Below are 112,707 nucleotides of genomic sequence, written 5' to 3'. Positions count from 1 at the left end.
CGAGAACAGCTCGGCCCTCGGCTACCGCAAGGAAAAGCACAAGACCACCGTCGTGAACGGGCTGCTGCGACGGGCGGACGGCTCCCGGTGGACCGACCTGACCGTCGGCATGTCGATGCGCGAGACGGAGAACGAGATCAACCTCCTGCTGCCCGGGGGCGAAGCCTTCCTCGACGATCCCTCGGGAGGTGGCCCGGACTGGAACTTCGGGGCGGTGGACACCCGGGCCGACCGAGATGCGACGGACACCGTGGACAGCGACGAATACGGACCCACCACTGCGGACACGCCCAGGAGGGCACAGCGATGACCACCAGGACCAACCGCAGGGTCGGGGCCGTCCGCCCCAGCCATCTCATGTTCACCGCTGGTGTCGGCTCCCTCGTCGACCTGCCCAACTTCTCCGTTCTCGTCAGGGGACTCGACGCCTGGAGCTACACGGGCATCACCGACTACGACATCGACGAACCCCGGCTGCGCGCCGCCGTCAACCGCTCGCTCCAGCGCTACGGGCGCGGGCAGATCGAGCAGTTGCGAGCGGCCCCCTGGCTCGAGGGCGGCGACACCGACCCGAGGGGCTGGGCGGCTCAGGGAGTCGGAGTGCCCGTCGCACCGTTTCCGCAGTGGCTGCGCTGCACCGCCTGCAACATCCTGGCCGCCATCGACTCTGACGAGTTCGCCTTCCACAACGGCAATCCGCGCACACCGCACGAGGCCAAGTTCGTCCACGACTGCAAGCGGGGCAAGAAGCCGCTCGCCGTGGCCGCCCGCTTCACCCTCGTCTGCACCGCCGGCCATCTCGACGAGTTCCCTTACACCGCGTACGTCCACCACGGGCAGGCGTGCGGAAAGATCCCGCGGCCCAAGCTGCGTATGAAGGACCACGGCGGAAACCAGGCCGCCAACGTCACCATCGAATGCGTCGCCTGCGGCGCGAAGCGCAACATCCGCGAGGCGATGGGCGAACGCGGGCGCCGTCACCTGCCCCAGTGCCGCGGTCGCCACCCGCACCTCGCTAGCTATGAACCGAACGGCTGCGACCGTGACTCGGTCCTGATGGTGGCGGGCGCCTCCAACCAGTGGTTCCCGCTCACCCTCAGCGCGCTCGCCCTGCCCAAGGGGCAAGGCGGCGACATCGACAAGCTGCTCGAGGACCACTGGCCGGAACTGGAGAAGGTGGAGGACCGCGCTGAGCTCACCTTCATGGCGCGTCTGCCCCAGTTCGGCTTCCTCAAGGAGTTCGACGCGGACGCCGTCTTCGCCGCGATCGCCGCCCGCAAGAAGGGAGTCGGCGGGCCGGCCCCTTCCGCCCCCGACGTGCAGGCCGACCTCTTCCGCCCCGAATGGGACGCCCTCTCCGGCCCGGTGCCCCCGCCCAGTGACGACTTCGCTCTGCGACCGGTCACCGTACCCGCGCCGCTGGACGAACTCTTCTCGGACGTCCGGCAGGTCGAGCGGCTGCGTGAGGCCCGTGCGCTGATCGGCTTCAGCCGCCTCGACGCCCCTGATCCCGAGTCGCCGGAGATCGCTACCCGCGTGGACCTGTCCCGGGGCACCCAGAACTGGGTACCGGCCAGCGAGGTCCGCGGCGAGGGCGTCTTCCTGCGCGTGCGGGACGACCTCATGGCGGACTGGGTGACGCGCATGGAGAAGTCACCGCAGATGGAGGCCCACAAGGAGGCTTACGGCCGGTTCCGCACCAACCGCAAGTCCGACCGGAAGACGAGCGACTTCGACCCCTTCCACGGCTGGCCCGGCGCTCGCTACATCGCCCTGCACACCCTTTCGCACCTGCTGATCCGCACCATCGCCCTGGAGTGCGGCTACAGCTCGGCCTCGCTGGCCGAGCGGATCTACGCCGGCGACGAACACAACCCGCGGACGGGGATCCTGATCTACACGGCGGTACCCGACTCCGAGGGCACCCTCGGCGGCCTGGTGTCCCTCGCGGAGGAGCGCGAGTTCTCCCGCATCGTCCGCCGCGCCCTGGCCGACGCCGGTCACTGTTCCGCCGACCCGCTGTGCTCCGACCGCCTGCCCCACGACCCGGGCGACTACCTGCACGGAGCGGCCTGCCACGTCTGTCTTTTCGTCTCCGAGACCACCTGCGAGCGCGCCAACCGGTTCCTCGACCGCCGCTTCCTCGTTCCCCTGTCCGCGGACCGGGAGCAGATACTCACACCGGCCAGTCTGCTTTCGTGAGCCGGCGCGCGTTCGAGGCCGCGGCGGAGGCTGCCGTCGCGGCCCTGGGCCTGCCCCGGAGCAAGGAACTCGCCGGCCTGCTGGCACGGCGAGCCGGCAAGGAGCGGGCCCTGACCGAGCTGACCGCCCCAGGGGCCGAGGCCGCCGTCACGGCGCTGTACGACGCCATGGAGCGGGATGCGGTCCCGCTCACCGAGGCAGCCGCCTACGTGCGCGGCTATGCCGCGGCCATGCTGAACGCCCGGGACAGGGTGCGGGTCCGCACCGTCTGGACCGGCCCCTCGACGCCCGCGGTACCGGTGCGGGCGACTGCCCAGGTACTCGTCGACGTCATCGACGATGCCCGTGACGAACTGCTGGCCATGACCTACGCGGCCCGCCCGTACCCGGCCCTGACCCGGGCTCTCACGTCAGCCGCAGAGCGAGGCGTGACCCTTCACGTCGTGGTCGAGACGCTGACCGGCGCGAGGGGCCTGCTCCAGGGCCGGGAGCCGGCCGAGGCGTTCGCGTCCGTCCCCGGGCTGACCCTTTGGCACTGGGCCCGAGGCTCGGCCGACCACCCTCACTCGCGCCAGCACGCCAAGCTCGCGGTTGCCGACCGCCGTACGCTGTTCCTGGGCAGCGCCAACCTGACCGAGTCCGCGGCTCACCGCAACATCGAGGCGGGAGTGCTGGTGACCGGTGGCGAGGCGCCGAAGCGCGCGGCGGAGCACATCGTCGAGTTGCAACGTCTGGGCGTTCTGAGGTCGTTCCGGCCGTGAAGCCGGATCGGGCGAGGAGGCCGATCACCCCTGGGCGGCGCGGGGATCAGCAAGCCTTTCGGTGACGTCGAGATCGACTTCACGGCGTACTTCCTCCACGCCCACGGCCAGCCGCTCGGGTAGCCCGGCAGCCACGCGTCCGGCTTCCTCGATCGCGCCGATCGCCGCGTCGATCTCGCCGAACGCGAGGCGGCACTCCGCGACCCGGAGTCGCAGCACGGCCCGATCCGCACGCTCCTGCGTTCCCTCGCCATGTACGAGTTCGTCGAGGACACCCTGGTCGACGGCGGCTACACCTCTCTGGTCCACTTGGAACGAGCCGTCCGAGAACACCAGGTCACCCTCAGCGGGCCGCTGCCGGGCAACCCCACCCGCCAGCATCGCAGGAACGAAGGCTCCGACGGGGACGATTTCCCAATCGACTTCGACCGTCGGCAGGTCACCTGCCCCCGGGGCCAGGTCAGCAAGGGCTGGCACGGCCCCTGCCAGACCTCTTCGCCCACCGCGGCACCCCTGATCGTGGCACCTGCAAGTCCGTGTCCGCACCGAGCAGCAGACGCCCGACTGGAAGGCCCGCTACGCAGTCCGCTCCGGAGTGGAGGGCACCATCAACCAGTTCGCCCACGGACACGGCATGCGCCGCTGCCGCTACCGAGGACAGCCGAAAGTCCACCTGCAACACGTGCTCACGGCCATCGCCGTGAACATCGAACGACTCAGCAGCCTGCTACCGACCGGGGAATGCCCCGCACCGCGACCGCCTTTCAGAGCTTCCTGGACCAGCAGGGGATTCCCCGGTCGAAGTCCTGGCGAACCCTCGGCAGCTGACCTCGACAACCCCAAGATCCCGGACAGGGTCAAGCTCAGTAGCTGTTGTGTTTCCGATCTTGAACGGTGCCCGTCGAACGAGAGTCTCCATCGGGTGATCGCGGTAGGCGCCCGGCATGGGACCGGCATGGGAACAGAGCCTCTTGGTAGCTCAGAAGATGCCTACACCGAACGAACTGTCCAGAGGCCCTGCTGCCGCAGTTGTGCGCTACGGCCCCCGGTCGGGCCGGGACGCCGAGTCGGGCACGGGCGTGATCGACTCCCAGTCGGTCACGGTGGACGCCGCCGTCGGGTCCGACGGACGGGCTTCGACGGTGGCAAGCTGATCAACGGGCTCAAGCAGCACGTCGCGGTCAACGCGCTCGGCCTTCTGCCTGCGGAGATGGCCACCACTGCGGACATCGTCGACCGTCCCGCCGCGACGGTGTTGCCGGCTCGCACAAGCGACGCGCACCACCGACTGGAGTTGGTCCGGGCCGACGGCCGCTACAGCGGCAGCCTCATCGAGTACTGCTTCCCACGCTCACGTCCGGCCGACATGCCGTCGCACCCCAGCGGCGGCGCACCTGCGACAAGCCGATGGCATCTGGACAGTCCCCATGCACGCCGAGTCTCCAACGAGAGTCCTACTTGTCCCGACGTGCTAGGGACGGCCAGAGGGTGAGCGTGCGAGTTCACGACGGAGTCCGCGGTGTTGACGGGCCCGGGGACGCTCCACGCGGCGGGTGGGCGCCGGATCGGCGTTCTGGCAGCGGTGGCCGCCCCGTCGCAGCGGTGCAGGGGAAGGTCCCGCAGGTTCGAGGTCGAATGGCCATTGTATGTAGCATCTGCCATCTGATCTTGTGTGATTCGCCTGTAGCTGCGGTTCTGGCGGACTGTTACTGTCCGCTTCTGCGAGCCACGTTCAGTGCCGGCTCCTACGGGTCCGGTCTCCCGCCGTCGAAGGCTCCCCAGCCGCCCCCGGACCCGTGGCGGCCGCTCTCCCCGAAGCGGTCGGTTCTTCTCCTGCACGGCAATTCCCCGCGCTGCCCTGCCCCGTGCGCAGCGCTGCAATCAGAGAGGAAGGGTCCGATGAAGACCAGATTCCTGCCGCGCCCGGCGGCAGGCAAGGCGATGGTGATGGGCGCCCTGCTGGCCCTGGCTGTGCCCGGTGCCGCGTACGCGAACACCGTGAGCGTGACCGTGAAGACCCCTGGTGCCACCCTCGGCCCCGCCACCACCTTCTCCGAGATCTCCACCCACGCGGACTGCAGCAGCGGTCTCGTCTCCGGTGGCGGCATGGACCAGGCCATCGGCACCGGTACGTCGTCCAACGGCAACCACGTGAACGGCACCGAGCCCAGCTCCGACGGCTCCACCGAGTACACCGGCTCGACCGGTGTGGTGGGCACCGACAACACCCACTGGCTCGGCATCGGCGGCAGCGGCGGCGCGGTGAACAGCTCGTTCTCCACCACCCCGTACGCGGTGTGCTTCACCAGCAACCTGATCGACCACACCCAGACAGTCATGAACAAGGCCGCCGGGCCGACCGCCGCGTCGACGCCCCTCGCGGTCAGGGCGACCTGTCCGGCCAACACCGTCCTGCTCGGCGGCGGCGCCCGGACCACCCCGGCCGACGTCGGCAGCCTCAAGCCGATCGCGAGCTTCCCCACCTTCAACGACTCCGCGCACGACTACGGCCTGAAGGCCGCGGCCGACGGAGAGACCAACCCTGACTCCTGGACGGCGGTCGGCTACAACGGCGGCGGTGGCGGCACCACCAACACCACGTACGCGTACGCGATCTGCAGTGGCAATGGCATCAACGTCAGTGGCGTCACCGTGAAGGTCCACCACAGCGAGGTGAGCGGCCCGACCTCGGCGACCGCGGGTCAGACCGTGACCGTGGGCTGCGGCACCGACGGCAACCTGGTCAGCGGCGGCGCGGCCATCAGCGGCGGCAGCGTCACGACCACCGACTTCACCGCGCCGGGCTCGGGCGGCGACCACCTCAACGGCAGCTTCCCCAGCGACAACAGCGGCAATCCGGTCAGCGACGGGACCACGTCGGCCGCGTACTGGACCGCCTACACCCACACCGGCGGAGCCGGCTCCGCCAACACCTACTCGGACGTCTGGGCGCTCTGCGCCGACGACGGCGTCTGATCCACCGGTTGATCCCGCTCCGGGGGTGGGCCCGGCCCGCCTGCGGAGCACTCGTTCCCCTATCTCAGCTGCCCACAGGGCCGGAGAAAAGTGTCAGCACTCATGAGCGACAGCAGCCCGACGTCCCGTCGGACCATATTCAGATCCAGGATGATGTCGGTGGCCGGCACCACCGGCCTCGTCGCCGCCACGATCGTGCCCCTCAGCGCGGCCGCCGGAGCGGCGAGCGTGGCCGAGCCCTGCGGTACCAGCGGAGTCTTCACCACCTCCCCGCAGCCCACGTGCACCTACAACTCCGTGGGCACGGACACCTTCACCGTCCCGGACGGCGTGACCGCGGTCGACGTCGACCTGTTCGGCGGCGAGGGCGGCAGCGCGGCGGGCTACATCGCCCCGCACCCGGCGATCTCCGGCGCGCCCGGCGGTCTCGGCGGCGAGACCCGCGCGACTCTTCCGGTGACCCCGGGCCAGACCCTCCAGCTCACCACCGGCGCGGCCGGCATCCCCGGTTCGTCCCGGCACGGCGAGTTTGCCCGTCCCGGCGGCACCGGCCACGGGCGCGGCGGTGGCGGCGCGCACGGCGGCGGCGGTGCGGGCGGCGGCGGCTCGGACGTGCGGCTCGGCGCCTTCGGCGGCTCCGACCGAGTCCTGGTGGCCGGCGGCGGCGGTGGCGCGGGCAACGGCGGCCCCATGTTGCAGGGCGGCGCCGGCGGCGGTCCGGTCGGCCAGGACGGTGGCCAGAGCAACGGCCCGCTGGGCTCCGGCCTGGCCGGTGGCGGCGCTACCCAGACCGCGTCCGGTCACGGCAACCCCAACACCCTGAACGGCGGCCCCGGCACCCCGGGCATCGACCTCGACCCGATCACCAGCGATCCCAACCCCGGCAGCGGCGGCACCGGCGGCAACGGTGGTGGGGGCGGCCCCGGCGGTGGCGGTGGCGGTGGCGGCTGGCACGGCGGTGGCGGCGGCTCCGGCGGCGGCAACCCGGGCTATTTCCCGGGCGCGGGCGGTGGCGGCGGCAGCAGCTACGCGGATCCGTCGGCGACCGACGTCTCGCTCCTCCAGGGCGTCAACCACGGCAACGGCAAGGCGATCGTCACGTTCCGGTACGGGACGTCGGTCACGCTCAGCGCGGACACAGCCACCCCGCTGTTCGGCCACGCCGTCGGCGTGACGGCCACGGTGGCCTCGGCCAACCCGGGCGCGGGCACCCCGACCGGGTCGGTCACCTTCTCGGACGGGACGACCACGCTGGCGACCGTGGCGCTGGACAACGGCCAGGCGACCTTCACCACCAGCAAGTTCCAGCCGGGCGACCGCCCCATCACCGCCACCTACAACGGCGACCCGGTGTTCACGGCGAGTGCCACGGCCGCGCCCACCGACGTCACCGTCGGCTTCAGCCGGCCGTGCGTCACGGACCACGACGGCCCGCTGACCGTGGCCGCCGGCCAGTCGCTGTGCATCGCCCCCGGCGCTACGCAGAACGGCCCGGTGGAGGTGAAGCCCCGCGGAGCGCTGGCAGTGTCGGGCGCGGAGATCAACGGCCCGGTGGCCTCGGACGGCGCCCTCGCCGTCACCATCTGCCACTCGACCCTCGACGGGCAGGTAACCCTCAGGGGTACCAGCGGCTTCGTGCTGTTCGGCGACGGCGAGGGGACGGACTGTGCGGGCAGCGCCTTCAAGGGCCCGCTGACCCTTGAAGGCAACACCGGCGGGCTTGAGGTCTCGTCCAACACGATGTCGGCGCCGGTGACGATCAACGACAACAGTGGCAGCGGCCTGCTGCCCGAGGACCTCGTCCCCGAGTTCGAGGGCAACCAGGTCGGGGCGCCGCTGCGCTGCGCGGGCAACTCACCCACCCTGCAGCAGTCCGGCAACACCGTGAACGGGCCGCACACCGGCCAGTGCAAGTGAGCTGAGCCCAGAGCCCTGTCCGGCCGATCTCGCCGGACAGGGCATATGCTCAATTACTCGAACGACACACACATATCGGTGCTGTAGTAAGCCGGTTGGGGGTTCGGGCCGGTCTCCCCGTGCCCAGGGCCGGTGCCGGGCGCTGGACCGGTATGTTGCGAGGCTTGCGGCAACCGAGCACCTGGCCGCCCATGACGGAAGACCGTGCCGGGTGTCGGCGTCGGAGCCTGACCTGGAGTTCGCTCTGTGCCGTCGTACAGCATCGGGCAAGCCGCGAGGCTGTTGGGCGTGAGTTCGGAGACCGTCCGGAGGTGGGCTGCCACATCATCGGTGCACTTGCGCTCGATCGCCCGCGACGAGCGCACTCCGGTGGTGTACCCGTAGATCAGCAGCCGGACCATCAACCGCCGGTCATACGGCGGGAACCCGCGCTTCTCGGTGCAGAACGCCAGGATCGGGCCCAGGTCGAGCGCCTCGTCGACCAGTTCGGCCACGAATCGGGCCAGATGCCCCTCGGGCAGCCACTCGTCCAGTGACGGCGGCAGCATCAGCATCTGATCGGGGACGAACGCCCGGAAGGTCTTCTTCACCGCCACCGTCGGCGCGGTCTCCGGCTTCACCACCGCCGCCGGATCCACCTCGAACAGGCCATCCCCACCAGGATTCTCCCATATGGAAGATCACGAACAGGAGGCGGCGTGGGGCTCAATCGCCTGATCGACTGCCGAGATCCGCGGACAGCGCCGCGTAGATGTACTCGCTGCCCCAGCGATCCCCGTCGAGGTCGTTCTCGACCAGGTGCGCCTCCCGGCGCATCCCGAGGCGCTCACAGACCCGCACAGACCCGGTGTTCTCCACATCCAGCCGTGCGTAGAGCCGGTGCACGCCCAGTGTGTCGAAGGCGAACCCGGCCAGCGCCGCGGCCGCCTCGGTCGCGTAGCCGTGCCCCTGGTGACCTGGGTCGAGAGTCCAGCCGATCTCGGCCTGGGCGGCGCGGGCATCGGCCAGGGCGAGGCTCACCTCGCCAAGGACGCCGGGCCCATCGCGTCGGCAGACAGCGAGCGCCAGCTTGTCCCCGTCGGCGCGCCAGGCCGTCTGCGCCGCGCGCTCGGCGGCAACCTGCTCGCTGCGCTCACGCGTGTGCGCCGGCCGGTACAAGTAGCGCGCCACGTTCGGCAGGCTCTGGTAGGTGTACAGGTCATCGGCGTCGCCGGGAGTGAACAGACGCAGCGACAACCGGGCCGTGGTCAACGGCAGCAGCGAGGCGACGTCCATGCGGACCTCCGGGACGCGGATGTGGATCAAGTTGCGGACTGATTCTCGCATCACGACTGCCCGCCAGCCACGCCTTTTCAAGAGCAGCGCTCGGAGCCGCACTTCACCACGAGGCGCGGCGTTCCAGGAGTTGTTTACTGACCCACGCTCCTAGATGGCGCACGTCCCGCCCGCCCTGATCCGGCTCGGATTCGGCCTGGGCACCGCCGTCATGACGTCCGTTCAGATGGGCACCCATGGCGTACGCTCCACCGGCGCGGGAGTCGCCTCTGCCACGGTCGACGCCTCCCAGCGAATCGGCGGCGCCGTCGGCACGGCCGTGCTGAACACGGTCGCGGCCTCCGCCACGGCTTCTCACGCCGCCGGCCACCTGGCCGATGAACGGACGCGGGCGACGCTCGCGAGCATGACCCACGGCTACGCCACCGCCTTCTGGTGGGCGGCCGCTCTCCTGGTCCTCGCGATCGTGCTCGCCGCGGCGCTCGTCAACGCGGGGAAGCCCGGCGCGGGCTCACGGGTTGCTGCCAGCGGTGGCGGGGGAACGCAGGCCGAAGCAGGTCAGGCACCCATCTCGATCCACTGACGCGCTCAAGGGAAAGAGCGCCCTTGGGCACGTCGTGCCGCCCTCTCACCTGCGACGGCGGCACGGCACTCGACAGCGCCCAAAACGAAAAACGCGCCGAGAGCCCATGACGCGGGTGCGCATGTGACTGGCGCGGTGTCAGAAAAGTCGGCAACGGGTCAGTGTGAGTCCTCGAACACCTGCCGACAGCTGACCACACACGAGAAACGATGTAGCCTCCGGAGACCGCCCTTGACCTGCATAAGCAGGCAGGGAGCAGACAAACCGGGAGCTTCTCCATGCTTCGCACCATGTTCAAGTCCAAGATCCACCGCGCCACCGTCACCCAGGCCGACCTGCACTACGTGGGATCGGTGACGATCGACGCGGACCTTCTCGACGCCGCCGACCTGCTCCCCGGAGAGCTGGTCCACATCGTCGACATCACCAACGGCGCCCGCCTGGAGACGTACGTCATCGAGGGCGAGCGCGGTTCGGGAGTCATCGGGATCAATGGCGCGGCCGCCCACCTCGTGCACCCCGGGGACCTGGTGATCATCATCAGCTACGCTCAGGTCACCGACGCCGAGGCGCGGGAGCTGAAGCCGCGGGTCGTGCACGTCGACGGAGGCAACCGCATCGTGTCCCTCGGCGCCGACCCGTCCGAGCCGGTGCCCGGTTCGGACCAGGAGCGCAGCCCGCAGGCCGTACGGGCCTGAGCGGCGGACGACGACCAGGAGCGTGCGTGGCCATGACCGACATCGACATCCGTGACGACCGGTCGGCCGGCCGCCTGGAGGCCGTCGGCGACGGCGAGGTCCTCGGACACATCGAGTACTTCGTCCTCGAGTCGCCCGCGCGCGCCCTGGTCCCCGTCCACACCATTGTGGAGCCCGCCCACGAGGGCAAGGGCATCGCCGGTTCGCTGGCGCGGGAGCTGTACGCCGTCGCCGAGCGGGAAGGCGTCCCGGTCGCCCCGCTGTGCCCGTACGTCGTGAAGTGGGCCGAGCGTCACCCCGAGGTGGCCCCGCCGGCCGACCCGGAACTGCTCGCCGCCGCGAAGAACTGGCTGCGGGCCCACCCCGGCCGCTTCTGAACCACCCGGTGCAGGCGCCGCCGGCGAGATCACCGACGCTGCCGCCTGGGGCGGGGGAGCGTCTGCGGCAGTGTGAGTGGCCATGCGAGCGCCGGGTAGTCGGGGAAGTATCCAGAGGCGACGCCGCCCGCCCGGCGACTGCCCGGAGGCCCTCCATGACGACCCCATACCCCGACCCCGCATCCCCGGGCCCACCCCCACCCCCGGGCCCCACCCCACCGGACCCCTACCCCACCCCGGTCCCACCCCCCGAACCAGCCCCCGAACCCCCAGAACCCCTACCTCCGGCCCCGGAACCTCCGTCCCCGGTACCGCCAGAGCCTCCACCGTCCCCAATCCCCCCAGGCCCTGAACCCACCCCCAACCCAGAACCAGGCCCACCCCTCACCTCACCGTCACCCTGAAAGGGCGCGGGCAACCGCACGACGAGCCACGACGCACCCACACCGCCGGGCCGACAGTTCCCCGCCCCACCCTCGCATCACCGCGAGGCATCAGCGCCCCGAAAGGGGCGCGGGGAACTGTGCGACCAGCCGCAACGTACCCGCGCCGACCAGCCGACAACTCCCCGCCTCACTCGCACGTCACCGCGAGCCCCCATCACCCGCCAAGGGGCGCGGGGATCCGCGCGACGAGCCACAACGCACCCGCACCCGTCGACCGACAACACCCCCACCCCCTGGGCGCTCAAAGCAAGCCCCTTACGCGGAAACCTCACTCCGGTCGCCGCCCCACAACGTGTGGAACGACCCCTCCCGGTCCACCCGCCGATATGTGTGCGCCCCGAAGAAGTCCCGTTGCGCCTGCGTGAGCGACGCGGGCAGCCGTTCTCCTCGCAGCGAGTCGTAGTACGCCAGCGCCGCCGCGAACCCCGGCGTCGGCACGCCCTGCTGAATCGCGGCGATCAGCACCTCGCGCCAGTCGTCCTGCGCGGCGGCGATCTCCGAGGCGAACGTCTCGTCGGACAGCAGGCTCGGCAGGTCCGGCCGGGCGTCGTACGCGGTGCGGATGCGGTCGAGGAAGGCCGCGCGGATGATGCAGCCGCCCCGCCAGATCGAGGCGATCGCGCCGAGGTCGATGTCCCAGTCGTACTCCTCGCTGCCCGCGGCGATCTCGTGGAAGCCCTGCGTGTAGGAGACGATCTTGGAGGCGTACAGCGCCTGCTCCACCTTGTCGGCGAAAGCCGCCCTCTCCGCCTCGCCCAGCGGCTTCGCCGTCGGCCCCGCCAGGCCGTGCGAGGCCTCTCGCAGGGCCGCGTGCCCGGACAGGGAGCGGGCGAACACCGCCTCCGCGATGCCCGACACCGGCACACCCAGGTCGAGGGCGATCTGGACCGTCCAGCGGCCGGTGCCCTTCTGCTCGGCCTGGTCGACCACCACGTCCACGAACGGCTTCCCGGTCGCCGCGTCCACGTGCGACAGCACCTCGGCCGTGATCTCGATCAGGTAGGAGTCGAGGCGGCCCCGGTTCCAGGTGCGGAAGATGTCCGCGATCTCGGCGGGGGAGTACCCGGCGACATCGCGCAGCAGCTGATATGCCTCACCGATCAGCTGCATGTCGGCGTACTCGATGCCGTTGTGGACCATCTTCACGAAGTGCCCGGCGCCGTCGGGGCCCACATGGGTCACACAGGGCGCGCCGTCGGGCGCCTTCGCGGAGATCTTCTCCAGCATCGGGCCGAGCGACGTGTACGACTTTGCCGAGCCGCCCGGCATGATGCTCGGCCCGTGCAGCGCGCCTTCCTCGCCGCCGGAGATTCCGGTGCCGACGAAGTGGATGCCCTGCTCGCGCAGCTGCCGCTCACGGCGCCGGGTGTCCGCGAAGTGCGCGTTGCCGCCGTCGATGATCATGTCGCCGGGCTCCATCAGCGGCGCGAACTCCTCGATCACCGCGTCCGTCGGCCCACCGGCCTTGACCATGATGACCAGCCTGCGGGGGCGCTCCAGGGCCGCCACGAACTCCTTGGCGGTCTCGGCCGGGACGAAGTCGCCCTCGTTCCCGAACTCCTCGACCAGCGCCCGCGTCTTCGACGCCGTACGGTTGTGCACGGCGACCGTGTACCCGTTGCGCGCGAAGTTCCGGGCGAGGTTGCTGCCCATGACCGCCAGGCCCGTGACGCCGATCTGCGCTGAAGTGCTCATACCGCCTGCTCCCATGCTGCCTCGTGACTACGGCCGCCTCGTGACTACGGCTGCCTCGTGACTGCGGCTCCGTCGGTGCGGACCCATGGCCCATCCTGACGTGCTGCCACCGCGAGCGCACATCCGACCCGCCACGCTTGACTACGGACGGAAGAGACCTCTCGCCTCACTGTGCGCGAGTGCGCGAGCGTACGGGCGAACCGGCCAAGAGCGGCCCGGCCTCGGCCACTTGGCCGTGACATACGGCCGGTTTCCCATCTTGTCATGGCCTGTCCCCGCGCATACTTTTGCCGCTCCTGACGCATGCCGAGGGGATTCGGACATGGCCGTACGCGGCCGGCACCGCCGGTACCAGCCGAACAGGATCAACCGCGCCTCACTGACCGTCACGGCGGGCGGCGCCGGCCTCGCGATTCCACTGGTCGCGGTCGCCAGCCCCGAAAGCCATGCTGGAGACGTTCCGGCGGTCCACACGGACAGCGTCGCGCCGAGCCCCGAGCAGACGGGTGCGGTCCGGGACGTGCGACCGCAGACGGGATCCGTCCGGGACGTGCGACCGCAGACCACGCCGCAGTCCCGCGCGGGCCGCGCCGAGATGTACACCGTGGTGCACGGCGACACCCTCTCCGGCATCGCCGACGAGCACCACGTCCGGGGCGGCTGGCAACGGCTGTACGCGGCCAACCGGGCGACTGTCGGGGCCGATCCCGACCTCATCCTCCCCGGCCAGCGGCTCAGCCTGCGCACTCCCGTCATCCCCGTCGCCCCCGTGCCCGCGTCCCCGGCGAAGTCCCCGGCCGGGAAGACCCACTCGCAGCGCAAGGCGCCGCCCGCGCAGAAGAAAGCCCCTGGTGAGAAGCACAGGACCGGTCCCGCGGGGAAGAAGGGTCACGAGCAGCACAAGAGCCGTGCGGAGCAGCACACCTCCTCGCACTCGACGCCCACCGGCAGCCACGCGCTCGTCGCCCCCGTGCACGCCGCCATCGGCACCGGCTACCACGTGGCCGGCTCGCACTGGTCGAAGGGCTACCACACCGGCATCGACTTCCTCGTGCCGGCCGGCACCTCCGTCCGGGCCGCGGCGGCCGGTCACGTGGTGGCCGCCGGCTGGGGAGGGTCGTACGGCTACCAGGTGGTCATCCGGCACGCCGACGGCCGCTACACGCAGTACGCCCACCTGTCCGCGATCTCGGTGCGGGCCGGGCAGCGCGTGTCCGCGGGCCTGCGGATCGGCCGGTCCGGGGCGACCGGAAACGTCACGGGCCCGCATCTGCACTTCGAGGTGCGGACGGGGCCCGGTTTCGGTTCCGACATCGACCCGATCGCCTACCTGCGGGCCGGCGGCGTCAGTATCTGACGAGCGCCCTGGTGCCGGTCCAGCAGGGCCAGCGGCACCGGGATGCTCGCGGACAGCGGGACGTACGACGCCGGATCGGCGTGAGGAGCCGAGTGCCCCGCCCAGGCTCCGGACCACGTTGCCCAGGCTCCGGCCCACGTTCCCGCACCGGCCCCTGCCAGGATTCCCTCGCCGTCGCGACGGCCGCTGTCCGCGGAGGCCGCCATGAAGGCGCCTTGCGGACCTGAACCGGTCTGTATGAGTACGTCGTCCAGGAGTTGCCGTTCCGCGTGGACGGGCCCGTCCAGGATCTCCTCGGCCTCCTCCAGGACAGCCTCCTCCAGGACGGCCTTCTCCAGCTCGGTCTCCACCGCCGTGCGCTGCCGGGGAAGGGCCACGGCAGGCTCGGCGGCGAGCGCCGGTTCGGCGGTGAGCGCCGGCTCCGGGCGCGCGGTGACCGGCTCGGCCTTGCCGTCCGCGGCCGGGACCGGGGTGCTCTCCAGCCGTTCCGTCGTCAGCAGGATCAGTCCGCCGGTCGCCACCACGCCGCAGCCCAGCGCGAGCACGGTGCCCATGGTGCTGTAGCGGAACGTCTCGCCGAACATCAGGATGCCGACCGCGGCGGCCAGCACCGGGTTGACGACGGTCAGCGTGGCCAGCGGCGCGGCGAGGCCGCCGCCCCGGTAGGAGGCCTGGGAGATCATGATGCCGGCGACCGCGAACACGCCGATCACGGCCAGCGAGGGCAGGTCGCCGAGACCGACCCCGTCGCTCCAGTCGACGGCGACCGTCTTGGTGAAAACCGAGGACATGCCGAAGGCTATGCCGGAGCCGGTGGCGAGCAGCACGCTGCGCACCGCCGGGTGCCGGTGCGCGGCCCGGCCCGCCACCATCAGCGTCACGACGGCACCGCCGGTGACCAGCGCGACGGCCACCCGCTGGGCCGTGTCCAGGGAGTGCGCCTCGCCGGAGCCGACCAGGGACAGCAGACCCGCGAGGCCCGCCGTGGCCATGATGGCGCCCCGCCAGGCGGTCGCCCCGGCCCTGCGGCCTACGAACAGCGCCGCCATGGGCAGGGCGAAGACGATGGTCAGCGCGCCCAGCGGCTGCACCAGGCTCAGCGGGCCGCAGGCCAGCGCCACGACGTGCAGCACGCCGCCGAGTCCGTTCAAGCCCAGCGCCGCCCACCAGCTCGGCCGGCGCAGCGGCGCGTACTGCTCGTCGGGGGAGGACACCGCGACCCGCTCCTGCACGATCGCCCCGCCCGCGTACGCGACGGCGGAGACGAACGACAGCACCACGGACAACGCGAGGGCGCTCACGAGCTGCTCCTCTGCAGGAGGCGGGCCAAAGGGGCCCGGCGCGGCGTACGGACGGCTTCCATGGTCGACACTCTGCCCGCTCGGCCGCCTCAAGTCGTCGTACCTGAGCACGCAATGAGTCCTACTACCGATGGAGTAGGACAGCCCCCCGATCATCCCCTAGACGGGTGCCCCGGGGTGGAGACCCTGAGCCGGGGACGACGATCGAACCTGGTACTAGTGCTGTTCGTGGACCTCGACCCCCATCTCAGCGCTCTCCACCCCCTCGGTGGCTTCTTCGTCCTGCGGACGACCGGAGCGGGAACCGGGCAGCCCTCCGCCGCGCTGCCGACGCTCGCGGAAGCGTACGAGACAGTGACATCGGATGCTTACGGAAATGCGGTGACTTTCCGCGTGGGGGTGATCGCGGACCGGCTGCGCACCGCCGAACCCCGGGTGGCCGCCTCCCTCGCCCACCAGGGACTGGTCGCGCGCCTGTGGTCGGTGGCCCTGGGCTGCGTCGCGCTGTACGGCCGCGTGCCCGACCTCGACCCGCGCCTGCTGCGCTGGGACGCCTCGGCGACCCTGCCCGACGAGCTGTGGCTGACCGAGGTGCGACCGCTGCCCGGGGACGCGGCCACGCTCCTCGACACCGTGCTGCACGCCCATCTGGAGCCCCTGGGGGAAGCCCTGAGGTCCCGGTACGGGGTCGCGTCCGGGCTGCTGTGGGGCAACGCCGGCTCGGCACTGGCCGGCGCGGCCCGGGAACTGGACCGCTGGGCCCGCGCGCACGTCCGTACCGACGTCACGGAGCGGGCCGCCGCGCTCACCGACGATCTGTTCTCCCACCCCCTCCTGCGCGCCACCGGCGCCCGCACCGGTATGGCGTTCCGGCGGCGCAGCTGCTGCCTGTACTACCGCGTCCCCGGCGGGGGAGTCTGCGGCGACTGCTGCTTCACCCGGCCGCCGGACTCTTCCCCGCGGGCCGTATCTGGGTGACCATGAGGGAACCTGCCGTCGGGACAAGGGGGTTGTCGGGTGCGAGTGGGACTGCTGACCCGGGAGTACCCCCCGGACGTGTACGGCGGCGCCGGCGTCCATGTCGAGTTCCTCGCCCGCGAGCTGGCCTCCCTCGTGGACCTGGAGGTGCACAGCTGGGGCGAGGGCCGCGCTCCCGGCGTCGTACGCCACCGCCCCTGGCCCGCCCTGGACGGCTCCAACGACGCGCTGCGCACCTTCTCCGTGGACCTGTCCATCGCGGCCGCCCTCGAGGACCGCGAACTCGTCCACTCGCACACCTGGTACGCCAATCTCGCCGGCCATATGGCCAAGCTCCTGTACGGCGTCCCGCACGTGGTGACCGCCCATTCGCTGGAGCCGCTGCGCCCCTGGAAGGCCGAGCAACTCGGCGGCGGATACGCGCTGTCGAGCTGGGCCGAGCGCACCGCGATCGAGGCCGCGGACGCCGTGATCGCCGTGTCGGGAGCCATGCGCGAGGACATCCTCGCCTGCTACCCGGCCCTGGACCCGGCACGGGTCCACGTCGTGCACAACGGCATCGACACCACCCTCTACCGGCCCGACCACGGCACCGACGTCCTCGTCCGGCACGGTGTCGACCCGGGCCGCCCGTACGTCCTGTTCGTCGGCCGGATCACCCGCCAGAAGGGCGTGCCCCATCTGCTGCGCGCCGTACGGGACATCGGCGCGGGCACCCAGGTCGTGCTGTGCGCGGGCGCGCCCGACACCCCGGAGATCGAACGGGAGTTCCGCGAGCTGTACGAGGAGCTGAGCCGGGTCCGCGCGGGCGTGACTTGGATCCCGCAGATGCTGCCGCGCGCGGAGGTCGTCCAACTCCTCACGCACGCCGCCGTGTTCGTGTGCCCCTCGGTGTACGAACCCCTCGGCATCGTCAATCTGGAGGCGATGGCCTGCGGCACTCCGGTCGTCGCCTCCCGGGTCGGAGGGATCCCCGAGGTCGTCGAGGACGGCCGTACCGGTCTGCTGGTCGATGTGGACGACGACTTCGAGACGAACCTCGCCCGCGCCCTGGACGCTCTGCTCGCCGATCAGGAGCGGGCCCGGGGGATGGGCGAGGCCGGACGGCGGCGTGCGGTGGGGGAGTTCGGCTGGGACGCCGTGGCACGGCGCACCGCCGGACTGTACGAGGAGATCCTCAAACAGGCTTAGGCCGGCCTGCTCGGGGCAGCCATGGTTCAACCAGGGTGAGGGGAGCGGCCATGCGTCGTGGTGGGCCTTCGGTACTCGGGATCGTGCTGGCGGGCGGGGAGGGCAAACGCCTGATGCCCCTGACCACGGACCGCGCGAAACCCGCGGTCACCTTCGGTGGCACCTACCGGCTCGTCGACTTCGTCCTCTCCAACCTCGTCAACGCCGACGTCCTGCGCATCTGTGTGCTGACCCAGTACAAGTCGCACTCGCTGGACCGGCACATCACCACCACGTGGCGGATGTCGAACCTGCTCGGCAACTACGTCACCCCGGTCCCGGCCCAGCAGCGCCTCGGCCCCCGCTGGTACCTGGGCAGCGCCGACGCGCTCCTGCAGTCCCTGAACCTCGTGTACGACGAACAGCCTGACTACGTCGCGGTGTTCGGCGCCGACCACGTCTACCGCATGGACCCGCGGCAGATGCTCAAGCAGCACATCGAGAACGGCGCGGGCGTCACGGTGGCCGGCATCCGCGTGCCGCGCGCGGAGTCCTCCTCCTTCGGGGTGATCACTCCCGGATCGGACGGTCGTACCGTCGAGCGGTTCCTGGAGAAGCCGGCCGACCCGCCCGGGCTGGCGGACGCCCCGGAGTGCGTGTTCGCCTCGATGGGCAACTACATCTTCACCACCAAGGCCCTGGTCGAGTCGCTGCAACGGGACGCCGAGGACGAGGAGTCCGTGCACGACATGGGCGGCTCGATCCTGCCCCAGCTGACCGGCCGCGGCGAGGCGCAGCTGTACGACTTCAGCGACAACCACGTACCCGGCGAGACCAGCCGTGACCAGGGCTACTGGCGGGACGTCGGCACCCTGGACGCCTACTACGAGGCCCATATGGACCTCATCGCCGAACGACCCGCCTTCAACCTCTACAACCGGCAGTGGCCCATCTACACCCACTCCAACCAGCTCTCCCCGGCCCGGTTCAACGCCGGCGGCATCACCAGTGAATCGATCATCAGCGCGGGCTGCCTGATCCGCGGTCAGGTCAGCCGGTCGGTACTGTCCCCCGGCGTACGGGTCGACCCGGGCGCGGTCGTGCAGGGTTCGGTGCTCCACGACAACGTTCGCGTGGGCCGCGGCGCCGTCGTACGCGGCGCCGTCCTGGACAAGAACGTCGAGGTCCCGCCCGGCGCCACCATCGGTGTCAACCCGGAGCGGGACGCCGAGCTGTACACCGTCTCCGAGGGCGGAGTGATCGCCCTGGGGAAGGGCCGCAGAGTCCTCTGACGGGCCGTTCCGTCGCCCTCAGGGGCGGCGGCTTCCGCGACGCGCCGACACATTCCGCCCAGGATGCCCGAGTTCACGTCGTTCGCCCCGCACGATGCAGGCAACGATGTCGAACCTTCGGAGGTCATCCGACATGAGAGGGACCCGGTGCGCACGGCTGTACCTGGCCGGGGTGATGGCGGCGTCCGCGCTGGCCGCCACCCCCGCCGCAGGCGCCGCCGAGCAGCTCGACGGCCACCTCACCGACCTGGTCAACCCGTTCATCGGGAGCCAGGACGAGGGCAACACCTTCCCCGGTGCCGCCGTGCCCTTCGGCATGGTGCAACTCTCCCCGGACACCGGGCACAGCACCGGCTACGACTACACGCAGAAGCGCATCCGCGGCTTCTCGCTGGTCCACCTCTCGGGTGTCGGCTGCCGCATCGGCGGCGACCTGCCCGTGCTGCCCACCACCGGTGACGTCACCCAGACGGACGACGCCCGGTACGCGGCGGGGTTCTCGCACGCGAACGAGCAGGCGAGCCCCGGCTACTACCGCGTCGGCCTCGACTCCGGCATCCGCGCCGAGCTGACCGCGACCGAGCGCACCGGGGTGCAGCGCTTCACCTTCCCGGCCACCGACAAGGCCAACGTCCTGCTGAACGCGGCCCAGTCGCTGCACAAGCGGGTCGCAAGCTCCGTCGAGATCCTCGACGACCACACCGTGCGCACCGGCATCACCGGACACGGATTCTGCCGGGACACCGGCCCCTACACGGTCTACACGGTCACCCGCTTCAGCCGGCCCTTCACGGCCTACGGCACCTGGGACGGGTCCACCGTCACCCCGGACGCCCGCAACGGGAGCGGCGGCGCCTACGTCCGCTTCGACACGACCAAGAACCGCACGGTCGAGGCGACCACCGCACTGTCGTACGTCGACGCGGCCGGCGCCGACGCCAACCTGCGCGCGGAGGGCGGCCGGTCCTTCGACGCCGTGCGCGAGCGCGCACGCGAGCAGTGGGAGCGCCGGCTGGCCGGTGTCCGCGTCCAGGGCGGGGATCCGACCCGGCGCCGGACGTTCTACTCGTCGCTCTACCGCTCGTTCCTCGCGCCCAACATCGGCAGCGACGCCGACGGCCGCTACACAGGCTGGGACCGCCGTGTCCACCACGCGAACGGGTTCACGTACTACCAGAACTGGTCGCTGTGGGACACCTACCGCACCCAGGCCCAGCTCCTCGCCCTGCTCGCGCCCCGCGAGGCCCGCGACATGGCGCTGTCGGTGGTCAAGGTCGACGAGGACGGCGGCTGGCTGCCCAAGTGGGGCTACGGCCCGGTCGAGACGAACGTCATGAGCGGTGACCCGGTCACCCCCTTCCTGACCACCGCCTACCAGGCCGGGCTGCTCAGGGGCTTCGAGGAGCGCGCCTACCGGGCGTTGAAGAAGAACGCCGACGGAGTGCCGCCCGCCGACAACCCGGGCATCGGACGCGAGGCCAACACCGAGTACATCGCACACGGCTTCGCCCCCTACGACAAGGACCGCCCCTACGCCAAGATGGGCGACTCCGACTACCGCCACGGTGCCTCCGTCACCCTGGAGTACGCCCTCGCCGACGCGATGCTCGCCCAGATGGCCCGCGGCCTCGGACACACCGCCGACGCCGCCCGCTATGCCGCACGGGCGCAGAACTACCGGAACATCTTCGACCCCGAGACCGGCTTCTTCCGCGCCCGGGACTTCTCCGGCGCCTTCACCGGCTCGGCCGACCCGGCCCGCGGGATCGGCTTCCACGAGGGCACCGCCTGGCAGTACCAGTGGCTGGTCCCGCAGGACCTGCCGGGCATGATCCGCCTCATCGGCGGCAGGCGCGCGGCGAACGACCGCCTGGACTCGTTCTTCGCCTACGACCGGCTGCTCGCCGACCCCGAAGGGACCGCACGCGAGGTGTGGGTGCACGGGAACGCGTACGACTACTACAACGCCGCCACGTACAACCCGATGAACGAGCCCGACCTCATCGCGCCCTACACCTACCTGGCCACCGGCCAGCCCTGGAAGACCACGGACGTGGTGCACGCGGCGCTGACCCTGTTCACCGACGGCCCCACCGGCATGACCGGCAACGACGACCTCGGCACCATGTCCGCCTGGAACGTGCTGTCCTCGATCGGCCTCTTCCCGATCCAGCCCGGCTACGACACCTGGGGGCTGTCCACCCCGGTCTTCGACCGCGTCGACCTCACCCTGGACCGCCGATTCTGGCCGAGCGGGGGGTTCACGGTCACCGCACCCGGAACCTCCGCGAGCGACCGCTACGTACGGGCCGTCCGCACGGACGGGAAACCGCACGCGCGGACCTACCTGACGACGGCCGCGCTGCGCTCCCTGCGCACGCTCGGCTTCACGGTCGGCCCGCGCCCGTCGGAGTGGGGTACGTCACCCTCGGCGGCGCCCCCCGTCCTGAGGTGACCTCAGGAGTCACTTGAGTCCCGCCCCTTTCGGCGGGGGCGGGACTTAATCTGGTGTTAACTGTGCGTAGCACGATCGTACTTGACCGTAATCGCTTATCGGGGATTGACTGCTGGTCCACCCCGTCGTCGATGTGCGAGGCATGCCCTTGACTTCCGACCTGCTCGCTCCGCTCGACCTGGCCTTCTGGAACATGGAGTCCGACCGTTACCCGATGCACCTCGGCGCGCTCGGCGTCTTCGCCACGCATTCGCCGACGGCGGGTGCCCACGCCGCCGACCTGCTCGCCGCCCGCGCCGCCGCCGTGCCGGGCCTGCGCATGCGTATCCGGGACGTCTGGCGGCCGCTCGCGTTCGGCGGCGCCACCCGCGAGAGCGACCCGGACTTCGACCCCCTCAACCATGTCCGGCTGCACGCCCCCACCTCCGACTTCCAGGCGGTCGCGGGCCGGCTGATGGAACGGCCGCTGGAGCGCGGCCGGCCACCGTGGGAGGCGCACGTGCTGCCCGGCGAGGACGGCGTCTCCTTCGCCGTGCTGTTCAAGTTCCACCACGCCCTCGCCGACGGCCTTCGTGCGCTGAAGCTGGCGGCCGGCGTCCTCGACCCCGTGGACATGCCCGAGCGTGGCCCGCGCGCCGTCGAACCGCCCCGCAACCTGCTGGCCGACGTGCGCAGACTGCCCGGCCGCGTGCCCGGCCTGGTCAGGGACGCCCTGTCCGACGCGGGCCGGGCCCTGGACATCGGCACCTCGCTCGCCCGGTCCACCCTCGGCATGCGCCCCTCGTCGGCGCTGACCTCCGCGCCCAGCGGAACCCGCCGTACCGCCGGTGTCGTCCTCGACATCGACGACGTGCACCGGGTCCGCAAGACCGTCGGGGGCACCGTCAACGACGTGCTCATCGCGGTCGTCGCCGGCGCGCTGCGCCGCTGGCTGGACGAACGCGGCGACAGCACCGAGGGGGTCGCGCCCCGCGCCCTGATCCCCGTCTCCCGACGCCGGCCGCGTGGCGCCCAGCCACAGGGCAACCGGCTCTCCGGGTACCTGATACGGCTTCCGGTCGACGACCCCGATCCGTTCCGCCGGCTCGACACCGTCCGTACGGCCATGATCCGCAACAAGGACGCGGGGCCGAACCGGGGTGCCGGGGCGGTGGCCCTGCTCGCCGATCACGTGCCGGCGCTCGGCCACCGGCTCGGCGGGCCGCTGGTGGGGCAGGCCGCGCGGCTCTGGTTCGACATCCTGGTCACCAGCGTGCCGCTGCCGGGGCTGGGGCTGCGGCTCGGTGGGCATCAGCTCACGGAGGTGTATCCCTTCGCGCCGCTCGCGCCGGGGCAGGCGCTGGCGGTGGCGATCTCCACGTATCGGGGGCGCGTGCACTACGGGCTGGTCGCCGACGCGGAGGCCGTGCCGGATCTCGAGGTGTTCGCGCGCGCTGTGAGGGATGAGGTGGAGGGGTTGGTCGTGGCTTGTGACGTTTGATTCCGTGCGGGTGGGTGAGGGCGGGCACCCGGCCTCCGGCCGGGTCCTGTTCTCCCACCCGCACGACCCGTACAGCTTTCATGGTCGGGTGCGGGTGGCCCCCGCGGGGTGAGAGCGCCGTCGGCGGCCTGCCTCTCCGTGGGGGCCACCCGCAGCCGCCGACTGAGATCACCTTCGCTTTTTTGGCCGGAAGGCCCCCGCTCCGTAAAATTCCCTGTTCGACAGCAGGCGCAAGTCGGCGCGCTGCACGAGTGACTCAGGGAAGCGGCAGCGCGATGACGGTGACAGAGGACGGCTCCATGGCCACGGACGAGGCGGTCTACGGGCCGGGGATCGACCCCGAGCGCCTGGCCGTCTGCCTGAGCGTGCTCGACGAACTGGACCGGATCGAGGTCGACCACCCCGACGCGATCAAGGTGCGCCGGGCCACCTCGGCGATCTACCGGACGGTCAAGCAGCGCCGCCGTCAGGAGCGCCGGGCCGCCAAGACCGCGCACGACCGTGCGGTCACCGAGGCCACGGCCACCGGCTCCGCCGAGCGCATCGACGACGAGACCGAGGGCATCCTGCCCTCCTCGAAGGTCGACGAAGGCAAGATCGCGGGCATACTCCAGCGCCCGCGCTCCTGCTACACCTGCAAGGGCCGCTACGTCGAGGTCGACTACTTCTACCACCAGCTCTGTCCGGACTGCGCCCGCACGAACCGCGCCAAGCGCGACGCCCGTGCCGACCTCACCGGCAAGCGCGCCCTGCTCACCGGCGGCCGCGCCAAGATCGGCATGTACATCGCGCTGCGGCTGCTGCGCGACGGCGCGCACACCACCGTCACCACACGCTTCCCCAAGGACGCCATCCGCCGGTTCAAGGCGATGGAGGACTCGGCGGAGTGGATCCACCGGCTGGAGGTGGTCGGTATCGACCTGCGTGACCCCGCGCAGGCCGTCGCCCTCGCCGACCAGGTCGCCGAGGCGGGTCCGCTCGACATCCTGATCAACAACGCGACCCAGACCGTGCGCCGGCTGCCCACCGCGTACGCGGCCCTGGTCGACGGCGAGAGCGCCCCGCTGCCCGCCGGTGAGCTCCCCGCCCACCACGTGATCGGCGCCTTCAACTCCGGCGCGGTCGACGGCATCGCCGCGCTGCCCCTCGGCACCAGCGGCCTGGACGCCCAGAAGGTCGCCGACCTCGCCCTCGTCGCGGGCAACGCCAGCGTCGCCCGGCACCTCGACGGCACCGCCATCGACGCCGGCGGCCTCGTCCCCGACGTCGTCGAGACCAACACCTGGGTGCAGACCATCGAGCAGATCTCCCCGGTGGAGCTGCTCGAGACCCAGCTGTGCAACTACACCGCGCCGTTCATCCTCATCAGCAAGCTGCGCCCCGCCATGGCCGACGCCGCGAAGAAGGCGGTCAGCGGGCGGGCGTACGTCGTGAACGTCTCGGCGATGGAGGGCGTCTTCGGCCGTGGCTACAAGGGTGCCGGGCACCCGAACACGAACGCCGCGAAGGCTGCCATGAACATGGTCACGCGGACCAGCGCCCAGGAGATGTTCGACACCGACGGCATCCTCATGACCTCGGTCGACACCGGCTGGATCACCGACGAGCGTCCGCACTTCGACAAGCTGCGCCTCGCCGAGGAGGGCTTCCACGCCCCGCTCGACCTGGTCGACGGCGCCGCCCGCGTCTACGACCCGATCGTGTGCGGCGAGGCGGGCGAGGACCTGTACGGCGTCTTCATGAAGGACTACGCACCGGGCAAGTGGTAAATTTTTGGTGAATTGACGGTAACGGGTCGGTACGCGGAAATCATCGCCGTACCGGCGGGTGATGAGCCGTCAGGAGGAGGGGCGCGGCGCGGGGGTCAGTCGACCGCGCCGAGGCGCGAGTTGCGGGCCGCGACCAGTTCGAGGACGGTGCGCCAGTCCTCCAGTACGCCCGCGTCGAAGCCGCCGGCGCGGCCCTCCTCCCTGGCCTGACGCAGACGGAGCAGATCGTCGTCCGCGGGGCCGCCGTCCCCGCGGACCAGCCGGAACACGCGCTCCCCGAGCAGTGCCCGTACCGCGTCGGCCGCACCGCGGGCCCGGCCCGGTTCGTCGGCCGGGTGGAGCGTCGGGCCGATGCCGTGGACCAGGCCGGCCACCTGGAGCTCCTTGTCGGCGGGCCGGCTGCGGCGCAGCAGCGCGGCGGTCCGCAGCGCGTGCTGGTGCCGGCCGGCGTACATCAGATCCATCAGCTCCTCGACGCTGCGCAGCTCCATGCGTCAGTCCTTCCGCGAGACAGCCGTTGCCGCACGTCACCAGATCATGGCCAGCTTGCGACCCGGCCAACGGCACTTGAACTGCGCCGCGTCGGGTGAGACGGCTCGGGCCGGGATCGAAGATGTGTGCGCGGCTGTAGGCCAAGTGGGTGATTTGCCTGGTGGGCTGGTGATGCACTTTATGGCAAATAGCAGCATATTAAGGGACATCGGTGAGCGATTTGACTCGCGATAGTTACGTCTTGTTTGCACTCCCTATCGAGCGGGTGCCCGCTCATTTGGTTACCCTGGAGGGGACGGACAGCAGCACGGGGTCCCACCCACACCCATCGTCCGTCCCGGGGTGAGCCGGTCGACAACGGCCTGCTCCGACACGAAGTACCGGCGCCACCGCGCCCGAACTGGCCTATACAGACCCGAGCGGGTGACGAGTGCCGGAGCGAGATGCCCGGCCGGCCCCGAGGGTGACCGACACATGAAGGAGTGCGCGGTGACACCGGAGAAGACGAATCGCGAAAAGGGCCCCAAGGAACGCGCCGAGGGCGCGCGCCGCCGACGGGACGAACTGGGAAGCCTCGACGTGTGGGCCCGCTCCGCCCCGATCCGCCTGGCGGGCTACGAGGACGACCTGGCCGAGCCCCACATCCTGCCGAGCGTGGACTGACCCGCGGGTCGGACCGTCGCGATCGCCGTGAGCATGGGCGTGACGGACACGCGCCCATGCTGATCAGAGAAGCCGCGGCCGAGGACTGGCCACGGATCTGGCCCTTCGGGCATCGGATCGTCGCCCCCGCCGAAACCTACGCCTGGGACCCCGACACCCCGCAGGAGGCGGGCCGAGCCCTCTGGACGAGCCCGCCCAAGCGGGTCTACTTGGCCGAGGACGCCACCGGAGCCGCGGTGGGCTCGGTCTACCTGACTCCGAACTACGGCGGCCCCGCCGCGCGCGTCGCCAACGCCGGATTCATGGTCGACCCCGACCCTCCCCACTCTCGGCTTCTCCCATCACTCTCGGCTTCTCCCCCACTCTCGGCTTCGCTCGAGCGGGGGGACCCCCACCGCGGGGGGACCCCCACCGCGCGGGGACCCCCATCGCGGCGGAGCCGCATATCGATACAGCCTCGCGCCCCTTTGGGGCGCTGCCGAGCCGCACCCGGACTTCGCCTGACCCGCTCAGGCCAGGCTCAGGCCCGGTCCGCCGCAGGCGCCGTCCGCTGCCACGGGTGCAGCTCCGCCAGTTCCTCCGCGAGGTCCAGCAGGTCGGCCTCCGTGCCCGGGCGGCCCACCAGTTGCACCGCGCAGGGCGCTCCGGACGCCAGCGTGCCGAACGGGACCGCCATCGCGGGCCAGCCCGTCAGGTTCCACGGCGGGGTGAACGGCGAGTACGCGGTGTTCGCCATGATGTTGCGCAGCCAGCCCCGCTCGTGCCAGGGCCCCGCCTTCGGGGAGCGGCGCGCGAGGGCCGGGGTGAGCAGGACGTCGTGCTCGGTGAAGAACGGGGTCAGCCGGGCGCGCAGGCGCTCGCGCCCGTCCCCGTCGCGCACGGCCCGCAGGAAGCGCCGGCCCACCGCCGCGTGCACCCGGGTCCGCCGGGCCAGCAGCGCCGGATCGAGACCCTCCGCATCCACCGCCGTACCCGCCGTCCAGTGCTGCAGCGAAGTCACGCTCAGTGAGAGGGGGTAGGGCGGCTCGGCCCGCCGGACCCGGTGTCCGGCACCGGCCAGTACCCCGGCCGCCTCCCGGACCGCGGTGGCGTACGGCCTGCTCACGCTCACCCCGGCGAGGGGGCTGCGCAGGGCGACGGCGATCTTCCGCCGGGCTCGCTCCTCACGTCGTACGAACGCGGTGTCCGCGAGGACCGAGAGCATCAGGCGAAGATCCTCGACCGTCGTGGCCAGCGGACCGTTCTCCGACATCCCGAACCAGTCACCGTTCCCGATCCCCGCCGGCACCACCCCGTGCCCCGGCTTCAGGGTGACCAGTCCGCAGTTGGCCGCCGGGATGCGCAGCGAGCCCATCCCGTCGTTGCCGAGCGCCAGCGGCACCAGGCCGGCCGCCACCGCCGCCGCGCTGCCGCCGGACGAGCCGCCCGCCGTACGGGAGAGGTCCCACGGATTGCGGGCGGTGCCGTGGACGCCCTCCGTGGTGCCGAAGACGCACAGCTCGGGCACGTTCGTCAGACCCACGACCACCGCGCCCGCCGCCCGCAGCCGGGCCACCGTCACATGGTCCTCGCCCGCCGGCGTGTCCGATGTCGCGGCGGAGCCGTTGCGCAGAGACTCGCCGCGCACCGCCAGGTTGTCCTTCACGGCCAACGGCACACCCGCCAGGGGAAGTTCACTCAGGTCGTCACGGGCTCCGACCTCGTCCGCCTCCGCCTGCGCGGCCCCCGCACGCACCGTACGGAACGCCCCGACCCGGCCGTCGAGCCGCTCGATCCGCGCGAGGTGCTCCGCCACGACCTCGCGCGGTGTGACCCGCTTCTCGCGTACTGCGGCGGCGATCTCGGCGGCACTCCGTCCGGCCCAGCTGCTCACGGCCACTCCTCGCTGTGTCTCGTCGCTGTGTCTCGGCTGCGCGTCGGCCGCTTGAGGCTACTCGTCGGTATGAATCAAGCGCGCAGGGAGAACTGTGCACGGTTGGGCGCGCCGCGTCGAGAGGGTGGTGCGCAGCGTGTGCGCGGGCGACCAGGGGTGAGCGGTGGGCGGGGGCACCTGGGAGGGGATACGGCCCCGGAGGCCGGGCGGGAGACTCACGATGCCTGCCCGGCCCGCTCGTCGACGCGGACGGCTGCCGTGCTGCCGCGCCTCGTCAGCCGGGGCACGGGCACGCCGGCCGCACGGCCCGGCCGTCCGTCGAGCAGGGACATCAGCTCGCGTGCCGCCGTACGGCCGAACTCGGCGCCGTCCCGGGAGAGCGCGGACAGCCGGGGCGTGACCACGCGGCACAGTGCCGAGTCCTCCCAGGACACCACCGACACGTCCTGCGGGACGCGGAAGCCGAGGTCGGCCGCCGCGGCGAGACCGGCGACGGCCATCACGTCGTTGTCGTGGACGAGGGCGGTCGGGGCGGGGGAGCCGCCGAGGACCCGGCGGGTCGCCCACCCGCAAAAGAAGCCTCGACGCCGTGCGTATCCGCTCAGCGACCCGGACAAGTTCACCCTGACCATCGGCCTCGACCATCTGCACGGAACGAGAACACATCATGCCCCCTGCCGTGCGCTTCGGCGTCAACTACACCCCCAGCGAGGGGTGGTTCCACCACTGGCTCGACTTCGACCTCGACTCCGTACGCGCCGACCTCGACGCGATCGCCGCCCTCGGCCTCGACCACATCCGCGTCTTCCCGCTCTGGCCCTACTTCCAGCCCAACCGCACGCTGATCCGCCCCCGCGCCGTCGACCAGCTCGTCACCCTCGCCGACGCGGCAGCCGAACGCGGCCTCGACGTCAACGTGGACGGCCTGCAGGGCCACTTGAGCAGCTTCGACTTCCTGCCCGCCTGGACCCGCACCTGGCACCGGCGCAACCTCTTCACCGACCCCGACGTGGTCGACGGCCAGGCCACCTACCTGCGCACCCTCGCCGCAGCCCTCGCCGGCCGGCCCAACTTCATCGGCATGACCATCGGCAACGAGGTCAACCAGTTCGCCGCCGGACCGCACCCCGACCCCGACCGGATCACACCGGACGAGGCCGAGCGATGGCTGACCCGGCTGCTCGCCGCGTGCGCCGAGGGCGCCCCCGACCGGCTGCATCTGCACGCCTCGTACGACGCCGCCTGGTACCAGGACGACCAGCCCTTCACCCCCGGCCACTCGGCCCGCCTCGGCGACGTCACCGCCGTGCACTCCTGGATCTTCAACGGCACCGCCCAGCGACACGGACGTACCTCCGTACCGGCCGAGCACCACGCCGCCTACCTGGTCGAACTGAGCAAAGCCTGGGCGGAGCGGCCGCATCGGCCCGTGTGGCTCCAGGAGGTCGGCGCGCCCGCACCCCTGGTGCCGCCCGAGCACGCCGCCGCCTTCGCCGAGGCGACCGTCCGCCACGTGCTGGACTGCCCCGGCCTGTGGGGTGTCACCTGGTGGTGCTCGTTCGACGTCTCCCGCGACCTGGCCGACTTTCCCGAACTGGAATACGGGCTCGGGTTGCTGACCGACGACCGGCGGCCCAAGGACGTCGCCCGTGTCCTGGCGGAGGCGGCCCGTGCGCGCCCTGAGGCCCCCGCCGTGCGCGCCACCGCCCTGGTCGTGCCCGACCACCCCGGCCACCGCTCCCGCTGTGCCCCGGGCGGCCCGGTCTTCGACGCCTTCTTCCGGCTCGTCGCCGACGGAGCCCGCCCCACGACCGTCCTCGACACCCGCGCCGACGACAAGGACCACCTCGCCGCGCGCGGCATCACCGAGGTCGTCACCCCCGAACAGGTACTCGCCACCCTCCATGGAGGCACCCGCTCGTGATCCCGCCGGAGAGGAGAGCCGGAGAGCCGCGCCGGACACGAGAGCCGGACACGAGAGCCGGAGAGCAGCACCGGACAGGAGAGACGGCCGCACGATTCGACGTACGTGCCGTGGGGGAGCTGTACATCGCGTCGACTCCGGTGACCGTCACCCACACCTGGTAACCACCCCGCAGACCCAGCAGGGAGCACCCCGCATGCATGACGACCGCAATCTGGTCGAAGCCCGCCTCCGGCGCGTCCTCGACGAACGCATCCGCCCCGCCGTGTACCCCGAGTCGGTGCCGCTGCGGGTCGCGGTGTGGCACGCGCCCGGCGAGCCGGTCCCGGTCGCGGAGGGCCTGGCGGCCGAGCCCGCGCCGATCGAGGTGGGCGCCCGGTGGGGTGCTCCGTGGGGCACCAGCTGGTTCCGGGTGACCGGGACCGTGCCGGAGGCGTGGGCCGGGAAGACCGTCGAGGCCCTCCTCGACCTGGGCTTCGACGAGAACATGCCCGGATTCCAGTGCGAAGGCCTCGTCTACCGGCCCGACGGAACCCCGGTGAAGGGCCTCAACCCGCGCAACCAGTGGGTACGCGTCGGCGCGCCCGTGGAGGGCGGAGAGGAGGTGCGCCTGCACATCGAGGCCGCCTCCAACCCGGTCATCCTCGGCTACCACCCCTTCCGACCCACCCGGCTCGGCGACAAGGACACCGCCGGGCACGAGTCGCAGTACACGCTCACCCGTATGGACCTCGCCGTCTTCGACGAGACCGTGTGGCAGCTGGTGCTCGACCTGGAGGTGCTCGGCGAGCTGATGGCGGAGCTGCCGGCGGACTCGGCGCGCCGCTGGGACATCCTGCGCGCGGTCGACCGGGCACTGGACGCCGTCGACCTGCAGGACGTGAACGGCACCGCGGAACGGGCCCGTGCGCGGCTCACCGGCGTGCTGGCCGCGCCCGCCGTGCCCTCCGCCCACCGGATCAGCGCCGTCGGCCACGCGCACATCGACTCGGCGTGGCTGTGGCCGCTGCGCGAGACGGTTCGCAAGGTGGCCCGTACGACGTCCAACATGACCGCGCTCATCGAGGACGAGCCGGACTTCGTCTTCGCCATGTCGCAGGCCCAGCAGTGGGCGTGGGTGAAGGAGCACCGGCCCGAGGTGTGGGCGCGGGTGAAGCAGGCCGTGGCGCGGGGGCGGTTCGTGCCGGCCGGCGGGATGTGGGTGGAGTCGGACACCAACATGCCCGGCTCGGAGGCGATGGCACGGCAGTTCGTGCACGGGAAGCGGTTCTTCCTCGACGAGTTCGGCATCGAGAACGAGGAGGCCTGGCTGCCGGACACCTTCGGCTTCGCCGCCGGCCTGCCGCAGATCATCAAGGCGGCCGGCTCCAAGTGGCTGCTGACGCAGAAGATCTCGTGGTCGAAGACGAACAAGTTCCCGCACCACACCTTCCAGTGGGAGGGCATCGACGGCACCCGGATCTTCACGCACTTCCCGCCCGTCGACACCTACAACTGCTCCATGAAGGGCAGCGAGATCGCCCACGCGGCACGGAACTTCCGGGACAAGGGCCGGGCGCGGCACTCCCTCGCCCCGTCCGGCTGGGGCGACGGAGGCGGCGGCACGACCCGCGAGATGGTCGCCAAGGCGGCCCGGCTGCGCGACCTCGAGGGCTCGGCGACCGTCGTCTGGGAGACCCCGCGCGCCTTCTTCGAGAAGGCCGAGGCCGAGTACGCCGAGCCGCCCGTCTGGGTCGGCGAGCTCTACCTCGAACTGCACCGCGCCACCCTCACCAGCCAGGCGAGGACCAAGCAGGGCAACCGCCGCAGCGAACATCTGCTGCGGGAGGCGGAGCTGTGGGCGGCCACCGCCGCCGTGCGCACCGGATTCCGTTACCCGTACGAGGAGTTGGACCGCATCTGGAAGACGGTCCTGCTGCACCAGTTCCACGACATCCTGCCCGGCTCGTCCATCGCCTGGGTGCACCGGGAGGCGCGCGCGACCTACGACCGCGTGGCCGCCGAGCTGACCGCGATCGTCGAGGACGCCCAGCGCGCCCTTGCGGGCGAGGGCGGCGAGCCGCTCGTCTTCAACTCCGCCCCGCACGTCCGCGCGGGCGTCGCGGCGGGTGGCGCCGGCCGCGCGGTGACCGAGGGGCGCACGACCCGCACGCCGCGTCCGGGCGGCGGACACGTCCTGGACAACGGCCTGCTGCGGATCGGGATCGACGTCCGCGGACTCGTCGTCTCCGCGTACGACCACGCCGCCGACCGGGAGACGATCGCCCCCGGCAGGGCCGGCAACCTCCTCCAACTGCACCCGGACTTCCCGAACATGTGGGACGCCTGGGACGTCGACGCCTTCTACCGCAACACCGTCACCGACCTCACGGACGCCGACGAGATCAGTGCCGGTGAGGACGGGGCGTCGGTGCGGATCGTCCGGTCCTTCGGTGCCTCGCGCGTCACGCAGGTGCTGTCGCTGCCGCCAGGGGAGCGGAGGCTGGACATCGACACCGAGGTCGACTGGCACGAGACGGAGAAGTTCCTGAAACTGGCCTTCCCGCTCGATCTGCACGCCGAACGGTACGCGTCGGAGACCCAGTTCGGGCACGTCCACCGGGCCACCCACACCAACACCTCGTGGGAGGTTGCCAAGTTCGAGGCCTGCAACCACCGCTTCGTCCATCTGACCGAACCGGGCTGGGGCGTGGCGGTCGTCAACGACTCGACGTACGGCCACGACGTGACCCGCGGCGTCCGCACCGACGGCGACCGGGGTACGACGACGACGGTCCGCGCCTCGCTGCTGCGCGCGCCCCGTTTCCCGGACCCCGAGACCGACCAGGGTGTCCACCGCTTCCGGCACGCCCTGATCCCGGGTGCCGGGATCGCCGACGCGGTCCGTGAGGGCTGGCGGATCAACCTGCCGGAACGGCGGACCACCGGCGCCCGCGAGGTCGCCCCGCTGGTCACGGTGGACGACGACGCGGTCGTGGTCACGGCGGTGAAGCTGGCCGACGACGGCAGTGGTGACGTGGTCGTCCGCTTCCACGAGGCCCACGGCGGCCGGGCCCGCGCCACGGTCACGGCCGGCTTCGCCGTCGCCGACGTCAGCGTGACCGACCTGCTGGAACGCCCCGACGGAGCGGGGGAGCAGGTGGAGCGGGACGGCGAGCGGATCACCGTACGCCTGCGGCCGTTCCAGCTGATGACGTTGCGGCTGCGGCGGGCCTGAGCCCGTCACCCGTTGTCGGGTGCCAGTGCGGTGAGGCGGTCCAGGACGTGGCGGGTGCCCGGGTGCCTGGGTGCCTGGGGGCTCGGGTGCCCGCCCGTCCCGGTCCGGTGCACGGCGTGGACGCCGCGCCGCACCGGCACGCGCGGCGGGTGCACGCGCAGGCCCGGCGCGCCGGGGTCGGGCAGGGCGAGCCGGGGCGTCAGGGCGACGCCCGCGCGACGGGCGGCCGGCGCGCACAGCACGGCGAAGTCGCCCGCGACCGCGACCGTGCGGGGCACGAACCCGGCCGCCCCGCACGCGCGCCTGGCTTCATGGCCTCCTGGCCGCCGTCTGGCTGAGAGCTGCCCTCCGCCGTCGGCGGAGTGCCGAGCGCGGCGGGGGTGGTGACGGTGAGCCGGTCGCGCGACGCAGGTACTGCGGACGCCTCGCCCCGGGAGGAGTCGCGCGAGGGCCGATCCGAGCGGCCGGCACGGCTGTGACGGTCATCCTTGGGCGTCACGCCCGAACGGCCCCCGAGCATCCCTCCTGAGCGCCCCCGAGCGTCACGCACAAGTGCCCTGGGTGTCGCCGAGCGTCGCCGCCGAGTGTCACCCCCGCGTGTCGTCCCCCACCGGCACGTCCCCCACCGGCGCGTCCCCCATCGGCACGTCCCCCGCCGGCACGTTCCCCTCGCCCCCGATCTGTGCCCGCAGCCACTCCTCCACCTCGCCCACGTGCGCGGCCGCCGCCGCCCGTGCCGCCTCCGGGTCGCGGGCGGCCAGGGCGCGATGGATGGCGGCGTGTTCGCGTCGGGTGCGGGCGAAGGCACCCTCCTCCTGGTAGCCGCGCCAGACACGGGCGCGGAAGGTGCGGGAGGAGAGGCCGTCGAGGATGGCGGCCATGGTCTCGTTGCCCGCGGCGGTCGCGATCTCGCGGTGGAAGGCCAGGTCGTGGGCGAGGATCTCCTCGGGGTCGTCGGTGGCGTTCATCGCCGCCAAGTGCTTCTCCACCTCGGCGAGTTGCACCTCGGTGATGCGGGCCGCGGCCAGTGCGGTCGCCGTGGCCTCAAGGACCCGGCGCACCTCCAGCAGTTCCACCAGGCGCGGACCCCGGGAGAGATCGGCGACCACGCCGAAGGTCTCCAGCAGGTCGACCGCCTCCAGGGCGGTGACGTAGATGCCGGAACCGTGCCGGGCATCCAGGACGCCGAGGACCGTCAGGGCGCGGATCGCCTCGCGCATCGAGCTGCGGGAGATGCCCAGTTGGGCCGCGAGGTCCCGTTCGGTGGGCAGGCGCTGGCCCGGCTCCAGCGAGCCCTCGGCGATCATCGCCTTGATCCGCTCGATGGCGCGCTGGGTCACAGTGCCCTTCGGCTGGTCCGTCTCGTCCACGCTGCTCCTCCAGTGCCCGGGTCTGTCGCAGTGTAATCACCGGATTGGTCGGACCACTATGAGCCGCTCAGCGGAAAATCTGGCTCCGCGGGGTGTTCTCGCGGCTGAGTGGTCTGATAAGTATCCAGGCATCTGCTCGAACACCCTCGACGAGGAGCCGCGGATGCCCGCCAGCACAGCGAGGAAGCGCAAGCGGTCACGGATCACCGGCGGGGCGGCTCTGGCCGTCGGCGCCGCGCTCATGCTCACCGCATGCGGCAGCACGAAGGACGACGCGAGCGCGGGAAGCGGTGGCTCCGGCAAGGTCGGGCCGAGGACTGAGTCCTGCCGAGTCCCTCGCCGACGCCCGCGCGAGCCATCCACCGCCCCATGACGGAAAGGACTTCAGTGTCCCGAGCCCCCGCCCGCGTCATCGCGGTCGACACCCACGACATCCGTTTCCCCACCTCGCGCGAGCTGGACGGCTCCGACGCGATGAACCCGGACCCCGACTACTCGGCGGCCTACGTCGTCCTGCGCACGGACGCCGCCGACGGCCACGAGGGACACGGCTTCACCTTCACCATCGGGCGGGGCAACGACGTCCAGGTCGCCGCGATCGACGCGCTGCGAGGCCATGTGCTCGGCCGTGACGTCGAGGAGCTGTGCGCCGACCCCGGCTCGCTCCTCGGGGACCTCGTCGGCGACAGCCAGCTGCGTTGGCTCGGCCCCGAGAAGGGCGTGATGCACATGGCGATCGGGGCCGTCGTGAACGCCGTGTGGGACCTGGCGGCGCGCCGGGCCGGCAAGCCGCTGTGGCAACTGCTCGCCGACGCCGAACCGGAGTGGCTGGTCCACCAGATCGACTTCCGTTACCTCACCGACGCGCTCACCCCGGAGGAGGCCCTCGACCTCCTCCGGCGCGGCAGACAGGGCGCGGCGGAGCGCCGGGCCCGGCTGCTGGAGCGCGGCTTCCCCGCCTACACCACCTCCCCGGGCTGGCTCGGCTACGACGACGAGAAGCTGACCCGGCTCGCCGTCCGGGCGGTCGCCGACGGATTCCGCCAGATCAAGCTGAAGGTGGGCGCCGACCTCGACGACGACGTGCGGCGCTGCCGGGTCGCCCGCGCGGTCATCGGCCCGGACGTCCGCCTCGCCGTCGACGCCAACCAGCGCTGGAACGTGGACGAGGCGATCGCCTGGACCCGCGCTCTCGCCGAGTTCGACCCGTACTGGATCGAGGAGCCGACCAGCCCCGACGACATCCTCGGGCACGCGACGATCCGCCGCGCGGTCCGGCCCGTCAAGGTCGCCACCGGCGAACACGTGCCCAACCGCGTCGTGTTCAAGCAGCTGCTCCAGGCCGGCGCCCTCGACATCGTGCAGATCGACGCGGCCCGCGTCGGCGGTGTGAACGAGAACCTCGCGATCCTGCTCCTCGCCGCCAAGTTCGGCGCCCCCGTCTGCCCGCACGCCGGCGGGGTCGGCCTGTGCGAACTCGTCCAGCACCTCTCGATGTTCGACTACCTGACGGTCTCCGGCACCACCGAGGACCGGGTCATCGAGTACGTCGACCACCTCCACGAGCACTTCGTCACTCCCGTGGTCATCCGCGACGGCCACTACACGGCCCCCACCGCGCCCGGCTTCTCGGCGGCCCTGCGCCCCGAGTCCATCGAGCGGTACACGTATCCCGGCGGCACTTTCTGGGCCGCCGACCCCGACACACAGAAGGGACGTGCGGCATGAGCGACTTCGCGGGTCTGAGAGCCCTGGTCACCGGCGGCGCCTCCGGGATCGGCCGGGCCACCGCCGACCTCCTCGCGGCACGGGGAGCCCAGGTCGCCGTCCTCGACCTGGACCCGTCCACCGTGGACAAGCCGCTGCTCGCACTGCCCGCCGACGTCACCGACGACGGCTCGGTCCGCGCGGCCGTCGGTGCGGCCGCCGAGGCCCTCGGCGGGCTCGACATCCTCGTCAACAACGCCGGGATCGGCGCCCAGGGCACCGTCGAGGACAACGACGACGAGGAGTGGCGGCGCGTCTACGACGTCAACGTCCTCGGTATGGTCCGCGCCGCCCGCGCCGCCCTCCCGCACCTGCGGCGCTCCGCGCACGCGGCGATCGTCAACACCTGCTCCATCGCGGCCACCGCCGGACTTCCGCGACGCGCCCTGTACAGCGCCACCAAGGGCGCGGTGTACTCCCTGACGCTGGCGATGGCCGCGGACCACGTCCGCGAGGGAATCCGCGTCAACTGCGTCAACCCCGGTACGGTCGACACCCCGTGGGTCGGCCGCCTGCTGGACGCGGCTGCCGACCCCGTCGCGGAACGTGCCGCCCTGGAGGCCCGCCAGCCCACCGGACGCCTGGTCTCCGCCGCCGAAGTCGCCACCGCCATCGCCTACTTGGCCGGTCCTCACTCCGGTGCCACCACCGGCACCGCCCTCGCCGTCGACGGCGGCATGCAGGGCCTGCGGCTGCGCCCGGCGGCGACCCGATGACCGCCCTGGGCCGCAGCGGCGTCGAGATCAGCCCCCTCGGCTTCGGCGCCGCAGCGATCGGCAACCTCTACACGCCGGTGAGCGAGGAGCAGGCGCACGAGGCGGTACGGGCCGCCTGGGAGCGAGGCATCCGGTACTTCGACACGGCGCCCCACTACGGCCTGGGCCTGTCCGAACGACGTCTCGGCGCGGCCCTGCGGGAGTACGACCGCGCCACGTACACGCTCTCCACCAAGGTCGGCCGGCGCCTGGAACCCGCCGACGGCACCGGGGACGACCTGGCGAGCGGCTTCGCCGTCCCCGCCACCCAGCGCCGCGTCTGGGACTTCAGCGCCGACGGCATCCGCCGCACCCTGGAGGCGAGCCTGGACCGGCTCGGCCTCGACCGCGTCGACGTCGTCTACCTCCACGACCCCGACGACCACGCCGAACAGGCCTTCCGCGAGGGCTACCCCGCACTGGAGAAGCTTCGCTCGGAAGGCGTCGTCGGCGCGATCGGCGCGGGCATGAACCAGGCGGAGATGCTCACCCGGTTCGTCCGCGACACGGACGTGGACACGGTGCTGTGCGCCGGCCGGTACACCCTGCTCGACCTGAGCGCGGCGGCCGAGCTGCTCCCCGAGGCCCTCGCACGAGGTGTGTCGGTCGTCATCGGCGGCGCCTTCAACTCCGGCCTCCTGGCCGACCCGGCGCCCGGATCGACGTACAACTACACCCGCGCGCCACGGGACCTGCTGGAGCGCGCCCTTCGGATGAAGGAGGTCGCGGACCGGCACGGCGTCACCCTGCGCGCCGCCGCCCTGGCCCACTGCGCCGCGCACCCGGCCGTCGCCGGCGTTCTCGTCGGCACCCGCTCGGCCGCCGAAGTCCACGACTGCGCGGAGCAGTTCGGGATCCCGGTCCCGGACGCCTTCTGGCGGGAACTGCGCGCCACCGGTCTGCTTCCCCCCGAGGAGCCGTCATGAGAGTCGCCCTGCACACCAACCGCGACGCGGAGCGTCGCCAAAGCCCGGACGCCGAGCGCCCCATGGCAGTACAGTCGCTGTGTGCCGAGCGAGAGCCAAGCCCGGCGCGCGGCACTGTTTCGCCTTTCGTGTCACCGGGCAGGTTCCGTCCCGGCTGGTGTCGAGGGAGTAAGACCTTCCAGGTCGCTGATCTGGGTGGCTTCCTGAGCCTGGAATTCCCCTGCTTCAGCTGGGGGAGGGTTCAAAACCTCTCGGACAGCCCCGCCAGCCGGGTGGGCGGCAGGTACTCCCGTACGTACACCCGCTCCCAGCACGCGCCCGTCTCCCGCAGTTCCCGCCACGTGGTGTAGCGGTAGCGGAACAGCCGGGCGCGGACGAAACGGGGCGGGGTGTCCGGCGGGAAGGGGGAGCGGCGCAGGAGCCGCAGGGTGTCGCGGTCGCTCACCAGCAGCCGTTCCACCAGGCCGCCGAACCACTCCCCGGCGTACGCCGGGGACAGCGCGGCGAACCACATCAGCCAGTCCAGGCGCAGATGATAGGGGGCGAACTGGCGCGGCCAGTGCCGCAGGTCACCGGGCTTGCCCCGGAACTCGTACTCCCGCCAGTCCGAGTCCTCGCGCGGTACGTCGTCCAGCGTGCCCTCGACCACGACCTCGTAACGGATCCGGCTGACGCTGCCGAAGGCTCCGTAGGTGTTGACCAGGTGCAGCGGGTCGAAGGAGCGGTTCATGACCTGGCGGCGGGAGATCATGTTCACCACCGGGCGATAGCTCAGGCAGAGCAGCACGGCGCCGACCGCGAGCACCAGGACCTCGTACCACAGCGGTGCCGCGGGCACCGCCGGTGCGGTGGCGGGCAGCCGGAGCGCGGACAGGGCGAGGACGACGGTGATCCAGTTCAGCCAGGAGAAGTTGCCGGAGATGATCAGCCACAGCTGGGTGACGATCATCAGCGCGGCGGCGCCCGAGGCGATCGGCTGCGGGGTGAACAGCAGTACCGGCACCGCCAGTTGGGTGACGTGGTTGGCGGCCACCTCCACCCGGTGCAGCGGCTTCGGGAGATGGTGGAAGAACCAGCTCAGCGGGCCCGGCATCGGCTGCGTCTCGTGGTGGTAGTACAGGCACGTCAGCTTCCGCCAGCAGGCGTCGCCCCGGAGCTTGATCAGCCCGGCGCCGAACTCGACCCGGAACAGGATCCAGCGCAGCAGGAACAGCACCACGACCGGCGGCGCGACCTCGTCGTTGCCGAGGAACGCGGCGAGGAAACCGGTCTCCAGCAGCAGCGACTCCCAGCCGAAGGCGTACCACGTCTGGCCCACGTTCACGATCGACAGATACAGCGCCCACGGCACCAGCCACAGCAGGATCCCGCCCCACAGCGGCAGCAGCGCGTCCACGCCGGCCAGCAGCCCGGCCGACACCGCGCAGCCCGCCCAGGAGCAGGCCGCGAAGAAACGGTCCGAGTAGTGCCAGTGGAAGAGGCTCGGGGCCCGCTTGAACGGCATCCGGGCCGTGTAGTGGGGGATCGGCAGCATGCCGCGCTCGCCCAGCAGGGCCCGGAACTGCGAGACGGCCACCAGGAACGCGACGAGGTACACGGCGGCCAGGGCCCGCTGGAAGACCAGCCGGCTCAGCCAGTACTCGGGTGCGGTGAACCAGTCCACGGCCGTGCGCTCCTGCCTCCATTGTGACCACTCCCGCAGCCACTCCATCGGGGCCGGGTGACCGTTTCACGGCCGTCACCGCATGTACCGCACCAGGTCGTCCGCGTAACCCGGGCGGGAGGTCCGTCCCGCTCGAAGAATCGGACAAATACCGGCGCGGCTTCTCGGACGAGGAGCGGGCCGTCCTGGTCGCACTGGGCAGCACCATCGCGCAGAGCCTGCAGCGCGCCATGCTCTACGAGCAGGACAAGGACCTCGCCCAGGGGCTCCAGCAGGCGATGCGGGCTCGTCGAACAGCCCGGCACCGACCTCGACGACGCTATGCGGACCCTGGCGTCGCTCATCAGCGCCGGCCCCGAGGACGTGCACGAGCTCGCCGAGCGGCTGATCGCGGTGGCCGAGGAGCGCGGCGGCGACGACGACGTGGCCCTGCTCCTGCTGCACCGACGTGCGGCCGAGGCACCGCGCACCGGCGGCCGGCTCCGGCAGCACGTGTCCCCGGGCGACCCCGAGGCCCTCACCCGGGCCCGGCACATGATCCGCGCCGCGGTCCGCGCCTGGGGCGCCCGGGACCGGGCCGACGAGATCGAGCTGATCGCCGACGAGCTGATCACCAACGCGCTGATGCACACCGAGGGCTCCGCCCGCGCTGATGCACACCGAGGGCTCCGGGATCGTCACCCTGCGCGTCCTGGAGGGCAGCGGCCGGCGGCTGCGCGTCGAGGTCGAGGACTCCTCCAGCGCCCTGCCGCGCCGCCGCGAGGCGGGGGAGGACGGGGTCTCCGGCCGCGGCCTGCTCCTCGTGGACCGGCTCACCGACACCTGGGGCGTGGAGGCGCGCGGCGGCGGCAAGGCCGTGTGGTGCGAGTTCAGGGTGGCCCCGGACGACGGGGACGAACGCCGACGACTGTGCCGTCGGCTGTCGGCTGTCCGCTGTCGGTGCCGGATGGCACCCTGGACCCATGCCGGAACTGCCCGAGGTGGAAGCACTGAAGGACTTCCTCGCCGAGCACCTGGCCGGGCGCCGGGTGGTGCGGGTGCTGCCCCTCGCCATCAGCGTGCTGAAGACGTACGACCCGCCGGTCACCGCCGTCGAGGGCAGCGAGATCACCGCCGTGCGCCGGTACGGCAAGTTCCTCGACCTGGAGACGAGCGGCGGCCTGCATCTGGTGACCCACCTGGCCCGGGCCGGCTGGCTCCAGTGGAAGGACCGCCTCCCCGACGGCATGCCCCGCCCCGGCAAGGGCCCGCTGGCGCTGCGCGTGGCGCTGGAGACCGGCGAGGGCTTCGACCTCACCGAGGCCGGCACACAAAAGCGCCTCGCGGTGTACGTCGTGCACGACCCGCAGGAGGTACCGGGCATCGCCCGCCTCGGCCCCGACCCGCTCGCCGCCGAGTTCGACGAGTCCCGCTTCGCCGCCCTGCTCGACGACGAGAGACGGCAGCTGAAGGGCGCGCTGCGGGACCAGTCCCTGATCGCCGGGGTCGGCAACGCCTACAGCGACGAGATCCTGCACGCCGCGAAGATGTCCCCGTTCAAGCTCGCCGCGTCCCTGACCCCGGAGGAGACCGCGCGGCTCTACGAGGCGCTGCGCACCACACTCACCGAGGCGGTCGAGCGTTCGCGCGGGCTTGCGGCGGGACGGCTGAAGGCCGAGAAGAAGAGCGGTCTGCGCGTCCACGGCCGCACCGGCGAACCCTGCCCGGTGTGCGGCGACACCATCCGCGAGGTCTCCTTCAGCGACTCCTCGCTGCAGTACTGCCCCACCTGCCAGACCGGCGGGAAACCGCTGGCGGACCGCAGAATGTCCCGGCTGCTGAAGTGACGGCGGAAGGGGCCCGGCCGGTGCCGTGGTCCGGCTACCGCGCCCGGAGCGTGATCAGGCGCTGTCCGTCCGTGGTGCGCACCTCGTAGCGGGCGACCTGGTCGGGATGCATCGTCGAGCCGGCCAGGGTCGTGGTCGGGCCGGTGCCGTGCGCGCCGACGCCCCAGGCGGCGACGTTCTGCTCCGAGCCGTCCCGTCCGACGATCACGAGCCGGCAGAAGTGGGGTCCGGAGGCGTCCTTGACCTCCAGGCGCAGCCGGCTGCCCCACTCCTCGTCCTCGGAGGTCACCCGCGCCCACACCCCGGTCGCCGGGTCGGTCGCCGCCATGACCCGCGGACCCGCCTCACCGTGGCCCGTGTGCACCAGCAGCCCAGGACCGGCCACCGCCAGCACCACGGAGGCGGCCAGGCCGTACAGGAAATTGCGGCGCCGGGCCCGGTCCCGGTGGGCGACCTCGCCGAGCAGCCGCTCCAGCAGCCGGGGGCCGGGCTGGACCAGGGGGTGCACGAAGCGCGGGGTGGCGCGCCGGTACAGCATCAACTGCCGTGTCGTGGGCCCGAATTCGGTCACGTGCACCGTGCACCGGGGGCACTCCATGAGGTGGTCCTCGAAGCGGAAGGCCTCCGCCTCGTCCAGCACGCCGAGCGCGTACGCGCCGACGTCGCGATGCCGTTCCAGGGACCTCATGCCGAATCCTCGTGCCTTTGGGTGTGGGTGGGGTGACTCGTTGCTCCCACCCGTACGCAGAGGACTGCCGAATCACTCAAGCCGCACACGGAATCCCGGCCAGGAGATTCGGAGCGGCCGGGCCCGCGGATTGGTGCGAATTCCGGAAAGTCTCGAAGAACGCCGAACGCCCGATCGACGGCTGGCCGCGGAGGGCGCGACGGCTCAGAAGAGGTGGATGGCCAGATGGCCGAGCGGCAGGCCGAGGCGCCAGGCCGGGGTCCACACCTTCGGCCCGTCGTCCTCCCCGAACACCGTCCCGCCGCCCGGCACCGCGTCCAGGTCGGGCGCGAGCAGCTCGGTCTCCTCCAGCCAGCGCCACGCGTCCATCGCCAGCGCCAGGTCCGGCGAGGGCGCGGCGGACCCCGCCGCCTCCGCGGCCAGCTCGGCCAGCCGCTCGCGCACCCAGTCCTGCCAGGGCTGGTCGTACGCCGTCAGCGACAGCCATGTCTCCAGCTGCGAGACCACTCGGATGCAGGAGAGTTCGCCGTCGGTGTCGGACAGGAAGACGGTCAGCGCCAGCGCGTCCCGGCCGGCCCGGAACTCGAAGGACGTCGGCGGCATGAGATCGCCGGTGCGCAGCAGCTCGTCGGCGATGTACTCGGCGTACAACCAGGCCATGGGGACGGCGAGTTCACCGTCGTCGGTGCCGTCCGTGCTCTCGTGACCTCTGTGCAGCATCCCTTCCTGCCCTCCTCCGGTGCGTGCGCGTCGCCCGAACCCGGCCCCCCGCCCGGAACACGGATGAGGACAGCTGATTGCCCGAACGGGGGTCACAGCAAGGCGCTTTGCTAAGGCTTTGCCCTGTCACCGGTTTCACCGCAGCTCGGTCGATAACCCGGAAGGGCCCGGCGCAGGGCGCGCAGCGCGTAATACGCGCGGGACTTCACGGTACCGGGCGGAATGCCCAGGGTTTTCGCCGCTTCCGCCACACTGGCCCCCCGGAGATACACGAGTACGAGCACGTCACGGTGCTCGGGCGTGAGTGTCTTCACAGCATCCCGGACATCGAGCCTCGCGGCGGCCCGCTCGGCGTGGTCGTCGGTCACCCGCGCGTTCTCCGGGACCTCGTCGCAGATCTCGGGCGGCCGGGCCTGCCGAGCCCGTCGCGCGTCGATCGCCAGCCGCCGGGCGACGGTCAGCAGCCAGGGTCGTACGGAGTCGAAGTCCTCGGCGTACAGGGCCTCGGGATGCTGCCAGGCCCGCACCAGGGTCTCCTGCACGAGGTCCTCGGCGCGCTGCCGGTCCCCGTCGCAGAGCCGGAGCAGCATGGCGAACAGGGGGCGGCCGTGCTCGCGCTGGAGCGCCGCCAGGGTGTGCCCGGCGGTGGTGGCCCGGGGAGAAGTCGTGGTTGCGGCCGTCATGGCGGTATGCCAGCGCAGGCCGCCCTCGGGGGACAGGGGGTTCACGCGACTGTGCGACGGACGGTCGATCGTGTCGGCGAGCGGTACGGCGAACGGCGCGGTGAACGGTTCCGGAGCGCCGTGTCTGACACCGATTGGGCTAATCAAAGCGTCTGACCTGTTTGCGCCGGGAGTCAGCTTCGTACCCATATGCCTGTGACGGCTTTGTCTGTCAATACGACAACTCTGGGGTGAGCTGATGATCGGACGCAGACACCAGGTGGCTCTGGCGCTGACCGCCCTGCTCGCGGCGGCCGCCGCCTGTACCAACCAGGAGCGGGAGGAGTCCGCCGCCTCCGCGCACCCGGCGCCGCCCGCCGCCCGGGGCTTCACGCTCGTCGCCTCCGGTGACGTCCTGCCGCACGCCTCGGTCGTGGAGCGGGCCGGCTACGACGCCGGCGGCAACGGTTACAACTTCCGCCCGATGCTCTCCGGGGCCGAATCGGTGGTCTCCCGCGCCGACCTGGCGCTGTGTCACCTGGAGATGGTCCACGAGGGCGACCGCAACGGCCACCCCGCCTCCACGGCCCCGCCGCAGATCGCCTGGGGTCTCGCCGCCACCGGTTACGACAGCTGCTCCACCGCCTCCGAACACGCCCTGGACAACGGGGACGCCTTCCAGAGCACCCTCGCCGCCATGGACCAGGCGGGCCTGCGGCACACCGGAACCGCCCGCAACGAGTCCGAGGCCCGCTCGGTCGTCCTGCTCCAGGCCGGCCCGGCCAAGGTCGCCCATCTGTCGTACACCTACGCAGGCGACCAGCACCCGCTCGCCGCCGGTCCGTCCTGGGCCGTCAACCAGGTCGACGAGCAGCGGATGATCGCCGACGCCCGGGCCGCCCGGAAGGCCGGCGCCGACGTGGTCGTGGTCTCGGTGCACTGGGGCACCGCCTGGCAGGACGCCCCCGATCAGCTGCAGCTCACCCTCGCCCAGCGCCTGACGGCGTCGAAGACCGCCGGCCGCCCGGACATCGACCTGATCCTCGGCACCGGCGCCCGTGTCCCGCAGGCCTACGAGAAGGTCAACGGGACCTGGGTGGTCTACGGCATGGGCGACCAGGTCGCGGGCGAGATGTACAACGGCCAGGGCGTGCGGGACTCCCGTGGCGACGAGTCCACCATCGGCCGCTTCACCTTCGCCCCGCCGGCCCGCCCCGGCGCCCGCTGGGAGATCACCCGGGCCGAGGCCCTCCCGCAGGTCTTCGACCTCGACGCCGGCCGGGCCGTCGACCTCGGTCAGGCCATCGCCGGCGGCGCCGAGCTGACCGGGGCGCGCGATCGCATCCAGGACGTCGTCCTCAGCCGGGGAGCGGCCAAGGACGGGCTGCTCGTCGGGCGGTGATCACTCCACGGGCGGCCTGGCGGCCAGCGCCGAACGGCGGTAGGAGTAGCCGAAGTAGATCACGCAGCCGATCAAGAACCACACGGCGAACCGCACCCAGGTCTGCCACTGCAGGAACGTGATCAGCCAGATGGAGAAGACCACGCCCAGCGCCGGCACGAACGGCATCCACGGCGTACGGAAGGAGCGCGGCAGCTCCGGCTGCCGGTAGCGCAGCACGATCACCGCCACGCACACCACGACGAACGCCAGCAGGATGCCGATGTTGGTCAGCTCGGCCGCCTCGCCGATCGGCAGGAACCCGGCGATCAGCGCCGAGGCGGCACCGACGATCCACGTCACCCGGGTCGGCACGTGCCGTGTCGGGTGCGTCTTGGCGAACCAGCGCGGCAGCAGCCCGTCCCGGGACATCGAGAACCACACCCGGGTCACGCCCAGCATGAAGGTGAACATCACGGTGAGGATGCCGATGATCGCGCCCACCGCGATCACGTCCGCGAGCTTGTTCAGGCCGACCGACTTGAACGCCGTGGAGAAGCCGCTCTCCGGGTCGATGTGCTTGTAGTTCTGCATGCCCGTCAGGACGAGACAGGCCGCCACGTACAGCACCATCGAGATCGCCAGCGAGTAGATGATCGCCTTCGGCATGTGCCGCTGCGCGTCCTTCGACTCCTCGGCCGCGGTCGACATCGCGTCGTAGCCGAACACGGCGAAGAACACGGTCGCCGCACCGGTGAACGCCCCGCTGACGCCGAACGGGAAGAACGGGTGGTAGTTCGCCGAGTTGATGTGGAACACGCCCACCCCGATCACCACGAGCACCACCAGCACCTTCAGCGCGACCACAATCGTCTCGAAGCGGGCGGCGCTGCGGATGCCCAGGTTGAGCAGCCAGGCGATCAGCAGGCACAGCACGGCCGCGAACAGGTCGACCCGGTGCCCGTGCCCGGTGCCGGGCGCGCCCAGCATCCACGAGGGCAGGTTGGCACCCATCTCCTCGACCAGGAAGCTGAAGTACCCGGAGATGCCGATGGCGACCACCGCCACGATCGCGGTGTACTCCAGCAGCAGGTCCCAGCCGATGAACCAGCCCGCGAACTCGCCGAGCACCGCGTACCCGTACGTGTAGGCCGAGCCCGCCTTCGGGATCAGCCCCGCGAACTCGGCGTAGGACAGCGCCGCGCAGGCACTGGCAAGACCGGCGATGAGGAAGGACACCAGCACCGCGGGCCCGGCCGTGCCGTTGGCCACCGTGCCGGCCAGCGTGAAGATGCCTGCGCCGATGATGCCGCCCACACCGATCGCGGTGAGCTGCCACAGCCCGAGCGAGCGCTCCAGTGCGGCGCCCTCGCGTACCTCGGTCTCCTCGATGTGTTCGATGGGTTTGCGACGGAGAATCCCTTCACCCACACGGAGCTTGGCCACGCGCCTCACCTCTTCCCCGACGGCAAACGGCTGACGGCCGATCATGATGGCTCAGGCTCGCCCAGGACGGAAGACGCCACGCACGGTCTCGTCCGGCGCGGCACGGGCGGGAGCCCGCGTGCGTGCCCCGGTCCGGGCGGGCGGCCGGGTGAGGTCGGCGTGCAGGGCCGCGACCCGCTCGGAGACGGCCTGCCGGGCGACCGCGACCACCCCGGCCGCCTCCTGGAATGCCCCGCGTCCACAACCAGTGGTTGTGTTGCTGAAGCTTCCGATCGCTTGCGTACCAGGCGCTGCTCGCGCCCCCGCTGCCGCTCCTGCGGCTGCCTACGGAACGACCGTCACCGGCCACCGGCCGGCCTTCACCAGCCGGACCGCCACCGAGCCGATGATGCGGTGCCCGGCCCGCTCGGAGGCGCCCACCACCACCGCGTCGGCCTTGAGTTCGTCGGCCGCCTTCACCAGGCCGTTGTAGGCGTCACCGCGGAACGTGTGGAACTCCCAGCGCACGTCGAAGATCCCCTTGACCCGCTCCGTCGCCTCCCTGATCTGGGCGATCAGGTCCTCGGCGATCTCGTCGGTCGTCTCCGCCACCGGCGCTCCGAGGGCCGCCCCGGCCGCCAGCACCGGCTGCACGTACACCACGGCCAGCAGCGCGTTCTGCCGCCGCGCCAGACCGCCCGCGTAGGCGGCGGCCCGCATCGAGGACTCCGAGCCGTCCATCCCGACCACGATGACCTTGGGCCCGTCCGTACCGCGCTCGAACCGGTGCGCCTGCCGCTTGTGCTGCTCGTGCTGCTCGTGCTGTTCGGCCACGCCGCGAGGCTATCGGAATCACCGCTTCCTGCCGAGGCCAGGGGCCGCTCGACGGGCGAGCGGCCCCGGCCCTTCCTACAGTCGGAAACATGACCGCCACCGCCGAGCCGGCCGCACGGAGCGACGCCGGGGGTCCGACAGGCCCGCCCGCCGGCGGCCGCCTCGGCCGGGTGCCCGAGGCCTTCGGAACCCTCTTCGGCGCGCTCGGCCTGTTCTGCGCCCTGCTCGCCGTCGTCGGCCCGCTGCGCCGTCTGCTGCGCCCGCTGGTGCACACCCTGGACCTGCTCCTGGTCCCGATCAGCGCCAACCTCGCCTACGCCGTCTTCCTGTTCCTGCTGGCCGCCGCCACCGCCGCCCGCAAGAAGGTCGCCTGGTGGCTGGTGGTCGTCTACCTGGGCCTGGTGGTCGTCACCGACGCCGTCGGCGTGGCCCTCGGCCTGTACGTCGACTCGCTGACGTCCCTGGTGCTGTGCGGGCTGATGCTGCTCCTGCTGGTGGTGGCCCGCAAGGAGTTCTACGCCGCCTCCCGCCGCGGTGCCGTGTGGCGGGCCCTGGCCGTCCTGGCGGCCGGAATCCTCATGGCGATCCTGCTGGGCTGGGGCCTGGTCGCGCTGTTCCCGGGCACGCTGCCACCGGGCCAGCACCTGGCCTGGGCCGCCGACCGGGTGTGCGGCGGACTGGTCTCCGACAGCGCCTTCGACGGCCGGCCGCCGCGCCAGGTCACCTTCGTGCTCGGCCTGCTCGGCGCGCTCGCCCTGCTGAACGCCGCTGCCGCGCTGTTCCGTTCGCAGCGCCTGGAGGCCGCCCTGCACGGCGACGAGGAGACCCGCATCCGCGCCCTGCTCGCGGCCTACGGCGAACGGGACTCGCTCGGCTACTTCGCCACCCGCCGCGACAAGGCCGTCGTCTTCTCCGCCAGCGGCAAGGCCGCCGTCACCTACCGCGTCGAGACCGGTGTCTGCCTCGCCAGCGGCGACCCGGTCGGCGACCCCGAGGCCTGGCCGCCCGCCATCGCCGCCTGGCTCGACGCGGCCCGCCGGCACGCCTGGGCACCCGCCGTGATGGGCGCCTCCGAGGACGGCGCCCGCGCCTACGCCCGCGCCGGACTCGGCGCCCTCCAGCTCGGTGACGAGGCGATCCTGCACGTGCCCGGATTCGACCTGGACGGCCGGGACATGCGTGTCACCCGGCAGGCCGTCCACCGTGTCCGCCGTACCGGCGCCACCTGCCGCATCCGCCGCCACGCCGACCTCGGCGACCGGGAGATGGAGGAGATCGTCGACAAGGCCGACGCCTGGCGCGACACCGAGACCGAACGGGGCTTCTCCATGGCCCTGGACCGGCTCGGCGACCCCTGTGACGGCGACTGCCTGCTCGTGGAGGCCCTCGGCGACGACGGACGGCTGCTCGCCCTGCTCTCCTTGGTGCCCTGGGGCCGCGACGGCGTCTCCCTGGACCTGATGCGCCGTGACCGCAGCGCACCCAACGGAGTCATGGAGTTCATGGTCGCCGAGCTGTGCGCGGCCGCCCCGCGACTCGGGGTGCACAGGATCTCGCTGAACTTCGCGGTGTTCCGCTCGGTCTTCGAGGAGGGCGCCCGCATCGGTGCCGGACCCGTCCTGCGGCTCTGGCGCCGCCTGCTGCTGTTCTTCTCCCGCTGGTGGCAGCTGGAGGCCCTCTACCGCTCCAACGCCAAATACCACCCCGAGTGGTACCCGCGCTTCATCTGCTACGGCGAGACCGCCTCCCTCGCCCGCATCGGCCTCGCCTCCGGCATCGCCGAGGGGTTCGTGCCCGTACCGTCCCTGCGCAAGCTCTGGCGCCGGGGCCACGCCGAGCCGGGGCAGGGGCCCGCCGTCGCCCCGGCTCCGCCGCCGACGACGGCACTCGGCCCGGCCGAAGGGGAGGAGGCCGGGCCCGCCGCACCGGAAGAGGGCCTGCCCGACCAGTTCCGCGTCCGCCACCGCACCCTCGACCGGCTGCGGGCCGCCGGCACCGACCCCTACCCGGTCGGCACCCCCGCCCCCACCCACGCCCTCGCCGACGTGCCCCTGGACCAGGACGTCACCGTGGCCGGCCGCGTCCTGATGGTCCGCGACTTCGGCGGCATCCTCTTCGTCGTCCTGCGCGACTGGTCGGGCGACCACCAGCTCGCCCTCACCCGCCACGGCTCCGGGCCCGAGCTGGACCGCTTCCGCGCCGACACCGACATCGGCGACCTCATCACCGCCACCGGCCGCACCGGCCTGAGCGACCGGGGCGAGCCGACCGTCTTCGTCACCTCCTGGCAGCTGACCGGCAAGTGCCTGCGCCCGCTGCCCGACAAACGCCGCGGCCTCACCGACCCCGAGGCCAAGGTCCGCCGCCGCTACCTCGACCTGGCCACCAGCCCCCGCTCCCGCGGCGTGCTCCGGGCCCGCTCCGCCGTCGTACAGGCACTGCGCCAGGGCCTGCTGGACCGCGGCTACATCGAGGTCGAGACCCCGATGCTCCAGCAGATCCACGGCGGCGCCAACGCCCGCCCCTTCACCACCCACAGCAACGCCTACGACCTCGACCTCTACCTGCGCATCGCCCCCGAGCTGTACCTCAAGAGGCTGTGCGTCGGCGGCCTGGAGAAGGTCTTCGAGCTGGGCCGCACCTTCCGCAACGAGGGTGTCTCCTACAAGCACAACCCCGAGTTCACGATGCTGGAGGCCTACCAGGCGCACGCCGACTACGACGTGATGCTCGACCTGACCCGGGAACTCGTCCAGGCCGCCGCCACGGCCGCCTTCGGCACACCGGTCGCGCACAGGGACGGCCAGGCGTACGACATCTCCGGGAGGTGGCCGGTGCGGACGGTGTACGGGGCGATCTCCGAGGCCCTGGGCGAGGAGGTCACCCCCGGCACCGAACTTCTCCGGCTGCACCGGCTGTGCGACCGCGCGGGCGTGCCGTACACCGGCGACGACGGACCCGGTGACGTCGCCCTGGAGATGTACGAGCGGCTCGTGGAGGACCGCACGCGGCTGCCCACCTTCTACAAGGACTTCCCGACCGAGGTCTCCCCGCTCACCCGGCAGCACCGCGGCGACCCGCGGCTCGCCGAGCGCTGGGACCTCGTCGCCTTCGGCACCGAACTGGGCACCGCCTACTCCGAACTGACCGACCCTGTCGAACAGCGCCGCCGGCTCACCGCCCAGTCCCTGCGGGCGGCCGGCGGCGACCCCGAGGCCATGGAACTCGACGAGGACTTCCTCGACGCCCTCGAGTACGCGATGCCGCCGACCGGCGGACTCGGCCTCGGCGTGGACCGGCTGGTCATGTTCCTCACCGGCCTCACGATCCGCGAGACCCTGCCGTTCCCGCTGGTGCGGCAGCGCTGAGCGCTCGGCCGCAACGGGGTGCGTTCTCCGCGGGTCCGTCGTGGCCGGTCGCTCCCCCACTCTCGACATCGCTCGATCGGAGGGACCCCCATCGCGGCGGAGCCGCACATCGATACGGTCCCGCGCCCCTTCGGGGGCGCCGGACCCGGTGGCCCGGGAGGTACCTCATATGGGTGTGCCGCACTGCGCCGACCGGGTGTTTTTCCGCCGCCACACCGGTGTCGATGTGGTGCGCCGAACGTTCGTCGGGCGACTGATGGGTCATGGAGAAGGATCAGTTGTTCACGCGGCGCCGGATGCTGCTCGCCGGCGCCGCCGCTCTGGGTGCCGCGGGCACCGCCGGACTCGTCAAGGTGGGCAGCGAGGAGGAACCGGCCCGGCCCGCCGTCCTCGCCGGCCCACAGGCACGCCCCGTGCTGAAGCCGTCCGCGTTCCGGCTCCAGCCGCTCACCGGATACGGCCCGCCGCGCACCGTGCCGCACAAGCTCACAGTGCGGCACCAGCCCATCGTGCGGATCTCCGCACGCGGCCGGCAGATGATGCTGACCTTCGACGACGGTCCCCACCCGGACTACACCCCGCACATCCTGGACACCCTCGCCAAGTACGACGTCCGGGCCATGTTCTTCGTGTGCGGCGAGATGGTCGTCGACAACAAGGAGCTCCTGGCCCGGATGGCCGACGAGGGCCACGTGGTCGGCAACCACACCTGGACGCACCCGCTGCTGACCGCGCTCGGCCGGGAGGAGATCCGCGCCGAGATGGAGCGCACCAGCGACGTCATCGAGGACGCGTGGGGGGACCGCCCGCAGTGGTTCCGCGCCCCCTACGGCGCCTGGAACCGAGCCGCCTTCCAACTGGGCGCCCAGATGGGCATGGAGCCGATGGCCTGGACGACCGACACCACGGACTGGAAGGTGCCCGGTACGCGCACCATCATCGACCGGGTGGAGGACAACGCCGCCCCCGGCGTCGTGATCCTCTCCCACGACGCCGGGGGCGACCGCTCGCAGAGCGTCCGCGCGATCCGCGAGTACCTGCCCTATCTGCTCGACTCCGGCTACCACCTCACCGTGCCGAGCCGCCGCACCTGAGACGGGGGCCGCCCGCCCGGCCGCGGCGCCTCAGTCGACCGTGACCAGGCGGGCGAAGACGACGACGTTGCCGTCGTAGCCGTTCTGCTTCGAGAAACCGCCGCCGCAGGTGATCACCCGCAGCTCCGGCGTGCCCTTCGAGCCGTACACCCGGTCACCGGGGAACTTGCTCTTCTCGAAGACCTCGACCCCGTAGATCTCGAACACCGCGGACTTCCCGTCCTTGCGCAGGACCTCGACCCGGTTGCCCTTCTTCAGCGCCCCGAGCCCGTAGAACACGGCGGGTCCCTGCTTGTTGTCGACGTGGCCGACGATCACGGCGGTGCCCTTCTCGCCGGGCGAGACCGCGCCGGTGAACCAGCCCGCCAGGTTGGCGTCGTCCGGCGGCGGTGCGCCGACCCAGCCGTTCGCGTCCAGGCCGACCGGAATCACCGGCGCGTCCACCTGGATCGCCGGGATCCGGATGCGGTCGACCGCCGCGAACGGCAGCGGGGATGGCGCGGCCTGCGCCGCGAAGGTCTCCGGGTCGGTGCGGGTGTCCGGGGCGGCGACCGAGGCGGGCTGAGGCGGACCGATGTCGAACTCACCGGAACCGTTCCGAATGAGCGCCAGGCCGGTCAGGAGAACAAGCGCTATGACGCCCCAAGGGGCGCGCTTTCTCCGCCGCTCCTCCTCTTCGGCCAGCTCGGCCCACTCGGACGCATACATTCGCCATCCCCTCTCGACGCGGGCGTCCCACATCCCTCGCGCATGGGAAAACGCTAAGTCCCACGCACGCGGCGGGCGACGGGAGTGCGGGCGAACGGGTGGCCCGTGAGTCTTTCGGTGCGCCATCCGAGTTGCAACCGAAAGAGATTTTCTGACGGCCGGTGACCTGCGGCAATATCCGATTGTGTGGTTGTCTGACGGAATGTCGGATCACCAGGACGGAGCATTCTCGACATGCGGGCGTGTTCCGGGGGTCCGAGGGTTTTGCCGGGAGGTGCTTTCTCGCCGACACTCCGGGGACGGGACCCGGGGTGCCTCCCGCGGAGGAACACATGCGGAACCAACGTGCCCTGGCGGCCGCGTGCGCCGCGGTCGCGGTGCTCGGGCTCGCCACCCCCGTGGCTGTCGCGGACGGCATGCCCAATCCGGGCGGACCGGCCGGTGAAACGGGAACCAGTAACGGCAACGTCGTGATCGGCGGCGGCGGGGGTGGCGTCGGCGGCGTCGTCGGCGGTGGCGGGGGCTTCGTCGGCGGTGGCGGGGGCTTCGGCGGCTTCGGGGGCAACTTCAACTGCAACGGGAACGGCAACTTCAACGGAAACGGGAACTTCAACGGGAACGGGAACTTCAACGGCAACGGAAACTTCAACAACTGCCGGGGCAACGAGAACGGCCGGGGCAACGAACACGGCCGGGGCAACGAAAACGGTCGTCATGACGAATTCGGCAACCGGGGCGAGGAAGTGCGCAACATCGTCGTCCACCCCGAGGTGGTTCCCGCAGGCGGCCATCTGACCGTCACCGTGGACGGCTGCCAGGGCGGCACGGTGTCCTCCCGGGCCTTCCGCACGACCACCCTGGAACCGGAAGGCGACGACCGGTCACGCGCCGACGTCACCATCGACCGCGACGCCCGTCCCGGCCGGTACGACATCACGGTCACCTGCAACCGCCGGACCTTCACCCGCAACTGGGCCTTCACCGTGCTCGGCGGCGTCCAGGGCGGGCTCGGCGGCAGCATCACCAGTGGTGCCACGACGAGCGACATGGCCATCGGCGGAGGTCTGGTGGCCTCGGCCGTGTTCGGGGGCGGAGCGTTCATGCTGCGCCGCCGGAACGAGAAGCAGTTCTGACCCCGTCCCGGTCCCGCCTTCGGTGGACCGGGCGTGCGCCGACAGGCCTTCGCCCCAGCCCTTCGCGGGCACCGGGGTGAAGGCCTGCGGCGCGCGGCGGGCGCCTGGGCGGCCGGGTGATCCGGCCGCCGCGCCGGCTAGCCCCCGGCGTGCGGGAACAGGTTGAGGAACGGTGCCGCGGTCGCCGCGATGCCCCGGCTGAACGGGGCGTCGAAGTCCCAGATCAGGAAGAGCATGAAGGCGATGGTCGCGGAGAACAGCCCGGCCAGGACCAGCTCGCGGACGGTGCGGCGGATCTGCAGGGCGAAGACCATGCCCACCGTGATCACCGCCCCGGCGAGCAGACCCCACCACACCACGGGCGGCATCGTGGCCCCGGTCGAGTCGGCGCGCGCGTTGCGCGCCTGGTCGGCGGCGGCCATCTGGTCCAGCAGCGGCTGGTAGGCCTGGGCCTCGAAGTCGTTCCTCGGCCGGTAGTCCGTGACGTCCTGGCGGACCCGGCCCAGCAGCTCCGCGCCGTGGCCGGTGACCCGCTCATGGTCGGTCATCGACTTCCACTCGGTGGCCACGACGTAACTGACGTACGAATCCACGTCGTCGCGGATGCGGTCACGGACGTCCGGCGGGTACACCCGCACCCGTTCGGAGATCTCGTGCAGCGCCTGGGCCTCGGCCTGCACATGGTCCTGGGCGGCGCTGCGCGCCTCCCACACACCGGCGATGGCCAGGCCCAGGACGATGGCGTAGACCACCCCGATCCACATCGTCATGTACTCGATGACGTCCGGGGTCTCGCTGGGATCCTCGTCCTCGGGAGCCCGCTTGTGCCGCACCAGAGTGATGACGACCACCACGGCGCACGCCCCCAGGATCGCGAGGACGAGAACAAGCCAATCCGACAACAGGTGCCTCCAGAAGTGAGGGCCGGCGCGTCAGCGCGGGCGCAGCGCCGCGACGGCGACGATCGCGGGCACGGTGATGAGCAGGACGTAGGTGACCGGGGCGGTCGGGGAGGGTGCGGGGTGCGAGGTGGGCCGGGAGTGGTACGCCGGGTAGCTCACCGGGGTCGCGGAGGGCCGTGGGGTGGGCTTGGGCGGCGGGGTCGGCTTCGGACGCGGGGCGGGCGGGGGCGGCGGGGGAGGGGCCGGGCGAGCCGCGGGAGGTGCCGGGGCGGGCCGGACGGGCGGCTTGGGCGGCGGCTTCGGGACGGGCGTGGGCCGCGGTCTGGGCGTCGGCTCGGGCGGGGGCGGCGGAGGCGGTGGTGGAGGTGGCGGAGGGGAAGGGGGTGTGGGCGTCGGAGTGGGTGTGGGCGGGCACGGCGGAGGGGTGGGCTTCGGGCAGGGCGGAACCGGGGGTACCCCGTGGTCGAGCGGAGCCGGGAGCTCGGGGGACGGACGGTGGCCGCCGCCTCCGGCCACGGCCACCGCCACCGTGCCGTCGGGGCCCGTCGAGGCGTACGCGCAGGCGTCGGCCGACGCCGCTCCGGCCGGACAGCCCACCAGGGTCCACGTCAGTGCCAACAGGGCCAACACCCGTGCGGCGGGCGCACTTCGGGTCGCTTCGGGTCCATGCACGACCGAGATCATGAGGCGCTCGGGGCCCTCTCACTCCGCGATGCCCCGGGATTGATCCGTATGAGCGGCAAAGTGTGATCCATGGTTTGACGGGCCGAAGTGGCGTGAGTGGCCGATTTGTTCCCCTATGGCTCCCCGGTCACGAGCGGCCGTGCGGCCCCTGGAGAGAAAAACATGCGCTCCGGTTGAACACTCCGCCCCCCTCCCCGCGTATCCATGGCCGTGCGGCGGCCCGGCGAGGCGCCCCAACATCCATACCAATATGGGGAGTTGACGATGAAGACCTCCTGGCGGACCGCCTCACTGGTGGCCACAGCCGCTTCGGTGCTGGCGCTGACGACGGCGTGCGGTCAGGACAACCCCACGCCTCCCGCGTCGGCCGCCCAGAACGTCGGGGCCACGGCCCCGGCCGGTGGTTACGGCAGCCCGGGCGGCGGCGCGGGCAACGGCTACGGCGCCGACGGCAACCAGGCCTCCGACTCCGCGACCCCGGCCGCCCCCGCGGGCGAACTGACCGTGGCCGCCAACCCGGATCTGGGCAACGTGCTGACGGACGTCTCCGGGCTGACCCTCTACCGGTTCGACAAGGACACCGCCAATCCGCCCAAGTCGAACTGCGCAGGCGACTGCGCCACCACCTGGCCGCCTGTGCCCGCCGACGACGCCACCGCCGGCGCCGGCATCGACAAGGCGCTCCTCGGCGAGATCACCCGCGCGGACGGCACCAAGCAGCTGACCGTCGGCGGCTGGCCCGCCTACCGCTACGTCAAGGACGTCAACTCCGGTGACGTGAACGGCCAGGGCGTGGGCGGCACATGGTTCGCGCTCGCCCCGAACGGCAAGAAGGCCTCCCTGGCGTCCCTGCCCGGACTGTCCGTCCACAAGGACCCCAAGCTGGGAGACGTCATCGTCAACAAGAAGGGGATGACGGTCTACCGCTTCCTCAAGGACCAGGCCTGGCCGAAGTCCGTCTCCAACTGCACCGGCGCCTGCCTGGAGAAGTGGCCGGCCGTCGGCCCGGTGCGCGAGGACGACACCGTGGGCGTCAAGAAGAAGGGCCTGATGCCCTTCACCCGCCCCGATGGTGTGAAGCAGATGGCGGTCAACTGCTGGCCGATCTACACCTTCTCCGGTGACAAGGCCCCCGGGGACACCAACGGTCAGGGCGTGGGCGGCACGTGGTACGCCGTCGCGCCCGACGGTAAGCCGGTCGGCGCGCCGGGCAAGTAGAGATCACCTCCCCAGGGTCGATCGCCCCGCCCCCCCAGGCGCCCGGTCGCAGGTCCGCCCCCTCCGCACCGCGCGGAGGGGGCGGACCGTCGTATGACACGGGGTCATGGACGGCGGGTTCGGGAGACGGTCGTCACGCAGCGGGGTCGGACGGGCACTTGCCGCAGGCAGTGACCGGGAACGGATGGTCAATTTCCGTTTCGGGTCGCTCCTTTGGCGGCCGATCAGTAGCCTCAGCTCGAACACCGGAGCGCCTGTCCCTGCCGCCTACGCCTTGGAGAGATACATGGAGCGTCCCGCCTGGGCCCCACGGAACATCGACATCTCGGTGCCGAGCGTCTCGCGTATCTACGACTTCTACCTGGGCGGTTCCCACAATTTCGAGGTCGACCGGGAAGCGGCCCGCAAGGCGATGGAGTTCATGCCGGGCCTGCCGAAGGTCATGCAGGCCAACCGTGCGTTCATGCGCCGGGCCGTGCGTTTCGCGGTGGACGAGGGCATCACCCAGTTCCTCGACGTCGGCTCAGGCATCCCCACCTTCGGCAACGTGCACGAGATCGCCCAGGCCGCCGTACCGGACGCCCGGGTCGTCTACGTCGACCACGACCCGGTGGCCGTCGCGCACAGCGAAGCCGTCCTGGCGGGCGAAGAGCGCGCGACCGTGGTCGCCGCGGACCTCCGCAAGCCCCACGAGATCCTCGCAAGTCCCGGTCTGGGGCGGCTGATCGACCTGAATCGCCCAGTGGCCCTGCTCCTCGTTGCCATACTGCACTTCGTGGAAGACGCGGACGACCCGTACGGTGCGGTGGCCGAGCTGCGCGACGCGCTCGCGCCCGGCAGCCTGCTGATCCTGACCCATGCCTCGTACGAGGGAATCCCGTTGCCCGCCCAGCGGGCCGAGGGTGCGGTGGACGTGTACAGGGACATTCGCAACCCGCTGATCATGCGCTCGCGCGACGAGATCGCGCGGTTCTTCGAGGGGTACGACATGGTGGAACCCGGACTGGTGCAGATGCCGTACTGGCGCCCGGAGTCGGCGCCGGAGGACGAGGATCCGTACGCCTTCTCCGGATTCGCCGGCGTGGGGCGTACGGCGTGAGCGCGGAGCCGGACGGGCCGGAGGACAGACTGCGCAGGCTGACGACGATCTGGAGCCGGGCGGTCTTCCCGGTCACCTCGACGTCGTTGACACGAGCCGAGTTCGAGGACCTGCTCCTGCCCCTCGCACGCCGGTTGAGCGAACTGCTGCGGGCCCGCAGCTACGCCGCCGACGAGGCGAAGGCGGTCGGCGCCGCCCTGGTCGGGGCGCACTGCACCGACCCCGAGGCGCTCTCCCGCACCCTGGACTGCGTCGACGCCTACCTCGTCCTGTACTGCGGCGAGGACGGCCCCCAGGACGAACTGCGCATGCGGTCCTCCCGGTTGCAGCACGCGATGGCCGCCGGGTTCGCACAGGCGCTGCGCGAGCGCACCCTCGCCGAGCAGGAGGCCATCGCCCAGGCCGCGTTGGCGGCCCAGGGCGTGGTGGCCCTGGCCCTGCACGCCAGCGAGGCCCGCTTCCGCGCGGTCTTCGAGGGCGCGGCCATAGGAATCGGCATCGCCGACCTCGACGGCAACGTGCTCCAGGTCAACGAGGCACTGCTGCGCATGTTCGGCGTCTCCGGACAGTCGGTGCGCGGCCGCCGGATCCCGGAGTGGACGCACCCCGAGGACGCGCCCCAGACCTGGAAGCTCTACGAGGAACTCGTACGCGGCGAGCGCGAGCACTACCACGTCGAGAAGGCCTTCAACCGCCCCGACGGCACGGTCCTGTGGACCAACCTGACGGTCTCCCTGCTGCGCGACGCGGACGGCAACCCGCAGTACCAGCTCGCCCTCATGGAGGACACCACCGAGCGCCGCCTGCTCCACCTCAGGCTGCGCTACGAGGCCACGCACGACGCGCTCACCGGACTGCCCAACCGCACGCTGTTCTTCGAGCGCCTGGAGAAGGCGCTGGCCACGCGGGAGGGCCAGCGCTTCGGCCTGTGCTACCTCGACCTGGACGGCTTCAAGACCATCAACGACAGCCTCGGCCACGCGGCCGGCGACCGGCTGCTGGTGGAGGTCGCCGACCGGCTCCAGTCCTGCGCGACCGCGCCCGGCGAGATGGTCGCCCGGCTCGGCGGCGACGAGTTCGTGGCCCTGACCACCGGCCCCGACACCGAGCGCGAGGTCGACGAACTCGCCGAGCGCATCATGAGCGCGCTCGTCGCCCCGATCAGCATCGACGGCCGCGACCTGCTCGTGCGCGGCAGCCTCGGCATCGTCGAGGGCCCGGCGGGCGAACGCACCGCGGCGGAGGTCCTGCGCAGCGCGGACATCACCATGTACCGGGCCAAGTCGGCGGGCGGCAACCGCTCGGAGCTGGCGGACCCGGAGGCCGACGCCCGCGCGATCACCCGCCACGGCCTCACCACCGCCCTGCCGACGGCCCTGGAACGCGGCGAGTTCTTCATCGAGTACCAACCCCTCGTCCACCTCGGCGACGGCAGCGTCCGCGGCGCCGAGGCGCTGGTGCGCTGGCTGCACCCGCAGCACGGTGTCCTCGGCCCCGACCGGTTCATCCCGCTGGCCGAGCACACGGGCCTGATCGTGCCGCTCGGCCGCTGGGTCCTGGAGGAGTCCGTCCGCCAGGCCCGCGCCTGGCGCGAGCGCGAGGGCGAGGCGGCGGGCCCGCTGCGCATCAACGTGAACCTCTCGCCCTGCCAGCTCACCCACCCCGGCCTGGTCCAGGACACCGTCGAGATCCTCGAACGCGCGGGTGTCACCCCGGACGCCCTGTGCCTGGAGGTCACCGAGTCCGCCCTCATCGGCGCCGACGACGACCTCCTCAAACCCCTGCGCCGGCTCGCCGAGATGGGCATCCACATCGCCCTGGACGACTTCGGCACCGGCTACTCCAATCTCGCCAACCTGCGCCGCCTGCCGGTCAACGTCCTCAAGCTGGACCGCTCCTTCACCCAGGGCATGCAGCAGTTCCCCGCCGACCCCGTCGACCTCAAGATCGTCGAGGGCATCGTCTCCCTGGCCCACAGCCTCGACCTCGCCGTCACCGTCGAGGGCGTGGAGACCGGCGCCCAGGCCGAACAGCTGCGCATACTGGGCTGCGACACCGCCCAGGGCTGGTACTACGCCCGCCCCGGCCCGCCGGACAGGCTGCACCACCTGGCACTGGCGGACGCGACGGGCTGAGGGGAGGCCGCGCCCCCGAAGGGGCGCGGGGAACTGCGCGAGCAACCACAACGGACGGAAAGCCCGAACCGGCGATCGCGAGGCAGACGCATCCGCGCACCAACCCCTCTCACCGCTCCAACCCCCCTCACCGCTCCAACCCCTCTCACCGCTCCAACCCCTCTCACCGCTCCAACCCCTCTCACCGCTCCAACCCCTCTCACCGCTCCAACCCCTCTCACCGCACCAACCCCCCTCACCGCTCCACCAACATCCGCTGCAACTCCCTGGCCGCCCTGGGCGGAGCCACATCGCTGCGGTGGGCCAGCGCGATCGTCCGCTGCAGCCCCGGCCGGGCGAGCGGGGTGACCCGGAGGGCCGATCCGGCCCGGGCGGCCACCATCCGCGGCACCACGGCCACCCCCAGCCCCGCCCGCACGAACCCCAGCACGGCGTCCATCTCGCCCCCCTCCACAGCGAACTCCGGCTCGAACCCAGCGGAGCGGCACGCGGCGACGGTCAGTTCGCGCAGGTCGTATCCGTGCCGGAACATCACGAGTCGTTCACCCTCGAGGTCGGCGATGTCGACCGGCCGGCCCTCCCGCCCCGGCGCGGGCACCTCGGGCGAGGACACCACCACGAGATCCTCCCGCAGCAGCTCCACCGTGGTCAGCGCGGGCGCCGGTGTGGGCAGCGGCAGCACGATCAGCGCGAGGTCGAGGGCGCCACGGGCCAGCTCCCGCACCAGGTCGTGCGAGCCGCCCTCCTCGATCATCAGCCGGATGCCCGGGTAGCGGTCGTGGAAGGCGCGCAGCACGTCCGGCAGCAGGCCGGTGCACAGACTCGGCGTCGCACCCAGCCGCACCCGGCCGCGCCGCAGCTGCACCAGCTCCTGCACCTCGTGCCGGGCGGTGTCCGCGTCCGCGAGGATCCGGCGGGCCAGCGGCAGCAGCGCCTCGCCCGCGTCGGTGAGGGTGATGTTGCCCCGGGCGCGCAGGAACAGATCCGCGCCCAGCTCCCGCTCCAGCGCCTTGATCTGCTGGGACAGCGACGGCTGGGCGATGTGCACCAGTTCGGCGGCCCGGGTGAAGTGCCGGGTCTCCGCGACGGCGACGAAGTACTGAAGCTGCTGGAACTGCATGATGTCACCATAGCTTCCACCTATCGAAACCAGCCGAACCATGTCTTGGACCGATCGGGGGTCCCGCCCCTACCGTCCTTTCCATGGCTCTGGCAACGCGGACGGACCGACGGCCGTCGAACAAGGAAGGCGCGCGACAGCGCTCCGTGAGGGGTGGTGGTCGGGCGACGGGCGGGAGAACGATGTGGGACAGCTCCGTCGGCAAGAAGACGGTGATGGCCGTCAGCGGTGTGATCATGCTGCTGTACCTGGTCGTGCACATGATCGGGAACCTGAAGATCTACTTCGGGGCGGGCGAGTTCAACCACTACGCCCACTGGCTGCGCACCGTCGGCGAGCCCTTCATGCACTACGAGTGGACGCTCTGGCTGATCCGGATCGTCCTCGTCGTCGCCGTGGCCGCCCACGCCACCTCCGCGTACCAGCTCAGCCGCCGCGACATCAAGGCGCGCCCCAGCAAGTACGTGCACAAGAAGCCGAGGGCGAGCTACGCCACCCGCACCATGCGCTGGGGCGGCATCATCCTCGGCCTGTTCATCGTCTGGCACGTCCTGGACCTGACCACCGGCACCGTGCACAGTGGCGGCTTCCAGGAGGGCCACCCGTACCAGAACGTGGTGGACACCTTCTCCACCTGGTACGGCAACGTCATCTACATCGTCGCGATGCTCGCGCTCGGCCTGCACATCCGGCACGGCTTCTGGAGCGCCGCCCAGACCCTCGGCGTCGGCAGCCGCGCCCGCGACCGCGCGCTGAAGACCGTCGCCGACATCCTCGCGCTGCTGCTCACGGCCGGTTTCATCGCCGTACCCGTGGGCGTCATGACCGGAGTGGTGAGCTGAGAATGACTGCTTCGTCGCAGTACACCGACTACACGACCGGCGAACCGGCCGTCGACACCAAGGCCCCCTCGGGCCCGATCCACGAGCGCTGGGACACGCGTCGCTTCGAGGCCAAGCTGGTCAACCCGGCCAACCGCCGCAAGCACACGGTGATCGTCGTCGGCACCGGCCTCGCGGGCGGCTCCGCGGGCGCCACCCTGGCCGAACAGGGCTACCACGTCGTCCAGTTCTGCTACCAGGACTCCCCGCGCCGCGCCCACTCGATCGCCGCGCAGGGCGGCATCAACGCGGCGAAGAACTACCGCAACGACGGTGACTCGATCCACCGGCTGTTCTACGACACCGTCAAGGGCGGCGACTTCCGCGCCCGGGAGTCCAACGTGCACCGGCTCGCGCAGATCTCCGTGGAGATCATCGACCAGTGCGTGGCGCAGGGCGTGCCGTTCGCCCGCGAGTACGGCGGCCTGCTGGACACCCGCTCCTTCGGCGGCGTCCAGGTCTCCCGTACGTTCTACGCGCGCGGGCAGACGGGCCAGCAGTTGCTGCTGGGCGCCTATCAGGCGCTGTCGCGGCAGATCGCGGCCGGGAACGTGGAGATGCACCCGCGCACGGAGATGCTCGACCTGATCGTCGTGGACGGGCGGGCGCGCGGCATCGTGGCGCGTGATCTCATCACCGGGAAGATCGACACGTACTTCGCCGACGCCGTCGTCCTCGCCAGCGGCGGTTACGGCAACGTCTTCTACCTGTCGACCAACGCCATGAACTCCAACGCGACCGCCATCTGGCGGGCGCACCGGCGCGGCGCGTACTTCGCCAACCCCTGCTTCACCCAGATCCACCCCACGTGCATCCCGCGCACCGGCGACCACCAGTCGAAGCTGACGCTGATGAGCGAGTCGCTGCGCAACGACGGCCGGATCTGGGTGCCCAAGGCCAAGGGCGACACCCGCCCGCCGCACCGGATCCCCGAGGACGAGCGCGACTACTACCTGGAGCGCATCTACCCCTCCTTCGGCAACCTGGTCCCGCGCGACATCGCCTCCCGCGCCGCGAAGAACGTCTGTGACGAGGGCAGGGGCGTCGGCCCCGGCGGCCAGGGCGTCTACCTGGACTTCGCCGACGCGATCGCGCGCATGGGGCGCAATGCCGTCGAGGCGAAGTACGGCAACCTCTTCGACATGTACCAGCGGATCACCGACGAGGATCCGTACGAGGTGCCGATGCGGATCTACCCGGCCGTGCACTACACGATGGGCGGCCTGTGGGTCGACTACGACCTGCAGACCACCGTCCCGGGCCTGTTCGCGGTCGGCGAGGCCAACTTCTCCGACCACGGCGCCAACCGGCTCGGCGCCTCCGCGCTGATGCAGGGCCTCGCCGACGGCTACTTCGTGCTGCCGGCCACCATCAACGACTACCTGGCGCGCAACCCGCACCAGGAGGCGGTGACCGACGGACACCCGGCCGTCCAGGAGGTGCTGGCCGAGACCGAGGACCGTGTCAACCTGCTCCTCGCCGTCGACGGCGACCGCACCCCCGACTCCTTCCACCGCGAACTCGGCGAACTGATGTGGGAGTTCTGCGGCATGGCCCGCACCGACGCCGGACTGCGCAAGGCGCTGGAGCGCATCCCGCAGATCCGCGAGGAGTTCTGGCGGCGCATCAAGGTGCCCGGTACCGGCGAGGAGTTCAACCAGTCGCTGGAGAAGGCCAACCGCATCGTCGACTACCTCGAACTCGCCGAGCTGATGTGCCTCGACGCCCTGCACCGCAGCGAGTCCTGCGGCGGCCACTTCCGCGAGGAGTCGCAGACCCCGGACGGCGAGGCGGCCCGCAGGGACGAGGAGTTCTCCTACGCGGCCGCCTGGGAGTTCACCGGCACCGGCGCGGCCCCCGTCCTGCACAAGGAAGACCTGGTCTTCGAGTACGTCCACCCCACCCAGCGGAGCTACGCATGAGGCTCACCCTGCGCGTCTGGCGGCAGAAGAGCGCCGACGCCGAAGGCGCCATGTCCACGTACGAGGTGGACGGCATCTCCTCCGACATGTCCTTCCTGGAGATGCTCGACACGCTCAACGAGGAGCTGATCCTCAAGGGCGAGGACCCGGTCGCCTTCGACCACGACTGCCGTGAGGGCATCTGCGGCGCCTGCTCGCTCGTGATCAACGGCGACGCGCACGGCCCGGAGCGCACCACGACCTGCCAGCTGCACATGCGGTCCTTCGAGGACGGCGACACGATCGACATCGAGCCCTGGCGGGCCGCCGCCTTCCCGGTGATCAAGGACCTGGTCGTCGACCGGTCCGCGTTCGACCGGATCATCCAGGCCGGCGGCTACATCACCGCCCCGACCGGCGCCGCACCGGAGGCCCACGCGACGCCGGTGCCGAAGCCGGACGCCGACTTCGCCTTCGAGCACGCCGAGTGCATCGGCTGCGGAGCGTGCGTGGCCGCGTGCCCGAACGGTGCGGCGATGCTGTTCACCTCCGCGAAGATCAACCACCTGAACGTGCTGCCCCAGGGGGCGCCCGAGCGGGAGACGCGGGTGCTGGACATGGTGGCGCAGATGGACGAGGAGGGGTTCGGCGGGTGCACGCTGGCCGGTGAGTGCGCCACCGCCTGCCCCAAGGGAATCCCGCTCATGTCCATCACGAGCATGAACAAGGAGTGGTTGCGGGCCACCCGCAAGGCGGGAAAGAGGTAGTTCCGTCGCGGGCCGCGCGAGCGTTGTGGCTGGTCACGCCCACGAGGTGGAGCCACAAGGCGATGCGGCCCCGCGCCCCTTTCGGGGCGCAAACGTGAACGTTCGCCGACAAGTGGGCGGACGGGCGGGGCCGGGAGAGGTGCTCCTTCCGGCCCCGTCTGGTTTTCCCCCGATGATCGCCCACGCGCCGTTCAACAAGCCCACACCCACTCTCCGGTCCTCGGTCACGCGGAGGCCAACCGGCGTCGGAAGAACAGGACAGGCAGCCCGGACCGACGGTCTGCCATCCCCGCCGACCGCGGCCCGTGACCATGGAGAGTCCCATGACCGGCGTCACCACGCTCGACCGTCCTCCGCAGCCGGAGGCACCCACCCGCTACACCGTCACCCTCGCCCGCGACGAGGCCGACGTCCGCGCCGCCCAGCGGCTGCGGCACGACGTCTTCGCCGGCGAGATGGGTGCCCTGCTGGCCACCTCGCAGCCGGGACTGGACGTCGACCCCTTCGACGCGTACTGCGACCACCTGCTGGTGAACGACACCGTCACCGGACAGGTCGTCGGCACCTACCGGCTGCTGCCCCCGGAGCGGGCCGCGATCGCCGGACGACTCTACTCGGAGGGCGAGTTCGACATCGCCGCGCTCGACGGGATCCGGCCAGGGCTGGTCGAGGTCGGCCGCTCCTGCGTGCACCCCGACCACCGCGACGGCGCGGTCATCGGCCTGATCTGGGCCGGCATAGCCCGCTACATGGTCGACCGGGGCCACGAGTGGCTGGCCGGCTGCTGCTCCGTGCCGCTCGCCGACGGCGGTGCGCTGGCCACCGGCACCTGGGAGCGGGTGCGTACCAAGCACCTGGCGCCCGAGGAGTTCCGGGTACGTCCGCTGCTCCCCTGGATCCCGAACGCCGAGGTCCCGGCCGGCCACACTCCTCTTCCCCCGCCCGCCCGCCCTGAACTTCCGGCCCTGCTGCGCGGCTACCTCCGCCTCGGCGCCTGGGTGTGCGGCGAGCCCGCGCACGACCCGGACTTCGGAGTCGCCGACCTGTACGTGCTGCTCTCGATGCGCCGGGTCAACCCGCGCTATCTGAAGCACTTCCTCTCCCTCGTGCCGGCCTGATGAGCGTCTGGCTGCCCGCCGCGCCCTGCACCCCGGGCGCCTGTGTGGAACCGGCCGTGCCCGCGGCGGCCGTACCCCGTGCCGTGCTGCGGCTCACCACGGTCGCGATCCTGGTGCTCGCCGGGATCGTGCTGGCCCCCCTCGGCGGGAGGATCCCCGCCGAGTGGGTCAGGCGGTGGTGCCGGACGATCGTGCGGACCATAGGGGTCCAGGTCCGCCTCACCGGCACCGCCGCACCGGCCGGCGGCATGCTGCTGGTCGCCAACCACGTCTCCTGGCTGGACATCCCGCTGCTGGCCGCGGTACGCCCCGCCCGGATGCTCGCCAAGACCGAGATCCGGCAGTGGCCGGTGGCGGGCGCCCTGGTGGCGCGCGGCGGGGCGCTGTTCATCGAGCGGGACCGGCTGCTTGCCCTGCCCGGCACGGTCGCCCGCATCGCCGAGGCCATGCGGGAGGGGGCGGCCGTGGTCGCCTTCCCCGAGGGCAGCACCTGGTGCGGACGGGCCCACGGCCGCTTCCACCGGGCGGTGTTCCAGGCCGCGTTGGACGCGGGCGTGCCCGTGCAGCCGGTGCGGCTGCGCTACCGCCAGGAGGGCGGAGCGGCCGCGAGCACGACGGCCGCGTTCGTCGGCGAGGACACCCTGCTCGCCTCCCTGTGGCGGGTGGCCCGCACCCGGGGTCTGGTGGCCGAGGTGGACGTACGGCCGGTGATACAGCCCGGCACGCATCCGGACCGCCGTTCCCTCGCCCAGGCCGCCCAGCCGGTGAACCCGGAGCCCGCCTGGACCCACGCGGCCCTGGTGACCCCGCCGCCGCCCGCCCCGGTCACGGCGGCATGACCCGCGAGCGTCACAGCACGATACGGGAGGTCATGGCAGGACGCGCGAGCGTCAGGGCATGACCCGGGCGAGATAGGGCGCCGTCGCACTGCCCTCCGCCGCCGCGACCCGCTGCGGCGGACCGGCCGCCACGATCCGCCCGCCCTCGTCGCCGCCGCCCGGACCCAGGTCGATCACCCAGTCCGCGCCCGCGACCACCGTCATGTCGTGCTCGACCACGACGACCGTGTTCCCGGCGTCGACCAGGCCGTGCAGCCGGTCCATCAGCACCTCGACGTCGGCCGGGTGCAGACCGGTCGTCGGCTCGTCGAGCAGATAGAGGGTGTGACCCCGGCGGCCGCGCTGGAGCTCGCTCGCCAGCTTGATCCGCTGGGCCTCGCCACCGGACAACTCGGTCGCGGGCTGGCCCAGGCGCAGATAGCCGAGGCCGACGTCGAGGAGCGTGCCGAGGCTGCGGGCGGCCGCCGGGATGTCCGCGAAGAACTCCGCGGCGGCCTCCACCGTCAGGTCCAGCACCTCGGCGATGTTCCGCCCCCGGTACGTCACCTGAAGGGTCCCCGGGTTGTAGCGGGCGCCGGCACAGTCCGGGCAGGGCGTGTACGTGCTCGGCAGGAACAGCAGCTCCACGCTGACGAACCCCTCACCCTGGCAGGTCTCGCAGCGCCCCCCGGCCACGTTGAAGGAGAACCGCCCGACGCCGTAACCCCGCTCGCGTGCCTCCTCGGTTCCCGCGAACACCTTGCGCACGACGTCGAACAGCCCCGTGTACGTGGCCAGGTTGGAGCGCGGGGTGCGACCGATCGGCCGCTGGTCCACCCGGACCAGCCGGTCGACGCCGGCCAGGTCCTCGCTCAACTCGCCGATCAGGGTGGACTTTCCGGATCCGGACACGCCGGTGACGGCGGTGAACGCGCCGAGCGGGAACTCGGCCGTCACCGCGCGCAGGTTGTGCCGGGTGACCGGGCCCACCCTCAACCAGCCGCGCGGCTCGCGCACTCGGCGCGCCGGGCCGGGCGACTCGTCGAAGAGGAAGGCCGCCGTCGCCGACTCCGGCACCGACGCCAGCTCGGCCGGCGGCCCGCTGTACAGCACCTGCCCGCCGTACTCGCCGGCACCGGGGCCGATGTCCACCAGCCAGTCGGCGCCACGCACCACCTCCAGGTGGTGCTCCACCACGAACACCGAGTTCCCGGCCCTCTTCAGCCGCTCCAGCACGGTGAGCAGGGCCTCGGTGTCCGCCGGGTGCAGTCCGGCGGACGGTTCGTCCAGCACGTACACCACTCCGAACAGCCCCGAACGCAACTGGGTGGCCAGCCGCAGCCGTTGCAGCTCGCCCGCCGACAGCGTGGGGGTGGCCCGGTCCAGGCTGAGATAGCCGAGACCCAGCTCGACGACCGGCGCGATCCGCGATCGCAGGTCCCCGGTCAGCACCCGGGCCGTCTCCGTGTTCCCGTGCAGCACACCCGCCAGATCGGTGAGCGGCAGCGCCGCCAGCTCGGCGATGCTGCTGCCCCCGAACGTCACCGCCAGCGCCTCCGGCCGCAGCCGGCTGCCCCCGCACGCCGGGCAGGGCGCACTGGCCAGGAAGCGCTCCGCCTTGGCCCGCAGGGTGGCGGACCTGGTGTCCGAGAACGTCTTCAGCACGTACCTGCGGGCGCTCATGTACGTGCCCTGGTACGGCCGTTGGATGCGGTCGGCGTCCCGGACCGGGTGGACGGTGACCACCGGCTGCTCGTCCGTGAACAGGATCCACTCCCGCTGTTCGGCGGGCAGGTCGCGCCAGGGCCGGTCCACGTCGTAGCCGAGGGTGTCCAGGACGTCGCGCAGGTTCTTGCCCTGCCAGGCACCCGGCCACGCGGCGATCGCACCCTCGCGGATCGACAGTGCGGGATCGGGGACCAGCAACTCCTCCGTGGTGCGGTGCACCTGGCCGAGGCCGTGACACGTCGGGCAGGCGCCCGCCGCCGTGTTCGGCGAGAACGCGTCGGAATCGAGCCGTTCGGCGCCCGGAGGATAGTCACCGGCCCGCGAGAACAGCATGCGCAGGGAGTTGGAGAGGTTGGTGACCGTGCCCACCGACGACCGCGAACCGGGGGCCGAACGGCGCTGCTGCAGCGAGACCGCGGGCGGCAGCCCCGTGATCTCCTCCACCCGGGGCGCCCCGACCTGGTGGATCAACCGGCGCGCGTACGGCGCGACGGACTCGAAGTAGCGGCGCTGCGCCTCGGCGTAGACGGTGCCGAACGCCAGCGACGACTTGCCCGAGCCGGAGACGCCCGTGAACACCGCCAGCACGTCCCGCGGGATGTCCACGTCGACGCCCTTGAGATTGTGCTCGCGGGCGCCACGGACGCGGACGTAGGGGTCGTACGGATCATTGGGGTTGTGCATCGCGGAGAACTCCGTACGGGCGTGCCGGGGCCTGGACAAACCCCGCGATCCTAGCCCGCTGGCGGAACTCCTACTGCGGAGGGTTGTCGGTGTCTCTCAGCTGCCGCTTGAGCTGGTCCTGGGCGGCGTCGACCTGGCCGCTGTGCCTGCCCTGGGCCTTCTCGTCCACCATGTCGCCGGCCTTGTCGATGCCCTTGTCGGCCTGGTCCTCGTGGCCCTTGAGCATCTGCTTGAGCTTGTCCATCACGGACATGGCAGCCCTCCTCGTCGATTGAGGTCCACTCCCAGGGTCCCGGGGCCCGGCCGGGTTCGCATCTCGGGCCCGTTCAGGGGGCGGCCCCGAACAGGGCGGCGAGCCGCCGGTGCGAGTCCAGCAGCGCACCCCGGTCGTACGTGCTCGTGGTGACGAGGACCTCGTCGGCGCCCGTCTCCTTCAGCACCGTCTCCAGCTCTCGCGCGACCTGCTCCTCGGTGCCGAAGACGTGCCCGGCGAGACCGGCCTCGTAGAAGCCCCGTTCCTTGGCGGTCATCGTGCGGGCCAGGACGTCCTCGGCCGGATCCAGCGGAGGGAAGGTGCCGTGGGTGCGGGAGTACGCCATGGCCCAGGCCTCCGGAACCAGCAGCCGGCGGGCGGCCTCGGGGGCGTCGGCGACCGCGATCGTGCCCGAGATCACCACGTACGGCTCGGACGCCCAGGGGGAGGGGCGGAACCGGGACCGGTACTGCTCGATGCCGCGCAGCATCTTCGCTCGGCCGCGCAGATCCCCGATCACCATCGGCAGGCCCGCGTGGGCCGCGATCAGCGCGCCCTCACCTGTCGCCAGCACGAACGGCGGCACCCGCAGGCCCTCCGACGGGCGGGCGTGCACCCCGGTCGGCGAGGTCCCCTCGAACCAGCCCAGCAACTCGCCGAGCCGGGCCGCGAAGTCCTCGGCGTCCTGCTTGTCCCGGCCGAGAGCCTTGCGCACCCCGTCCGTGAACCCGACCGAGCGGCCGAGCCCCATGTCGATCCGGCCGGGGAAGAGCGCCTCCAGCACACCGAACTGCTCGGCGACGACCAGGGCTTGGTGGTTGGGCAGCATGACCCCGCCGGTGCCGACCCGGATGGTGCGGGTCGCCGCGGCGACGGCGGCGGCGAGCACGGTCGGCGCGGATCCGGCGACTCCGGGCACGCCGTGGTGCTCGGACATCAGGAAGCAGCGGACACCCCCATAGCAATTCTGCAACACTGAGTCGCCTGACCATGGGGGGCCGATGCCCGAAGTTGATTTGTACCTACGCAAGAGCCGCCGGGACCGCGAAGGCGTGCGCGCCCTGACGTTCCGTGCCCAAGAGGCCCGGGGGCGCCAATGGGCCGATGAGAATGGCTGCACCGTCCGGAAGGTGTGGAAGGACAACATCGGGGCATGGTCTGATACTGACCGCCCGGACTTTGACAACGCCCTTGCCGCGCTGGCCGCCGGGGAGGTCCACGCACTGTGGTGCTACGCCGTTGACCGTTGGTCCAGGAAGGGCGCCGGGTCCGTCGTCCCGCTGCTTGACCGTGGCCGCCGGATCGTCGCCGACTATGAGCGCCTGGACAGTGCGGAGCCACGCGACCGCCGTCGTCTCATTGACGCTGCCGAACAGGCAAAGGAGTACTCAGACCTCCTGTCGCACAGAGTCCGCGGCACCAAGCGACAGCAACGTGAAGAGGGCGCCTGGGTAGGCCTACTCCCGTACGGGTTCCGTGTCGCCGACAAGCGCACGCGGAAGCTGGCCCACGACGTGGTGCCGTGGCACATCGTGCTCATGATCTATCGGGCCGCCGCCAACGGCGTATCCACACGTGCGATCGCACGCCGGCTCAACTGGGCCCACATCCCGTCGCCGTCCGGGAAGCAGTGGCGGGCGAACATGATCGGCAAGATCGTTCATCATCCCGTTTACGAAGGCCTCCAGGTGGAGGCCGCGGAGGGCAACTCCCGCGTCTCGCGCCCGTACCGGAACAAGCAGGGGAAGCGGGTGTCCATCCTTGCTGACGGCGTCGAGCCGGTACCGCCGGACCTCGTCCGCCTGGCCCGCCTGACCGTGACCGGCCGCCGTGAGATCCCGAACGGGTCGACCAGGGGGAAGGCCAGCCAACTCCTTACCGGCCTGGTCAAGTGCGCCGGGTGCGGGGGCTCCATGGCGTCAACGGGGGAGTCGTACCGCTGTGCCCGCATCAGTGCAGGCGCACCCTGCCCGAAACCGGCCATGGTCCTAATCGGCAAGCTGGACACGTTCGTTGCGGAGTCCTTCCTGGCCCGACTCGACAGCGGTGACCCGGAGGACGAACTGCTGGGCGTCGTGGCCAAGCGCTGGAACGCCCTCACGCGGCCCAGAGAGACCGCGGAGGCAAAGGAGGCCCTGGACGCCCTGAAGGAGGCGGAGGCCGCCCGTGAACGGCTCATGCGGGACCGTCAGGCGGGCCTGTACGAGAGGGCGGACCTCCTCTTCTACGAACTCCACGACGAGGTGAAGCGGGACCTGGAGGCGGCCCAGGGGCGCGCTGCCATTCACGGAAGCCAGGTCGTGGACATCAGTTTTCTGCTGGATCACGTCTGGCTTCAGGAGACGTGGGACGGGGCGGACCTCCCCATGCGCCGGGACCTCCTACGCCTCGCCGTCGCTCGCGTGACGGTGGTGAAGGCCGCGCGGCCCGGCGCGAAGTTCGCGGGGGAGGAGCGCGTCACCATCACCTGGCTGCACGAATAGGCCCCAGAGAACACAAAGGCCGGTCCGGCTTGATCTTGGCGGACCACCGGACCGGCTTCCCCATCACTGAGGAGGCACCATCATGCCCGATTGCCCGCGCACGGATCTAACGGTGGTTTGTTAAACCGAGGAGTAGAGGCCAAGTGGGTGGCCTGCGCCGACTGCGTTGATCAGGGCTTGGAGTTCGGGTGGCGGTGGTGCGGTGCTCCAGGATCGCCAGCAACGTTGGAGGGTGGTCCAGGGGTCGAGTCAGGCCCGGACGGCGCGAATCGCCTTGGGCCAGCTGGCCGGTTGGGGCTGGTGGGTTCCACTTGGGCCCCCTCTCAGCCGGTCCCGCTGGCGTGGCAGCCGGCGGGACTGCTGGGACGGCGATGGGCTCCCGGGGTGGAGGTTGGGCGAACCAGGTGTCCCAGCAGAATGAGAACGCGCAGGTGACCAGGGTCTGGTGGCGGCGGATGGCAGTGTCGGAGCGGACCTGGAAGTCGGCCCAGCCGAGTTCGTCCTTGACCGGCTTGTAGCTCTGCTCGATCCAGTGTCGGATGCCGTAGATCCGGACGACTTCTGCCAGGTCGGCGGCTGGTCGGGGCTGTCGGCCTCGCGGGGACTGCCGGGGCGGGGCAGGTCGGTGGGTAGGTACCAGGTGGACTGCGCGGGCAGGGTGGTCGGGTCTGTGGTCGCCACGACCAGACGGACGTTTCCGTCGGGTCCCCACCAGCCGAGGTGGGCGTCGGCGGCCCACCAGGTCTCGGTGTGCCCGTCGCGGAAGGTCCGTTCGACGGGGGTCCAGTCGCCGGGATGCTCGGGGTCCGTCCAGGTCAAGGCGCGGGCGGCGTCGACGAGGGTGTAGGCGTCCTTGCCGTAGGCCCAGGTGCCGTGGCTCGGCTTGAGAGCCATGACGAACGGCAACCCCGCTGTGGCGAGGTCCCCGCGGAAGCGGTCCTGGTCGCCGTAGGCACAGTCGGCGGCAACGGCCCGGAAGGCCACCCCGGCAGCCTTCGCGGTGCGGGCCAGCTCTGCGGCGATCTGCAGCTTTGTGCGGAAGTCGGGGTCGGTTTTGCCTTTGGGGAAGTGATGGGCGGGGCTGTAGGGCACGGCGTGCAGCGGGTAGTAGAGGTTCTCGTCCGCCCAGCAGGTCGTCACCGTGACGATGCCGTTGTCGGTCTTGCCCAGCCGCCCCAGCCACTGCCGGCCGATGTGGGCGGTCGCCTTGCCGTCCTTGCGGTCGCCCGAGTCATCGATCACCAGCACCCCGCCCGCGTGGGGCGCGGTCGCGGGGTCGGACAGCAGCAATTCCACTCTGCGGGCTTGACCTGCTCGTGGTCCCAGGTCGACTCGGACACGAAGAACTGCAGCCGCTGCACCGAGGGGTGCTGGGCGCCCACGACGGGTTCGGTGCCGGCCAGGCAGGTCAACGTCTTGTTGCGGTCCCGCGGCAGCAGTAGCCCCGCGAGGTACTCGCGGAACCCGCGGCGCTGTGCCAGTGTGGAGAACAGGTCATCGAAGCGGGCGGCGTAGGCTTCCAGCGGGCCTGGAGCGGGCGGACACGGCAGACGACGGGTCATCACAAGCCCCCAGGCGGCGAAGCGACGTTCCTCTGCTACCGGACTACTGCGATCCTGACCCGCCGTCAACAAACCACCGCTAGCTAGGGTGAGCCCGTGGCAGACAGCAGCGGGCGCCCGGTCGCCGTGTTCGATCTCGACAACACCCTCGCCGACACCGCGCACCGGCAGCACTTCCTGGAGCGCCGGCCGCGCGACTGGGACGGGTTCTTCTCGGCCGCGCCCGCGGACCCGCCGCTCGCCGAAGGCGTGGCGCTCGCCCTGGAACAGGCCGGGGAGTGCGAGATCGTGTACCTGACCGGGCGGCCCGAGCGCTGCCGGCGGGCGACGCTGGACTGGCTCGCCGAGCACGGGCTGCCCGAGGGGCGCGTCCACATGCGGGGCAACGCCGACCGCAGGCCCGCCCGGTTCACCAAGCTGGAGATCCTGCGCCGGCTCGCCCGCGACCGCGAGGTGCGGGTCCTCGTCGACGACGACCGACTCGTCTGCGACGACGCCGAGCGGGCCGGACTCACCGTCCTGCGGGCCGGCTGGGCCGACCGCTCCGCCGCGCTGGAGGACGCCCAGGAGCGCGAGGGCCGGACCTGACGGCCGCCCCGGGTCAGTCCGACTCCTCCAGGCGGAAGCCCACCTTCATGCACACCTGGTAGTGCTCGATCCGCCCGTTCTCGATCTGGCCGCGGACCTGGGAGACCTCGAACCAGTCCAGGTTGCGCAGGGTCTGGTCGGCGCGGGCGATGCCGTTGCGGATGGCCTGGTCGATGCCCTCGTGGGAGGTGCCGACGATCTCCGTGACCCGGTAGGTGTTGTTCGTCATGCGGGTGCTCCTCTCCGCCGTGCGGGCGCGACGCTGTGCCCGCGCCTCACGGACGCCGTGACCGGGGTGTCACGCCGTAATCCACCGTGCCGTATCCCCGCCCGTCGCGCGAGGCGTCGCTTGCGTACCCCTGCGTAACCATCGGTACCGCTTGACCAACGCATTGGTCCATACCAAAATCCAGCACACCCGCACGAGCCCGTTGCTCGTCCCCCCATGTCGGGCCTCCCACCCTGTCCGCACCTCCCATGCCAGACAGAACAGGACCCCTCGTGAGACGTCGTCTGCTCGCCCTCCTCTGCGCCACCGGCTCCCTCGTCAGCGCCTGCGGTGTCCTGCCCGGCACGCACGAACGGCAGACCGTCACCGTGTGGTTGATGAAGGACAGCGCCTCCGCGGACTTCCTGCGGCGCTTCACCGAGGACTTCGAGCGGACCCACAAGGACCTGCGCCTGGACATCCGCATCCAGGAGTGGACCGGGATCGTGGAGAAGGTTCGGGCGGCGCTCAGGCCCGACGCGAAGGACGCCCCCGACGTCATCGAGGTCGGCAACACCCAGGTCCCGCTCTACGTGGACGACGGCCGGCTCGCCGACCTGACCCTGGAGTCGGTGCGCGACTGGGGCAAGGAGCGCTGGCTGCCCGGCCTCGCCGAGCCGGGCAAGTCCGGCAACGAGCAGTACGGCGTGCCCTGGTACGCGGCCAACCGGGTGGTCATCTACCGCAAGGACCTCTTCGAGGCGGCCGGCATCACGCACCCGCCGAAGACCCGCGACGAGTGGATCGCCGACACCGAGAAGCTCGACGCGGGCGACAACCAGGGCATCTACCTCGCCGGGCAGGACTGGTACACCCTCTCCGGCTTCATCTGGGACGAGGGCGGCGACCTCGCCGCGGAGAAGGACTTCGAGTGGCACGGCGCGCTCGACACCCCCGCCGCGCTGCGGGGCATGGACTTCTACCGCAGGCTCCAGGCGCTCGGCGGCGGACCCGTGGACGCCGACGAGGAACACCCGCCGCAGGCCGGGGTGTTCGCCGGCGGCAAGGTGGCGCAGATCATCGCCGTACCAGGGCTCGCCGGGTCGATCGTGCAGCGGAACCCGGAGCTGGAGGGCAAGCTCGGTTTCTTCCCGGTTCCGGGCAGGACCGCCGCCCGGCCCGGCAGAGTGTTCACCGGTGGCTCCGACCTCGTCGTCCCGCAGAACACCGACGACCAGTTCGCCGCGACCGCCGTCGTCGGGGCGCTGGTCGGCGCGAAGTGGGACACCGAACTCGCCCGCACCATGAACTACGTGCCCAACAAGACCACCCTCGCGGGCGCGGTGGCGGGCGAGGAGGGGGTCGCCGCCATGGCGGCGGGCGCCGCGCACGGCCGGGCGACCCCCAACGTCCCTCAGTGGGCGGCGGTCGAGGCCGACAACCCGATCAAGGGGTACATGACGAAGGTGCTGAGCGGCGGCGACCCGGCGACCGAGGCCCGCCGGGCCTCCCGCCGGATCACCGAGGCGCTCGCCCCGCCGCTGGGCTGACCCGTACCGGACCGCCTCACCGCGCCACGCTCAGCGACAGCGCGAAACGGCCCTCGGAATCCGTCCACCAGTGGGTCAACTCCAGGTCCGCCTTGGCCAGTTCCGTGGTCACACCCTCCTTGCGGAACTTCGCCGAGACCTCGGTGCGCAGGTCCTCGCCCGCCGCGAAGTCCACGGCGAGGTCGAGGGCAGGCACCTTGACCGTCTGCGCCGTACGGGAGCGCAGCCGCATCTCGATCCACTCCCGCCGCTCGTCCCACAGGGCCACGTGGTCGAAGGCGGCGAGGTCGAAGTCGGCGCCCAGCTCCCGGTTCACGACGGCCAGGACGTTCTTGTCGAACGCGGCCGTCACCCCGGCCGCGTCGTCGTACGCGCGCACCAGGACCCGTTCGTCCTTCACCAGGTCCGTGCCGAGCAGCAGGCCGTCGCCCGGGGCGAGCAGAGAGCGTACGGAGGCGAGGAACCCGGCGCGTTCGGCGGGCAGCAGGTTGCCGATCGTGCCGCCGAGGAAGGCCACCAGCCGGGGCCCGGGGGTGGCGGGCAGGGCGAGGGGTGCGGTGAAGTCGGCGATCAGCGCGTGCACGTCGAGTCCGGGCCGCTCCGCGATGAGCGCCTGACCGGCCTGGACGAGGGCGCTCTCGCTGACGTCGACCGGGACATAGGCCTCCAGCGAGGTCAGCGCGTCGATGAGGTAACGGGTCTTCTCCGAGGAGCCGGAACCGAGTTCGACCAGGGTCCGGGCGCCGCTCGCGGCGATCTCGCCGGAGCGGGCCACCAGGATCTCCCGCTCCGCCCGGGTCGGGTAGTACTCGGGCAGGTCGGTGATCTGCTCGAACAGCTCGCTGCCCCGGGTGTCGTAGAACCACTTGGGCGGCAGCCACTTGGGCTGGGCGGTGAGGCCGTCGCGGACGTCGGCGCGCAGCGCGGCGTCCGTCGCGTCCTCGGGCAGGGTGCGGGTCACGTGCAGGGGGCTCACGTACAGGGCTCCTTCGGTGATGGGGGCGCCCCCGCTCGAGCGGAGTCGAGAGTGGGGGAGTTCGCGGGATCCCAGGCCGGGGCGAGGCGCACGCCGGCGCGGCTCGCGGTGAGTACGGTGCGGTCGGGGACCTCCTGCCAGAGCGGGTCGTCGTCGTACGGCTCGGAGGCGACGGCCACGCCGCGACCGGGCTCGGTGCGGTACCAGAGGCTGTCGCCCCAGGCGGTGGCGGTGATGGTGTCGCCGTCGCTGAGCAGCAGGTTGAGACGGGCGGCCGGTGCGGCCTCGGCCAGCCGGCGGACCGTGTCGCCGAGGGCGCGGTCCGGCGGGTCTCCGGCGCGCAGCCGGTCGAGGGCCAGCGCCCACACGAACGCCGAGTCGGTGCGGGCCTCCATGGAGAGCAGGTCGACCGGGGGCAGTGACGGCACCAGGGGGGCGGCAGCCTGCGGCCAGCCCGGGATCGCGCCGTTGTGGCTGAACAGCCACCGCCCGGCCGCGAACGGCGCCGCCGCGGCCTCGCCGTCCGCGCCCGCGAGGGTCGCGTCCCGGACCGCCGCGAGGACGGCGCCCGAGCGCACGACCCGGGCCAGGTCGGCGAAGGACGGGTCCCCCCAGATCGGCCCGGACCGCCGGTAGCGGGCCGGCACCGGATCGCCCGGGGCGTACCAACCCACCCCGAAACCATCGGCGTTGACCGTCCCGTATCGCTGCCGCCGCGGCGCCCACGACTGCCGGTACAGGCTGTGCGGGGGCTCCACGAGGAGCCGGCCGAGCGGCTCCTCGGGCCCCAGATAGGCGAGGTGACGGCACATCAGACGGACTCCGAGCGGGCGGTGCGGAACCCGGCGAAGATCTGCCGGCGGATCGGGTAGTCCCAGTTGCGGAACGTGCCCCGGCAGGCCACCTGGTCCACGGCGAACGAACCGCCGCGCAGCACCTTGTACTCGGGGCCGAAGAACACCTCCGAGTACTCCTTGTACGGGAACGCCGTGAACCCCGGGTACGGCAGGAAGTCGCTCGCCGTCCACTCCCACACGTCCCCGATCAACTGCCGCACACCGAGCGGGGATTCACCGGCCGGGTAACTGCCCGCGGGGGCCGGCCTGAGGTGTCGCTGGCCCAGGTTGGCGTGCTCGGGGGCCGGGTCGGCGTCACCCCACGGGTAGCGCCGGGAGCGGCCGGTGGCCGGATCGTGCCGGGCCGCCTTCTCCCATTCGGTCTCGGTGGGCAGCCGGCGCCCGGCCCAGCGGGCGTAGGCGTCCGCCTCGTACCAGGACACGTGCAGCACCGGCTCGTCCGGCGGCACCACCTCGGTGACGCCGAAGCGGCGCCGCAGCCACTGCCCGCCGTCCCGGCGCCAGAACAGCGGCGCCGTGACCGAGTGCTGCCGGATGTGCGCCCAGCCCTGCGGCGTCCACCAGCGCTCGGTGTCGTAGCCGCCGTCCTCGATGAACGCCTGGTAGGCGGCGTTCGTCACCGGGGTGGTGTCGATCCAGAACGGTGCCACCTCGCGGGGGTGGGCCGGGCGTTCGTTGTCCAGCGCCCACGGCTCGGTGGAGGTGCCCATGGTGAACGGGCCGCCGGGGACGAGGACTTCGGCAGGTCCGGTGAAGACGGGCACCGGCTCCGGGTCGGGTGCGGTCAGGGCCTGCGGTCCGCTGCGCAGCTGATGGGTGATCAGCATGGTCTCGTCGTGCTGCTGTTCGTGCTGCGCGATCATCCCGAAGGCGAAGCCGGCCTCGGTCAGCCGGGTGCCGTGGAAGTCCGCGCCCTCCAGCAGGTCGAGGGCCCGCCCCCGCACCTCGGCCGCGTACCTCCGGGCCTCCTCGGGTGCCAGCAGCGGGAGCGAGGGGCGCTCGGAGCGCGGGTGCTCGAAGGCGTCGTACAGGTTGTCGATCTCGGGCCGCATCGCCTCGCGGCCGCCGACCGTCCGCAGCAGCCACAGCTCCTCCTGGTTGCCGATGTGGGCGAGGTCCCACACCAGCGGTGACATCAGCGGAGAGTGCTGGGCGGTGAGGTCGGGGTCCTCGACGCAGCTGGTCAGCAGCGTGGTGCGGGCGCGGGCGGCGGTGAGGGAGGCGAGCGCGCGCTCGCGCAGCGTCTCCGCGTCGGCCGCGGGCGTCCCGGTCTCCGGGGCGGTCATGTGCGCAGTCCCTTCGTCCCTGGGGCACGGTGGGCCGTGCCGTGCAGGCCGTCCAGCAGGTCGTCGGCCGGGCAGCGGCCCCGGACGACGTAGCGGTTCAGGTGGTCCGCCACGGCCTCGACGACCGTGGGGGTGGCGCCGAGCCGCGGCAGGGCCTCCAGCGCCGCCGTGAAGCAGGTGACGGCGGCCCCGCGGATCTCCGGGTCGGTGAGGCCGTACCGGGCCGCGTCGACCCACAGCGGGTTGTGCGGCGCGGGAAGGTTCACGGACCGCTCCGCCAGCGGTTTCACGGCCTGGTGCGCCACCTCGGTGGCCTCCGGGTCGTCGAACAGCGCCGCCGTCACCGCGAGCGGCACGATCCAGCCGTCGTCGCCGGGCTGCGCGTCGATCATCCGCAGTTCCAGGTGGCCGCGCGGACGCACCGGCGGGAACAGGGTGGTCAGGTGGTAGTCGAGATCCGCCCGGGTGGGCGGCCGGGGCGCCCGCGAGCGGGTCCACTCGCGGAAGGTCAGGTCCTCGGGCACGTCCCACGGCCCGCTGTCGCGGCGTACGCACATCACCGGGGAGTCCAGCACGTGCCGGGCCCAGCCCGCGCGCGGATCACCGTCCGGCGGGGGAGCCCCGGCCCGGCCAGGGCCGATCTCCATCCACATCCGCTGCCGGGTGGACCGCCAGCCCGTGGGTCTGCGGCCGGACAGCGGGGAGTTGGCGAACGCGGCCACCAGGACCGCGCCCAGCTGGTGCGCCAGCCACCAGCGCCGCTCGTGCCCGAGGGGTCCGGGGCCTTCGTACCCGGCGTCCAGGCAGACCTGCACGGAGGCCGACGCGCACATCATGTGCCGGCCGGCACTGCCGGTGCGGTCGAGGTACGTCTCCATGGCGTCGTAGCGCGGTTCGCGCAGGAACCGGCGGGGTGCGTGCCAGGGATCGTGACCCACGCCGGCCAGTCCCAGTGCGTCCTCGGCGAGGACCGCGCGGACGGTGTCCAGGTCGGCCGAGACGGTTTCGACGCACTCCATGAGGGAGGAGGCGGGAGGCGAACTCAGCTCCAGCTGGCCGCCGGGTTCGATCGTCAGCGGCGACTTCAGGGGCACGGTCCGCAGGGTGGCGTAGGCCGCTTCGAGTCGTTCGGGTGTCACCGGGAGCTGCGGCTGACGCAGCTCTTGAACAAGCCATTCCACTTCGACCCCGACCGTGCGGGGCGGGCCCGTCTTGAAGCAGATGCCCTGGACCAGGGCGTCCACCTCGGCTTCGGTGACGGCGGTGCGAGACTCGGTACAGTCACCACCATCGTTGAATGAGTCGGACATGTCGGGATCCTCCTGAGATTCCACCATGCCGCGGGCCCGATATTCGGTGGGCCGGGCAGGCGCTCGTCCAACCCAAGACCCTCGATCCGCATCGCACAAGGGTGTGCAACGGGACGTTCGGGATCGGTCATCTCCGCTTCCTTGCGTGTTTCCGCCCGGTCCGGGCCCGGGAAACTCCGTTGCACCGCATGACCAGCATCGCCCAGGATTCACGCATGGGCACGACGGGGGAGATCGCGCGGGCCGCGATCGCGGCGCCTACGGGGGTGGCGCCGTGAGCGCGCGCCTGCGCGGGATGGCGGCGGAGACCGAGCAGATCGTGGAGGCGGGGCGGTATCGGGCCCCGAGCGGCCAGGATGTGTCCCTCGCGGCGGCGATCGAGGCCGCCCGGGCCGGCACGCGGATGTACGGCCCCGAGCCGGTGCCGGCGCCGGTGTCAGAGCCTGGCGCGCCCGAATCCGACACGTTCTTCGAGGTCACCGGCGAGAGGACCCTGGAGGCCGCCCGCCGGCTGGCCGGCGCCCCGGTGGCCGCCCTGAACTTCGCCTCGGCCCGCAATCCCGGCGGCGGCTACCTCAACGGCGCGCAGGCCCAGGAAGAGGCCCTGTGCCGCGCCTCCGCACTGCACACGTGCCTGCTGGAGGCTCGCGCCTTCTACGACCACCACCGCGCCCACCGGGACCCGTTCTACTCCGACCGGGTGATCCACAGCCCGGCCGTTCCGGTCTTCCGCGACGACCGGGGCCGGCTGCTGGCGGAGCCGTACCCCGTCGGTTTCCTGACGGCGGCGGCCCCCAACGCGGGTGTCATCCGGCGTACGGCCCCGGAGCGCACCGGCGAGGTCCCGGCCGCCCTGGCCTCACGTGCCGAGCGCGTCCTGGAGACCGCCGCCGCCCACGGCTACCGGCGACTGGTGCTCGGCGCGTGGGGCTGCGGCGTCTTCCAGAACGACCCGGCGCACGTCGCGGGCGCGTTCCGGGCCCTGCTCGGTCCCGGCGGCCGATTCGCTCACACGTTCGAACATGTGGTGTTCGGTGTGCTGGACCGTACGCCCGGGGCGACGGTCCGGGAGGCGTTCGCCTGGGAGTTCCCGGCCGGATACGGCCGGGGCGCCCGGGTCATGCCGTAGGGGACGGGTCCCGCCGAGTCGCTCCGGTCAGGTCCAGCCGTAGCGCTGGTGGAGGCGCCGGCGGACCAGGTCGAACCGCATGCGGTCCAGGGCGCACGCCTCGCGCCGCATGCCGGCCTCGTGCAGGCGCAGTACGCGGTCCACGTCCACCCAGGAGTCGCGGCCCGTCCGGTCCCAGGGGCCGCTGCCGATCGCCACCCACTCCCGGTCGCCGTCGTGCCGCTTGCTGGACAGCTGGACGGCGAGGAAGGTGCCCGCGGCCTCCCGGGCGACGACCAGTACCGGGCGGTCCTTGCCCCGTCCGTCGTTCTCCTCGAACGGCACCCAGGTCCAGACGATCTCACCCGGGTCGGGGTCGCCGTCGTGCGCGGGGGAGTACTCGGTGCGCACCCGGCCGACCTCGCGCGGGTCGGCCTCGGTGGTGGCGTGGGGGCCGTGGCGGCCGGGGACGTTCTCTTCGGTAGTCGTACTCACGGGACGCACCCTAGTGGTCCCCTTCGGAGACTCAACGGGCGCCCGGTGCCTCGGCGGTTGGACCGCGACATCCAGGGGTCACGCCCGACGGCCGGGGCTCCCTGGTGAGGGGACCCCGGCCGTCATGAGCGGGCCGGACGGACTCGGCCGCCGGCCGGACCTGCTAGCCCTCCTGTTCCACAGGGACCTTCTGCGACGGCGGAGATGCCGTCGTCCCGCCCAGCGACGGCGTGGTGCCCTTCGCCGCCGGTCCGCTCTGGTTCATGGAGGCGAGCAACTGGCGGGCCAGGCCGAGGCCCGTACCGCCCATCGTGAGCGCCTTGGCGAACAACTCGGCCATGCCGTCGGCGCCGTTGAGCAGTACCATGTTGTCCACGTTGCCGAAGGCCGACGCGCCGGCCCGGACGATCTCCGGCCAGTTCTCGGCGAGTTGCTGGGCGACGACCGCCTCCTGGTTCTCGGCCAGGGCGGCGGCACGGGCCTTGATGGCCTCCGCCTCGGCGAGACCCTTCGCCTTGGCCGCCTCGGCCTCCGCCAGCCCCTTTGCCTGTGCGGCGGCGGCCTCGGCCTCACCGGTGGCCCGGGTCGCCGCCGCCGAGGCCGAACCCCGGGTCTTGGTGGCCTCCGCCTCGGCACCCGCGGCCGTCTTGACCCGGGTGGCCTCGGCCGCGGCCGCCAGCTCCGTCTCCTTCGCCTTGGCCTCGGCCCCCGAGATCCGCGCGTCACGCTCGGCCTCGGCCAGCGTCCGCTTCTCGTAGGCCTTGGCGTCGGCCGGCTTGCGGACGTCCGCCTGGAGCTGCTGCTCCCTGCGGTGGGCCTCCAGCTCGGCGACCCGGGTCTCCTGGACCACGACCTCCTGCCGGGCGGCCGCGTCGGCGAGCGGTCCGGCCTGCCGGGCCGATGCCGCCGCCTTGTCCCGTTCGGCCTGGTAGCCGGCCTGCAGGATCTCGCTGTCCCGGGTGGCCTCCGCCATCCGGGCGTACGACTGCTGCTCGGCCTCGGTGGCCAGACGGTTCGCCTCCGCCTGTGCGATGCGCGCGTCCCGCTGGACGGCCGCCGCGTGCGGCATCGCCAGGTTCTGGATGTACCCGGTCGGGTCCTCGATCTCGTGGATCTGCAGCGAGTCGACGATCAGACCGAGCTTCTCCATCTCCGCACCGCAGGCCGCCCGGGTCTGTCCGGTGAGCTTCTCGCGGTCGCGGATCATGTCCTCGACCGTCAACCCGCCCACGATGGACCGGAGATGACCGGCGAAGACGTTGTGGACCCGCTCCGACATCAGCCGCTGCTGGTCCAGGAAACGGCGGGCGGCGTTGGCGACCGAGACGAAGTCGTCGCCCACCTTGAAGATGACCACGCCCCGCACCTTCAGCGGAATGCCCTGGTGGGTCACGCAGTCCACTTGCAGCTCGGTCTCGTTCAGGTCGAGGGAGAGCTTGCGCACCGCCTGCACGCCGGGCAGCACCAGCGTGCCGCGCCCGGTGACGATGCGGAAGCCCATGCCCTCCTCGAGCCCCTCGGTCCGGTGCGTCGAACCGGAGATGATGAGCGCCTCGTTGGGTTCGGCGACCCGCCACATCATCTTGAACAGACCGATCAACACGAGGACGGCAACGACGACCGCCCCCGCAACGACGCCGACAACCATCGGCATACGCCCCCTTTGAATGGTGCCCGTTCGGCACCGAACGAAGGGAGTGTGCGCCTGCGCCAGGCCCGCGTGAAGATACTGACGCACCCTTGTTGCAATCTTGACGCGTACCGCCCTCACCTGGGGCGGAGCATGCTCAACTGTCGTAGGCGGCGCTGACGTAGACGGTTCGCGGGGGCAGGTACTCGACCACCATGACCACCGTGCCCGGAGTGATCCGGGCCGAGTTGTCGGCCGCGTAGGCGAGGAAGTGCTCCGCGCCGCCGCGCACCCGGACGATCACCTCGCCGACAAGCCCCGGTCCGATCGTCCCCGTCACGCGCCCTATGAGCCCGACCATCGACGCATCGTCCATGGCCACAGAGTAGGGCCTGCCCGCCGTCCGGCGTCAGGTGCGGTGGGGAGGCCGGGGTGGGCAGGACGGGTGGGGCATGGCGGATGATGCAAGGCGGTTGGGGCGGGGCTGGGCGGCGAGGCGTCGACCGGCGGCGAGGCGTCGACCGGCAGTCACCTCATGCGGCCGCGGTCGCCGGTCCGCCCCGCGGACGCGGCCACTCCTCGTACCAGCGCAGCTCTGCCTCGAGCTGGGCGGCGACGGAGACCAGCAGCGGCTCGCTGTCGGCGGGGCCGAGCAGTTGGGCGCCCACGGGGAGGCCGTCGCCCACAAAGCCGGCGGGCACGTTCACTCCCGGCCAGCCCAGCACGTTCCACGGCCAGGCGTACGGGCAGGCGGCGATCATCGCCCGGTCGGTGGCGAGCCCGCCGAGCTTGTGGATGGCGCCGATCTCGGGCGGCGGCGCGGCCGTCGTCGGGGCGAGGACCACGTCGTACGAGGAGAAGAACGCGCCGATCCGCCGGTGCAGGACCGTCTCGGCGCGCCGGGCCGCCCGCAGCGGGGCGCCGCCCAGCAGCCGGCCGAGCCGGGCCGCGTCGCGGGTGCGCGGGTCGAGCAGCGCGGGGTCGGGTGCGTCACGGACCCACTCGGCGATGCCGGCGGTGGCGCGCGGCACGAAGGTCAGCCCGATCTGCCCGTACGGCGGGTCGGCCTCCTCCACCGTGTGCCCCAACCCGGCCAGTTTCTCCGCGAGTTCGAGGATCCGGGCCCGGACCTCCGGTCGCAGGCGGGCGGGTACGGCGGTGAACGGCGGCTTCAGGGACAGGGCTATGCGCAGCCGGCCGGGATCGCGGCCGACCGCGTCCGACACCGTGAGCGGGGCCGGCCGGTGCGGGTCCCGGTCGTGGTTGCCGGCCGCCGCGTCCAGCAGCAGCGCCGCGTCGGCGACGGTACGGGCCAGGGTGCCGTTCACCGTGATGCCCTGGAAGGACTCGCCGCGCGGCCATGTGGATATGCGCCCACGCTGCGGCTTGATGCCGATCAGATGGGTCCAGGAGGCCGGGATCCGCACCGAACCGGCACCGTCCGAGCCGAGCGCGGCCGGGACCAGCCCACCGGCGACGGCGGCCGCCGAACCGCCCGAGGAACCGCCCGGGGTGTGACCGGTGTGCCACGGATTACGGGTCTCCCCGAACGCCGGGCCCTCGGTGAACGGCCACTGTCCCAGCTCACAGGTGTTCGTCTTGCCGACGATCACGGCCCCGGCCGCCCGCAGCCGCCGCACCGCCTCCCCGTCCTCGGCGACCGGCGGGAAGTCTCCCCGGCAGCCGAACGCCGTCGGCTCGCCCGCCACGTCCATGTCGTCCTTCACCGCCACCGGTACGCCGAGCAGCGGGCGCCGCTCTCCGGCGGCCAGCTCCCGGTCGGCGGCCTCCGCCTCGGCGAGCGCCGCCTCGGCGCGTACGACCCGGAACGCGTTCAGCGTCGGCTGTGTGGCCTCGATACGGGCCAGCGCCCGCTCCACCAGCGTGCGCGAGGTCACCTCCCCGGCGGCGAGGGCGTGAACGGACTCCGAGAGGCCTGCGGCGCGGTCGGACATCATGGACGGGAGCACCTCCGGAACCCACCGGACACCTTGTCTACCGAACGGTAACGTCACAGCCGTGGCCGGAGTACGGCTTGAGCACACCTGGTTCCTCGGGAGGGCCGGTCATGGGCGTCTATGTCACCATCCGGGGCTGGCTGGAGTGCGACGATCCCCAGCTCGCACGGATCCGCGCGATCACGTCGGCCGTCGACGCCGACCCCGTGTACCGGGGCGGCTGGACGTTTCCGGAGCGCCAGTGCGCCTGGCGGAGCGTGGTGTTCTTCGGCGCGGACATGCGTGCGCAGGACGTCGGCGCGGTCCTCGACCAGGTGCGTGTGCTCGCCCGGGTGCCGGCCTTCGACGAGGACGGGGACCGGGTCGTGGGGCTGTTCGTCGTGAGCCACGAGGTCGACGGCCGACAGGAGTGGCAGGTCCGGGAGGGGAGGGTGGTGACCGCGGACCTGGGGAGCCGGTACGCGTATCTCGACGAGTGAGGCCGGCGGACGGGGCCGGGATGCGAAGGGGGCCGGAGCCTCGTGAGGCTCCGGCCCCCTTCGCGGGTGCGGGCGGGTCAGGCGGCCGTGATCTCGCCCACGACGCCGTGCAGACGGGTGACGACCTCGGTGAGCTGGCCGGCGACCTCGGCGTCGTTGACCGGGTGGGTCTCGGCGAAGCGGACCACGGAGCCCGGGATCGAGAGCTTGATGTCCTCGATCACGTTGCCGCCGGCGATGCCCACGGACTTGCGGGCGTCGTCCTGGGCCCACACGCCGCCGTACTGGCCGTAGGCGGTGCCGATCACGGCGACGGGCTTGCCGGTGAAGGCGCTGGCGCCGTGCGGGCGGGACAGCCAGTCGATGGCGTTCTTCAGGACGGCCGGCATGGTGCCGTTGTACTCGGGGGAGAAGAGCAGGAACGCGTCGGCGGCCTGCGCGGCCTCACGCAGCTTCGCGGCGGCGGCCGGAACGTTGCCCTCGACGTCGATGTCCTCGTTGTAGAAGGGGATCTCGGCCAGGCCCTCGTAGACCGAGACCTCGGCGCCCTCGGGGGCGAGCTTGACGGCCGCCTCGGCGAGCTGACGGTTGTGCGAACCGGCGCGAAGGCTGCCGACGAGCGCGAGGATGCGAGCAGACATGGGGTGACTCCAAAGAGGTGAAACACTGCCGTCAGAATCCGGACCGAGGTCCGTTTAACTTTCTAGCAGACTAACCGGACCGCGGTCCAGTTTTGTTCCCGATGCTCTACGCTGGCTTCATGTCCAGCGTCCTGCCGCCCCTCCCCGAGCCCCAGGAACCCCTCGACACGCCTCAGTTGCTGGAAGTCGGCCGAGGGCCCGAGGAGCCCTGCCTGCGCGCCGACGCGGCCCGCAACCGGGCCCGGCTGCTGGAGGCCGCCGCACGCCTGATCGCGGAGCACGGCGCGGCCGGCGTCACGATGGAGGCCGTGGCCGCGGCCGCCCAGGTGGGCAAGGGTACGGTCTTCCGCCGCTTCGGCGACCGCACCGGGCTGCTGACGGCCCTCCTCGACCACTCCGCCAGGCAGCTCCAGGCCGACTTCCTCGCCGGCCCGCCCCCGCTGGGCCCCGGAGCGCCTCCCGTGGAACGGCTGCGGGCGTTCGGTGTGGCGGTGCTCTACCGCTCGGCCGAGCAGCTGGACCTCCAGCTGGCCGCGCAGCCGGAGCCGGGCCAGCGGTTCTCCCACCCCTCGGTCCTGGCGCTGCGCACACACGTCACGATGCTGCTCCGGCAGATCGTCCCGGACGGCGACAGCGAACTGCTCGCCCGGACACTGCTGGCCTACCTCGACCCCGCCCTCATCCACCATCTGACCGAGCAGTGCGGCATGCCCATGGAGCGGCTGGAGAAAGGGTGGCTCGACCTCGTCGCGCGCGTGACGGGCACGCGGTCGCCCGCGTGAGCCACGCGGGGCTTCCCTGCCCGGACACGTGCGGCCCCGGCGCTCCGGGCCGCTCGCGTACTTTCGTCCAGTGGTCAACGACGTCGCCCCGCCCGCACCCCGCATCGGCCCCTCTGCCAGGATGCGGACTGTCATGGTGCAGCTACCGAACACGCCCACGAGTGCCGATGTGGCACGCCTGGCCGGAGTCTCCCGCGCGACCGTCTCCTACGTCCTCAACAACACCAGCTCCGTACGGATCAGCGAGGCCACTCGCCGCCGCGTCCACGACGCCGCGCGCGAACTCGGGTACGTGCCGCACGCGGCCGCACGCAGCCTGCGTGCCGGACACAGCCGTATGGTCCTGATGCCCGCCCCGGCGTTCCCGGTGGGCCCCCTCTACCGCCGCTTCGTCGACGAACTCCAGTCGGCCCTCGGCCGCCTCGACTACACCGTCGTGCAGTACGGCACCATCGGCCTCCACGGTGACGAAGCCGCCCGCGCCTGGGCCGAGTTGAGACCCGTCGCCGTCCTCGTGCCCGGCTCGGGACTCGGGCCGCAGGGCGTAGCGGTCCTCCAACGGGCCGGCGCCCGGGCCGTGGTGACCCTCGGCCCCGAACGCGTCGAGGGGGCGCACGCCCTGCTCATGGACCACGACATCGTCGGCCATTGCGCGGGCACACACCTGCACGCCCGCGGCCGGCGTCGCCTCGGCGTGGTCGTGCCCGAGGAGCCAGGTCTGGAGGCCTTCTCCACGCCCCGGCTCACCGGCGTGCGCCAGGCCCTCCGCGACACGGACGCGACGGTGACCGAGCTGCCGCTCGCCTGCACCGAGGAGTCCGCCGCCGAACTCGCCGCCCGCTGGCGGGAGTCGGGCCTCGACGCGGTGTTCGCGTACAACGACGAGTACGCGATGCTGCTGATGCGCGCCCTGCAGGACGAGGGCCTGCGCATCCCCGAGGACGTGGCCGTCGTCGGCGCCGACGACCTCATGCTCGGACGGCTGCTGCGCCCCCGGCTCAGCACCGTCCGCATCGAACTGCCCTCCGGGCGCGACCTCGCGGAATTCGTGGACCGCGCCGTGCACGACCCCGGCGGGGAGCCCGAGGTCCGCAAGGTGCTGGGCGCGTCGCTGGTCCGTCGCGCGTCCAGCTGACGCGACCGCCGGTGCACAAGGGTGCCGCCCGCGGCGCACGACGCACCGCGGGCGGCACCCGCGAACAGCTTCTCCCCTGACCGGGGATTACTCGGCCTGCTCCTGCTGGGCGGCGATGCTCTTGCGGACCTCGTCCATGTCCAGCTTCCGCGCCTGCCCGATGACGTCCGTGAGCGCGGCCTCCGGCAGTGCGCCCGGCTGGGCGAAGATCGCGACCTGGTCCCGGACGATCATCAGCGTCGGGATCGACTGGATGTTGAAGGCCTGCGCCAGTTCCGGCTGGGCCTCCGTGTCCACCTTGCCGAACACCAGGTCCGGGTTGTCCGTGGCGGCCTTCTCGTACACCGGTGCGAACTGACGGCACGGCCCGCACCAGGACGCCCAGAAGTCGATGAGAACGAACTCGTTCTCGGTCACCATCTGGTCGAAGTTCTCCTTGGTCAGCTCCACAGTGCTGCTCATGGCGTGTTTCCCTCTTCCGGGTGTGGGGTTGTGCCACGGGCGCAAACGCGACCGCCCGGCAGTCTATTCCGATGCCGAGCGCCACCTCTGTTCCCTGCGTGCACGCCGGCGTCCCGCGCGTGTACCCGTGTGGCCCTCGTGTCCGTCACCCATCAGACTGACCTCATGACGGAAACGGAATCGATCGCGTACGACGTCGTGGTGCTCGGCGCCGGGCCCGTGGGGGAGAACGTCGCAGACCGGACCCGCGCCGCGGGGCTCACCACCGCCGTGGTGGAGAGCGAGCTGGTCGGCGGCGAGTGCTCGTACTGGGCCTGTATGCCCAGCAAGGCTCTCCTGCGGCCGGTCATCGCCCAGGCGGACGCGCGCCGCCTGCCCGGCCTCGCCCAGGCGGCCCAGGCCCCCCTCGACACGCCCGCCGTCCTCGCTCGCCGGGACGAATACACCTCCCACTGGAAGGACGACGGCCAGGTCGCCTGGCTGAACGGCATCTCCGCCGACCTGTACCGCGGCCATGGGCGCCTCGCCGGCCCCCGCGCGGTCACGGTGACCGCCCCCGACGGCACGGTCACGACCCTCACCGCCCGCCACGCCGTCGCCGTCTGCACCGGCACCCAGGCCCAGCTGCCCGACCTGCCCGGCCTCGCCGACGTCAAGCCCTGGACCAGCCGCGAGGCCACCAGCGCCAAGGCGGCGCCCGACAGGCTCATCGTGGTCGGCGGCGGTGTCGTCGCCACCGAGATGGCCACCGCCTGGCAGGCCCTCGGCTCCCAGGTCACCATGCTCGTCCGGGGCAAGGGCCTGCTCAACCGCATGGAGCCCTTCGCCGGCGAGCTCGTCGCCGAGGCCATCGCCGAAGCGGGCACCGACATCCGCACCGGCACCACGGTCGAGTCCGTCAGCCGGCAGAACGGCACCGTCGTGGCCGTCACCGGCACCGGCGAGCGCATCGAGGCCGACGAGATCCTCTTCGCCACCGGCCGCATCCCGCACACCCAGGACATCGGCCTCGACACCGTCGGCCTGGAACCCGGCTCCTGGCTGGAGGTCGACGACACCCTCCGCGTCACCGGCACCGACTGGCTGTACGCGTGCGGCGACGTCAACCACCGCGCCCTCCTCACCCACCAGGGCAAGTACCAGGCGCGCATCGCCGGCGACGCCATCGGTGCCCGCGCCGCGGGCAGCACGCTCCGGGACGAACCCTGGGGCGCCCACGTGGCCACCGCCGACCACTACGCCGTACCCCAGGTCGTCTTCACCGACCCCGAGGCCGGCGCCGTCGGACTTTCCCTCGCCGAGGCGGAACAGGCCGGCCACAGCGTCCGTGCCGTGGACGTCGAGTTCAGCTCGGTGGCGGGCGCGGGCCTGTACGGCGAGGGCTACAAGGGACGCGCCCGCATGGTCGTCGACCTCGACGAGGGAATCCTGCGCGGCGTCACCTTCGTCGGCCCCGGCGTCGGCGAGCTGGTCCACTCCGCGACGGTCGCCGTCGCCGGCCGCGTCCCGGTCGACCGCCTCTGGCACGCGGTCGCGTCCTACCCGACACTCAGCGAGGTCTGGCTGCGACTGCTGGAGGCCTACCGGGGCAAGTGACCTCCCGGCTCCGGCAGTTCGAAGCCGTCACGGCAGCTCGAAGCCGAGTGCCTCGGCCGCGGCCCGCGGGGTCGGCTGCGCCCAGCGCGCCGCCACCGCCTCGTTCGTCGACAGGGAACGCGGTTCGGCGCGGTCGAGGTACAGCACACCGTCCAGGTGGTCCGTCTCGTGCTGCACGATCCGGGCGGGCCAGCCGGTGAACACCTCGTCCACGTCGGCGCCGTGCTCGTCCTGGGCGCGCAGTCGTACCTCGGCGTGCCGGGCCACGACGGCCTGCCAGCCGGGCACGCTCAGACAGCCCTCGAAGAAAGCGGCCCGAGCGGTGCCGACGGGCTCGTACGACGGGTTGACCAGGACCCGGAACGGCTGCGGGACCCGGCCCCGGACCACCGCCACCTCCTCGGGCACCGGCGCCGGGTCCTCGATCACCGCGATCCGCAGCGGCACGCCCACCTGCGGGGCGGCCAGGCCGACGCCGGGAGCCGCGTGCATGGTGGCGCGCATGGCCTCGACGAACCGGGCCAGCAGGGCGGGTGCGAGCTGACCGTCGTACGGCTCGGTGCCCTGCCGGAGCACCGGCTGTCCGGCCGCGACGATGGGCAAGGGGCCGCCGGCGGCGAGGAGTTCCTCGACCCGCTCGGCGAGGTGCGCGCGATCACTGGGTGCCATCGCGTCAGGATGCCATGACCGCCCGCCGCTCCGCGCGACCGCGCCGGCCCGTGCCACCGGCGCCCGTCGGCCCGAGACGTGCGAAGGGCCCGGTCCCCTGACGGGAACCGGGCCCAGCGCGTGCTGCTCAGTCCTGCGGGAAGTCACCCGCGAGGGCCGCGGCGATGCGCAGGTGCTGCTCCGCCTCGTCGTGCCGCGCCTGCCGCTCGAGCGTGCGGCCCAGCATCAGCCGGGCGTAGTGCTCCACCGGGTCGCGCTCCACGATGGTCCGCAGCTCGGCCTCCGCTCGGCGCAGCTGGGCCGAGTGGTAGTAGGAGCGGGCCAGCAGCAGCCGCGGTCCGGTCTGCTCCGGCACCTCCTCGACCAGGCGGGAAAGCACCCGAGCCGCGCTCGCGTAGTCCTTGGCCTCGAAGAACTTCTGCGCGCGCTCCCAGCGCTCCGCCTCGGTTCCGTGGTCGTAGTACGTGATCTCCACTCTGACCTCCTTCGACGCGTAGAACCCGCGGGGGTCATTGAATATTCCACTACCTGTGAGCACCTGGAGGGTGGTGCGGAAGCGGGACTCTGCCCGTCGAACCGCGATCGGCTGCCCATTGGTGCCGCTCACGGCCGACTGGTGAACCGTTCTGCCGGCTGACACGAAGGATTACCTGCAAGGGGCGACAACACTTCGATCACGATGAGGCGGTGCGTCATGCGTGTTCCCTTCAGACGGCTCCCCCAGCTGAATTTCTACTGCCCGGTCTACCCGGCAGTGCACCCGATGGCTGAGCTTCTCGACGAGGAAACCGTGCGCTGGGCCTTCCGCCACGGCATCCCCGACGGCGCCGAACTCCGCACCGCGTTCCAGGAGATGCACCCCGGTCTCCTCGTGGCGCGAGTGGCTCCCCGTGGACGCGAACGCGAACTGTCCGTGTTCGCCGACTATCACAGCTGGCTGTTCGCCTTCGACGACGCCTACTGCGACCTCGCCCCCCAGGAGTCGGTGGCGGAGTGGGCGAGCTTCCTCGCCGCACTCCACCGCGTCGCCGAGACCGGTGACATACGGGCGCTGCCCGGCAATCCCTATGCCGTGGCCCTTCGGGACATCGGTGCCCGGCTGGCGGAGACGGCCACGTTCGCGCAGCGCGGCGAGTGGATCGAGACGCTGCGCTCGTATTTCTCGGCCCTCGTGTGGGAACGCGCCTGCCGGCAGGACGGAGAGTCTCCGCAGACCCTCGACGAGTACCTGCTGCTACGGCTGCGCAACGGCGCGATGCAGTCGAGCCTGGCCCTGCTGGGGTACGTCAACGGGTACAGCGTCGGACCGGAGGAGCGGGGCACACCCGCCGTCCGCGCCCTCACCGAGATGGCGGCCGTCCTGGTCGCACTCGACAACGACATCTTCTCCCATCACAAGGAGGCGTCCGGTCCGGGTGGGGAGAGGAGTCTGCTGGACCTGCTGGCCAGGCGACGGCCGCGCGTCTCGTCTCAGGCCGTGCTCGACGACGCGGTCCGGATCCGCAACTCGATCATGGGGCTGTTCGTCCGCCTGCGTGACGAGGCCACCGAGTCCGCGAGCCCCGCGCTCCTCTCCTACCTGATCGACCTCGGCCTCTGGGTACGCGCGAACCTCGACTTCACCATGGCCACCAGCCGTTACGCGGGTCCGGTCGCGGAACGGGCGAGGATCACCGCGCAGCCGCCGGAGGAGGCGTACGCGGCCGGCGTGCCCGTGGAGTCCCGGGTGGTCGGCTGGTGGTGGGATCTGCCGACGGGGCCGTCGGCGGCGAGTCCGTCCGTCGCCGCAGCCGCCTCACGAGTGGCCTGACCGTCCGCCGTACGGAAGAGGCAGGTGAGTGTCGGCTGTCAGGTTCCGCCGCCGAACCACGACGGGCCCCGTCGGTGCGAGCCCTGGTCGGCGCCCCCGCGATCCTGCTCGCCGACGAACCGACGGGCACGTTCGGCGGGAGGGCGTCCCGTGAGGTCCTGCGCCTCGTGTCCCGCCGGCTCCCCCTGAGCGGACAGGACGCGCGCCGAACGCCACGTGGGGAAGCACCAGTTCGACGGGGACCACCTGATCCCTGATGGTCTGACGCAGGGCGTCAGCGCGATCCCTCACGGGGAGAGTCGACGTACCCCACTTCGTCGTCGCCAACGCAACCTCCTGCTTCGCTCTGCTGCGGACCCTAAAGAGGAGATTCGCGGCGCAACAACCGAGAGCACGGGTTCTGCGGGGTGAGGCAAAAGTGCTGCGGAGAGGGGCAATCGCGGCGGCCGGTGCGCCCCAGGACGGAGGACCTGCACGCGTGGTCCCCGCTCGACCGGACGCGGTGTCTGGATTCGCCGCCAGGTGCCGTCGCCCGCCGCCCCGCGCCGACGGCGCCGTGACAGCCGGACCGGCGATCGAACGGACCGGCGACTGAAGGCCCCGTCCGAGCCGGCCGGGAGGACCACCCGGCCGGCGTGGCGCGGAGCATCCGCAGGTCAGGGCGGTCCTTCACCCACTGCGCGATCACGCAAGTACGCCTCCTGTGATCCTTGTCGCTGCCGTGACGCGTGTGCGGGGAGTGCCCGATGGGCAGTCAGTGCGGGATACGGAAGGAAGGTGTCCGACCTGTGGGGGAATCCGTGAGAGTGTGTGTCATCGGTGCAGGCCTGTCGGGGCTGGCGGCGGCTCGCGCGCTCAAGTCCCAGGGTGTCGACTTCGTCTGCCTGGAGAAGTCGGGCGGTGTCGGCGGGATCTGGCGCAGACCGGAGGCGGGGGAGAGCGGTCCCGGGTACCTCTCGCTGCACCTCAACTCCACCAAGCATCTCACCGGTTACGCCGACCATCCGATGCCGGAGTCCTATCCCGTCTACCCCGGCCACCGTGACATCGCCGCCTATCTGCGGGGATACGCCGAGTGGGCCGACGTCACGGACCGGATCGAGTTCGAGACGACGGTGGAGTCCGTGCGGCGGGCGGCCGACGGCTCCTGGACGGTGGAGAGCCGGGACGCCGCCGGCACCCGCAGCACCCGTTCGTTCGCCCACGTCGTCGTCGCCTCGGGCCACAACACCGAACCGTTCATGCCGGCTCCGCCGCCCGGCGCCGACCGCTTCGATGGAACGATTCTTCACGCGTACGACTACCGCGACGGCAGCGACTTCGCCGGCCGGCGCGTGGTGGTCGTGGGCCTCGGCGCCTCCGCGGTGGACATCGCCGCCGACCTGTCCCGGCACGCCGACCGGACCGTGCTGTCGGTGCGCCGGGGGCTGCACATCCTGCCCAAACAGCTCTTCGGCATGCCCCTGGACGAGGTGGCCGAGGCCTCGTGGTGGACCGCGATGAACCTGCAGGAGCAGCGCGAGTTCATCGAGAAGGCGCTGCACACCGCGCGGGGCAAGCTGTCCGACTACGGCCTGCCCGACCCCGACCACCCCATCTTCGCCTCGGCCGTGACCATCTCGGACGAGATCCTCAGCCGGATCCGCCACGGCGGGGTCATACCCAGGCCCGGCATCGACTCGCTCGACGGCGACCGGGTCGTCTTCACCGACGGCACCTCCGAACAGGCCGACGCGATCGTGTACTGCACGGGCTACCGCATGGCCTTCCCGTTCCTGCCCGACGGCTGCCCCGTCGGCCCGCAGGGCACGGTCGAGCTGTACCAGCGCGTCTTCGCGCCGGACCACCCTGGTCTGTCCTTCATCGGGCTCGTCCGCCCGCACGGTTCCATCACCCGGATCGTGGAGGCCCAGTCGCGCTGGGTGGCCCGGGTGAGCGCGGGCGAGTCGGCGCTGCCCGAGCCGGAGGTCATGCACAAGGAGGTCGCCGGCCACCTGAGCGGCATCGCGGGCCAGTACGGGGACCGGGAGGGTGCCTCGATCCAGGTCGACGTGGGGTCGTACCTGCGGGAGTTGCGCGCCATGTGACGCGGTCGGCGCACAGCGGTCGGTGCGGGGTTCGGCACGCGGTTCTCGCCGCGTGTCCGGGCCCCGTTCGTCGTTTTGCGGGCCTTGTCCGCCGTGACGACGGACGTCGTGTGGTGCCGAGGGGAGCGGTGCGGCGTTCTCGGCGTACGGCTCCCCTCTGGGTGGTGTCCGGCTAACGCGCGGCGACGGTCTCCGGGAGCGGGCGGGGAGCGGGCGGGCGGACCCGGTACGCCTCCGAGGAGACGTACACGCTCACTCGCGGCGGCCGGCCCGCCTGGTGGGCGACGGACAGGTAGGCGATGAGTCCCACGCCGTCCTCGAGCCGCCGTGGGGTGACGGCGGACAGGGCATGGCGCAGCGGTGTCGCGTCGATGCCCTGGTCCTCCAGCAGGGCTGTGGCGCGGGCCAGGGCCTCGCCGTCGTGCCTGGCGTAGTCGCGCACGGGGACGTAGAGGGTGAAGCCACTGGGCAGGCCGGTCCTGGTCTCGGTGAAGGCGTGGCAGGACTGGACGGGCCGCCGGGTGAGGCGTTCGTCCTGGTCGCCGTCCGCGCCGAGGCCCGGTACGAGTCCGGCCGCGATGCGGAAGAACTCCTCGGTCTGCGCGGCCGGTGGGCCGCCGGCCATCCGGCTCAGGCCTCCGGCCTCGGCGGCCGAGAGGTCGTGGTGGGCGAGGTAGACCTTCACGCGGGGCTCGTCCCAGTCGCCGAGGTCCAGGGCGAAGAACAGCGGGCGGTCGGCCTCGGGCAGGGCATCGAACGCCTTGCGGTGGCCGAGCCGGTCCAGTGCCTCGCGCACGGTGTCGACGGTGCGGTCCGGACCGGAGGCCGCGGGGTTCAGGTACACCTTGACCTTGGGTACCCCGCCGGGTCTCAGCTCCAGCGCGCACCACAGGGCCAGCGGGCCCTCGGGGGAGTCGGGGAAGAAGAGGTCCTCGAGCTTGTCGACCTGGTCGGTGGAGAAGTTCCAGCGCACTGCCGCCTCGCGGAGGAACCGCAGTCCCGCACGGCCGTTCTGGGCCAGGGTGCCGGCGCCGTACCCCGGTTCCAGCAGGACGCGCAGGGTGGGGGCCTCGTCCGGCAGGAAGGACAGCGAGAACTCCACCGGCGAGTGGTCGTCGGAGAGGAAGGAGAGGCTGGGCGGCGGGAGGTCCAGGGGACGCTGGGCCACGGTGCTCAGCGCGTCCAGCAGGGTGTCCGCGTAGGCCGTGGCGTCGTCGTCGCTCAGCCCCGAGGTCTCGCACAGCCGCAGCAACTGCCGTACGGAGTGACCGCCGAGGGTGTCGGCGTCGGGGAGGGCGGCCGTCACGCCGCCGCGACGGGCGGTCATCGGGCCACCCGCCCCTGGCCGCCGGGAACATGAAGATACCCGCCGGTCAGGGCGGGTATCCGAGGATGCACGACGACGGGGCGTCGTATGGGAAAGGCATCGTTGGATATGTGGTCCACGAAACCTCCTTCGACTCATGTGCAACACAATGTGACGCGTTGCTCACTACCCTCGCTGTTGAATCGTCATGCATTCGTGTGGAGTTGACGGGTGTTGTGTGAATCACCCCTTCAGCCAGTTGAGGAACTGGCTCCACATGCCTCCGCGTTCGTTCCTGCCGGCCGCTGACGTTGCCGCCGTCGGTTCCTGGCGCGCGGTCGGCCGGTCGGCCGGCTGCGGGGCGGGCCGGCGCGTTGCCTGGGCCGGAGTGAACCGGGCGGGCAGGGTGGCCAGCCCGCGGTTGAAGGGGCCGGGGCGCCAGATCAGGCTGTCGGCGGGGACGGCGAGTTCGACGTCGGGGAGCTGGTTGAGCAGGTTCTCCAGGGCGGTGACGGTGACCTGCCGGGCGGGGTCCTTGGAGGGGCAGGCGTGCGGGCCCGCGCTCCACGCCAGGTGGGCGCGGTTGCTGCCGGCCTGCCGGGCGGCCGTCAGCGCCGGGCCGGTGTTGGCGGCGGCGAAGCTGACCAGCATCAGGTCGCCGGCCTGGAGCTGCTGCCCGGCGAACTCCATGTCGGCCACGGGGTAGTGGGCCGCCAGGTTCGACATGGGCGGGTTCTCCCACAGCGTGTCGTCGATCGCCTCGTCGATCAGACCGCCCTGGTTGGCGTACGCGTCGTGGGTGAGCAGCCGGTGCAGGGTGTTGCCGATGAGGTTGCGCAGCGGTTCGTTGCCCGCGACCAGGAGCAGGGCCAGCTGGTGGACCATCTCCTCGTCGGTCAGCCGGGCCGGGTGCTGCATCAGCCAGGTGGTGACGTCCTCGCCGGGCTGGGCGCGCTTGAGGGCGACCAGCTCGCCGATGGCCGTGAACATCACCCCCATCGCCTTCTGGGCGTTGACGCCGTCGAACATGCCGGTGATGCCGAACAGCACCCGGTCGCCGATGCCGGCGGGGCAGCCGAACAGCTCGTTGAAGATGAACAGCGGCAGCTGCTTGGCGTAGTCGGCGATCAGGTCGGCCGAACCGCGGTCGGCGAACTGCGCGATGAGGTAGTCGGAGATGCGCTCGGCGGACCGGCTGACCCGGCGGGTGTCCACCTTGGACAGGCTGTCGGTGATCGCCTGACGCAGCCTCAGGTGCTCGGCGCCGTCGCTGAACATGGCGTTGGACCGGTACGCCAGCACGGGAGCGACCGGACTGTCCGCGGGGATCTTGCCCTCGGCGAGATCCCGCCAGCGGCGCGCGTCCTTGCGGAACGACGCCGAGTCCTGAAGGAGTTGCAGTGCCGCCGCGTAGTCGGTGACGAGGGTGGCCTCCACGCCGGGAGCGAGCTCGACGGGCGCGGTGGGCCCGTAGTGCCGCAGATAGGCGTAGTACGCCTGCGGGTCGGCCGCGAACTCGGCACCGTACAGAGGGACTCGGGCCCCGGAGTTGTGGGCCGGGCACCCGGGCGGGGGCACGGGGGTGGTCTGAGCGTCCATTGTTGCTCCTAGTGGGCGCGGTCCTGCAGATGCCGGACGAGGGTGATGAGCGCTTCGGCCGACGATTTCTCGTCTCGCGCGTCGCAGGTGACGACGGGGGTGTCGTCCAGGAGGTCCAGCGCGTCGCGCAGGGCGGCCTCGTCGCGCAGCGGGGAGCCCTGGAAGTGGTTGACCGCGATGGCGTAGTCGAGCCCGTACTGTTCGATCAGGTCGATCACGGCGAAGGAGTCGGCGAGCCGCTCGGGGTCGACGAGCACGAGCGCGCCGAGCGCGCCGCGTGCCATGTCCTCCCACATCTGCACGAAGCGCTGCTGACCGGGCGTGCCGAACAGGTACAGCACGACCCGGTCGCTGATGGTGAGACGCCCGAAGTCCATGGCGACCGTGGTGGTGGTCTTGCCCTGGACACCCTTGAGGTCGTCGATGGCCTCGGCGGCCCGCGTCATCGTCTCCTCGGTGGTCAGCGGCTCGATCTCCGAGATCGCCCCGATGAACGTGGTCTTGCCGACCGCGAAGTGACCCACGACGAGGATCTTCACGGCGGTCTGGGTCGCACCGTCGCGGACGTACGCCGCCTCATCCAAACTTGGCCCTGAGACCATTCAGCACCTCCTCCAGGATGTCCCTGTCGGCGAGAGGGGCCCGCTGCACCGGCGGGCGGGTGATGAGGTAACCGCCCTCGGTGAGGGAGGCGAGGAGGATCTTCACCACGCCGAGCGGCAGCTGGGTGTGGCCCGCGATCTCGGCGACCGAGAGATAGCCGGCGGAGCACAGCTCCAGCAGGTTCTGTTCCTCCGGTGACAGGCGGGTGGGCCGCTGCTGGTGGTCGGCCGCCGCCGTGACCAGGGTGATGAGGGACAGCTGCTGCTCGTCCGGCAGCCCGCGCCCCTTGGTGATGACGTACGGTCGCACTAATCCCGGCGTCTGCGGCTCGAGTTCGCCGAAGCCGGTCATGACGGCGCGCCGAGGTTCTCGCGCGGCGGCGTCATGAGCGCCTTGCCGAGCTGGCCTACGAGCTGCTGCATCCGGAAGGTGATGTCCGCCATGTCGACGTCGGGCGAGGCGGAGACACCGAGGTAGGCGCCCTCGCCCGCGGAGATCAGGAAGACCCAGCCGTCGTCGAACTCGACCAGCGTCTGCCGCCACTGCTGGTTGACACCCTCGCAGAAGAACCCGAGGGAACGGCTGAGCGACTGCACCCCGCTCATCGCTGCGGCCACCCGGTCGGCGTTGTCCCTCTCGAACTCACTGGTCCGGGCCATCAGCAGGCCGTCCGCGGAGATCAGGACCGCGTGCAGAGCCCCGGGAATCTCCAGGGCGCTGTCAAGCATCCATGACAGGTCGTCGCTCACGAGAAATCATGCCCTTCACTGCTCGCACCACGTGTGGTGTTCGTCTTCTCCGCCGTGTCCCCGTGCGTGGCCCGGCCCGACTGCGTGCCCCGCTGGAAGGCGCCCATGATCGCCGCCGACTCCGCGCCCGTGCGGGCGGGAGCGGGAGCGGCCGAGGTGCCGCCCGGGACGATGGCCATGGGCCGCTTGCGGCGCCGCTTGGGCAGGCCGTCGGACGTGGTGGCGGTGCCCGCCAGCGGCTCGGGACCGCCGGGGGCCGATGCGGAGGCTACGTTGGACACGATCGGCGCGGGCTCCTTCTGCTCCGGGGCACTGGTCAGCAGATCGTGCGGCAGCAGCAGGACCGCGCGGACGCCGCCGTACGGGGAGGAGGAGTCGACGGACACCTCGAAGCCGAAACGCTCCGCGAGCACACCGATCACGGCGAAGCCGAACTGCGGCGGATTGCCGAGCGCGGAGACACCGGAGACGCGTTCCGAGGAGAGGAGTTTCTCCGCCCGCGCCCGCTCCTCGTCGTTCATGCCGACGCCGGCGTCGTCGACGACGATGCAAATGCCCTTCGGCACGGTGCGAATATTGATTTCCACGACCGTGTCGGGGCTGGAATAGCTGGTCGCATTGTCGAGGAGTTCGGCGAGGGCCAGCGCGACCGGTTCGACCGCACGGCTGGTCACGCCGAAGTCGACCTGGGAGAGAATCTCCACCCGTCGGTAATGGCGGATCCTGCCCTGCGCGCTGCGGACCACGTCGTACACCGACGCGATGTCGCGCTGCCGGCCGAGCCAGCCGTCGCACAGGACGGCGATGGACTGGGCACGGCGGCCGAACTGGGAGTTGGTGTGGTCGATCTCGAGGAGATCCTGGAGGATGACCGACTCGCCGTACTTGGTCTGCAGCCGGGAGACGATGAGCTGCTGCTCCGCGGCCAGACCCTGCAGGGTCCGCATCGCCGACTTCAGTACGGTCTTCGTCGCGTCCTCGGCACGCTCCTGAGCGGCCTCGACGCTCTGCGCGTACTGGTTCTCCAGCTCGGAGTAGTGATCCCGGAGACCCGCCATGTCCTGCCGGAGCCCTCGAGCCGCCTTGCGCTGACGAACGATCAGGGCGATGGTGGCGATGACCGCGGCAAGGAGAACCCAGGACACCGGGTCAGGTATGTAATGCGTCATAAGACTCTCTTCAGGCGACCGACGGCCAGTTGCTGAATTCCCGTCAACGCGGGTGGACCGGCGGACCGCCCGCGCCGGGGTCTCCGCCCGGACCGTCCCCGTAGTCGGGGATGCCGACTTGCCCGCTCTACAAACGAGCGTGATCGTATCATTGCGCGAGAGTGTCACCGACCGCCAATTTCTGCTCAGTAGTTGAAATTGACGACCAGTCAGTAGCCTAGTCGGTAGCCCGGTCAGTAGGCCCTCGCGGGTGATCCGACAAGGCAACCGATAAACGGGCTTCCGCCCCCAATCGATGCCAATGCGGACGTTCACCCCCAGCCTCGGCGTCACGGCCGGGGGCGCCGCGCCTCAGGGATCGCGCCCCGGAGGGCCGTCTGCGGCACGTGGAGGGGGCTCGAGCCACGGTCTGACCCACAATGCACGGTGAGGAATCGATCGGGCCCGGGCGGGTGGGCCACCGGATGTATGCCGAGGGGGCATGGGCGGATGGGTGACTGGAGCACGGCCGACACGGAGCGCCGGGACCATGTGCCGGGCCGGGAAGACGCTGTCATGGGCCTGCGGGTGCTCGCCGTCGACGACGAGCAACCGGCTCTGGAGGAGCTGCTGTACCTGCTCGGCCGTGACGCCCGGGTGGGCCGTGTCGAAGGGGCGCGGGGCGCCACCGAGGCGCTGCGCAGGCTGGGCCGGGCCATGGGGGGCGGCGAGGGCGGGGGTGAGGGCATCGACGTGGTGTTCCTCGACATCAACATGCCGGGTCTCAGCGGTCTCGACATGGCTCACCTGCTCGCCGGATTCGCGGCCCCGCCCCTGATCGTGTTCGTCACCGCCCACGAGGACTTCGCGGTTCAGGCCTTCGACCTCAAGGCCGTGGACTACCTGCTCAAGCCGATCCGGCAGGAGCGGTTCTCGGAGGCCGTTCGGCGGGTCACCGAGGTGATCGCCGCAGGACAGACCCCGCACTCGGCCGCCGCGGGCGCCGCCGCTCCTGCCGCCACCGGCCGTCCCGGCCGTGCTCCGGCCCCCGCCCCGGACTCCGAGGTCTCCCACATCCCGGTCGAACTCGGCGGTGTGACCCGCTTCGTCGACATCGGTGACATCTCGCACGTCGAGGCCCAGGGCGACTACGCGCGCGTGCACACCCGCCAGGGCGCCAGCCACCTGATCCGCACCCCGCTGGCCACACTCGAGGAGAGCTGGCGTTCCCGCGGGTTCGTCCGTATCCACCGGCGGTATCTGGTCTGTCTCGCGAGCATCGAGGAACTCCGCCTGGACGGCGGCAATCTGACGGTGCGCATCAGGGACCAGATCCTCGCGGTGAGCCGCCGGAACGCCCGCGAGCTGCGCGACCTCCTGGCCCGACAGGCGAACGGCGGGTCACGGGGCGCCCGTTGACCACAGTGGGCGCGCGCTGCTTCTTCTTCCTGCCGGCAATCCGGCTCTCACTCCTCGGTCCACCCGTGGTCCTTGCCGAACTGGAGCATCGCGCGGCGGATCTGAACGATCTGTTCCCCGGTCAGGGAGGGGGCGGCGGACAGCAGGATCTCGGTGACCCTGTGGGTGTACTCGGCGGCCGTGAAGACATCGCATATCGAGTCGTCCCCGTCGAACTCCTGGGCGCCGCCCGGGAAGGCGGCCCTTCCCACGCCACTCACCGGTGACGGGGAACGTCCGCTCGTCGTCGAAGCCAGCCTCACGGACGAGGCCTTGAGCCCACGTTCCCCCTCTTCGACCTCGAACTCGACGGTGATGCCCGCCCGCACCTGCTGTTCGGGAATGAGCAGGTCGTTGACGTGCAGAAAGACGTCCTCGGAGCCGTCGACCGGAGCGATGAACCCATAGCCACGCGCACCATCGAACCGCACAACACGACCAGCAACCATGTCATTACCTCCCAAACAGCCACACTTGGCCCCAACTCCCAGGGCCGACACCACCCGGCACACTACGCCTGGGAGGCGACCGCATATTGGTTTGCCGCCGGCCGGTCAGGCCGGATAGGAAGCTCGCATGCTGAGAGGTAGCAAGGTCGGGCTCAGGGCCCGGCACGAGGACGACATCCCGATCCTGCGGGCCGAGCTCTACGACGACGTGGTCAACGCCTCACGGGCCGAAGGCGGGCCGTGGCGGCCGATCACACCCGGCTCGAAGGACCCGCGGCTCGTGGTGGACGACAAGGAGCAGAAGCACGTCCCGTTCTCCGTGGTGGAGCTGGAGGGCGGCACGCTGGTGGGCACCGCGACGCTGTGGGGCATCGACAACCACAACCGGCTCGCGCACATCGGGCTGGGGCTGCTGCCGTCCTCCCGCGGCAAGGGCTACGGCACCGACGTGGTCGCGGTGCTGTGCCACTACGGGTTCGTCGTGCGCGGCCTGCAGCGGCTGCAGATCGAGACGCTGTCGGACAACGTCGCGATGCTGCGCTCCGCCGAGCGCAACGGCTTCGTCCGCGAGGGCGTGCTGCGCTCCTCGGCCTGGGTGATGGGTGAGTTCCTGGACCAGGTGCTGCTCGGGCTCCTCGCCCAGGAGTGGAAGCGGGACTCGAAGGTCTAGGGCTGCCGCCGCCTGCATAGGCGCTATAGGCGCTATAGGCGCTATAGGCGCTATAGGCGCTATAGGCGTCATAGGCGCAAGGCCGAGCACTTCCCGGCCTTCGTCGGGGGTGGGACATCGGGATCGGCGTCCCGCCCCCGGCGTGGTGTCGAACTGGTTGTGAACGCTCCGGTCAGAGGAAGCTGACACCCTGGGCGAGGGGGAGTCCGCCTGACGTCCATCGACGGTGTGAGAAGCCGGTGCAGGGCCGGCGGCCATCGGTCGGTGCGATCAGTGGAACCGCGGATGCCACACGTCGCGCGGCCGGCCCTCTGCGTCGACGACCGTGATGTCGGGCCAGCGGTCGAAGGCGGAGCAGGGGTGCGAGATGCCCAGGTCGACCTCGTCGCCGACGTGCAGGCCGTGCACGTCGGTGAGGACGAGGTGATGGTCGTAGATGTGCGCTGCCGTCGCCGTGGCCGCGGGGCGCGGCACTCCAGTCGCGTCGCGCGCGCCGACCAGTACGGGCAGGCCGGCATCGTACGGCAGCTCACGTTTGCCGGCGCCGACGACAGCGCGCCCTGGCTCTGGCGTGGAGAGCACCACCGCACGCACGGTCAGCGCCGCTTCGAGCCCCGGCAGGGGCGAGACGTGCTCGTACGTGCCGTGATCGTGGGTGACGTAGCAACCTGACCGGAGCACGGCCACCATCGGCGCGTCTTCGGGTACCAGTGCCGCTTCCGCCAGGGCGTGGACGACCCTGTCGGGGAACGCGGAGCCGCCCATGCTGAAGACGGGCCGTTCGGTCTCGAAGAGCGGCATGAGGTCGCGGAACACGGCGACGGTCCGCCGGCAGTGCCCGTCGACGGCCGCGAGGGTGTCGGCGTCCCTCCGGTTGGGACGGACGCCCTCGTAGCCGGCCACACCGGCAAGGAGGAGACCGGGGGACGCCTGAACGGCCTCGGCCAGTTCACCGGCCGCGTCCGGCTCGCGGACACCCGTGCGTCCTCCTCTCGCTCCGATGTCGATGAGGACACGCAAGGGGGCATGTCCGCCCTCCATGGCCGACCGGGCGAGGTCGACCCCGGCAGGGGAGTCGACGAAGCAGTACAGTTCCGCTTCCGGCGTCTCGTCGAGCAGCCGCCTGAGCAGAGCGAGATCGTGGCGGTGTACGACCTGGTTCGCGATGATCACCCGCCGTGCCCGCCACTCGAGGGCTGTACGGGCCTGCGTCGCGGTGGCGACCGTCACGCCCCACGCCCCCGCGGCCAGCTGCCGCTCGACGATGGGGCGCGTCATGGTGGTCTTGATGTGAGGGGCCAGTTCGACGCGGCGATCGCGGCACCAGGCCGCCATGAGCCGGACGTTGTGCTCCAGCGCGTTCTGGTCGAGACGGAGCTCCGGCAGCTGCCGGGGCTGATGTCCGCCTTGGGGCATGTCGTGCTCCATCGGCTTCTCCGGGAGGCGGCCACGTGGGGGACCGCAGAAGGTGTGTGACGTGTATATACGACGGACAGTAGATTATTTGAGACCGTCGCCGCAAACACTATGCTGGACGCTGCGTTCTGTTTACTGGAGGTAGATCTGTGTCGACCGACGGGCACACCCCGGCCGCGTCCACGTCCCCGGACAGCGAGGGCATCGGCCACTTCCTGCGGCGCGAGCGGCTGGAACGGGGCTTCACGCTGGAGCGGCTGGCGGAGAGGACGGGGCTGTCCCGCAGCTATCTGAGCAACGTCGAGCGGGATGTGAACAGCCCGACGATCAACACACTGCGGACGATCGTCGACGCCCTCGGCACCACCCTCAGCCATCTGTTCCATGCGATCGACCGCGAACGCCGCGTACTCACCCGTCCCGAAGAACGCGTCGAACTCACACGGGCGGGAGTGGAGGGGGTGACCTACGCCCTCCTCAACCCCAAGCACGGCGGCAAGCTCGAAATGATGATGCTGACGGTGGCCCCGGGAGCCTCCTCGGGTGGGGACCCGCACACCCATGGTGGGGAGGAAGCCGGCCTGCTGGTGAGCGGGGAACTGGACTATTGGGTCGACGGCGTGCACTACCGCCTCCAGCCCGGCGACTGCGTCAGCTTCGATTCCTCCGTACCGCACCGCTACAGCAACCCGGGCGACGTGCCGGCGGTCTGCGTCTGGGCGGAGACCCCGCCGGGTTTCTAGTGCCGACCGGGGCGGTTCGCCGGGTCGACGTCCGCGTCAACCCCGGGCCATCCGTCTTCACAGGGAGTGCGATCACACAAGGGGGTCGGCACACGAATCCCGTTTTTCAGGTCCATCCTTTCGGGAGGGCGGACGGCGCCAGCGCAGGTAGCGGTGCAGGACCCTACGCCCGGGCCCACCGGGCCTCTCCGAGTCGTCACAGGCTCGCGCAGTTGCGGAAGGCGTTCGAAGAAGTGGTCTCCAGCAGGACCGTGTACCGCAACCTGCCTCCCGCCCTGGTGTATTCCGCCCGTCGGTCGCGTGTGCGAGCCGGTCACTTGCTTGCGTCGGCGACCGTGAATCGCATCGCGTCCTGACTGGGCGGCGCGCCGAAGAGACGCCGGTACTCCCGGCTGAACTGGGACGGGCTGTCGTATCCCACGCGGTATCCGATGTATGCGATGTCTCTCGGATGTGCCGCGAGAAGAAGACGAGCCTGATGGAGTCTGATCTTCTTCTGGAACTGAATCGGACTCATTCCGGTGACGGCCTGGAAATTCCGGTAGAAGGCGGATGTGCTCATTCCGATCAGCTCTGCCACGTCGTCCACCCGGAACGGCTGTCTGTAGTTCTCCCTGATCCAGTGCACGGCTCTGGCGATGTGCGAGAGCTTGCTGTCGGCGAGACCGATCTGGCGGACCGTCGCCCCCTGTTCGCTCGTGATCAGGCGCCACAGGATCTCACGTTTGACGAGGGGGGCGAGCATGTCCCTGTCCCGCGGCCGGTCGAGCAGGCGCACCAGGCGCACGGCGGCGTCGAGGAGTTCGTCGGACGCGGTGCTGACGGCGATGGCCGGGGGTGCGGTGCCGTTCGCCGGAAAACTGCCGGGCGCGGCCCGCAGCATCATCTCGGCGACCTCCGAAGGCCGCAGGAGCAGGCCGAGTCCCAGTGCCGGCCGGTCCGCCGTGGCCCCGACGAAGTGACCGGAGACGGGTAGGTCCACCGATGCGACCAGGTACTGGCCGGGGCCGTACTCGTGCACGTACTCGCCCAGCGCGAGACGTTTGGTGCCTTGGGCGATCAGCGCCATGACCGTTCCGCTCATGGCCGCATGGGAGGCCTGCGACTCCTCGCGGCCGATCAGCACGCCCTCGACGGCGGTCGTCGCGTCGGCTCGGGCGTGACGCGCCAGCAGGGTCCGGAGCTCATCCAGCATGTCCGATTGATACACCGAGGACGGGGACAGGTCCAACGTTCCTTTCTGCCCCTGTGAGACGGCGGAGAGCATTGTGCAAGCCTTCGCGACTATCGGGCAAAGAAGGTGCGCAGGCGACCTGATTGAATCTCAGTCGTCCCCCAGGGTTTGTAATTCGCAGGCTTGTTGAGTCGAGGAAGGAGGAGCGGAATGACAGACGAAACCCACAGTGAAATTCTTCTTCGCGTCAATGGTCTGACGCATCGTCTGAAGATCGACAACCGAAGGACACTGCTCGACGCTCTCCGTGAGAACACCGGTCACACAGGACCGAAGAAGGGCTGCGACCGCGGACAGTGCGGCGCGTGCACGGTCCTGTTGGACGGCCGGCGCGTGGTGTCCTGCCTGACGCTGGCGGTCGCCGGCGACGGTTCGGACGTCACGACGGTCGAGGGGCTGGCCTTTGACGGTGAACTGCACCCGCTGCAGCAGGCGTTCGTCCAGCTCGACGGCTTCCAGTGCGGGTACTGCACACCCGGGCAGCTCTGCTCCGCGGCCGGGATGCTGGCCGAGCACGCGGCGGGCTGGCCCAGCGCGGTCACCGCAGACGTGTCACCCGAGGAACCGGCACCCGAGCTGGACGCCGCCGAGGTACGCGAGCGGCTGAGCGGCAACCTGTGCCGGTGCGGCGCGTACCCGTCCATTGTCCGCGCCGTGTTGGAGACCGCGTCCCGAACGGAGGCGACGGGATGAAGGAGTTCACCTACCAACGGCCCGCACACGTACGTGACGCTCTCGCTCTGGTCGCCGACGACGGCGCCCGGTTCCTGGGAGGCGGCACCAATCTCGTCGACCTGATGAAGGACGGCATCGAGACACCCACACGGCTCGTGGACGTGCGCCGCCTGCCACTTGACGGCATCCGGGAGACATCCGACGGAGATCTCACCGTCGGTGCGACGACGACCAACAGTGATCTGGCGGCCCACCCCGAGGTGCGCCGCCGGTACCCGGCCCTCAGCCAGGCGGTGCTGGCGGGCGCGTCGGGGCAGCTGCGCAACATGGCGACGGTCGGCGGCAACCTCCTGCAGCGCACCCGGTGCGGGTACTTCGCCGACCTCTCCCAGCCGTGCAACAAGCGCAGCCCCGGCAGCGGCTGCTCGGCGATCGCCGGAGAGCACCACAACCACGCGATCCTCGGCTGGTCCGAGCACTGTGTGGCCACCCATCCCTCGGACATGACCGTGGCACTGGCCGCGCTCGACGCCCGCGTGCACTGCGAGACCCTGGACGGGACCCACGAGATCCCGCTGTCCGAGTTCTACCTGCCGGTCGGTGAGAGCCCGCAGCGGGAAACGGCGCTGCCCCGCGACGCCCTGATCACCGCCATCACCCTGCCGGCCGGCGCGGCGAGCCCGCGATCGCGCTACCGCAAGGTCCGCGAACGCGCCTCCTACGCCTTCGCCAACGTGTCTGTCGCAGCCGCGCTGGACGTCCGCGAAGGCGTCGTGCGAGGTGCCCGGATCGCGCTCGGCGGCGTCGCCTCCCGGCCCTGGCGTGCCCACGCCGCCGAGACCGCCCTGAGGGACGCGCCCGCCACCCCCGACCGCTTCCGAGCCGCCGCCGACGCGGAACTGACCGTCGCGCGGCCGCTGCCCGACAACGCGTACAAGGTCACGCTGGCCCGCAACCTCGTCGTGGCCGTGCTGACCGAGCTCGCCCACCGGGCCGAGTGACGAACCGGTCCCGTCACACGTCCTGAAGGAGATCACCACATGGACGACGCTTCCCCGACCAGCCCCACCCCGACCAGCCCCACCCCGACCAGCCCCACCCCGACCAGCCCCACCCCGACACCTCCGACCCCGACACCTCCGACCCCGACACCACCCGCCCCGTCGGCCGGCACGAACGCACCACCACCGGGAGCCATCGGCGCATCGCGGCCCCGGGTGGAGGGACCGGCCAAGGTCACCGGCGCGGTGCGCTACGCCGCGGACGAGCCGGTGAGCGACCTGGCGCACGGCTGGGTCGTCACCTCCACGGTGACCCGCGGACGCATCCGCGAACTCGACACCTCCGCGGCGCTGGCCATGCCCGGCGTACTGGGCGTGATCGACCACCGCAACGCGCCCCGGCTCAACCCGGAAGCGGGATCGTTCTTCGGCCCCGACGGCGGTATGCACCTGCTGCAGAGCGAGGAGATCCCGCACTCCGGCCGGCCGATCGCGCTGGTGGTCGCGAGGACGGCGGAGCAGGCCCGGTCGGCGGCCATGGCACTGCGGGTGACGTACGACGAGGAACCGCACGACGTCGACTTCTCGCCCGACCATCCCGCCGCCCGCCCGGCCACATCGCACTTCGGAGAGGACGCGACCGTCGGCGACGTGGACGCGGAACTCGCCGCGAGCGCGGTGGTCGTCGACGAGCGCTACGTCACCCCCGAGGAACACGGCGCCGCCATGGAGCCGCACTCCGCGACCGCCTGGTGGGACGGCGAGCGTCTGCAGGTCGTCGACTCCAACCAGGCGCCCTTCCTGGCCGCCATGACGGTGGCCACACTGTTCCACCTGGACCCGAAGGAGGTGCGCGTCCAGTCCCTCCACGTCGGCGGCGGCTTCGGATCCAAGTCGGGGACGTGCGGCCCCCAGTTGGTCCTGGCGGTGATGGCCACGAAGATGTTCGACCTGCCGGTACGCGTCACCCTGACCCGCACCCAGGTGTTCCAGATCGTCTCGATGCGCCCGGCGACCGACCAGCGCGTACGGATCGGAGCGGACCCCGACGGCCGGCTGCGGGCCATCGACCACACGGCGGCCTTCGAGATCTCCAAGCTCGCGGACTACCTCGAGAACTGCACCGAACTCACCAACACGCTCTACGCGGCACGGGCGATCCGCACCCGGCGCACCGCTGTGCCGATCGACATCCTGCCGCCGTACTCGGTGCGCGGGCCCGGCACGACTCCGGGCTCGTTCGCCCTCGAATCCGCCATGGACGAGATCGCGGAGCGCCTGGGCATGGACCCCCTCGAACTCCGGCTGCGCAACGAACCCGCCGTCGGCCCCGTCACCGGTCTGCCCTTCAGCCGCCGCAACCTCGTCGCATGCCTCACGGAGGGCGCCCGCCGGTTCAGCTGGGCCACCCGCGACCACCGGCCGCGAACCCGGCGGGAGGGACATCTCCTCGTCGGCACCGGGCTGGCGGCCACGTCCTTCTCCGCGGGGGCGCTGCCCTCGTCGGCATCGATCACCGCCGAGACCGACGGGACCTTCACCGTGGCTGTCGGTGCCAGCGACATCGGCCAGGGCGCGCGCACCGCGCTGACCGCGGTGGCGGCGGAATCTCTGCGCGTACCGTCCGAACGGGTACGCCTGTTGATCGCCGACAGCGACCTCGGTCCCGCGTGGGGCGCCAGCGGATCCCGGGGGACCGCTTCCTGGACGTGGGCGATCACCGAGGCCGCGGCCAAGCTCCGCTCCCGACTGGACGGTGCCGCACCGCCCCTGACGGCCTCGTACGACACCACGGAGGCACTCGGCAAGCTGCCCCTCATGGAACGGCACGCCTACAGCGCCGTGTTCTGCGAAGTGACCGTGGATCCGGCAACGGGCGAAGTGCGGGTACGCCGGCTTCTGGGGATGTTCGCCGTGGGCCGCGTGATCAACCCACTGCTCGCGCGCAGCCAGCTCGTCGGCGGCATGATCATGGGGCTGTCGACGGCCCTGCACGAAGAAGGCGTGCGCGATGCGGCCACAGGACGCCACATCAACACCGACCTGGCCGGCTATCACATCGCCGCACACGCCGACGTACCCGACGTCGAAGCCGACTTCGTACCCGACTACGAGCCCGATATTCCGGCAGGGGTCAAGGGTGTCGGTGAAATCGGCACCGTGGGAACCGCAGCCGCGATCGCGAACGCCGTCTGGCACGCCACCGGCCTGCGTCGGCGAACCCTGCCCATCCGCCTCGACCGCGTAGTCGAAGAACGGCCGGACAGTGAGCCGCCCGCACCGGCCGGCACCCCGAGCGCGGCCGTCTCGGCCCGGCCCGGCACCTGACCAGGAGGCACACGTGCTGAGCGAAGTCTGGCCCTTCGTCGACACCCACCGCCAGGCGGGCCGGTCCGTCGTGCTGGCCCGCCTGGTGGGCCGGGACGGTCCTGGATCACGACCGCTGGGCGCCACCATGGCCGTCGCCGACGACGGCACATGGCGCGGCTCGCTGTCGGGCGGCTGCGTCGAGGGCATCGTCCTGGACAGGGCCCGCGCCGTCCTGGCAGGCGCCCCGCCCCACATGACCGCCGTCAACCCGGGGGAGGACCTGCTGCCTTGGGAAGACGCCCCGGCCTGCGCCGGCGAACTGCGGGTCCTCATCACGCACGCACCCCCCGAGCCGATCCACTCCGCCATCAGCACAGCCCTGGCCGAGGACCGCCCGCTCGCGGTGCGGGTCGGGCTGCGACCGCCCCAGCGCTGGTCCACAGCAGCCACAACCGACCAACTGCCCGACATGGGAGCAGCGTTCACCGAGGAACTGACGCGCCGACCACGGCTGCTGCTGATCGGCGCCACGGATCTCGCCGCAGTCCTCGCCACCCTGGCCAGAACCTTGCACCGCAAGGTCGTCGTCCTCGACCCACGGCCGGGGCACATCACCTCCGGGGCGTTCACCGGCACCACCGCCGACGTCGTCCGTTGCCGGCCCGACGACTGGATCGTCCGCCACCCGCTCGCCGCACACGACGCCGTCGTCGCGCTCAGCCACGACCCGCGCATCGACGACCGTGCCCTGCGCGTGGCTCTGGCAGGCCCCGCCGGATACGTCGCCGCGCTCGGCAGCCGGGCCACCCACGCGAGGCGCCTGCGGCGCCTGGCCGACGCTCCCGGACTGGCCCGCCTGGCCGGCCCGGCGGGCCTCGACCTCGGCGGGGCGTCCCTCGCCGAAAGCGCCCTGTCCATCCTCAGCGAGCTCGTCGCGGTGGACAACGGACGCGGCGGCCGCCGCCTGCGCGACGGCAACCTGCCCGTCCGGGCCGCCAGAGCCACAGCGCACGCCTGAGCCGATTCGGAGTTGAGCTTCACCGCGACCGCGACCGCGAAGGACGGGGAGACGGCGGCGCGGACGGCGCGGCCCACGTCCAGCAGCATCGGGCCCGGTTCTCCAGCGATCCGCCCCACTGGTCGGTGCGCTTGCTGACCAGGAGGGACAGGACCTGCGACAGCAGGTAGCCGTGTGCGGCGTGGACCTCGACGCCGTCGAAGCCCGCCTGCTCGGCGCGCTGGGCGGTGACCGCTTACCGGGTCACGGTGGCCGGCCGTGGACCAGAACGCCCAACACCGTTCCGGGCGTTCGGCTGAGCACGAGTCCTGGCAACAGGACTCACTTCCGCTCAGTCCCTAGGAACGGTTGAGGGACATCGGAACGAAGGTCGCTGCTAAAAGTTTGTCGTATGTGGGTTCGGCACGACGTTCGAGCCCGGCTCCGGCGACCCCGACGGCCAGCCGCTCTGACCCTGGAGATCAACGGGCCACCGCGAGGTACCCGGCCCGGCGCAGCCGTGCCACCAGCCCGCACACACGAACCCGGTGGCCGCCGGCAAGGTCACGGCAGCCGGTGCACCCCCGTGTCGAAGAGCGCCCCGACGGCCGGATTGCCGAGCGAGGTCGCGATACCGGAAGCGGTGTGTCGTAGGCGCAGGCGCCGCAGTACGTCGCCGCGAGCCGATTCCCGTACGTCGCCACGAGCCGGTCCCCGGAGAGCCGGACGACGATGCCCATCTCGAACGGGTGGAGCAGCGCCACGCCCCGGTCCAGCGGAGCCGCCCACGGGGGTGCGGCCGAGGGTAGGACCGACCGGCCCATCGGGTGGCGGGTCGGCGTCCCGCCACCCTGCTCGACGGCGACACGAAGGTGGAGGTGTACGTGTGAAGAAGTACGTGTGCGGCGCGACACCGCCATATGGCGGCTTCCGCTGCGACCACGTCCAGTAGTTCGGCGACCGTGGCGACGGGCACGAGAAGCGACCGGTAGCGGCTGCCAGTCGAGTCCCGCCACGCGGTCCTTCCCGTGACGCGCTGCTCAACCAGGGGGCGGCGGGCGACGCTTGTCAGCCGTCATTTGACTCGGATATGTGTATCCATGCCGAGCTGTTTGTGGTTGTCCACGGGGCAGAGGAGTTCGTAGCTGCCTTTCTTGAGCTTCACGGTCACCGTTGCCTTCTGACCACCTTTGATCGTCTTGGTGTGGGCCCCCTTCACGCCGGGACCTACGATGACCAGGGCGTGCACGGTCTTGCCGGCGTTGTCGGCCGTGAAGGTGTACGTGCCTGGTGTGAAGGACTTACGGGACAGCTTCAGCTCGAACTCGGTCATGGTGACCGTCACCTTCGTTGCGGATCCGGCCTTGGCCGGGCTGCTCACGCCGCTCGCCTGACCGCTCCAGCCTCCGGTCAGGACGAGAGCGCCGGAGAACGCCAGCGCCGCCGCGCGGAGTGCAATTCGTGTCGAAATCGCCATGTGGCTCATCCCCTTCGGGACCTTCTCGTGAGCCGCCGGGCTTGTCCCCATTGTGTCGCAAACGCTCCCCAAGGGAGACATGGAGACGCGACCGCGCAGGTCACGCCAGGGGCGGGTGGCTGGCCGCGACCTACAACCTCGCGTTCCTCACGTCCGCCCGCCAGCGACGACGTCCATCCCTCCTGCGGCGGCCCTGCCCTCCTTGGCCGCCATCCTCGCCGGCGAGGAACGGGCGGGCGGACCCGATCACGTTCAGTACCACTCGGGTATCAGCATGTACCGCCGGAACCCTCAGCCCCTGCCCCCACCGCCGCCCGGCGACACGGCGCGGCGGGGACACGGAACACACAGCCATGAGCACCCCGCCCCTGTCATGCCATCCTGATGATCAAGGGCCGCCGGAGTGGCCCCCACGTGAACAAGCCTCCAGGTGTGCGAGCACGCTCGATCAAGCCGTACGGACCATGAGCTTTCCCGGGCCCCGGCCGGACGGGCGGATCAGCGCAGTCCGGCGAAGAGGTCGTTCTCGGGTACGGCCGCGCCCGTGGTGTCCTGGACACGTACGAAGGTCTCGACGCCCATCAACTCGCCGAACCTCTCCTTGCCCATCTTGAGGAAGAAGATGTTCTCGCCCTGACTGGCGTGCGCGGCCAGCGCGTCGAACTTCTGAC

The 112,707-nt window shown here is 71.5% G+C and carries 96 protein-coding genes and 9 pseudogenes (1 of these 105 only partly in view); 55 read left to right on the top strand and 50 right to left on the bottom strand.

The annotated features are described in order from the left end of the window. The 3 genes in view from drmA to drmC are tightly spaced (each overlapping or abutting the next) and all read left to right on the top strand, a layout consistent with a single transcriptional unit that may run on beyond the window. On the top strand, positions 1-310 hold the end of the coding sequence (gene drmA, locus ACWD5D_RS30425; RefSeq protein WP_451375970.1) for a DISARM system helicase DrmA. It extends 3,515 nt beyond the left edge of the window; the window shows 310 of its 3,825 coding nt (coding positions 3,516-3,825); the start codon falls outside the window, past its left edge; it ends in the stop codon at positions 308-310. Beyond that, on the top strand, positions 307-2,202 hold the full coding sequence (drmB, locus tag ACWD5D_RS30420; RefSeq protein WP_451375969.1) for a DrmB family protein: 1,896 nt from the start codon (positions 307-309) through the stop codon (positions 2,200-2,202). The genes drmA and drmB overlap by 4 nt, the downstream gene beginning before the upstream one ends. Next, positions 2,199-2,963: a DISARM system phospholipase D-like protein DrmC gene (drmC, locus tag ACWD5D_RS30415; RefSeq protein ID WP_451375968.1), complete on the top strand. Its 765-nt coding sequence runs from the start codon at positions 2,199-2,201 to the stop codon at positions 2,961-2,963. Before drmB ends, drmC begins: the two co-directional genes overlap by 4 nt. 24 nt (positions 2,964-2,987) lie before the next feature. Here drmC and ACWD5D_RS30410 read toward each other — a convergent pair whose 3' ends face one another. Beyond that, positions 2,988-3,440 carry a hypothetical protein gene (locus ACWD5D_RS30410; RefSeq protein ID WP_451375967.1) on the bottom strand — a complete coding sequence of 151 codons (453 nt, stop codon included), beginning with the start codon at positions 3,438-3,440 and terminating at the stop codon, positions 2,988-2,990. A 49-nt stretch (positions 3,441-3,489) separates the two neighbouring features. Between ACWD5D_RS30410 and ACWD5D_RS30405 the strand changes: the two genes are divergently transcribed. From ACWD5D_RS30405 to ACWD5D_RS30390, 4 genes and pseudogenes are all read left to right on the top strand, one after another. Continuing rightward, positions 3,490-4,455 carry a transposase gene (locus ACWD5D_RS30405; protein ID WP_451375985.1) on the top strand — a complete coding sequence of 322 codons (966 nt, stop codon included), beginning with the start codon at positions 3,490-3,492 and terminating at the stop codon, positions 4,453-4,455. Between the two features lie 407 nt (positions 4,456-4,862). Then, on the top strand, positions 4,863-5,939 hold the full coding sequence (locus ACWD5D_RS30400) for a hypothetical protein (RefSeq protein ID WP_451375966.1): 1,077 nt from the start codon (positions 4,863-4,865) through the stop codon (positions 5,937-5,939). A gap of 159 nt (positions 5,940-6,098) precedes the next feature. Next, positions 6,099-7,856, top strand: a complete 1,758-nt coding sequence (locus tag ACWD5D_RS30395; RefSeq protein ID WP_451375965.1) for an Ig-like domain-containing protein — start codon at positions 6,099-6,101, stop codon at positions 7,854-7,856. A gap of 246 nt (positions 7,857-8,102) precedes the next feature. After that, a pseudogene (locus ACWD5D_RS30390) lies at positions 8,103-8,174 on the top strand (MerR family transcriptional regulator); the annotation flags it as partial. On the opposite strand, the pseudogene ACWD5D_RS30385 reads toward ACWD5D_RS30390, so the two are convergent. Beyond that, a pseudogene (locus ACWD5D_RS30385) lies at positions 8,174-8,446 on the bottom strand (transposase); the annotation flags it as partial. The pseudogenes ACWD5D_RS30390 and ACWD5D_RS30385 sit on opposite strands and share 1 nt — an antisense overlap. Positions 8,447-8,561: 115 nt before the next feature. Continuing rightward, on the bottom strand, positions 8,562-9,131 hold the full coding sequence (locus tag ACWD5D_RS30380) for a GNAT family N-acetyltransferase (RefSeq protein WP_451375964.1): 570 nt from the start codon (positions 9,129-9,131) through the stop codon (positions 8,562-8,564). 154 nt (positions 9,132-9,285) lie between these two features. Here ACWD5D_RS30380 and ACWD5D_RS30375 point away from each other — a divergent pair, with 154 nt between their 5' ends. The 3 genes from ACWD5D_RS30375 (at position 9,286) to ACWD5D_RS30365 (ending at position 10,789) form a co-directional block, all read left to right on the top strand. After that, complete coding sequence (locus ACWD5D_RS30375) at positions 9,286-9,714, top strand: hypothetical protein (protein ID WP_451375963.1); 429 nt, start codon at positions 9,286-9,288, stop codon at positions 9,712-9,714. 278 nt (positions 9,715-9,992) lie between these two features. Further along, positions 9,993-10,412, top strand: a complete 420-nt coding sequence (panD, locus tag ACWD5D_RS30370; protein WP_451375962.1) for an aspartate 1-decarboxylase — start codon at positions 9,993-9,995, stop codon at positions 10,410-10,412. A 32-nt stretch (positions 10,413-10,444) separates the two neighbouring features. Continuing rightward, on the top strand, positions 10,445-10,789 hold the full coding sequence (locus tag ACWD5D_RS30365) for a GNAT family N-acetyltransferase (RefSeq protein ID WP_451375961.1): 345 nt from the start codon (positions 10,445-10,447) through the stop codon (positions 10,787-10,789). A 701-nt stretch (positions 10,790-11,490) separates the two neighbouring features. On the opposite strand, the gene gndA is transcribed toward ACWD5D_RS30365, so the two are convergent. Next, entirely contained in the window at positions 11,491-12,930 is a 1,440-nt protein-coding gene (gndA, locus tag ACWD5D_RS30360; protein WP_451375960.1) for an NADP-dependent phosphogluconate dehydrogenase, read from the bottom strand. Between the two features lie 322 nt (positions 12,931-13,252). On the opposite strand from gndA, the gene ACWD5D_RS30355 reads away from it, so the two are divergent. After that, a complete protein-coding gene (locus ACWD5D_RS30355) occupies positions 13,253-14,287 on the top strand; it encodes a M23 family metallopeptidase (RefSeq protein ID WP_451375959.1) in 1,035 nt (344 codons plus the stop codon). Here ACWD5D_RS30355 and ACWD5D_RS30350 read toward each other — a convergent pair. After that, positions 14,257-15,588 carry a DMT family transporter gene (locus ACWD5D_RS30350; protein WP_451375958.1) on the bottom strand — a complete coding sequence of 444 codons (1,332 nt, stop codon included), beginning with the start codon at positions 15,586-15,588 and terminating at the stop codon, positions 14,257-14,259. The genes ACWD5D_RS30355 and ACWD5D_RS30350 overlap by 31 nt on opposite strands. 228 nt (positions 15,589-15,816) lie before the next feature. On the opposite strand from ACWD5D_RS30350, the gene ACWD5D_RS30345 reads away from it, so the two are divergent. The 6 genes from ACWD5D_RS30345 to ACWD5D_RS30320 all read left to right on the top strand — a co-directional run bounded on the left by ACWD5D_RS30345 (position 15,817) and on the right by ACWD5D_RS30320 (position 24,732). Next, the gene (locus ACWD5D_RS30345; RefSeq protein ID WP_451375984.1) at positions 15,817-16,566 is read left to right on the top strand and encodes a (2Fe-2S)-binding protein; all 750 of its coding nucleotides are present in this window, start codon (positions 15,817-15,819) and stop codon (positions 16,564-16,566) included. A 39-nt stretch (positions 16,567-16,605) separates the two neighbouring features. Further along, positions 16,606-17,757, top strand: coding sequence for a glycogen synthase (glgA, locus tag ACWD5D_RS30340; protein WP_451375957.1), 1,152 nt, complete (start codon positions 16,606-16,608; stop codon positions 17,755-17,757). Positions 17,758-17,807: 50 nt separating this feature from the next. Next, complete coding sequence (gene glgC / locus ACWD5D_RS30335) at positions 17,808-19,028, top strand: glucose-1-phosphate adenylyltransferase (protein WP_451375956.1); 1,221 nt, start codon at positions 17,808-17,810, stop codon at positions 19,026-19,028. Positions 19,029-19,161: 133 nt separating this feature from the next. Beyond that, the gene (locus tag ACWD5D_RS30330) at positions 19,162-21,483 is read left to right on the top strand and encodes a GH92 family glycosyl hydrolase (RefSeq protein ID WP_451375955.1); all 2,322 of its coding nucleotides are present in this window, start codon (positions 19,162-19,164) and stop codon (positions 21,481-21,483) included. A 148-nt stretch (positions 21,484-21,631) separates the two neighbouring features. Further along, complete coding sequence (locus ACWD5D_RS30325; protein ID WP_451375983.1) at positions 21,632-22,963, top strand: wax ester/triacylglycerol synthase family O-acyltransferase; 1,332 nt, start codon at positions 21,632-21,634, stop codon at positions 22,961-22,963. A gap of 275 nt (positions 22,964-23,238) precedes the next feature. Continuing rightward, positions 23,239-24,732 (top strand): SDR family NAD(P)-dependent oxidoreductase, encoded by a 1,494-nt coding sequence (locus ACWD5D_RS30320; RefSeq protein ID WP_451375954.1) that lies wholly within the window; start codon positions 23,239-23,241, stop codon positions 24,730-24,732. 95 nt (positions 24,733-24,827) lie between these two features. On the opposite strand, the gene ACWD5D_RS30315 is transcribed toward ACWD5D_RS30320, so the two are convergent. After that, a complete protein-coding gene (locus ACWD5D_RS30315; protein WP_451375953.1) occupies positions 24,828-25,223 on the bottom strand; it encodes a hypothetical protein in 396 nt (131 codons plus the stop codon). 490 nt (positions 25,224-25,713) lie between these two features. Between ACWD5D_RS30315 and ACWD5D_RS30310 the strand changes: the two genes are divergently transcribed. Continuing rightward, a complete protein-coding gene (locus tag ACWD5D_RS30310) occupies positions 25,714-25,887 on the top strand; it encodes a hypothetical protein (RefSeq protein WP_451375952.1) in 174 nt (57 codons plus the stop codon). Between the two features lie 56 nt (positions 25,888-25,943). Further along, a pseudogene (locus ACWD5D_RS30305) lies at positions 25,944-26,204 on the top strand (N-acetyltransferase family protein); the annotation flags it as partial. A gap of 203 nt (positions 26,205-26,407) precedes the next feature. Here ACWD5D_RS30305 and ACWD5D_RS30300 read toward each other — a convergent pair. Both ACWD5D_RS30300 and ACWD5D_RS30295 read right to left on the bottom strand, forming a co-directional pair. Further along, on the bottom strand, positions 26,408-27,760 hold the full coding sequence (locus ACWD5D_RS30300) for an amidase (RefSeq protein WP_451375951.1): 1,353 nt from the start codon (positions 27,758-27,760) through the stop codon (positions 26,408-26,410). A gap of 215 nt (positions 27,761-27,975) precedes the next feature. Continuing rightward, positions 27,976-28,320 (bottom strand): annotated as a pseudogene (locus tag ACWD5D_RS30295) (substrate-binding domain-containing protein); the annotation flags it as partial. 107 nt (positions 28,321-28,427) lie between these two features. On the opposite strand from ACWD5D_RS30295, the gene ACWD5D_RS30290 reads away from it, so the two are divergent. After that, a complete protein-coding gene (locus ACWD5D_RS30290; RefSeq protein WP_451375950.1) occupies positions 28,428-29,684 on the top strand; it encodes a glycoside hydrolase 5 family protein in 1,257 nt (418 codons plus the stop codon). A 196-nt stretch (positions 29,685-29,880) separates the two neighbouring features. Continuing rightward, entirely contained in the window at positions 29,881-32,901 is a 3,021-nt protein-coding gene (locus tag ACWD5D_RS30285; RefSeq protein ID WP_451375949.1) for an alpha-mannosidase, read from the top strand. A 5-nt stretch (positions 32,902-32,906) separates the two neighbouring features. On the opposite strand, the pseudogene ACWD5D_RS30280 reads toward ACWD5D_RS30285, so the two are convergent. Both ACWD5D_RS30280 and ACWD5D_RS30275 read right to left on the bottom strand, forming a co-directional pair. Next, a pseudogene (locus ACWD5D_RS30280) lies at positions 32,907-33,299 on the bottom strand (LysR substrate-binding domain-containing protein); the annotation flags it as partial. Between the two features lie 189 nt (positions 33,300-33,488). After that, positions 33,489-34,271 (bottom strand): FadR/GntR family transcriptional regulator, encoded by a 783-nt coding sequence (locus ACWD5D_RS30275; RefSeq protein ID WP_451375948.1) that lies wholly within the window; start codon positions 34,269-34,271, stop codon positions 33,489-33,491. Positions 34,272-34,640: 369 nt separating this feature from the next. Here ACWD5D_RS30275 and ACWD5D_RS30270 point away from each other — a divergent pair, with 369 nt between their 5' ends. The 3 genes from ACWD5D_RS30270 to ACWD5D_RS30260 are packed head-to-tail and all read left to right on the top strand — an operon-like array spanning position 34,641 to position 37,719. Continuing rightward, on the top strand, positions 34,641-35,999 hold the full coding sequence (locus ACWD5D_RS30270) for an L-fuconate dehydratase (RefSeq protein ID WP_451375947.1): 1,359 nt from the start codon (positions 34,641-34,643) through the stop codon (positions 35,997-35,999). After that, entirely contained in the window at positions 35,996-36,754 is a 759-nt protein-coding gene (locus ACWD5D_RS30265) for an SDR family NAD(P)-dependent oxidoreductase (protein WP_451375946.1), read from the top strand. Before ACWD5D_RS30270 ends, ACWD5D_RS30265 begins: the two co-directional genes overlap by 4 nt. Then, a complete protein-coding gene (locus ACWD5D_RS30260) occupies positions 36,751-37,719 on the top strand; it encodes an aldo/keto reductase (protein ID WP_451375945.1) in 969 nt (322 codons plus the stop codon). Before ACWD5D_RS30265 ends, ACWD5D_RS30260 begins: the two co-directional genes overlap by 4 nt. Positions 37,720-37,960: 241 nt before the next feature. Here the strand turns inward: ACWD5D_RS30260 and ACWD5D_RS30255 are convergent, their stop codons facing one another. After that, on the bottom strand, positions 37,961-39,382 hold the full coding sequence (locus ACWD5D_RS30255) for a lipase maturation factor family protein (protein WP_451375944.1): 1,422 nt from the start codon (positions 39,380-39,382) through the stop codon (positions 37,961-37,963). A gap of 282 nt (positions 39,383-39,664) precedes the next feature. Between ACWD5D_RS30255 and ACWD5D_RS30250 the strand changes: the two are divergent. Continuing rightward, a pseudogene (locus ACWD5D_RS30250) lies at positions 39,665-40,259 on the top strand (ATP-binding protein); the annotation flags it as partial. Between the two features lie 85 nt (positions 40,260-40,344). Continuing rightward, entirely contained in the window at positions 40,345-41,208 is an 864-nt protein-coding gene (locus ACWD5D_RS30245; RefSeq protein ID WP_451375943.1) for an Fpg/Nei family DNA glycosylase, read from the top strand. 34 nt (positions 41,209-41,242) lie between these two features. Here the strand turns inward: ACWD5D_RS30245 and ACWD5D_RS30240 are convergent, their stop codons facing one another. The 3 genes from ACWD5D_RS30240 to ACWD5D_RS30230 all read right to left on the bottom strand — a co-directional run bounded on the left by ACWD5D_RS30240 (position 41,243) and on the right by ACWD5D_RS30230 (position 43,299). After that, the gene (locus ACWD5D_RS30240; protein WP_451375942.1) at positions 41,243-41,896 is read right to left on the bottom strand and encodes a zf-HC2 domain-containing protein; all 654 of its coding nucleotides are present in this window, start codon (positions 41,894-41,896) and stop codon (positions 41,243-41,245) included. A 204-nt stretch (positions 41,897-42,100) separates the two neighbouring features. Next, a complete protein-coding gene (locus ACWD5D_RS30235; RefSeq protein ID WP_451375941.1) occupies positions 42,101-42,616 on the bottom strand; it encodes a hypothetical protein in 516 nt (171 codons plus the stop codon). 110 nt (positions 42,617-42,726) lie between these two features. Beyond that, positions 42,727-43,299 carry a sigma-70 family RNA polymerase sigma factor gene (locus ACWD5D_RS30230; RefSeq protein ID WP_451375940.1) on the bottom strand — a complete coding sequence of 191 codons (573 nt, stop codon included), beginning with the start codon at positions 43,297-43,299 and terminating at the stop codon, positions 42,727-42,729. Positions 43,300-43,537: 238 nt separating this feature from the next. Between ACWD5D_RS30230 and ACWD5D_RS30225 the strand changes: the two genes are divergently transcribed. Then, positions 43,538-44,680 carry a CapA family protein gene (locus ACWD5D_RS30225; protein WP_451375939.1) on the top strand — a complete coding sequence of 381 codons (1,143 nt, stop codon included), beginning with the start codon at positions 43,538-43,540 and terminating at the stop codon, positions 44,678-44,680. Here ACWD5D_RS30225 and ACWD5D_RS30220 read toward each other — a convergent pair whose 3' ends face one another. The 3 genes from ACWD5D_RS30220 to ACWD5D_RS30210 all read right to left on the bottom strand — a co-directional run bounded on the left by ACWD5D_RS30220 (position 44,681) and on the right by ACWD5D_RS30210 (position 46,918). Further along, a complete protein-coding gene (locus ACWD5D_RS30220) occupies positions 44,681-46,105 on the bottom strand; it encodes an amino acid permease (RefSeq protein ID WP_451375938.1) in 1,425 nt (474 codons plus the stop codon). 51 nt (positions 46,106-46,156) lie between these two features. Next, positions 46,157-46,315: a hypothetical protein gene (locus tag ACWD5D_RS30215; RefSeq protein ID WP_451375937.1), complete on the bottom strand. Its 159-nt coding sequence runs from the start codon at positions 46,313-46,315 to the stop codon at positions 46,157-46,159. 114 nt (positions 46,316-46,429) lie between these two features. Then, positions 46,430-46,918, bottom strand: a complete 489-nt coding sequence (locus ACWD5D_RS30210; RefSeq protein WP_451375936.1) for a universal stress protein — start codon at positions 46,916-46,918, stop codon at positions 46,430-46,432. A gap of 89 nt (positions 46,919-47,007) precedes the next feature. Here ACWD5D_RS30210 and lysX point away from each other — a divergent pair, with 89 nt between their 5' ends. After that, positions 47,008-50,286 (top strand): bifunctional lysylphosphatidylglycerol synthetase/lysine--tRNA ligase LysX, encoded by a 3,279-nt coding sequence (gene lysX, locus ACWD5D_RS30205; protein WP_451375935.1) that lies wholly within the window; start codon positions 47,008-47,010, stop codon positions 50,284-50,286. A gap of 263 nt (positions 50,287-50,549) precedes the next feature. Further along, complete coding sequence (locus tag ACWD5D_RS30200) at positions 50,550-51,380, top strand: polysaccharide deacetylase family protein (RefSeq protein WP_451375934.1); 831 nt, start codon at positions 50,550-50,552, stop codon at positions 51,378-51,380. 30 nt (positions 51,381-51,410) lie between these two features. Here the strand turns inward: ACWD5D_RS30200 and ACWD5D_RS30195 are convergent, their stop codons facing one another. Next, entirely contained in the window at positions 51,411-52,088 is a 678-nt protein-coding gene (locus tag ACWD5D_RS30195) for a class F sortase (protein WP_451375933.1), read from the bottom strand. 332 nt (positions 52,089-52,420) lie between these two features. On the opposite strand from ACWD5D_RS30195, the gene ACWD5D_RS30190 reads away from it, so the two are divergent. After that, positions 52,421-53,221: a hypothetical protein gene (locus ACWD5D_RS30190; RefSeq protein ID WP_451375932.1), complete on the top strand. Its 801-nt coding sequence runs from the start codon at positions 52,421-52,423 to the stop codon at positions 53,219-53,221. Between the two features lie 137 nt (positions 53,222-53,358). Here the strand turns inward: ACWD5D_RS30190 and ACWD5D_RS30185 are convergent, their stop codons facing one another. Both ACWD5D_RS30185 and ACWD5D_RS30180 read right to left on the bottom strand, forming a co-directional pair. Beyond that, entirely contained in the window at positions 53,359-54,123 is a 765-nt protein-coding gene (locus ACWD5D_RS30185; protein ID WP_451375931.1) for a bestrophin-like domain, read from the bottom strand. Positions 54,124-54,153: 30 nt separating this feature from the next. Then, positions 54,154-54,282, bottom strand: coding sequence for a hypothetical protein (locus tag ACWD5D_RS30180; protein WP_451375930.1), 129 nt, complete (start codon positions 54,280-54,282; stop codon positions 54,154-54,156). A 789-nt stretch (positions 54,283-55,071) separates the two neighbouring features. Between ACWD5D_RS30180 and ACWD5D_RS30175 the strand changes: the two genes are divergently transcribed. The 3 genes from ACWD5D_RS30175 to ACWD5D_RS30165 all read left to right on the top strand — a co-directional run bounded on the left by ACWD5D_RS30175 (position 55,072) and on the right by ACWD5D_RS30165 (position 59,259). Then, positions 55,072-56,025: an SCO0930 family lipoprotein gene (locus ACWD5D_RS30175; RefSeq protein ID WP_451375929.1), complete on the top strand. Its 954-nt coding sequence runs from the start codon at positions 55,072-55,074 to the stop codon at positions 56,023-56,025. A 286-nt stretch (positions 56,026-56,311) separates the two neighbouring features. Then, on the top strand, positions 56,312-57,124 hold the full coding sequence (locus ACWD5D_RS30170; RefSeq protein ID WP_451375928.1) for an SAM-dependent methyltransferase: 813 nt from the start codon (positions 56,312-56,314) through the stop codon (positions 57,122-57,124). Next, on the top strand, positions 57,121-59,259 hold the full coding sequence (locus ACWD5D_RS30165; RefSeq protein ID WP_451375927.1) for a putative bifunctional diguanylate cyclase/phosphodiesterase: 2,139 nt from the start codon (positions 57,121-57,123) through the stop codon (positions 59,257-59,259). Before ACWD5D_RS30170 ends, ACWD5D_RS30165 begins: the two co-directional genes overlap by 4 nt. A 235-nt stretch (positions 59,260-59,494) precedes the next feature. Here the strand turns inward: ACWD5D_RS30165 and ACWD5D_RS30160 are convergent, their stop codons facing one another. Next, positions 59,495-60,379, bottom strand: a complete 885-nt coding sequence (locus ACWD5D_RS30160; protein ID WP_451375926.1) for a LysR family transcriptional regulator — start codon at positions 60,377-60,379, stop codon at positions 59,495-59,497. 182 nt (positions 60,380-60,561) lie between these two features. On the opposite strand from ACWD5D_RS30160, the gene ACWD5D_RS30155 reads away from it, so the two are divergent. The 5 genes from ACWD5D_RS30155 to ACWD5D_RS30135 all read left to right on the top strand — a co-directional run bounded on the left by ACWD5D_RS30155 (position 60,562) and on the right by ACWD5D_RS30135 (position 65,885). Continuing rightward, complete coding sequence (locus ACWD5D_RS30155; RefSeq protein WP_451375925.1) at positions 60,562-61,221, top strand: succinate dehydrogenase; 660 nt, start codon at positions 60,562-60,564, stop codon at positions 61,219-61,221. A gap of 2 nt (positions 61,222-61,223) precedes the next feature. Beyond that, positions 61,224-63,182 (top strand): fumarate reductase/succinate dehydrogenase flavoprotein subunit, encoded by a 1,959-nt coding sequence (locus ACWD5D_RS30150; protein ID WP_451375924.1) that lies wholly within the window; start codon positions 61,224-61,226, stop codon positions 63,180-63,182. Then, the gene (locus ACWD5D_RS30145) at positions 63,179-63,928 is read left to right on the top strand and encodes a succinate dehydrogenase/fumarate reductase iron-sulfur subunit (protein ID WP_451375923.1); all 750 of its coding nucleotides are present in this window, start codon (positions 63,179-63,181) and stop codon (positions 63,926-63,928) included. Before ACWD5D_RS30150 ends, ACWD5D_RS30145 begins: the two co-directional genes overlap by 4 nt. 323 nt (positions 63,929-64,251) lie before the next feature. Continuing rightward, positions 64,252-65,046: a GNAT family N-acetyltransferase gene (locus tag ACWD5D_RS30140; RefSeq protein ID WP_451375922.1), complete on the top strand. Its 795-nt coding sequence runs from the start codon at positions 64,252-64,254 to the stop codon at positions 65,044-65,046. Beyond that, on the top strand, positions 65,046-65,885 hold the full coding sequence (locus ACWD5D_RS30135; RefSeq protein WP_451375921.1) for a lysophospholipid acyltransferase family protein: 840 nt from the start codon (positions 65,046-65,048) through the stop codon (positions 65,883-65,885). Before ACWD5D_RS30140 ends, ACWD5D_RS30135 begins: the two co-directional genes overlap by 1 nt. Before the next feature lie 51 nt (positions 65,886-65,936). Here the strand turns inward: ACWD5D_RS30135 and ACWD5D_RS30130 are convergent, their stop codons facing one another. The 3 genes from ACWD5D_RS30130 to ACWD5D_RS30120 all read right to left on the bottom strand — a co-directional run bounded on the left by ACWD5D_RS30130 (position 65,937) and on the right by ACWD5D_RS30120 (position 69,466). Next, positions 65,937-68,276, bottom strand: coding sequence for an ATP-binding cassette domain-containing protein (locus ACWD5D_RS30130; protein ID WP_451375982.1), 2,340 nt, complete (start codon positions 68,274-68,276; stop codon positions 65,937-65,939). A 70-nt stretch (positions 68,277-68,346) separates the two neighbouring features. Beyond that, positions 68,347-68,529: an antitoxin gene (locus tag ACWD5D_RS30125; protein WP_451375920.1), complete on the bottom strand. Its 183-nt coding sequence runs from the start codon at positions 68,527-68,529 to the stop codon at positions 68,347-68,349. Positions 68,530-68,602: 73 nt separating this feature from the next. Further along, positions 68,603-69,466, bottom strand: a complete 864-nt coding sequence (locus ACWD5D_RS30120; protein ID WP_451375919.1) for an MsnO8 family LLM class oxidoreductase — start codon at positions 69,464-69,466, stop codon at positions 68,603-68,605. 64 nt (positions 69,467-69,530) lie between these two features. On the opposite strand from ACWD5D_RS30120, the gene ACWD5D_RS30115 reads away from it, so the two are divergent. Next, entirely contained in the window at positions 69,531-71,012 is a 1,482-nt protein-coding gene (locus tag ACWD5D_RS30115; protein WP_451375918.1) for a recombinase family protein, read from the top strand. A gap of 106 nt (positions 71,013-71,118) precedes the next feature. On the opposite strand, the pseudogene ACWD5D_RS30110 reads toward ACWD5D_RS30115, so the two are convergent. Beyond that, positions 71,119-72,574, bottom strand: a pseudogene (locus ACWD5D_RS30110) (IS701 family transposase). Between the two features lie 96 nt (positions 72,575-72,670). Between ACWD5D_RS30110 and ACWD5D_RS30105 the strand changes: the two are divergent. Beyond that, positions 72,671-73,162 (top strand): phosphatase domain-containing protein, encoded by a 492-nt coding sequence (locus tag ACWD5D_RS30105; RefSeq protein ID WP_451375917.1) that lies wholly within the window; start codon positions 72,671-72,673, stop codon positions 73,160-73,162. Between the two features lie 13 nt (positions 73,163-73,175). On the opposite strand, the gene ACWD5D_RS30100 is transcribed toward ACWD5D_RS30105, so the two are convergent. Further along, positions 73,176-73,391: a dodecin gene (locus ACWD5D_RS30100; RefSeq protein WP_451375916.1), complete on the bottom strand. Its 216-nt coding sequence runs from the start codon at positions 73,389-73,391 to the stop codon at positions 73,176-73,178. A 272-nt stretch (positions 73,392-73,663) separates the two neighbouring features. Between ACWD5D_RS30100 and ACWD5D_RS30095 the strand changes: the two genes are divergently transcribed. Then, a complete protein-coding gene (locus tag ACWD5D_RS30095; protein ID WP_451375915.1) occupies positions 73,664-74,920 on the top strand; it encodes an extracellular solute-binding protein in 1,257 nt (418 codons plus the stop codon). Positions 74,921-74,936: 16 nt separating this feature from the next. Here the strand turns inward: ACWD5D_RS30095 and egtD are convergent, their stop codons facing one another. Genes egtD through egtA form a run of 4 tightly spaced genes read right to left on the bottom strand, consistent with a single transcriptional unit; the run spans position 74,937 to position 79,349 of the window. Continuing rightward, positions 74,937-75,896 (bottom strand): L-histidine N(alpha)-methyltransferase, encoded by a 960-nt coding sequence (gene egtD / locus ACWD5D_RS30090; protein ID WP_451375914.1) that lies wholly within the window; start codon positions 75,894-75,896, stop codon positions 74,937-74,939. Continuing rightward, positions 75,893-76,708, bottom strand: a complete 816-nt coding sequence (egtC, locus tag ACWD5D_RS30085; protein ID WP_451375913.1) for an ergothioneine biosynthesis protein EgtC — start codon at positions 76,706-76,708, stop codon at positions 75,893-75,895. The genes egtD and egtC overlap by 4 nt, the downstream gene beginning before the upstream one ends. Next, complete coding sequence (egtB, locus tag ACWD5D_RS30080) at positions 76,708-78,039, bottom strand: ergothioneine biosynthesis protein EgtB (protein WP_451375912.1); 1,332 nt, start codon at positions 78,037-78,039, stop codon at positions 76,708-76,710. Before egtB ends, egtC begins: the two co-directional genes overlap by 1 nt. Further along, positions 78,036-79,349, bottom strand: coding sequence for an ergothioneine biosynthesis glutamate--cysteine ligase EgtA (gene egtA / locus ACWD5D_RS30075; RefSeq protein ID WP_451375911.1), 1,314 nt, complete (start codon positions 79,347-79,349; stop codon positions 78,036-78,038). The genes egtB and egtA overlap by 4 nt, the downstream gene beginning before the upstream one ends. A gap of 274 nt (positions 79,350-79,623) precedes the next feature. On the opposite strand from egtA, the gene ACWD5D_RS30070 reads away from it, so the two are divergent. Further along, positions 79,624-80,478: a TIGR02452 family protein gene (locus ACWD5D_RS30070; RefSeq protein WP_451375910.1), complete on the top strand. Its 855-nt coding sequence runs from the start codon at positions 79,624-79,626 to the stop codon at positions 80,476-80,478. 27 nt (positions 80,479-80,505) lie between these two features. On the opposite strand, the gene ACWD5D_RS30065 is transcribed toward ACWD5D_RS30070, so the two are convergent. The 4 genes from ACWD5D_RS30065 to ACWD5D_RS30050 form a co-directional block, all read right to left on the bottom strand. Further along, positions 80,506-80,952 carry a type II toxin-antitoxin system PemK/MazF family toxin gene (locus ACWD5D_RS30065; protein WP_451375909.1) on the bottom strand — a complete coding sequence of 149 codons (447 nt, stop codon included), beginning with the start codon at positions 80,950-80,952 and terminating at the stop codon, positions 80,506-80,508. Positions 80,953-81,115: 163 nt separating this feature from the next. Next, positions 81,116-82,606, bottom strand: a complete 1,491-nt coding sequence (locus tag ACWD5D_RS30060) for an SPFH domain-containing protein (protein ID WP_451375908.1) — start codon at positions 82,604-82,606, stop codon at positions 81,116-81,118. A 133-nt stretch (positions 82,607-82,739) separates the two neighbouring features. Then, the gene (locus tag ACWD5D_RS30055) at positions 82,740-82,958 is read right to left on the bottom strand and encodes a hypothetical protein (RefSeq protein WP_451375907.1); all 219 of its coding nucleotides are present in this window, start codon (positions 82,956-82,958) and stop codon (positions 82,740-82,742) included. Between the two features lie 157 nt (positions 82,959-83,115). Beyond that, a complete protein-coding gene (locus ACWD5D_RS30050) occupies positions 83,116-84,540 on the bottom strand; it encodes an amidase (protein WP_451375906.1) in 1,425 nt (474 codons plus the stop codon). Between the two features lie 110 nt (positions 84,541-84,650). On the opposite strand from ACWD5D_RS30050, the gene ACWD5D_RS30045 reads away from it, so the two are divergent. Beyond that, a complete protein-coding gene (locus ACWD5D_RS30045; protein WP_451375905.1) occupies positions 84,651-85,019 on the top strand; it encodes a hypothetical protein in 369 nt (122 codons plus the stop codon). Positions 85,020-85,096: 77 nt separating this feature from the next. Here ACWD5D_RS30045 and ACWD5D_RS30040 read toward each other — a convergent pair whose 3' ends face one another. Next, the gene (locus ACWD5D_RS30040) at positions 85,097-85,660 is read right to left on the bottom strand and encodes an NADPH-dependent FMN reductase (RefSeq protein WP_451375904.1); all 564 of its coding nucleotides are present in this window, start codon (positions 85,658-85,660) and stop codon (positions 85,097-85,099) included. Positions 85,661-85,761: 101 nt separating this feature from the next. Here ACWD5D_RS30040 and ACWD5D_RS30035 point away from each other — a divergent pair, with 101 nt between their 5' ends. Then, positions 85,762-86,442: a TetR/AcrR family transcriptional regulator gene (locus tag ACWD5D_RS30035; protein WP_451375903.1), complete on the top strand. Its 681-nt coding sequence runs from the start codon at positions 85,762-85,764 to the stop codon at positions 86,440-86,442. Between the two features lie 121 nt (positions 86,443-86,563). After that, positions 86,564-87,577, top strand: a complete 1,014-nt coding sequence (locus ACWD5D_RS30030) for a LacI family DNA-binding transcriptional regulator (protein ID WP_451375981.1) — start codon at positions 86,564-86,566, stop codon at positions 87,575-87,577. A gap of 87 nt (positions 87,578-87,664) precedes the next feature. Here ACWD5D_RS30030 and trxA read toward each other — a convergent pair whose 3' ends face one another. Continuing rightward, a complete protein-coding gene (gene trxA / locus ACWD5D_RS30025; RefSeq protein ID WP_451375902.1) occupies positions 87,665-88,039 on the bottom strand; it encodes a thioredoxin in 375 nt (124 codons plus the stop codon). 165 nt (positions 88,040-88,204) lie between these two features. Between trxA and ACWD5D_RS30020 the strand changes: the two genes are divergently transcribed. Further along, a complete protein-coding gene (locus tag ACWD5D_RS30020) occupies positions 88,205-89,635 on the top strand; it encodes a dihydrolipoyl dehydrogenase family protein (RefSeq protein WP_451375901.1) in 1,431 nt (476 codons plus the stop codon). Positions 89,636-89,662: 27 nt separating this feature from the next. Here the strand turns inward: ACWD5D_RS30020 and ACWD5D_RS30015 are convergent, their stop codons facing one another. Both ACWD5D_RS30015 and ACWD5D_RS30010 read right to left on the bottom strand, forming a co-directional pair. After that, a complete protein-coding gene (locus ACWD5D_RS30015; RefSeq protein WP_451375900.1) occupies positions 89,663-90,304 on the bottom strand; it encodes a peptide deformylase in 642 nt (213 codons plus the stop codon). 127 nt (positions 90,305-90,431) lie between these two features. Further along, positions 90,432-90,779, bottom strand: coding sequence for a tetratricopeptide repeat protein (locus ACWD5D_RS30010; protein WP_451375899.1), 348 nt, complete (start codon positions 90,777-90,779; stop codon positions 90,432-90,434). 288 nt (positions 90,780-91,067) lie between these two features. Here ACWD5D_RS30010 and ACWD5D_RS30005 point away from each other — a divergent pair, with 288 nt between their 5' ends. Continuing rightward, entirely contained in the window at positions 91,068-92,114 is a 1,047-nt protein-coding gene (locus ACWD5D_RS30005) for a terpene synthase family protein (RefSeq protein ID WP_451375898.1), read from the top strand. 800 nt (positions 92,115-92,914) lie between these two features. After that, positions 92,915-94,201 (top strand): flavin-containing monooxygenase, encoded by a 1,287-nt coding sequence (locus ACWD5D_RS30000; protein ID WP_451375980.1) that lies wholly within the window; start codon positions 92,915-92,917, stop codon positions 94,199-94,201. 172 nt (positions 94,202-94,373) lie between these two features. On the opposite strand, the gene ACWD5D_RS29995 is transcribed toward ACWD5D_RS30000, so the two are convergent. From ACWD5D_RS29995 to ACWD5D_RS29970, 6 genes are all read right to left on the bottom strand, one after another. Continuing rightward, positions 94,374-95,528: a tryptophan dimethylallyltransferase family protein gene (locus ACWD5D_RS29995; protein WP_451375897.1), complete on the bottom strand. Its 1,155-nt coding sequence runs from the start codon at positions 95,526-95,528 to the stop codon at positions 94,374-94,376. Positions 95,529-95,750: 222 nt separating this feature from the next. After that, positions 95,751-97,106 (bottom strand): cytochrome P450, encoded by a 1,356-nt coding sequence (locus tag ACWD5D_RS29990; protein WP_451375896.1) that lies wholly within the window; start codon positions 97,104-97,106, stop codon positions 95,751-95,753. Positions 97,107-97,114: 8 nt separating this feature from the next. Continuing rightward, positions 97,115-97,708, bottom strand: a complete 594-nt coding sequence (locus tag ACWD5D_RS29985) for a GTP-binding protein (protein ID WP_451375895.1) — start codon at positions 97,706-97,708, stop codon at positions 97,115-97,117. Next, the gene (locus ACWD5D_RS29980; protein ID WP_451375894.1) at positions 97,683-98,060 is read right to left on the bottom strand and encodes a DUF742 domain-containing protein; all 378 of its coding nucleotides are present in this window, start codon (positions 98,058-98,060) and stop codon (positions 97,683-97,685) included. Before ACWD5D_RS29980 ends, ACWD5D_RS29985 begins: the two co-directional genes overlap by 26 nt. Next, on the bottom strand, positions 98,057-98,458 hold the full coding sequence (locus ACWD5D_RS29975; protein WP_451375893.1) for a roadblock/LC7 domain-containing protein: 402 nt from the start codon (positions 98,456-98,458) through the stop codon (positions 98,057-98,059). The genes ACWD5D_RS29980 and ACWD5D_RS29975 overlap by 4 nt, the downstream gene beginning before the upstream one ends. Then, positions 98,455-99,627 (bottom strand): ATP-binding protein, encoded by a 1,173-nt coding sequence (locus ACWD5D_RS29970; RefSeq protein WP_451375892.1) that lies wholly within the window; start codon positions 99,625-99,627, stop codon positions 98,455-98,457. The genes ACWD5D_RS29975 and ACWD5D_RS29970 overlap by 4 nt, the downstream gene beginning before the upstream one ends. 555 nt (positions 99,628-100,182) lie before the next feature. Here ACWD5D_RS29970 and ACWD5D_RS29965 point away from each other — a divergent pair. After that, positions 100,183-101,025, top strand: coding sequence for a LytR/AlgR family response regulator transcription factor (locus ACWD5D_RS29965; protein WP_451375979.1), 843 nt, complete (start codon positions 100,183-100,185; stop codon positions 101,023-101,025). Between the two features lie 47 nt (positions 101,026-101,072). Here the strand turns inward: ACWD5D_RS29965 and ACWD5D_RS29960 are convergent, their stop codons facing one another. Further along, complete coding sequence (locus ACWD5D_RS29960; RefSeq protein WP_451375891.1) at positions 101,073-101,513, bottom strand: cold-shock protein; 441 nt, start codon at positions 101,511-101,513, stop codon at positions 101,073-101,075. 127 nt (positions 101,514-101,640) lie between these two features. Between ACWD5D_RS29960 and ACWD5D_RS29955 the strand changes: the two genes are divergently transcribed. Further along, entirely contained in the window at positions 101,641-102,183 is a 543-nt protein-coding gene (locus tag ACWD5D_RS29955) for a GNAT family N-acetyltransferase (RefSeq protein WP_451375890.1), read from the top strand. 270 nt (positions 102,184-102,453) lie between these two features. On the opposite strand, the gene ACWD5D_RS29950 is transcribed toward ACWD5D_RS29955, so the two are convergent. Beyond that, positions 102,454-103,599 (bottom strand): alanine racemase, encoded by a 1,146-nt coding sequence (locus ACWD5D_RS29950; RefSeq protein ID WP_451375889.1) that lies wholly within the window; start codon positions 103,597-103,599, stop codon positions 102,454-102,456. Between the two features lie 149 nt (positions 103,600-103,748). On the opposite strand from ACWD5D_RS29950, the gene ACWD5D_RS29945 reads away from it, so the two are divergent. Then, positions 103,749-104,342: a helix-turn-helix domain-containing protein gene (locus ACWD5D_RS29945; RefSeq protein ID WP_451375888.1), complete on the top strand. Its 594-nt coding sequence runs from the start codon at positions 103,749-103,751 to the stop codon at positions 104,340-104,342. A 313-nt stretch (positions 104,343-104,655) separates the two neighbouring features. Here the strand turns inward: ACWD5D_RS29945 and ACWD5D_RS29940 are convergent, their stop codons facing one another. Then, positions 104,656-105,537 carry an AraC family transcriptional regulator gene (locus ACWD5D_RS29940; RefSeq protein ID WP_451375887.1) on the bottom strand — a complete coding sequence of 294 codons (882 nt, stop codon included), beginning with the start codon at positions 105,535-105,537 and terminating at the stop codon, positions 104,656-104,658. Positions 105,538-105,726: 189 nt separating this feature from the next. Here ACWD5D_RS29940 and ACWD5D_RS29935 point away from each other — a divergent pair, with 189 nt between their 5' ends. The 4 genes from ACWD5D_RS29935 to ACWD5D_RS29920 are packed head-to-tail and all read left to right on the top strand — an operon-like array spanning position 105,727 to position 110,580. Then, positions 105,727-106,269 (top strand): (2Fe-2S)-binding protein, encoded by a 543-nt coding sequence (locus tag ACWD5D_RS29935; RefSeq protein WP_451375886.1) that lies wholly within the window; start codon positions 105,727-105,729, stop codon positions 106,267-106,269. Then, positions 106,266-107,252, top strand: a complete 987-nt coding sequence (locus tag ACWD5D_RS29930) for an FAD binding domain-containing protein (protein WP_451375885.1) — start codon at positions 106,266-106,268, stop codon at positions 107,250-107,252. The genes ACWD5D_RS29935 and ACWD5D_RS29930 overlap by 4 nt, the downstream gene beginning before the upstream one ends. 39 nt (positions 107,253-107,291) lie before the next feature. Further along, positions 107,292-109,580, top strand: a complete 2,289-nt coding sequence (locus ACWD5D_RS29925) for a xanthine dehydrogenase family protein molybdopterin-binding subunit (RefSeq protein WP_451375884.1) — start codon at positions 107,292-107,294, stop codon at positions 109,578-109,580. Beyond that, on the top strand, positions 109,519-110,580 hold the full coding sequence (locus ACWD5D_RS29920) for an XdhC family protein (protein WP_451375883.1): 1,062 nt from the start codon (positions 109,519-109,521) through the stop codon (positions 110,578-110,580). Before ACWD5D_RS29925 ends, ACWD5D_RS29920 begins: the two co-directional genes overlap by 62 nt. Here ACWD5D_RS29920 and ACWD5D_RS29915 read toward each other — a convergent pair. The 3 genes and pseudogenes from ACWD5D_RS29915 to ACWD5D_RS29905 all read right to left on the bottom strand — a co-directional run. Continuing rightward, positions 110,577-110,815, bottom strand: a pseudogene (locus ACWD5D_RS29915) (oxidoreductase); the annotation flags it as partial. The gene ACWD5D_RS29920 and the pseudogene ACWD5D_RS29915 overlap by 4 nt on opposite strands. Positions 110,816-111,634: 819 nt before the next feature. After that, on the bottom strand, positions 111,635-112,036 hold the full coding sequence (locus ACWD5D_RS29910) for a cupredoxin domain-containing protein (protein WP_451375882.1): 402 nt from the start codon (positions 112,034-112,036) through the stop codon (positions 111,635-111,637). Positions 112,037-112,534: 498 nt separating this feature from the next. Continuing rightward, positions 112,535-112,707 (bottom strand): annotated as a pseudogene (locus ACWD5D_RS29905) (PIG-L family deacetylase); the annotation flags it as partial.

This window comes from Streptomyces sp. NPDC002520 (assembly GCF_053595235.1).
Note: the sequence above shows the minus strand (reverse complement) of the source record. Positions and strands in the feature narration are given on the sequence as shown.

What these genes read in the sequence shown, in the direction of transcription:
- drmB (WP_451375969.1), top strand. Translation starts at nt 307, where the DNA reads ATGACCACCAGGACCAACCGCAGGGTCGGGGCCGTCCGCCCCAGCCAT.
- ACWD5D_RS30400 (WP_451375966.1), top strand. Translation starts at nt 4,863, where the DNA reads ATGAAGACCAGATTCCTGCCGCGCCCGGCGGCAGGCAAGGCGATGGTG.
- ACWD5D_RS30380 (WP_451375964.1), bottom strand. Translation starts at nt 9,131, where the DNA reads ATGGACGTCGCCTCGCTGCTGCCGTTGACCACGGCCCGGTTGTCGCTG.
- ACWD5D_RS30375 (WP_451375963.1), top strand. Translation starts at nt 9,286, where the DNA reads ATGGCGCACGTCCCGCCCGCCCTGATCCGGCTCGGATTCGGCCTGGGC.
- panD (WP_451375962.1), top strand. Translation starts at nt 9,993, where the DNA reads ATGCTTCGCACCATGTTCAAGTCCAAGATCCACCGCGCCACCGTCACC.
- ACWD5D_RS30365 (WP_451375961.1), top strand. Translation starts at nt 10,445, where the DNA reads ATGACCGACATCGACATCCGTGACGACCGGTCGGCCGGCCGCCTGGAG.
- gndA (WP_451375960.1), bottom strand. Translation starts at nt 12,930, where the DNA reads ATGAGCACTTCAGCGCAGATCGGCGTCACGGGCCTGGCGGTCATGGGC.
- ACWD5D_RS30355 (WP_451375959.1), top strand. Translation starts at nt 13,253, where the DNA reads ATGGCCGTACGCGGCCGGCACCGCCGGTACCAGCCGAACAGGATCAAC.
- glgC (WP_451375956.1), top strand. Translation starts at nt 17,808, where the DNA reads ATGCGTCGTGGTGGGCCTTCGGTACTCGGGATCGTGCTGGCGGGCGGG.
- ACWD5D_RS30330 (WP_451375955.1), top strand. Translation starts at nt 19,162, where the DNA reads ATGAGAGGGACCCGGTGCGCACGGCTGTACCTGGCCGGGGTGATGGCG.
- ACWD5D_RS30320 (WP_451375954.1), top strand. Translation starts at nt 23,239, where the DNA reads ATGACGGTGACAGAGGACGGCTCCATGGCCACGGACGAGGCGGTCTAC.
- ACWD5D_RS30315 (WP_451375953.1), bottom strand. Translation starts at nt 25,223, where the DNA reads ATGGAGCTGCGCAGCGTCGAGGAGCTGATGGATCTGATGTACGCCGGC.
- ACWD5D_RS30290 (WP_451375950.1), top strand. Translation starts at nt 28,428, where the DNA reads ATGCCCCCTGCCGTGCGCTTCGGCGTCAACTACACCCCCAGCGAGGGG.
- ACWD5D_RS30285 (WP_451375949.1), top strand. Translation starts at nt 29,881, where the DNA reads ATGCATGACGACCGCAATCTGGTCGAAGCCCGCCTCCGGCGCGTCCTC.
- ACWD5D_RS30270 (WP_451375947.1), top strand. Translation starts at nt 34,641, where the DNA reads ATGACGGAAAGGACTTCAGTGTCCCGAGCCCCCGCCCGCGTCATCGCG.
- ACWD5D_RS30265 (WP_451375946.1), top strand. Translation starts at nt 35,996, where the DNA reads ATGAGCGACTTCGCGGGTCTGAGAGCCCTGGTCACCGGCGGCGCCTCC.
- ACWD5D_RS30260 (WP_451375945.1), top strand. Translation starts at nt 36,751, where the DNA reads ATGACCGCCCTGGGCCGCAGCGGCGTCGAGATCAGCCCCCTCGGCTTC.
- ACWD5D_RS30245 (WP_451375943.1), top strand. Translation starts at nt 40,345, where the DNA reads ATGCCGGAACTGCCCGAGGTGGAAGCACTGAAGGACTTCCTCGCCGAG.
- ACWD5D_RS30240 (WP_451375942.1), bottom strand. Translation starts at nt 41,896, where the DNA reads ATGAGGTCCCTGGAACGGCATCGCGACGTCGGCGCGTACGCGCTCGGC.
- ACWD5D_RS30235 (WP_451375941.1), bottom strand. Translation starts at nt 42,616, where the DNA reads ATGCTGCACAGAGGTCACGAGAGCACGGACGGCACCGACGACGGTGAA.
- ACWD5D_RS30230 (WP_451375940.1), bottom strand. Translation starts at nt 43,299, where the DNA reads ATGACGGCCGCAACCACGACTTCTCCCCGGGCCACCACCGCCGGGCAC.
- ACWD5D_RS30225 (WP_451375939.1), top strand. Translation starts at nt 43,538, where the DNA reads ATGATCGGACGCAGACACCAGGTGGCTCTGGCGCTGACCGCCCTGCTC.
- lysX (WP_451375935.1), top strand. Translation starts at nt 47,008, where the DNA reads ATGACCGCCACCGCCGAGCCGGCCGCACGGAGCGACGCCGGGGGTCCG.
- ACWD5D_RS30200 (WP_451375934.1), top strand. Translation starts at nt 50,550, where the DNA reads ATGGAGAAGGATCAGTTGTTCACGCGGCGCCGGATGCTGCTCGCCGGC.
- ACWD5D_RS30195 (WP_451375933.1), bottom strand. Translation starts at nt 52,088, where the DNA reads ATGTATGCGTCCGAGTGGGCCGAGCTGGCCGAAGAGGAGGAGCGGCGG.
- ACWD5D_RS30190 (WP_451375932.1), top strand. Translation starts at nt 52,421, where the DNA reads ATGCGGAACCAACGTGCCCTGGCGGCCGCGTGCGCCGCGGTCGCGGTG.
- ACWD5D_RS30175 (WP_451375929.1), top strand. Translation starts at nt 55,072, where the DNA reads ATGAAGACCTCCTGGCGGACCGCCTCACTGGTGGCCACAGCCGCTTCG.
- ACWD5D_RS30170 (WP_451375928.1), top strand. Translation starts at nt 56,312, where the DNA reads ATGGAGCGTCCCGCCTGGGCCCCACGGAACATCGACATCTCGGTGCCG.
- ACWD5D_RS30160 (WP_451375926.1), bottom strand. Translation starts at nt 60,379, where the DNA reads ATGCAGTTCCAGCAGCTTCAGTACTTCGTCGCCGTCGCGGAGACCCGG.
- ACWD5D_RS30155 (WP_451375925.1), top strand. Translation starts at nt 60,562, where the DNA reads ATGTGGGACAGCTCCGTCGGCAAGAAGACGGTGATGGCCGTCAGCGGT.
- ACWD5D_RS30150 (WP_451375924.1), top strand. Translation starts at nt 61,224, where the DNA reads ATGACTGCTTCGTCGCAGTACACCGACTACACGACCGGCGAACCGGCC.
- ACWD5D_RS30145 (WP_451375923.1), top strand. Translation starts at nt 63,179, where the DNA reads ATGAGGCTCACCCTGCGCGTCTGGCGGCAGAAGAGCGCCGACGCCGAA.
- ACWD5D_RS30140 (WP_451375922.1), top strand. Translation starts at nt 64,252, where the DNA reads ATGACCGGCGTCACCACGCTCGACCGTCCTCCGCAGCCGGAGGCACCC.
- ACWD5D_RS30135 (WP_451375921.1), top strand. Translation starts at nt 65,046, where the DNA reads ATGAGCGTCTGGCTGCCCGCCGCGCCCTGCACCCCGGGCGCCTGTGTG.
- ACWD5D_RS30130 (WP_451375982.1), bottom strand. Translation starts at nt 68,276, where the DNA reads ATGCACAACCCCAATGATCCGTACGACCCCTACGTCCGCGTCCGTGGC.
- ACWD5D_RS30125 (WP_451375920.1), bottom strand. Translation starts at nt 68,529, where the DNA reads ATGTCCGTGATGGACAAGCTCAAGCAGATGCTCAAGGGCCACGAGGAC.
- ACWD5D_RS30120 (WP_451375919.1), bottom strand. Translation starts at nt 69,466, where the DNA reads ATGTCCGAGCACCACGGCGTGCCCGGAGTCGCCGGATCCGCGCCGACC.
- ACWD5D_RS30115 (WP_451375918.1), top strand. Translation starts at nt 69,531, where the DNA reads ATGCCCGAAGTTGATTTGTACCTACGCAAGAGCCGCCGGGACCGCGAA.
- ACWD5D_RS30100 (WP_451375916.1), bottom strand. Translation starts at nt 73,391, where the DNA reads ATGACGAACAACACCTACCGGGTCACGGAGATCGTCGGCACCTCCCAC.
- egtC (WP_451375913.1), bottom strand. Translation starts at nt 76,708, where the DNA reads ATGTGCCGTCACCTCGCCTATCTGGGGCCCGAGGAGCCGCTCGGCCGG.
- egtB (WP_451375912.1), bottom strand. Translation starts at nt 78,039, where the DNA reads ATGACCGCCCCGGAGACCGGGACGCCCGCGGCCGACGCGGAGACGCTG.
- egtA (WP_451375911.1), bottom strand. Translation starts at nt 79,349, where the DNA reads ATGTCCGACTCATTCAACGATGGTGGTGACTGTACCGAGTCTCGCACC.
- ACWD5D_RS30060 (WP_451375908.1), bottom strand. Translation starts at nt 82,606, where the DNA reads ATGCCGATGGTTGTCGGCGTCGTTGCGGGGGCGGTCGTCGTTGCCGTC.
- ACWD5D_RS30055 (WP_451375907.1), bottom strand. Translation starts at nt 82,958, where the DNA reads ATGGACGATGCGTCGATGGTCGGGCTCATAGGGCGCGTGACGGGGACG.
- ACWD5D_RS30050 (WP_451375906.1), bottom strand. Translation starts at nt 84,540, where the DNA reads ATGATGTCCGACCGCGCCGCAGGCCTCTCGGAGTCCGTTCACGCCCTC.
- ACWD5D_RS30045 (WP_451375905.1), top strand. Translation starts at nt 84,651, where the DNA reads ATGGGCGTCTATGTCACCATCCGGGGCTGGCTGGAGTGCGACGATCCC.
- ACWD5D_RS30040 (WP_451375904.1), bottom strand. Translation starts at nt 85,660, where the DNA reads ATGTCTGCTCGCATCCTCGCGCTCGTCGGCAGCCTTCGCGCCGGTTCG.
- ACWD5D_RS30035 (WP_451375903.1), top strand. Translation starts at nt 85,762, where the DNA reads ATGCTCTACGCTGGCTTCATGTCCAGCGTCCTGCCGCCCCTCCCCGAG.
- ACWD5D_RS30030 (WP_451375981.1), top strand. Translation starts at nt 86,564, where the DNA reads ATGCGGACTGTCATGGTGCAGCTACCGAACACGCCCACGAGTGCCGAT.
- trxA (WP_451375902.1), bottom strand. Translation starts at nt 88,039, where the DNA reads ATGAGCAGCACTGTGGAGCTGACCAAGGAGAACTTCGACCAGATGGTG.
- ACWD5D_RS30020 (WP_451375901.1), top strand. Translation starts at nt 88,205, where the DNA reads ATGACGGAAACGGAATCGATCGCGTACGACGTCGTGGTGCTCGGCGCC.
- ACWD5D_RS30015 (WP_451375900.1), bottom strand. Translation starts at nt 90,304, where the DNA reads ATGGCACCCAGTGATCGCGCGCACCTCGCCGAGCGGGTCGAGGAACTC.
- ACWD5D_RS30005 (WP_451375898.1), top strand. Translation starts at nt 91,068, where the DNA reads ATGGCTGAGCTTCTCGACGAGGAAACCGTGCGCTGGGCCTTCCGCCAC.
- ACWD5D_RS29995 (WP_451375897.1), bottom strand. Translation starts at nt 95,528, where the DNA reads ATGACCGCCCGTCGCGGCGGCGTGACGGCCGCCCTCCCCGACGCCGAC.
- ACWD5D_RS29990 (WP_451375896.1), bottom strand. Translation starts at nt 97,106, where the DNA reads ATGGACGCTCAGACCACCCCCGTGCCCCCGCCCGGGTGCCCGGCCCAC.
- ACWD5D_RS29985 (WP_451375895.1), bottom strand. Translation starts at nt 97,708, where the DNA reads ATGGTCTCAGGGCCAAGTTTGGATGAGGCGGCGTACGTCCGCGACGGT.
- ACWD5D_RS29980 (WP_451375894.1), bottom strand. Translation starts at nt 98,060, where the DNA reads ATGACCGGCTTCGGCGAACTCGAGCCGCAGACGCCGGGATTAGTGCGA.
- ACWD5D_RS29970 (WP_451375892.1), bottom strand. Translation starts at nt 99,627, where the DNA reads ATGACGCATTACATACCTGACCCGGTGTCCTGGGTTCTCCTTGCCGCG.
- ACWD5D_RS29965 (WP_451375979.1), top strand. Translation starts at nt 100,183, where the DNA reads ATGGGCCTGCGGGTGCTCGCCGTCGACGACGAGCAACCGGCTCTGGAG.
- ACWD5D_RS29960 (WP_451375891.1), bottom strand. Translation starts at nt 101,513, where the DNA reads ATGGTTGCTGGTCGTGTTGTGCGGTTCGATGGTGCGCGTGGCTATGGG.
- ACWD5D_RS29955 (WP_451375890.1), top strand. Translation starts at nt 101,641, where the DNA reads ATGCTGAGAGGTAGCAAGGTCGGGCTCAGGGCCCGGCACGAGGACGAC.
- ACWD5D_RS29950 (WP_451375889.1), bottom strand. Translation starts at nt 103,599, where the DNA reads ATGCCCCAAGGCGGACATCAGCCCCGGCAGCTGCCGGAGCTCCGTCTC.
- ACWD5D_RS29940 (WP_451375887.1), bottom strand. Translation starts at nt 105,537, where the DNA reads ATGCTGGATGAGCTCCGGACCCTGCTGGCGCGTCACGCCCGAGCCGAC.
- ACWD5D_RS29935 (WP_451375886.1), top strand. Translation starts at nt 105,727, where the DNA reads ATGACAGACGAAACCCACAGTGAAATTCTTCTTCGCGTCAATGGTCTG.
- ACWD5D_RS29930 (WP_451375885.1), top strand. Translation starts at nt 106,266, where the DNA reads ATGAAGGAGTTCACCTACCAACGGCCCGCACACGTACGTGACGCTCTC.
- ACWD5D_RS29925 (WP_451375884.1), top strand. Translation starts at nt 107,292, where the DNA reads ATGGACGACGCTTCCCCGACCAGCCCCACCCCGACCAGCCCCACCCCG.
- ACWD5D_RS29910 (WP_451375882.1), bottom strand. Translation starts at nt 112,036, where the DNA reads ATGGCGATTTCGACACGAATTGCACTCCGCGCGGCGGCGCTGGCGTTC.